This window comes from Corynebacterium sp. HMSC064E10, assembly GCF_001812505.1.
GTDB lineage: Bacteria > Actinomycetota > Actinomycetes > Mycobacteriales > Mycobacteriaceae > Corynebacterium > Corynebacterium amycolatum.
Genome location: NZ_KV809174.1, coordinates 112371 through 227405 on the forward strand (window position 1 = coordinate 112371; position 115035 = coordinate 227405).

Below are 115035 nucleotides of genomic sequence, written 5' to 3' on the forward strand. Positions count from 1 at the left end.
GTCAAACTCACCAGAGACAACGCGCATGAACGCCAGCTTGTCGCGGTGGTGCGTATCCATACCCGCCTGCACCTTGAACACGACGCCCGAAAAATCATCCGTCGGTTCGCGCTTTTCGACGATAGCTCCCTGGCCGCCAGCCGCAGCAGCGGCAACGGCAGCCGGGTCGGACTCGCGGGCGCCAGGTGCCGGAGCCAGTTCGCAGAGAGTGTCCAGGATCTGGTGGACACCCCAATTCAGCATGGCCGAGGCGAAAATCACCGGAGAGGTGTCACCAGCGAGGTACATCTCCTGGTCGTGGTCAGCGCTATCGGCGGAGAGCAGTTCGGACTCCTCGGCTGCCGTCTCCCAGGCATCGCCCTGTTCCGCGGCGGCCTCATCTGGGGTGAGGTGCCGCTCGGCGGCAATGGTGGCACCACCGGCAGTGCGCTCGAAGCCGATGAACTGCTTGGCCTCACCGTCCTCGCCACGCTCCAGTAGACCGCGGAAGTCACCCGCCTCGCCGACTGGCCAGTACAGCGGTGTCGGCTGCAGGCCAATCTCCGCAACAATCTCATCCATCAATTCCAGGGGAGCCTTACCCGGGCGGTCCCACTTGTTGATGACCGTGACGATGGGAATTCCGTTGGACTTACAAACCCGGAACAGCTTCAACGTCTGAGGCTCGAGACCCTTGGCGCCGTCGACAAGCATGACAGCGGCGTCGACAGCCGTGAGCACACGGTAGGTGTCTTCGGAGAAGTCGGCGTGACCAGGTGTATCGACGAGATTGATCATGTATGGTTCGCCGTCGTGCCCCTCTGGTTGGTACTCGAACTGCAGCGCGGAAGAGGCAATCGAGATGCCGCGATCTTTCTCCATGTCCATCCAGTCGGACACAGTCGACTTGCGGCCGGCCTTGCCGTGGACAGCACCGGCTTCGTTAATGACATGAGCATGCAGTGCCAGCGCCTCGGTGAGCGTGGACTTACCGGCATCCGGGTGTGCGATGACGGCAAATGTGCGGCGGCGTGCTGCTTCTTCGGCGAGAGTTGTCACAGGGAGACTACGCTTTCCTTAAAAAGAAAATCGGAATAAGGGAATCGGGTTCAACCTTTCTAACTTACCGCTCCAGTGGGGTAAGGGGTCAATTACGTTGGGGCGACGTTAGAGGTTGAACAGTTCGCGCAGCGTCGTGATGACGCCTTCCTCCGCGTTCGACGGTGCGATGTCGGTGGCGCGGCGTTTGATTTCCGGGTGACCGTTGGACATGGCAAACGAACGGCTTGCGTGGTCGATGAGCTCGAGGTCATTCAGGTAGTCAACAAAGCAGACAGTTTCGGCAGGAGAGACACCGAGGGCCTCCTGCAGGGCGGCGAGTGCCGTGCCCTTGTTGGTGTTGGCGTCGATGAGGTCGACCCAATGTGCACCGGAGACTACCGCGCGCAGGTGCGGGCTCTGGGAACGCAAGTAATCGGCGGATTCGTCTTCGACGGAGTAAGGATCAAAGGCGGCAATTTTGACGATGCCGTCCTCGGCGGCGGCGACGATGACATCATCGACCTTCTGCAGCTTCAAGTAGTACTTGGCGGCCTCGTTGAATTGCAGCTGCTGAACTTCCTCCGAAATATTGAAATGCGGCGGGAAAAACTCCACGTATGCGCTGGCAGCGCCGCAGATGATAACCGATAGAGGAGTGCGCCCCGCTGCCACACGGTTGTCGTTGAACTGGCGGATCGCGTGTACCAACTGGGTGACGATGTCGTGGTCGATACTGGTAACCGAGACCACCTCGCCCGCATCCGCGACATAGTTGCCGTTTTCCGCAATGATTGGGATGCGGTGTGCAATGGGGGCGAACTGGTCGGCCAGAGTGGCGTACTGGCGGCCCGATGCGGGAGCGAAGTGGACACCGCAGTCGAGCAGTTCAGTGACTACCGGCCAAAAGGAATCCGGGATTTCCTTGTCTTCATTTAATAGAGTCCCGTCCATATCCGTGACTACAAGGCGGTATGGCGGCTGGGCGGGAGATTGCTGCTGGATATCCAGGGGTTCCGTCATGGCTTTAATTCTAACGGGTAAGTAGGGTTCACTTTTCTTCCTCAGGTCGCCTCCCAATGCCTCCCCCGATTGGGTGAAAGCTGGGCCACAATACGGGGTACACAGTTGAGGGCGATAGCCGGTGAACGGCGTGTGCGGGGTATTTTGAGGGGGAACTCATATTCATTTAAGCCAGGAGGATTTATGTCGGATTCGGCCCCCATCAAGCGCAATGACTGGAATGAGCGCATCAGCCTTGCAGAGCAGATGATCCCCCTCCTGGGACAGCTGCGGCGCAACAACGATGTCGTGACTTCAATCTTCGGCCGCCGACTGGAAAACGTCACCGAGACCGGCATCATTAAGTCGCACCGCTACGCCCGTCGCATTACCTCGCAGGAGCTGCCTCTGAGCCAGACTCTGCCGATTCTGCAGGAACTGGTGAAGATGGATCTCGGCACCGCCTCCATCGACCTGGGCGCCCTGGCTACCAGCTTCGAAGAGGAAGGCGGCGACCTGCGCGCATTCCTCGAGCGGGAGCTTGCCGAGGTTATCGGTGCCGGGACTCACACCCCGAAGACCGACATTGTCCTCTACGGTTTCGGACGCATCGGTCGTCTGCTGGCCCGCATTCTGCTTGCTCGTGAGGCACTGTTCAACGGCCCGCGCCTGCGCGCGATTGTGGTTCGCCAGAATGGTGAGGACGACATCGTCAAGCGTGCTTCGCTGCTGCGCCGTGACTCCGTCCACGGTGCATTCGACGGCACCATCTCGGTTGACCGCGAAAACAACATTATTTGGGCAAACGGCACCCCGATCCAGGTCATTTACTCCAACGACCCGGCAACTGTTGACTACACCGCCTACGACATTAACGATGCGATTGTCATTGACAACACCGGTCGTTGGCGTGACCGTGAGGGACTGTCGCAGCACCTTCAGTCCAAGGGGGTTTCCAAGGTTCTGCTCACCGCGCCGGGCAAGGGCGATGTAAAGAACATCGTCTACGGAATTAACCACAGCATCATCGAGGACTCTGACAACATTTTGTCGGCAGCCTCCTGTACTACCAACGGCATCACCCCGGTGCTGAAGGTCGTCAATGACAAGTGGGGCGTCGAGTTCGGTCACGTCGAGACCGTCCACTCCTTCACCAATGACCAGAACCTGATTGACAACTTCCACAAGGGTTCCCGCCGTGGTCGCGCAGCCACCCTGAACATGGTTCTCACTGAGACTGGTGCCGCAAAGGCCGTCGCCAAGGCTCTGCCGGAGTTTGAGGGCAAGCTGACCGGTAACGCGATCCGCGTTCCCACCCCGGACGTTTCCATGGCGGTGCTGAACCTGACTCTGGACACTGAGGTCGACCGCGACGAGGTTAACAACTACCTGCGCGAAGTTTCCCTGAAGTCCGTCCTGCGCCAGCAGATTGACTACATCCACTCACCAGAAGTGGTCTCCACCGACTTCGTTGGTTCCACCCACGCTGGCATCGTCGATGGTCTGGCTACCATCGCCAACGGTAAGCACCTAGTGCTCTACGTCTGGTACGACAACGAGTTCGGTTACTCCAACCAGGTCGTTCGCATCGCTGAGGAGATTGCCGGTGCTCGCCCGCGCGTCTACCCGAAGCGCAAGCACATCGACGAGCTGTAAGTCGGCGGTCCTGGGCTTGAGCTGTTGAGCCCTCGAACGCCCTCTTCCCCCTCCTAAACCATGGGGTTTGAGGCGATGGGGAGGGCAGGGGAGGGGACGGAGCTTTCGGTGCGGGAGGCCGCTATCGCCTACCGCTGGTGGACGTGGTTCTGCGCGGCTTCGGCGCGGATGCATGGGCCGAGTCAACAGGGCATAGATGACGTTGCAGCGGCTCCGGGCAAGCCACATCACCGCGGCATTGTGCTTCTGTCCTTCAGCCCGTTTACGCAGGTAGTAGTCGCGCGATGCGGGATGGCAGTTCGACGCGATCCACGCCGATCGAAACATTGCGTTTTTTCAACTGTTTATTGCCGGCCCTGGTGGGAAACTCGCCGCGGACCGACGTACCCGACTGCCGGGTGGTCGGCGCGATGCCGGCGTAAGCGGCCAAGTGCGCGGCGTCGGCGAAGTCCTGGCAATCGCCGATGGACCACAAGATGTTAGAGGCGGTCTTGATACCTACGCCGGGCATCGACATCAAGACCTGGGCAAGAGGAAAACGATTCGCACATCTCCTCGACTTGTCCGGCGATCGTGTCGCGCTGTGCTTGAAGCGCTTTGATGTTCGCCGCCAGCTGCGGGATGACCAATTCTGCTGCTGCAGTGCCGGATACCGTGACAGTTTGCTCGGCAAGGGCGGCGAAAATTGCGTCAACCAGGGCAGCAGGGTCCTTCTTGGCGCGGTTGCGCATCCACTTCAGGACCCGGCCTCGACCTGCGGCGGTCAGTTTTGTCGGACCTTCGTAGTGGATGAGCGAGTCCAGCACCAGCGTGCGCGAGAGAATCTCGCCTGCAAAGACGCGCTCGAGTGCGGGGTGAATCTGTGTGAGCACGCTGCGAAGGCGGTTTTTCGTTCGGGTGGCGTCTTTGGCGATCTCGTCGTCGAATCCGGCGAGCATCTTCAGCGCTGCTAGTGCCTCGTCGTCGCGGTCGACTGCCCGCAGTGTGTGCGGCATGGTGCGGGCGGTGTCGGCGATGATGAATGCATCCCGGCGGACGGTTTTTGATCGTCCAGGGTAGAAATCGGCTGCTTGTCGTATGGCTAGGTCGGGGAGGTCTCCGACCGTGCAACCGCAGTCGCGGGCCACGGCGATGGGCAGGGTGCCGATCGTGTTGGGTTGATCGACAACCATGACAACGCTGCCGTGGGCCTGCATGGACGCGAAGATTTCGCGCCGTGCGGCTTCGTCTTGGGGCAGTGGTTTGTCGTAAATTCTCTCGCCGGTGTTGGTCAGCGCGCAGGCATGGTGGCCAGTTTTGCCGACGTCGAGGCCGATGATGATTTCGGGTGTTGTGGACGGTTCCATGGTGGTGTCCTTCTGTTGCGGCTGGTCACAGGTGTCTTGGACATCCGTTGCAGGCACCCACGTTACGACGAGACCTCTGTTTGGTCCGTGTCCCTATTAGCTGTCAGCGGTTGTCCCCGGTGTCCGGTGGCAACACCCCCGGATTATGGAAATGTTCACGCAGATAAGTCATGCCGGGCCTGGTGGCCGCGCCCCGTGAGGGGGGGGGTGGCACCATCACGGTAACGGGGGGGAGCGGGGGTAAGGTAAGTAAATTGAGCCTGGCGTAACGCGATAAGCATTGCCTAACCTGAGACTGTTTCAGGTGGTGTTCCCGATCGGGAACCGGCAACGGAAGCGAGGCGGCGACGATGAACGGAAAACGTGGATCGACCGGAGAGCCCCTCTCCGGAGGGGGAGCCGGGGACGCGGTGGCGTCGCAGACGGATGACGGGCGGTTGGTGCACGTCGCATCGGTCGCAGCGGGTGGCCGACCATCCACCCGCGACATGCTCGTCGCCGCCGCAATCGGCGTCGCGGGGTCTCTCATCATCGTGCCCCTGACCTACCTGCAGGTGTTCGCCGGCATCGCCCACGTTTATCTCGTCGCGGCGACGCTCGGGTTGTGGTTCCTGCAGTGCGTTGTTCCCCTCATCGTCGTCCGCAAGCTTGGCGCGAGCCTCATCGCGTGCCTTGCCATGGGCGTCGTGTCCGCGGCGACCACCCCGTTCGGCGTCGCCGCAATCGGGGCGCTGATTATGGAAGGATTGCTCATCGAGCTTCCGTTCATGGTCACCCTGTACCGGCGGTGGACGCGTCCCCAGTTCGTGGCGTCGGCGATGTTGTTCTCCGCGCTGATGGGACCGATGGCCCCGCGCGCAGTCGGCGTCGACTCGCCGACCACTCCCATGACCCTGATCAGCTTCGCCGTAGCCTTGGCATCGAGCTTGGTGTTTTTGGTCCTGGGCTTTGCCGTCGCAAAGGGGCTTCGCAGCCGCGGGGTCACCCGGTGACCGGCGGAGCACCCGCGTGCGCCGGTGCGACACGCGGGACGGCCCCGGCCCGGTTACGGGTTAGGGGCGCGGGCGTGCGGCACGCCGATGGGCGATGGGCACCCGACATGGTGGATCTCTCCTTCGATTTCGGCACGATCAACGCCATCACGGGACCCGTGGGATGCGGAAAGACGAGCCTGGCCCACCTCATCGCTGGACTGATTCCCTCGCACATCCCCATCGACCATGCCGGATTCGTGCACATCGTCGATGCCGACGGCACCGAACGCCCCGTGGACGGGGACCTGGTCACCTTCGTCGGGCAAGACCCGGCGACGCAGGTGCTCACGCTCCGAGTCGTCGATGACGTGGCCATGGCCCTCGAGTTTTCCCTCGTGGAAGCCGGTATCGTCGCCAAGCGATCAGCCGAGGCTCTATCGGAGCTCGGGCTGTCAGAGCTCGCGGAGAAGGATCCGTGGGCTTTGTCGGGCGGGCAACGCCAGCGGATGGCCATCGCCGGTGCGGTGGCCAGGGCGCCGGAGGTCATGATCTTCGACGAGCCCGCGGCCCACGTCGACGAGGACGGTCGCCGGTCGCTGTTCGCCGCCATCCGTGATTTGCGGGCCCCGGGGCGCGTCATCCTGCTCATCGAGCACGACCTCCGCCCGTTCGACGGGTGGGTCGACACGGTGACGATCCTCGATGCGGACGGGAGCGTCGCCGCCCACGGAGCGCCGGATGGCATCGCGGTGAAGGGCATTGCGACGACGGCCGCGACCGCCGGAACGCCGGACGCCAGTACGCCGGGCACGGGGGTGCGGGACCGTCCCAATCCGGAATCGGAGGCGGATGCCGTTCCACTGCTGGCCTTGACCGGAACCCACGTGACCCGAGGCGGGGAGAGGATCCTGAACGGGGCCGATCTGACACTGGAACGGGGCGAGATTCATGCCCTAGTCGGTGCCAACGGAGCCGGTAAGTCCACCTTGCTGGCGGTGCTGTCGGGCCAGATGAAGGCGGGAGTGGACCTCCGGATTGACGGCGCGTCTGCCCGGCGCGTCCCCGACGCCTTCGCGTCGTTGGCGTTCCAGAACCCCGAGCACCAGTTCACCCGCGCGACCGTCGCTGCGGAAATCGACTCCGCGCTGGCCGGCACGGACCCGCACGGGCCACTCGGCGCCGATGAGCTGCGGAAACTGCGGGAAGCCATGTGCCCCCGGGCACTTGACCCCGTCTCGCCGTTCGTCCTGTCGGGCGGACAGAAAAGACGGTTGGGCATCTTCCTGGCGGTGGCGGCCAATCGCCGTTTGCTGCTTCTCGACGAACCGTTGGCGCACCTGGATTCGCCGAGCTCGCGCATCGTACTGGATGCCCTAGCGGAATACGCCGGGGCCGGCGGAACCGTTGTGTTCACGTGCCACGACCGCCGTGTCGCGCGAACGTGGGCGGATCGGGCGAGCATCGTCGCCGAAGGGAAGGTCGCCTGGTCCGGTCCCGCAGCCGACGTGCCGGCTTCCCCGGAGTCGTCCCGGCGGGATCGCGCACTGCCCGCGGCCGGCGCACGGACGTCCTTGGACGAAAGCCCCTGGACCAGTGGATCCGCCGCTCGAAGGCGCGCGGGGTTGAACGCCATCACGATTGTCGCGGCGGTGATGCTCGTCCTCGTCGCCGGGCTGCTCTCCGGCGGAGACGCCGTTCTCGCTCTGACGGGGGTCGCGTTCCTCGCACTCGCTGCGATCGCGGAACGCGACGTTCGGGCGACGGCGGGGAAGGTCCTCCTCGTCCTGTTGATCGGGGTGTTCTTCGGCCTGCTCGGGTGGCGCTCCGAGTTCTACGGCGGTGGGGATCCGGCGGAGGCTGTCCGCCACGGCATCCATCACGGACTGCTGCTGACGGCCGTGTTTGCGGGGACGGTCCTGGTCTCCGCGTGTATGCGCGTCGAGGAGCTTTTCGACGCCATGGTGCAACGCCTCCGGGTGCCCTACACATGGTGCACCATAGCGATTTCCGGGGTGAGCATCGCGGCGTTCCTGCGCAGCGAAATCCCCCATCTGACATGGGCGATTAGATTGCGCTCGATGCGACCGGGGCAGTCTTTCCGCTCCGGCTTCATTCGCGCGACGACGCCCGCGTGCATCGCCTTTCCCTTGTTCGTCAGCGCCGTGCGCTGCGCCGAAAAGCTGTCCCTGACCCTGGCGATGCGCAACTTCGGCCGCCATCCGCGGCGCACCTTCCGCACCGATCACCCCTGGCGAGTGCGTGACGGGTTCGTGGCCGCAGCGTCCGCCGCGGCCTTCGTCGTCGCCCTGGTGTCCGCAGTGACTTGACGGGCACCCGGAACCGGCGGGTCCCGGGCCCGCGAGCGTTTCCGAGCTTGTGCGGAGACGCGCCCCACCCAGTTGCTTCACCCTTTCAACCCTTCAGACACATCCTCCGGGTCACGCCATGCGGGCCCGGTCCGCCCGGCACCGGCATGGCGCCGACAACCGAAAGAGGTACCAATGAACACGATCCGGACCATCAGCGACGTGCTTCGGGACAAGGCCGATGAGACGAAAAAGGGGATCACCTTCGTCGAGAATCGGCGGGACGTCTTCGTCCCGTATGGCCGGGTCCATGCGGAGGCGGTGGCGGCTGCGACTCGGTTGGCCGAAGCCGGCATCGGCCCCGGCGATCGCGTGATCTTCCAGGTTTCGGAGAACCGCGGGCTCATCCGGGCGTTCTGGGGCTGCGTCTACGCCGGCGCGGTTCCGGCGCTTGCGCCGCCGGTGTCGGGCCCGGTTGACGTCGACAGGGTGCGGACGCTCTCGGACATGATGCCCGGGGCCCCGATCCTGGTCGACGAACGCAGTCACACGCTGCTCACCGGCGCAAACGGTGCCGTGGTCGTGGGCGAGGACCGGCTGCTCGACGTGTCCATCGTCAATGACGCTGCCGCGGAACCGGGTGCGGCGATGCCGGGTGATGCTGAATCGGACTTCTCTCAGGCGGGGGACGTGGATTCCGGGGATGGCGCCGGGGCGGTCCCCGCGTTCCCGGTGCGAGGTGGGACGGCCGGCGAAGCCCTCATCCAGTTTTCGTCCGGCTCCACGGGATCGCCAAAAGGCGTCATCGTAACCAACGAGTCCGTGCTGAACGGTCTGCGCGCGACGATCCCACGCCACGCGCACCGGTACGAGAACAAGATGCTCACGTGGCTACCTTTGACCCACAACCTTTCGCTGATCGGCTTCCACGTCTACGCCCTTTTTCGTGGGTACGACCAGGTGTTGCTGCCGGTTTCCGAGGTGGTCGCCGATCCCCCGAGGTGGTTCGAGGCCGTGACCAGGCACCGGCCGACGGTGACAGTGTGCCCGAACTTCGCGTTCAAGCATTTCCTGCGCCATCTCGAGCGCCGGCCCCTCGGGGATGACCACGGTTACGACTTCTCCAACGTCCAGAAGCTGATGAGCGGTTCTGAACCCATCGACGCTCCATTGGCCCGGAAGTTCCTCGCGGCGATGTCCGCCATGGGCCTCCGGGAGGATGCCCTGACCTCCGCCTACGGAATGTCCGAAGCTTGCCTGCTGGTCACGACCCGGGACATCTACTCAGGTCTGTCCACGGTGCGACTTGACCGGACGGGCATCGCCACGGGGCAGCGTTTCGAGGACATCGAGAGCGAGTCCGGAGCTGAGTTCGTCGCCTTGGGCAAGGCCGTCCCGGGGATCTCGTTGACCATCCGCGATGACGGGGGCGGGGTCCTCGGCGACGGCACCGTCGGTGAAATCCACATCGCCGGCGCTCCGATGACCCGCGCCGCGATCACAGCAGAGGGGATCGTGGAGCACGAGCTCACCGATGACGGGGCGTTCGCAACGGGGGACATGGGCATTCTCCGTGACGGCGAGTTGTTCGTCCTCGGCCGGAAGAAGGACATCATCTTCGTCAACGGCCGGAATTACTATTCGGCTGATTTGGAAGCCGTGCTGGAGAATGCGCTTGACCGCGATGTTGCCGTTCTCGGCCGGAGCAACCCAGCCACGGGCGAAGAGGAGATCGCCGTGTTCTTGGCCAGGCGGACCCCGACCGATCGTAAGGCCGACGATGCGACCGGTGCCGGGCAATCGGACGGGGATGAACCTCCGATTGATGAACAGGCGGTGACCCGGTCCGCGACGACCGAGCTGATGCGCGTCGCCGGGGTGCCCGTCTCCCGGGTTCTGTGGGTCGACGAGCTGCCCGTCGCGTCGAACGGCAAGAAGCTCCGCCGCAAGCTCGAGGCTCTGCTCTGAGGCGATGACGATGACCAATGAAACGATCGCGCCGGCCGTCGCATCTACCGCCGTGGGAGAAGCCCGCACCGGGGCCCGAGTCGCCCCCGAAAGGCTGTCGGAGTCCATCGCCGACGCCATCGGCGTGCACCTGGATTCGGCGGACGTGAAACTCCGCGACCACATCCCGAACTCCCTGACTTTCCTCCAGATGCTGCTGGCGCTGGAGGACGAGTACGGGGTCACCATCGATTACGGGGCGATGGACCCCGGGGTCACGGTCGCTGATTTGGCGGCCGTCATCGACGCCGCCCGGGGTGGCGCTGATGCCGGATCTGCCGCAGGCGCCGCTGCCGGGGCCGACCCCGCTGTAGCGACGGGTGAGTCAGATGACGGCTGTGCCGGCAAAAATGGGGCCGATCCCGCGGATGCGGTCCCGCTCAATCCAATCCAGACCGCCTACCTGCTCGGCGCGGACGAGGACATCGAGCTTGGCGGCCAAGCGACGTACATTTACGCGGAATCCCGGCACGACTATTCGTTGCCGCAGGTGGAGGAGGCCGTGCGGACGGTCTTCGGGCGTCACGACGTGCTGTTCCATCGGCTCGATGTCGATGCCGGGGTCTTGAGCCCGACCGGCGCGTGCCTCGCCACCGTCGAGGTAGTCGGGTCCGGCGACGATGTCGACGCGGCGGTGGGGGAGATCCGTCGGGACATGCGAACCGCGGCGCGATCGTCGAACGAGGACGGTCCCATGGTCGCCGCGAGGCTGCTCGCAGATGCGGGCGGGTGCAGGATGTTCATCTACTTCAACATGATCGTCATGGATGCGGGTTCGGTGTACCTGTTCTTCGACGAGCTCGAATCCCTGCTGGCCGGGGAGCCGCCGGCTCCGGCTTCCAGATATGGGGATGCCCTGGCGGCAATCTCTGCGCGCCGGCGCGACGGGAAACGAGCCGAGGACCTCGCCTATTGGGAGAAGAAGGCCGCAGATCTGCCGCGGCGCCCGGAGTTCCCGGCGGCCGTGAGGGGTGACGACGATTGGTCGACCCGGCGCTTGGGCACGGTGCTCGACGCGGAGATCACCGCCAAGCTCGGCGAACGGGCCCGCCGCATTGGAGTTACCCTGTCGTCGCTGGTAATGGCCGTCAACGCCGCCGTCGTCTGCAGGTGGCTGCCCGAATCGGCGTTGACGGTCAACGTGACTGTCAGCGAACGCAGCGGCCTCGCCGCGGGCACGAGGGTGATGGGAGATTTCACTTCATCGATGCTCGTCGGCGTCGACGCCGGGAGAGCCGCGACCATCGACGGGTTGGCGGAGGCGATCGACCTGGACATTCGCGAAGGGCTGTCTCACCGCGGCGTTTCCGGTGTGGAGGTGCTACAGCGATTCCTCCGGGATGCGGCCAATCAGACCCAGGCCACTGCTCCGGTGGTGTTCACCAGCTACCTCGGCGGCGAGCGGGGCAGTGGGCGCAGCCCAGTCATCGAACGCATCTACACGCAAACCGCGCAGGTGTGCCTCGACATCCAAGTGATGCCGGCATCGGGCGGGATGACGTTGTCGTGGGACGTGGTCGACGATTACTTCCCTGCGGTAGATGCGATGTTCGGGGCCGTTGCGGAGGCCCTGGACGTGGTGGCGGAGGGGGGAGAGGCTCTGCCCATCCGTCATGCGGAGACGGAGGGGGCCGTCGCCCGCTACAACGACGCTGCGGGCCCGATCCACGATGACACCCTGGTTTCGCTTGTCGAAGCCGCATACGCGGCGACTCCGGACGCGCCGGCCGTGCGCCTCGCCGCCCGGGGCATCTCGTACACCTACGCCGAGGTCTGGGCCCGGGCCGGACGCATCGCCCGCCATCTCTCAGATTCCGGCGTCGGGGCGGGGGACGCGGTAATCGTGCGCTACACCAAGCATCCCGACGACATCGTCAACATGGTCGGCGCATTGCGTGCGGGAGCCGCATTCGTGCCCGTCGACGCGGGCATGCCGGCCCAGCGACAGGAATACGTCGTGGAAGCCTCAGGTGCGTCGGGCCCGATTCTGGACACCGGCGTGATCGATGAACTGAACCAAAGCGGAGTGGCGGGCGTCGGCAAGCCCGCAGCCGCGGAAGTCTGCGACCGCGCGGGCAGCGCGGGTGCGCACCCTTCGCTTGGCACTGCCCCTGACGACCTTGCCTACGTCATCTTCACCTCGGGGACGACGGGCCGACCAAAGGGTGTGCGGATCAGTCACCGCAACTGCATCAACACCATCCTCGACGTGAACCGGCGGTATGGGGTCACCTCCGCCGATTGCATCATCGGATTGTCGTCGCTGGGATTCGACCTGTCGGTCTACGACGTGTTCGGGGCGTTTGCGGCAGGCGCGACGGTGACGATGGTCGGAGACGAGCGCGACGCCGATGAAATCCTCGACGTCTTGCGGGAAGAGCGGGTCACGCTGTGGAACTCCGCGCCCGCCCTTTTGGAGCTCGCCCTGGTCCGGACGTCGGACGACGACGTGTTCCCGGATGTGCGCACCGTATTGCTTAGCGGCGATCGCATCGCAGCGGGGCTTCCGGCGCGCGCCATGGACATGTTCCCGAACGCGTCGATCAATAGCCTCGGCGGTGCGACCGAAGGAAGCATTTGGTCCATCTACTGCCCGCTGCAACGCGACAGCCTGGAAAACCGCATTCCCTACGGGTACCCGCTGGCGAACCAGGGCATTCACGTGCTCGCGCCCGACGGGGTGCATTGCCCCGTCGGCGTGCCGGGGGAAATCCACATCAGCGGTCTCGGCGTCGCGCAGGGGTATGCGGCCGATCCAGAGCGGACCGCTGCCGCCTTCGTGGATGTCCCAGGCATCGGGCGCTGCTACCGGACCGGAGACGTGGGCATCTTCAACGCGGAGGGTTTCGTGGAATTTCTCGGCCGCCGCGATCGTCAGGTGAAAATCGCGGGCTTCCGCGTCGAACTCGGAGAAATCGAATCGGTCCTCGAGCGGTCCGGCCTGGTGACCGCGTCGATGGCGGCGGTCGTCGAATCGGGCGGTCGGGGACTCCTGGCGTGCCTTTACGTTCCGGCGGACGACATGACCGGCTCGCGGGATGTCGTCCGGGCCGAGCTCGCCCGCTGCTTGCCAGCGTACATGGTACCGACGGTCCTGCTGCCCGTGGCGCACCTGCCCGTCACCGTCAACGGGAAACTGGATCAGGAGGAAATTCGTAGGCACGTCGGCGCCGCGGGCGGCGGGGCAACGGCCGATGGCGAGGTCGCCGGGGCGGAGGCCGGAGCCGCGGGCGCGGCTGGTTCCGTCGCCGTCCCCGGGGCGATCGAGTTGGTGTCCGGAGTCTTCGACGAGATCCTCGGGGAAGCCCCGTCGACGAGTGCGGCGGATCCGGCATGCGGCGCGGGAGAGTCCTTCTTCCGCCGCGGCGGCGATTCCCTGCAATTCCAGGTTATGATGCGCGCGATCCGGCAGAAGACGGGCGTCCGGCTCCGTTTCCGCGACGTCATCGCCGACCCGACCATCGCGCACATCGCCGGCCTTGTCTCGGAGGCCATGCGGGAGTCCGGTGCCGAGTCTGAAGCCGTCGCCGAGGCAGTGTCTTCCCTCGATTGTGCCGGCGGTGCCGGTTCAGTCGCAGGAGGCGTCCGAGAATCCTCCGCGAGTGCCCACGGGAAGGATCCGGTGGAACAATTCGGGGACGACCCCCACGCGCCGTTCCCCCTGACCGACATGCAGAAGGCCTACTACGTCGGCCGGAACTCCGGGTTCGAGCTGGGCGGCGTCACCGAGCACTACTACATCGAATCCGTCACCGAACCCGGTACCGACATCGACCGCCTGGAGGACGCCCTCGACAACCTCATCCGCAGGCATCCGATGCTGCGCGTCGTGTTCACCGCACAAGCCACGCAGCGGATCCTGCCGGAGGTTCCGCGCTACCGCATTGCCGTCGCCGACTACCGGGCCGCCGATGAGGCGACCGTGGTCGAGGCGGTGCGGCGCAAGCGCGATGAGCTGAGCCACCAGGTATTCGATCTGGGCAGCTGGCCCTTGTTCCATCTGTCGGCGTTCGCGCTCCCGGACGGGCGGCACCGCCTGTTCTTCAGCGTGGACATGATCATCGGAGACGGGGCGAGCCAACGGATTTTCATCGACGACCTGGACAAGCTGTACCGGGGAACGGAGCTTCCGCCCGTCACCGGCGACTACCGCACGTACGTCTTGGAGATGAAGCGCCGGGAGGCTTCGGCGGTCGGGCGCGGCGATGAGACGTTGACTCGGACGGTGGTCGAGGACTTCCCGCCCGGCAACACCCTTCCATCAATCGGTGCGGCCGCGGACGTGGATGTGCCGCGGATGCGTCGCCTGTCGCACACGTTCACCGCTGAGGAAACCGCACTGTTGCGGGAACGGGCCAGCGCCGCCGACGGCAGCGTGTCCGCACTGCTTCTCGCCTGCTATGCGACGAGCCTGTCGCTGTGGTCGAGGGGGGATTCGGTCGGCATCAACATCACCACGTACAACCGTGATCCCGAAATCGCCGACTTCGCCGGCGTCTTCGGTGATTTCACCGGCGTCATTCTGATGCCGGTGAAAGCGGCCGCCGACTATGACCTCCGTTGGTGGACGGCGGAACTGCGCGACCGGCTGCTCGGGCACATGGCGGCCGGGTACTCCGGGGTGTCGTTGCTCGGCGCCATCGCGCGCCACCGGGGTCTGCCCGTCGGACAGGCCATCGCGCCGTTCGTGTACACCTCGTTGCTGTTCGGCGAGGGTTCCGCGGCAGGCGATGGCTCGGGCAGGGGTGCCCACGTCCTGGGTGACGTCGATTACGCCATCTCCCAGACCCCGCAGGTGCTGTTGGACAACCAAGTGATGGAGGTTGGCGGGCGTATCAACGTCGCCTGGGATTTCGTCGAGCAGATCCTGGAACCGGAACTGGTGGAGGACATCTTCGACCACTACATCAGGTCGGTGTCGGGCTTCGCCGGGGGCTGCCCCGAAGCGGCGCCGCTGAGCGTCGGCCAGGTTCGGCGCCTGCGCCTGGCGGTCGGGGGCACTTCTTCCAGCGGTGGGGCGATCGGCGACGGCGTCGCGGGCGCGTCATCGGCGGAGCGCGACAGGTCGGGCGCGATCTCGAGGATCGCATCCGGGGAACTGATGGGCCGAGTTCGCGAATACCTGACGGTCATCACCGGGATGGTCCGGGCCGACCTAGGCGGCGCCGAAGCCGGCGCGGACGACGACCTGTTCCTCCTCGGCTACGACTCCCTGGGATTCGTGAATCTGATGCAGCGGATCCAGGACATCACCGGGGCATCGGTGCCGCTCGCGGAAGCGCTGGCCAAGCCGACGCCACGTGGCGTGGCCGAGCTCGTCGGCCAGTCGACGGCCACGCCGACCGACCGGCGGGACGCGGATGATCCCGGCGCGTCGGCCGCGGACCGTTCGCTGGTCCTATTGCGCAGCGGCGATGAGGCGCACCCGATCTTCCTCGTCCACGGCGGATTCGGCACCGTCGACATCTACCGAGACCTGGCCCTCGCGATCCCCGGTGGCGGGCAGGTGTGGGGCGTCGGCTTCGCGGAGTTCGAGAGACCATTCCCCCACGCCATCGGCATCGGCGACATCGCGGCCCACTACTCGGGCCGGGTCCGCGAGGTGCTCGTCGACGGTGCCGCCCCGGCGATCGTCGGATGGAGCCTCGGCGGCACCATCGCGGCCGAGATGGTGCTCCGTTTGGCCGATCTTGATCCCGCGCTGGTGTTTCTCGACAGCCTGGCTCCGGGGATCGCGGTCGACGTCGGGGATTTCGGCGCGGAATCCGAAAAGGGGCTGCTGTCCCGGGTGGTGCCCTCGATCGCCGATCTCCCGCACGGAACGCCGGTTGCCCGCCTCTGGGCGGAGTTCGGCGGGGTCGATGAGACCGACGAGGAACGGGGGGCCCGTCTGCGTGCCCTGGCCGCAGCAGTCGCACCGACGCTCCTGGAGGACCTTGGGCTTTCCGGCGACCGGGTGACGGCGACGGAGTTCAACTCGCTGCGCTCGCTCATCGATGCCCGCACCCGGTACCGGCCCGAGGGTCGGGTGAGGGAGGCGCTGTTCGTTCTCCCCGATGACGGCGAGGCTCACAACCACGACCAGTGGCGGGACCACCTCGTCGATGACCTCTGCGTCGCCGGCGTCGCGGGAAACCACTATTCGTTCGTCCTCGGAGAGGATGCCGCGCTGACCGGGGCCCTCATCGGGGAGTACATCGAACGCCGGCGCCGAGCGCCGGAAACGGACGACAGGGCAGCGGACCCGTCGTCCGAAGGAATCGACCGGTCGCGGGACCGGGGAAACGAGATGGAAAATGACTGACCGACGAAACGGCGGGGAAGCACGGGACCGCGACGCGGGCGAACCCGTGAAAGTGCTGGTGGCCGGAGGTACCGGCGTCACCGGACGGCTCGTCCGGGGGATGCTCGGCGTCGTCGACGGGATTGAGCTGGCCTACACTTCCCGGCAGAAGCCAGACGATGGCCCGGGGCGGCACTTCCCGCTGAGGATCGCCGCCGGCCACAACGAGATCTGCAGGGTCTTCCGCAAACACGATTGGGTGGTCAACTGCACCGGCCCGTTCGAGGTGCACGCAGACTCACTCGCCCGTGCTTGCATCGACTCAGGCACCGGGTACATCGACGTCAACGATTCGATCGACGCCCGCCGCGCGATCATGGCCCTCGACGGGGATGCCCGGCGGGAGGGGGTTCCCGTGCTCACCGGGTTCGGTCTGTGCCCGGGCTTGTCGACGGCCCTGTTGGTGCTCGGGGCCCGCGCCGCGGGCGCCGAAGAGGTCCGCGATGTGCGGGTCGATCTGCGAATCGGCGCCGACCAGGAATCCGGGGCCGCGGCGGTCGAGTCAATGTTCCGGACTATCCGCGGCGGATACCGCACGATGCTCGGCGGCACCATCGTCGAGGTGCGGCGCAACCCGGTGTCGTCGCAAAGCGGAATCAGCTACGAATGCCCGGACATCGACGTCGTACGCGAGGTGTGCCCCTCGATCCGTGGATATTCCTACCACGTCGCCTTCGATGCCCTCCCCGATGAGTCGGTGGAGAAAATCCGCACGTCGAGACTGTACTCGATGCCCGTTGTCTCCGGTCTGCTCGCCCGTCTCGGGGCGGCCGTGACATCGCGGAAGGCGCGGGCGAAGGGCACTCCGCAACCCGCCGAGCTGGTCGTCGCACTGTCGTCCGCCGGCGCGGGCGATGCGGGCCCGGCGGCCGAGACGACCGTCGTCCGGGCGACCGGCCCGGGTTCCTACAAAATGACCGCGGCGATTGCTGCCGCCACCGTTGTGGCGGTCGCGGGGAAGCCGGTCGCGCCGGGGTGCCGGGATCTCGTCGGCCACCCCCGGCTCCTCGAACCGGTCCTCGCCTTCGCCCGCGATGCGGGCATCCATATCGAGGTGCCGCATGACAACCCGACCACGGGGCCGCTGCCGACAGCGGCCCACTGCGATACCAAAGAAAAGGGGAAACGATGACGGATCAAGCTGAACGAGGTGCGGCGATCGTCGTACGCGACCTCACGAAGAGCTACCCGATTGCGGGCAAAGCGGGCACCCCGCCCGAAGGCGGGCGCAAGGGAAAGCGCGGTGCCCGGATGCGCAAGCATGTGCTCGACGGCGTGAGTTTCACCGTGCCCGCCGGGGCGATCGTGTCGTTCCTCGGTCACAACGGCGCAGGCAAGACCACCCTCATCCGAATCCTGTCGACGCTCATCACCGCCGACTCCGGCGAGGTGAGCATCTTCTCGCGCGATGTGAAAGAGAACCCGGCGGGCGTGCGCGCTGACATTGCCACCACCGGCCAATTCGCGGCGATCGACGAGAACCTCACCGGCCGGGAGAACCTGGAGTTCTTCGGGCGGCTGCGCGGACTCGACCGCGCCGCCGCGGCCGCCCGCGCGACGGAACTGCTCGCGCAATTCTCGCTCGCAGACAGTGCCTCGACGCTGGCGTCGGCCTATTCGGGTGGCATGCGGCGCCGCCTCGACATCGCCGCGTCGCTGTGCGTCGTGCCCAGGCTGCTGTTCCTCGACGAACCCACGACGGGGCTGGATCCGGTCAGCCGCGAAGAGCTGTGGGGCTTCATCCGGCAGCTGCGAGACGACGGAATGACCCTGGTGCTGACCACCCAGTACCTGGAAGAGGCGGAGGCGCTGGCCGACCACGTCCATCTGCTCAAGGATCGCCGCATCGTCGCCAGCGGAACGCCGGAGGAATTGCGCCGCGACTTCGGGTCGCACGTGCTCCGCGTGTCCTTTGCCACCACCGCCGAGGCGGAGGCGTTCGCCCGCTGCCTCGGAGGAACGTGCCTGGACGGCGCCCGCGTCGCGGGGAAGTCGGTGTCCCTCGACGTCGACCCCGGACCGCGGGTCCTCGAGGCGGTGGCGCAGGCGATGGAGGCCTCGGAAGCGTTGCCGGATTCGCTGAGCGTGTCGCCGCCCACCCTCAACGAGGTATTCATATCGATGAACGCAGGGGGTGCGGCGCGATGAGTGCGACGTCGGTCGCGGCGTTTCTCCGTCGGGATCTGCTGCTGTTGCGACGCAACACCGCGTCGCTGATTTCCATGTTCGTAGTTCCGCCCCTCTTTCTGCTGTGCCTGTACGCGGTGTTTGGGTACTCGGCGGGGCAATCCGGCTTCGGGTACCTGCGTTTCGTGCTCGGCGGCTGCCTGTTCCAGGCGGCGATGTTCACCGCCGCGGCGTCGGCGATGGCGGTGGGACAGGACGTCGAATCCGGGCTCGTTGACCGCGTGCGCGTGTTGCCCGGGGCCACAGGCGGCTATGTCGCCGGCAGGCTCGTCACCGATGTGCTGCGGATGTCCGCGTCGATCGCGGCGCTGCTGGTCGTCGCGTGGGCCTGCGGCCTCGACATGGCTGTCGGTGACGTCGCGTGGACTGTCCTGTGGTCGCTGTTCGCCGCGGCGGTCCTGTCCCTGGTCACGGACGGGGTGATCCTGATGGTGCCCGCCCCGGTGTCGACGGCCTCATCGATCCAGGCGCTGGAAATGCTGCTGCTCATGTTCTCCACTGCGTTCATTCCGGCGACCGCTTTGGACGGCTCCCTGCGCGACGTCGTACGTCACATGCCGTTTTCGCCGATCATCGAGGTGATCAGGGCGGCGTCCCCGGATGCCTTCCCGGATAGTGCCGGGGAAGAGGCAGCCCTGTGGCTCGGTGTCGCGGCGGTCGCCGGAATCGTCCTGTTCATCCGCCGGTTCACCTCGAGGAGCGAATCATGATCGGCCCCATCTTCGTGCATCTGCGGCGCATTGCCCACATTTGGCTGCGGCGCCCCGACTTCTGGTTCATGACGTTCATTGCTCCGCTCGTGTACCTGTTCATCGTCAACCGCATGTTCGGTGGCCTGGTCAGGCAGCTCACCGGAGAGTTCGAACTCCCGAACGCGGTCATCCTGGTCGTGACGACGTGGGCGTTCATCTTGGCCATCACGGGATCGTCCACTGTGTTCGTTGAACGCAGCAATGGCCTCCACGAGCGGTTGATCACCATGCCGGCGCCGTACGCGGCCGTGCCGGCCGCACGGATCATCGCCGAGTTCATCCGGATCATGGCGATGTCGGTCGTCGTCGTGGCGGTGGCCGCCTTGCTTTCCGACAGCCCCCCTGAGGCGTCCTGGTGGTGGAGGATCGCGGTGACCGGCGCGATGGTTGCCGCGGCGGCCGCATGCACCGGCACGTACATCGCGTTCTCCATCACCAGCCCCCAGGGCTCCGTGGCCCTCATCCCGTTAATCATCGTTGCGATGTTCGTCAACACGGTGCTCATGCCCGCCGACCACTTCCGTCCTCTCCTGCGCGGAATCGCCGGGCACACCCCCGTATCCGCGGCCGGCGAGGCCGTCAACGGCAACGGGGCTGCGGGTCTGGTGGTCTGCGCGGCCTGGTTCTTAGGCATCGCCGTGCTTGCGGCGTGGGGCATCGCCGTGAAAACGAGGCCGGGGGAGTCTGCATGACGGGCACGTCCACGGGGGCATCGCCGCCGACGATGGCCCGCGAACCCGAGCACCTAACCCGAAACCGCCGCGTGGACGCGGCCCACACACCCCGGAGACAGAACCAGATGAAGTCGATTGCCCAGATCGTCCAGAACAACCGCAGACTCCTCGCGGCCTACGAGGACAAGGTCCAGCCGAGGTTCCTCAGCCGCTATGCGCGTGAACCGATGGACGCCGCCGCCATGTATCGGAAGCTCCGTGCGCTGGATCCCGGGCCGGATGCACCGGCCCGGGTTCTCGACCTCGGTTGCGGAACCGGGTGGCTCGCCCGCATGCTCGCCGCCGAGCCTCGCTATCGCAGGGCGAACATCGTCGGCTACGACCTGTCGCCCAATGCGATTCGCATCGCCCGCGAACGCGCCGCCGTCGAAGGGCTCGGGGCCCGGACGGAATTCCACGTCGCCGACGTCCTTGCGCCGCTCGCGGGAGAGCCCGGCAGGACCGATGAAATCTGGGTGTGCGGCGCGCTCCACCAAATGAAGGATGCGGGTGCCGCGCTCGGCAGGGTCGCCGGGCTGCTCGCCGACGGCGGCATCGCTTACGTGCAGACGTTCGCCGAGGATCCCGACGTGAACGAGCGGGTCGACATGGCCGTCATGGCGAAGATGGGCCACCGGGTGTTCCGGGGCAGCGAGCTCGAGGACCTCGCCGAAGCCAACGGGCTGAAGCTGGGCGGAGCCTCACACGCCGGCATGGTGTACTTCTGCACTCTCACGAAGAAAAGCGCGATCGGGGAGGCGGGCAAGTGAGCGCCGTGGACGGGACCGTAGGCCCGTGGTCGCTGCTCGCCCCGATCCGGACTCGGATGCGTGCGGTGGTCGCGTTATCCGTCCTGTCGTCGGTGGCTACCGTTGCTTCGCTGGTCGGCATCATCGACATCGCGATGACGTACCCGGAGGCCCCGGAGCATCGGACGTGGTTGGCCGTGGCTGTCATCGTCGTCGCCGCAACGGTGCGCATGGCCGCGGACGGCGCCGCCGGCATGCTCTCGCACCGGGCGGATAACGACCTGCAGCTCCACCTCCGGCGCCGGCTGGTCGCCCAAATCCGGAAGTTGCCGCTGGGCTGGCTGGACGCCCGGCGCTCGTCGGGAATCATCGGGTCGGTTGAGAAGGACGTCGCGGCTGTCCACCAGCTCATGGGCCACACCGTCGGTGAGACCGTGGTGGCGGTGCTGGTTCCCCTGCTTTCCCTCATCGCGCTCGTCGCGGTGGATTGGCGGATTGCGGCGGTGGCGGTCGTCCCGGTGCTGGTCACCTTCGCCCTGATGGGCGTAATGATGTCGCGTGGCGCCGGCCTTCAGCGCGACTACGAGCGAGCCTCCGAAGGAGTGACGGCCGCGGTCATCGAGTTGGTGCGCGGCATCCCGGTGATGAAGTCCTTCGGACGCGCCAACCAGGGCTCGGGCCGCTACGATGCCGCGGCGTCGTCGTTCGTCCGCGCGTGGTCCGCCTGGTCTCGGCAGTCGAACGTCTATCTTGGGCTCATCGACGTGGTGACGTCTCCGATCACGGTCCTCGCAGTGGTGTGCGGCGCCGGCCTCGCTCTGAGGGACGCCGCGGGCGGCACACCGGAGGGCCTCGTCGCCGGGCTGGTTCTCGGCCTTGGATTCTCCGCGGCGATCGTGCGGGTGGCCATGAACTCCGAACCCATCATCGCGGGGATCGCGGCCCTGAAATCCATCGCGGAGGTGCTGGGCACGCCGCCGATCGCCGAGCCCGCCGATCCGGTGCCCGTGCGCGGGGGCGCGCTCGAGGTCCGGAACCTGGTCTTCTCCTACGGGGATGGGCCGCGGGTCCTCGATGGGATGTCCGCGACGTTCGAACCGGGGACCCTCACGGCGTTGGTGGGGTCCTCCGGTTCCGGAAAGTCCACCGTCGCCCGGTTGTTGGCGCGTTTCCACGACCCCGTCGAAGGCTCGGTGCTGCTGGGCGGCGTCGATCTCCGCGACATCGCCGTGCGCGACGTGCACCGCTCGGTGTCGGTGGTGTTCCAAGATCCGCAGTTGCTCACGCTGCCGTTGCGGGAGAACATCCGGCTGGCCAAGAGAGACGCCACCGACGGCGACATCATGGCGGCCGCGAAGCTCGCGAACCTCGATGCGGTCATCGAGGCGCTGCCGAAGCGCCTGGATTCGGTGGTCAACGTCGACGTGACCTTTTCCGGTGGCGAGGCGCAGCGCGTGGCCATCGCGAGGTCGATCGTCACGGACGCGCCGGTGCTCATCTTCGACGAGGCAACCGCTTACGCGGATCCGGCTTCCGAGGCCCTCATCCAGTCCGCAATCGAGCGTTTGGCCCGTTCGCGGACGGTGATTGTGATCGCGCACAGGTTGAGCACGATCCGCAACGCCGACCGCATCCTCGTTCTCGATGGGGGAGCGGTCGCGGAGGCGGGTACCCACGACGAGTTGCTTGCGCGCGGTGGCCGCTACCGGGATTTGTGGCGCGCGTTCGCGCTCGACGACGAACCATCCGCCCCGCGGGGCATTGAATCAGACGATGAAAAGGCGGGGAACCGATGATTCGGGACTTGTGGTCGATGACGGATCGGCGCTCGAGAATGACGCTGGCGTGGCTCATTGCGTTGGCCGCGCTTGCCGCGCTGGCCCAGGGAGCGGCGTTCGTCGCGCTGCTGCCGCTGCTGTCGGCTCTGGCCGAGGGAGATGATGCGACGGCGTGGCGTTTCACCGGCGTCATCGCCGGCCTCGCGGCCGCCCATGCGGTGCTGTCTCTCGCCGCGGGGACGGTCGGCAGGGCGAATTCCGCAGCGGTGCTGTCGTCCCTGCTGCGTTCCCTGGGCGAACGCGTGCTGACGTTGCCACTCGGGTACGTCACCAAGTCCACGGCCGGCCGCTTTTCGGAGATGGCGTCGTCGGGTATCGCGTTTGCGGCGTCCGTGCCGCACGTGATCCTGCGGCCCGTCATCGCCGCGGTGGTTGCGCCGACCGTCATCGCCTTCGGAATTCTGGCGGTGGATTGGCGCGTCGGTTTGGTTCTCGTCGCGTCGGCGCCGGTGATCTTCTTCGCCTACCGGGCCATTGGCCGGGTCGGCGGGGAGTCGGACGAAGCGCATGCTGACGCCGTCGCTGCCGTCTCCGGCAGGCTGATCGAGTTCACCCGCTGCCAGCAGGCGATTCGCGCCGCGAGCGACGGTTCGGCGGCGGACGCGATGGTGGATGAGGCGATCCGGGCCCAACACGATGCGTTCGCGAAGGCGACGTCGACGCAGGGGGCGGCCATCGGACGGTTGAGTTCGGTCGTCCATGCGGTGTTCACGGCGGCGGTAATCGTCGCCGTGGCAGTCGCCGCGACGGGCGGGATGGCGCCGGCGCATTTGGCGCCAATGCTCATCGTGGTCGTCCAGTTCACCGGACCGATCACCACGGCGGGAGCGTTGTCCGGCGGTTTCGGTGCGGGCCGCAACACGTTGGCTGCGTTGCGTGATCTGCGGGCAATCCCCGCCCTTCCCGAACCTGCCGCACCGGAGCCGCCCGACGGGCATGACGTGGAGTTCCGCGGCGTGAGCTTCGGGTACGGGGATAAGAAGGTTCTCGACGGCGTCAGCTTCCGTGCACCTCAGGGAGCGCTGGTTGCCGTAGTGGGACCGTCGGGGGCGGGCAAGACGACGGTCATGCGGCTGCTGTCGCGTTTTCATGATCCGGACTCGGGGGAGATCCTCATCGGCGGGGTGCCCTTGCCTCGAATCGGCACCGACGGCGTGAACTCGCTGGTGACCCCGGTGTTCCAGGAGACGTTCCTTTTCGACGCGTCCGTGCGGGACAACGTGGTCTTCGCCGACCCCGAATTCGGTTCCGGGCCCGGTGACGGGGACCGCTTGCGCGAGGCCGCCCGGCGTTCCGGGGTGGACCGCATCGTGGAGCTGCTGCCTTCCGGGTGGGATACCCCGGTGGGGGAGGAGGGGACGCTGCTGTCGGGAGGCGAGCGGCAGCGCCTCGCCATCGCCCGGGCGCTTCTGAAGGATTCCCCGGTGGTGCTTCTCGACGAGCCGACGTCCTCGCTGGATGCGGCCACTGAGCGGGCGATCGTCGGCACGATGGAGGCGTTGCGCGGCGATCACACCGTGATCGTCGTCGCCCATCGCCTGCACACCGTCCGCGATGCCGACCTCATCGTCGTGCTTTCAGAGGACGGGACGGTCGCAGAACGGGGTACGCACGATGAATTGCTGGCGAAGGGCGGTCGCTACGCCGAGTCGTGGGCGTGCCGGACGGGGAGCTCCCCGGGCGCCTGATCCTCATCACCTGGTCGATGCCCTCACGGGCGCCCTGCCGCAGCTTCCCGAATCCCACCGCCAGACGCTCGGTGGACAGAGCGAAACCGCCGACGAAAACGCCGAGCAGCACGAACACCGACGAGCTGTAAAGACTGAAGCTCCCGGGAACGCGAAAATAGCCCCCTTTTCTCATCCCAGTGAAAGTTGGGAGGGAAGGGGGGCTCGTTGCTGCCATTTGCCTCTATCTGCTACCGCCCGTGCACCTGGTTCTGAGCAATTTCCAGCCCGTGGCTGGCGATTAGCTCCACTGCCTCCGCCGCGGTGGGCAGGGTGAAAGCGAGTTCCTCGCGCTCCTTGGCATTGAAGTTGTGCAGCACATAATCAGCTGGATCCTGGCGGCCCGAAGGACGACCAATGCCAATGCGCACGCGCATGTAGTCCTTCGTGCCCAATGACTTCGAGGTCGAACGCAGCCCATTGTGGCCATTCTCGCCACCGCCACGTTTGAGGCGGACCACGCCCGGGTCCAGATCTAGCTCATCGTGGACCACCACGACGTCGGTAGGTGCGATGCTGAAGAACTTCGCCAGCGCCGCGACCGGCCCGCCCGACAGATTCATGTACGTCCGGGGTTTAGCCAGAATCACCTGTCGCTCGCCACCATCGGAGGTTTTAAACCGAGTCTGCACAATCTCAGCGTTGGACTTCTTGTGCACGCTAAACGACGACGGCATCGGAGAAGTGCGGCTAGCTAGTTCATCTAGCACCAGATGTCCGACGTTATGGCGGGTGAGTTCATATTTGGGCCCAGGGTTGCCGAGGCCCACGACAAGTAGAGGCGTGGTGGAGGCGTTCATGAGTTCAATCTTGGCACACGGTAAGCAATCTTTTGGTTTTGGGGAGTGCAAAAAAGGGACGGACAAGAGCGTCCGTCCCTTTTTTGTTAGCTAAGCGTGAAAGCCTGTATTGGCTCAGTCAGCTAGAGCTATTCAGCGCTTAAATTACTCAGCGGATTCCTCAGCTGGCTCATCCGGGGTCTCAGCCTCGCCCATGCCCTCGATGTCGGCATCGACGTCACCAGCCGGCTCCTCCTCCGGCTCGACGATGTTGAAGATGAGCAGGTCAGCGTCGTCGGTGAGGACCAGGCCCTCTGGCAGGGTAACGTCGCCGGCGTGAACCATGGTGCCGACCTCTGCACCCTCGACGGAGACCTCAATCTCTTCCGGAATAGCCAGAACCGGTGCGTTGACCAGAATGGTCTCGGCATCCTGCATGAGCAGGGCACCCGGAGCGAGCTCGCCAGTCGGAACGACCGGAACCTCAACCTCAACCTTCTCGTCACGGTGAATGGCGAGCAGGTCAGCGTGGTCGATGTCGAGAGTCAGCGGGTTCTGGTCAACAGCCTTAACCATGGACAGCTGGGACTCGCCCTCGATGTTGACGTCCAGAACAGCGTTGACACCGTGGTTACGGATGACAGCGTGGAAATCCAGAGTGTCAACGAGGATGTGCTTCGGAGCATCCAGGTCAGCGCCGTAGATGACAACCGGGATGTCGCCAGCAACGCGGGCACGGCGAGCGGCACCCTTGCCGAACTCGGTGCGGTTACGAGCATCAATCTTGATGATGTTGGGCTTTGCCATGAAAATGGACTCCTAAACGATTCGATACTGAGTCGTCGAGTCGAGCACGTGCCGCATCCATGCCTCTGTGGGGCGCAAAAGTTGGGCTGCGAGCGTCGCGTCGATAACGGCAACCAGCTACTGTGGTCGCCCTCGCCGAGACTTACCGGAAAAATTGTAGTGGACTAACAGGTCAAACAGCAAACCCCGCCACCACCAGCAAAACTAGGTTGCTGGTCGCAGCGGGGTGCCCGTCGGCAAGCGGAAAGAGCTTATGCCTGGCCCTCGAAGAGAGTGGTGACGGAACCGTTTTCGAAGATCTCGTGGATCGTCTTAGCCAGCAGCGGCGCAATTGGCAGGACGGTCAGGTTGTCCCAGCCCTCGGTGGACTGCGGCAGAGTATCGGTGGTGATGACCTCGCGGGCACCGCACTTCGACAGGCGCTCGCGAGCTGGGTCAGAGAAGACACCGTGCGTGGTAGCGATGATGACATCCTCAGCGCCAGCCTCACGCAACACCTTGACAGCGCCGGCGATGGTGCCGCCGGTGTCAATCATGTCGTCGATGAGTAGACAGGTCTTACCGGAGACCTCGCCGACCACACGGTTGGCGACAACCTGGTTCGCGACATCGACGGAACGGGTCTTGTGAATGAAAGCCAGCGGGGCATCGCCCAGGGTGTTGGCCCACTTCTCGGAAACCTTCACACGACCGGCGTCAGGGGAGACCACGACGAGGTTGTCCAGGGAGTAGTTCTTCTTGATGTACTCCGACAGAATCGGCATGGCGTGCATGTGATCGACCGGGCCGTCGAAGAAGCCCTGAATCTGGTCGGTGTGGAGGTCCACGGAGACGATGCGGTCAGCGCCGGCGGTCTTGAGCAGGTCAGCGACCAGGCGAGCGGAAATCGGCTCACGGCCACGGTGCTTCTTGTCCTGGCGGGCGTATGGGAAGAACGGCAGGATAGCGGTGATGCGCTTGGCCGAACCGCGCTTGAGCGCGTCAATCATAATCAGCTGCTCGATGAGCCACTTATTCAGCGGTGCCGGGTGTGCCTGTAGCACGAAGGCATCGGAACCGCGGACGGATTCCTCGTAGCGCACGAAGATTTCGCCGTTGGCAAAATCACGAGCGGTCATCGGGGTCAGCTCTGTGCCGAGCTCCTTGGCAACTGCCTCGCCCAATTCCGGGTGTGCCCTTCCGGAGAAGAGCATGAGGTTCTTTTGGTTATCGATCCACTGGCCGGTCATCTGCCGTCTAGCCTTCCTGGTCTTCCTTGTTGTTGTCAGCGTTGTCAGCTACCTGCGCCGCCTGCGCTGCCTCAGCAGCAGCGGTACCTGGACGCTTCCGCTCGACCCATCCCTCGATGTTGCGCTGACGGCCACCACTGACCGCCAATGCTCCCGGAGGAACGTCGTCCTTAATAACAGTACCTGCACCTGAGTACGCACCATCACCCACGGTCACCGGAGCGATGAACATGGTGTCGGAGCCGGTGCGAACATGCGAGCCGATAACGGTGCGGTGCTTGTTGACACCGTCGTAGTTCACGAACACGCTGGAGGCGCCAATGTTGGAGTGCTCGCCAATCTCCGCATCGCCGACGTAGGTCAGGTGCGGAACCTTCGAACCGTTTCCGATCTGCGCGTTCTTCGCCTCTACGAAGCCACCGAGCTTCGCGCCGACACCGAGTTTGGTGTTCGGGCGAATGTAGGTGAACGGTCCGACCGTCGCATCCTCGCCGATCTCCGAATCGGAACCGTGCGTACGCACGACGCTGGCGCGCTTGCCGACGACCATGTTGGTCAGTGTCGTGTCCGGTCCCACGGTGGCCCCGTCGCCAATCACAGTCTTGCCGTGCAGCTGGGTGCCCGGCAGAATCGTGACATCGCGTCCGATCTCCACCTCAACATCAATCCACGTGGTGTCCGGATCGACGAGAGTGGCACCTGCGCGCATAGCTTCCTCGCAGGTGCGGCGGTTGAGCTCGCGGCCAAGGGTAGCCAGCTGTACGCGGTCATTGACACCGGCGACGACGGTGGCGTCGGCGAGGCGGTGGCCGCGCACTGAGCGGTCGGCCTCCCGGGCGATGCCAATGACATCGGTGAGGTAGAGCTCGCCCTGGGCATTGTTGGTGTCCAATTGCTTGAGGGCGTTTGCCAGGGTCTCGGCATCGAATGCGTAGACACCGGAGTTGACCTCGGTGATCTCACGTTCCTCGTCGGAGGCGTCCTTTTCCTCCACGATGCGCAGAACTTCGCCGTCGGCGTTACGAACGATGCGGCCGTAACCGTGCGGGTTTTCAGCAGTGGAGGTCAGCACGGTCACGGCAGCGCGTGGCTTGCGGTTGTGTTCTTCGAGCAGCGCCTGGAGCGCTTCGGAATCCAGCAGCGGAACATCGGAAGTGGTTACCAAGATGGTGCCATCGAAATTCTGCAGCTCAGGGTGTTCCAGTGCGCACTGAACAGCGTGGCCGGTACCGTTTTGCTCTTCCTGCGGGGCAATGACGACGTCGTTGGAGTGCTCGGCCTTCTCTGTCCAGGTGCCGATGGCGTCGATTACCTTTTCGCGCTGGTGGCCAACGACAACAGCAATCTCATCCGGACTAATGCCCTTGGCGGCATAGAGCGCGTGCTCCAACATGGTGCGACCGCCGATAGCGTGCAGCATTTTCGGCGTATCGGATTTCATTCGGGTGCCTTGACCCGCGGCGAGAATGACCACAGCGGTGGCCGAACCGTTTGACATGAAACTTGCTACTCCTCGGTCAGGGTGCATCACGGTCACGGCGGGGCGAAAAGTCACTTCTTAATTAAGGGGCCGGCCCCCCGCTTGCTCTCCCACCAGGACTCGAACCTAGAATGCCGGTACCAAAAACCGGAGTGTTGCCATTACACCATGGGAGAATGGGGCGAACGCGAAAAAATTGCATGGCTGAGTCGACTCAGCCGGCTCGCTTGCGCCTGCGATATACGATAGCAAGACTTTAGCCACTAATCTAAAAGCATGGCCTCTAATTCTCCGAGACGACGTATGACCGGTCCACAGCGCAAAGCTCAGCTGACAGAAGTCAGCCGTGGAATCTTTGCCGCCAAGGGGCTTGATGCCGCCTCAATGGAGGAGATCGCTGTCGCAGCCGGGGTGTCAAAGCCGGTTGTCTACGAGCATTTTGGTACCAAAGAGCGGCTCTACCAGGCAGTCGTCGACCAGGAGATGAAGACCCTGGAGGCCACGATTAGGGAAGCGTTGTCCCTGGGGCGCTCGCGTTACCGCATCGAACAGGCGGTGTTGGCATTGCTGACTTATGTCGAGGAAAACCCGGAGGGATTCTCCATTATTTCTCGCGACCCCGGTGTGGCGGGTGGCTATGAGACGCTGCTGAATAATGCCACTGAGTCGGTTACGCCTATCCTCTCCGAGGCTTTCAAACGCGCTGGTTTCGACCCGGCCATGTCGGTGCTCTACGGAAACTGCATGGTCGGTATGGTTTCGCAGACTGCTCGCTGGTGGATGGAGAAGCGCAGTCCGGATAAAGAGACGGTGGCGGCGCACATCGTGAACCTGTGCTGGAACGGGCTGGCCGGCATGGAGGGGGCCCCGACTCTGCATGGCTCCGCTGATGTACCAGCGGCCGCTGAGGGCGCGAAGTTCGGAGCAGGTGCTGCGGCAGACCCGATGCAGGTGGCGGAGAACGGCTAACCAGCGCGCAGGGTGAATCCGGGGTGCATGGTTATATTGGGGCTATGCCAACTTCTGCGTCTTCCTCGGCGAAAGCCACACCCAGCATTCTGCCGAACCCGCTGTCGGGGCTGGAAAGCCTCGTTGTCACGGATCCTCAATTTGTCGGCGTGCTCGGGCGCGTCGGCGAAGACGGGCTGGCGCTCACGGGTGCGGACGCGGTGCGTTCGCACCTTATTTACGCCATGTCCACGAAGGTGCCGGTGCTGGTCGTCACGGCTACTGGCCGTGAGGCGGAGGACCTGACTGCCGAGGTCAAGTCGATGATCGGCGACCGTGTAGCTATGTTCCCCTCGTGGGAGACGCTCCCGCATGAGAAGCTTTCGCCGGCTGTGGATACTGTGGCGCAGCGTCGTAAGGCGCTTTACGACGTTCGCCGGGGCAAAGTCGACGTTCTGATTGCAGCGGTGCGCTCGTTGGTGCAGCCGATTGTGGACGACCTCGAGGCTGAAGCCAGCGCGCCCATCCACATCCAGCTGGACCAGGACTGCGAGAACCTGGTTGAGTGGCTGGTGCATCACGGCTATTCGCATGTGGACATGGTCGGCAGGCGTGGTCAGTTTGCCGTGCGTGGCGGCATCGTCGATGTCTTCCCGGCGACCGAAGAGCTGCCGGTTCGTATCGAGCTCTGGGGTGACGAGGTTACCGACCTGCGCGCCTTTTCCGTCGCTGACCAGCGCACGATCTCTGAGATAGAGGTCGACCAGCTGGATATCTTCCCGTGTCGTGCACTGCTTATCGACGACGACGTGAAGGGCGCCGCGGAGAAACTCGCCACTACGCGTTCTGGACAGGTCCAAGAAATGCTCACCCGCATCGGTGATGGCCAGTGGGTGGAGGGCATGGAGTCGCTGATTCCACTGATTAGTCAGCATCCGATGAAGATGCTCACCGAGGTCATGCCGGAGAAAACGCATGTGCTCATGTGCGGGCCGGAGCGCATTCGCTCTCGCGCGCAGGACCTGATTAGTGCGGGCGAGGAGTTTATGGCCGCAGCGTGGGAAACGGCCGCGATGGGTGGCTCGGCGCCAATCGCCACCGATGGTCTGGAGCCCAGCGCTTACCGTAGCTTGGCCTCTATCCCGATGCCCACCTCGTGGCATATTTCCCCGCCCGGCATGTTGGAGGCGGGGGTCACCGAAGATGATGTGCTGCCGCTAACCTTTGAGCCTGGGCCCGCGCCACGCGGTGACTTAAAGGAAATTGGTCACCTGATGAGGCAGCTGCGCGATGCCACGGTCGCGGGGGAACGAGTGGCGTACGTGGCGGCGACGCCCGCGGGCGCGCGTCGGCAAGCGGAAAGGTTTAGGGAAGCCGGAATTGCGACGCGCATGGCGGCGGGCCCGGAGTATCCCGAGTCCGGGAGAATTACCGTCTACCAGGGTGTTTTGCACGGCGGCCTGGTGTTCCCGCGTATTCCCGGTGGCGCGCTGACTCTGATTACTGAGCAGGACATCACGGGTAACCGCATCGCGGAAGGTGCCCTTGGTGGTCGCCGTAAACCGGCGAAGCGCCGTGGTCGCGTGGATCCGCTGGCACTGAAGGCCGGCGACTATGTCGTACACGACACTCATGGCATCGGTCGATTTGTGAAGCTCACTGAGCGCACCATCGGCACGGGCGAGGATCAGGCTCGCCGCGAGTACGTGGTGCTCGAGTACGCACCGAGCAAGCGCGGAGGCCCCTCGGACCAGCTCTACGTGCCGATGGAGAGCCTGGATCTGCTGTCGCGCTATGTCGGCGGCGAAAAGCCCGCGCTGTCGAAGATGGGCGGCTCGGACTGGAAGTCCACCAAGCGCAAGGCCCGTGGCGCTGTCCGCGAGATTGCGGAAGAGCTGGTCAAGCTCTACGCCGAGCGTCAAGCCGCGCCGGGCCACGCGTTCGCGCCGGATACGCCGTGGCAGCAGGAGATGGAGGATAACTTCCCCTTCACCGAGACTGAGGACCAGCTGCAGGCCATCGACGAAATCAAGTCCGACATGGAAAAGCCGGTACCGATGGACCGCGTGCTCATCGGCGATGTCGGCTACGGCAAGACCGAGGTGGCACTGCGTGCTGCTTTCAAAGCGGTTCAAGATGGCCGTCAGGTAGCAGTGTTGGTGCCGACCACGCTGTTGGCACAGCAGCATTTGACTACTTTCACTCAGCGTATGGAGGGCTTCCCAGTCACCATCCGCGGGCTGTCCCGCTTCACCTCACCGAAGGACTCCAAAGAGGTTCTCGAAGGGTTGAAGAATGGGACGGTCGATATTGTTATCGGCACGCATCGTCTCTTGCAGACCGGCGTGCAGTGGAAAGAACTCGGTCTGGTCATCGTTGACGAGGAGCAGCGTTTCGGCGTCGAGCACAAGGAGCACATCAAGGCGCTGCGTCACCACGTCGACGTGCTCACCATGTCCGCAACGCCAATTCCGCGCACGCTCGAAATGTCGATTGCCGGCATCCGCGAGATGAGCCAGATTCTTACCCCGCCGCAGGACCGCCACCCGGTGCTGACATACGTCGGCGCGCAGTCTGACAAGCAGGTCGCCGCTGCTATCAGGCGCGAGCTGCTTCGCGACGGTCAGGTGTTCTACCTGCATAATAAGGTGGAAACCATTGACAAGGTCGCACAGAATATCCGCAATTTGGTGCCCGAGGCCCGTGTGGTAGTGGCCCACGGTCAGATGGGGGAGGAGCAGCTGGAGCGCACGGTCGAGGGCTTCTGGCAGCGCGAGTACGACGTGCTGGTGTGTACCACCATCGTGGAGACCGGCCTGGATATTGCCAACGCGAATACGTTGATTGTGGAAAACGCTCACCATATGGGTCTTTCCCAGCTGCACCAGCTGCGTGGTCGCGTGGGCCGTTCCCGTGAGCGCGCCTATGCCTACTTCCTCTACCCGGAGAATCAGACGCTGACGGAGACTTCCTACGACCGTCTGTCCACGATCGCGCAGAACAATGACTTGGGTGCCGGTATGGCCGTGGCCATGAAGGACCTGGAAATGCGCGGAGCCGGAAATATCCTCGGTGCGGAGCAGTCCGGTCACATTGCCGGCGTCGGCTTCGACATGTACGTCCGACTGGTTGGCGAGGCCGTGGCTGCACTGAAGGCAGTGGCCGATGGTGAAACTCCGGATGCTTCCGATAACGAACCGAAGGAAGTTCGGATTGATTTGCCGGTGGATGCGAATATTCCGGCCGAATATGTGTCGTCGGAACGCCTACGTCTAGAGGCGTACCGCAAATTTGCTGCCGCCAGTGCGCTGGACGATATCGACGTAGTGCTCGAAGAGCTCGTCGACCGTTACGGAACCCCACCCATTGAGGTGGAGAGACTGGCGGTTATTTCACGGCTTCGAATTATTTGCCGGGAATTCGGCGTGCATGAAGTTCAAGCCATGGGGGCGCACATTAGAATAACCCCTATGGAGCTTGCTGACTCCAAGCAGGTGCGTCTCAAGCGCCTGTATCCACAGGCGACCTATCGTGCGGCAACGCGCACGGTTTCCGTCGGAATGCCGAAGGAAGGGCGAGGGTTGCGGGCAAAACCTGTCCGCGATATTGCATTGGTGCAGTGGGTAGCAGACTTCTTGACATCGATGGCGGGAATTCCACGTATGGATATCTCGCACATGGGAAAGGACTAGAAAACGTATGACTATCATCAAGCTCGATAGCCGCTTTCCAACTGCGATTCCGCTGGAAGCCGCTAGCCTGCTGACCGGTGAAGTCAGCTACACCGAAGAAGTCCCGATCCGTGTGCGCTGGGCAATCGCCGACGCCGGTGGGCACTCGGTGTCTCGGGCGGAGATTCTGGTCACCACCGATATGGAAAATGATGAGGTACTCGATCGCCTCGATGCGGGCGAGAAAGTCTACTCGGTCGAGCTGGATGATGCGCCGGACCCAGCAGCTCCAGCGGACCCGGCCGCTCCGGTTGCCGCGGCTCCCGTGCAGGAGTCGGCGCCGGAACCAGAATCGGAACCAGTGGCAGAACCGCTGACTCTGCAGGAACAGCTTGCCGCAGCTCGTCTGCCCCACGTCGTCGAGGCTGTGGACATCATGGCGGCCGCACGGCGCACGGGGCAGTGGGAAGCTCGCCAGACGCACAAGAGCCTGCTGCCGTATCTCATTGAAGAGACCTACGAGTTTGTCGATGCAGTCAACGAAGGCGGTGACATTCGTAGCGAGCTGTCAGATCTGCTGCTGCAAGTCCTCTTCCACGCTGAAATCGCTGAGGACTTCGACTTCGACGACGTGGCGACCGACTTTATTTTGAAGATGCGAGCTCGTCAGCCGTACCTCTTCGACGGCACTGTGGCCGAGGGAGAAATGGTCTCGGAGGAAGAGCAGGAGCGACTGTGGACTTACGGCCGCGGACGTCCGCGCTCGAACCCGGCTACGCAGTTGCCAGCTCTGACTTTGGCTGAGGAAGCCATCCGCCGCGCACGTGCGCTGGGACTGTCCGATGCCGACATTCCAGTGGAGATTCTGGTCCCGACCCCGGGACTGGAGACTGAGTCCGGTGCTGAAGAGCGGACCCGACAGGCTTCACGCGCATTCCTGGCTGAGCTGGCCCAGATGGAGAATCAGCAGGCCGGTAGTGCTGAGCAGTGGGCAGCGGGCAGCGAAGATAACGAAGGGGCTGAGGACCTCGGCCCGTCGGAAAGCGACAGCTAGTTTCCAACAAAAGTGATTTCTGTCCTCGAGTTTGAGTGATTTTTACGGTTCACCCCGTAGAGTAATTCCCCATGCCTTCTAATTCTCCCTTTGATGAATACGCGCACCCCGCACCCCGCGGGGCGAAGTCGCGTGGCCGCAGTAGGGGGAAAAAGAAGTCCTCGCGAGGCTGTGGCTGCCTCGGTCTAACCTCCCTGGCGGTGCTGATTATCATTGGCACGGTTGGGGCGTTGGCGATGTTCACTGGACCCGTTATCCCGTCGTTGACCAAGAAGCCGATTCCGGACAATGTGCCGCCTGCCGCGGCTGAGCCACCGCCGATGATTGATGTCAACGCGCCCGGGCGCACCTCTGAACAGCTCCGACAGTGGGCGCAGCAGATTTCCCCGAAGACGGGGATTTCTGAGGACGCCCTCCGCGCCTACGGCAACGCATATGTGATTGCGGCCGAACAGTTCCCGAACTGCCACCTGGAGTGGAACACGCTTGCAGGACTGGGCAAGGTGGAGACTAATCATGGCACGTACTCGGGCAATTGGCTCAAGCCGGCGCATATCGGTGCCGATGGGGTAGTGCGTCCGACGATTATCGGCCCGCCGCTGGACGGCACGAATGGCTTCGCCGAGGTTCTCGATACTGACAATGGCGAACTCGACGGTGACACAGAGTATGACCGCGCTGTGGGGCCGATGCAGTTTATTCCCGAGACATGGCATCGCTTTGCGATGGATGCTTCGGGTGATGGTGTCGCCGACCCCAACAACATCGACGACGCGACTGCGACAACCGCACGGATGCTCTGCAGTGGGGAACGCGACCTCGCCACCCCGGAAGGGTGGGCATCTGCAATTCGCTCATATAACCAATCTGAGCAGTATCTTCGCGATGTTCGGGACGCTGCGGCGAACTATGCGCTGAATCAGCCCGCATAGGGTGAAAAGGATTTAAGGCGAAGGTTGGCAAACCGTGCCACAATTGGAGTCATGTGCCGGAACGGTTCCGGCGGAAAGGTGACCTATGGCTGCAATCATCGAGTTGAACGCACGCGAAATTCTGGACTCCCGTGGTAACCCGACCGTTGAGGTTGAGGTGCTGTTGGAAGACGGCGCTGTGGGCCGCGCTGCGGTTCCGTCCGGTGCCTCTACCGGTGTACACGAGGCTCACGAGCTCCGCGATGGTGAGGATCGTTACCTGGGCAAGGGTGTCCAGAAGGCTGTCCGCGCGGTGCTCGAGGAGATTGAGGACGCAATTATTGGCCTCGAGGCTGAGGATCAGCGTCTGGTTGACAAGACCATGATTGAGCTGGACGGCACCGACAACAAGTCTCGCCTGGGTGCCAACGCCATTCTCGGTGTGTCCATGGCCGTTGCCAAGGCCGCTGCTGAGTCCGCTGGCCTGGACCTGTTCCGCTATGTCGGTGGCCCGAACGGCCACGTTCTACCGGTCCCGATGATGAATATCCTCAACGGTGGTGCACATGCGGACTCCGGCGTTGACGTCCAGGAGTTCATGATTGCTCCGATTGGCGCCCCGACCTTCAAGGAGGCACTGCGTGTCGGCGCTGAGGTCTACCACGCACTGAAGAAGGTCATCAAGGACAAGGGTCTGTCCACTGGTCTCGGCGATGAGGGCGGCTTCGCTCCGTCGGTTGACTCCACCAAGGCTGCTCTTGACCTGATTGTTGAGGCAATTGAGGCCGCTGGCTACAAGCTGGGCGACGACGTCGCTCTGGCTCTCGACGTGGCTTCTTCCGAGTTCTTCAAGGACGGCAAGTACCACTTCGAGGGCGGCGAGCACACCGCTGAGGAGATGGCCGATGTCTACGCTGACCTGGTTGAGAACTACGCCATCGTCTCCATCGAGGATCCACTGCAGGAAGATGACTGGGAGGGCTACACCAAGCTGACCGCTCAGCTTGGTGACAAGGTCCAGATTGTCGGCGATGACTTCTTCGTTACCAACCCGAAGCGTCTGGCTGAGGGCATTGAGAAGAAGGCCGCTAACGCTCTGCTGGTCAAGGTCAACCAGATCGGTTCCCTGTCTGAGACCTTCGAGGCCGTCGCAATGGCCCACAACGCCGGTTACAAGACCATGATGTCGCACCGCTCCGGTGAGACTGAGGACACCACCATCGCTGACCTGGCCGTCGGTCTCAACTGTGGCCAGATCAAGACCGGTGCTCCGGCTCGCTCCGAGCGCGTTGCTAAGTACAACCAGCTGCTGCGCATCGAAGAGTACCTCGGCGACGCTGCAGTCTACGCTGGCCGCAGCGCTTTCCCGCGTCTTAAGTAAGCAGTTGATACGCTGCGAAAGCTGCGTATAGCATTGCCCGCCCGCACCACGCACGTGGTTGTGGGCGGGTTTTGTTATTTCATCGGCTGGCGGTCGGGTAGAGTGTGGGGCATGAGTGCATCGGACCGATCTCGCCGCGGAACACAGTCGCGCCCTGCAGGGGCGGGGCAGCGTTCGGCAGCGGCAATCGCATCGGGAATGCGCTCGCTGAGCACGGCACAGAAGATCGGGATTGGTCTGCTGGTACTTTTCTTAGTATCTGTTCTCGCAATCCCGCTGCGGACTTTTGCACAACAGCAGGCGGATGTAGCCGCAACGCAGGACAATATTGTTCGCATGGAACAGCGAATTGAGCAGCTAGAGGATGAAAAGGAGCTTTACTCCAACCCTGCCTATATCAAGGAGCAGGCACGTCTGCGCCTGGGGCTGGTAGAGCCGGGGGAGACCCCATTCCGTATCCTCGATCCGGCAGTGGGCGAACAGCCCGTGACGCAACCGGAGGAAATGCCGCAGCACCAGGCCAAGAAGTGGTACGAGACTCTGTGGGATTCCATTTCCATCCCGCCCGAGCCTGAAGAGACTCGCCCTAATCCGGGGCGCGATCAGGCAACGAGGCCTGAGAGCTTGCCGACGGTACCGGAGTCCTAAATCTCCGTAGGGCTCTCGGTGGGGTTGAATGCGCGGCGGAGTGTGCCGTCGTAAAGCGAAACAACGCGCTTGTAAGGCGACTGTGAGATTATGTGTCAGTAAAACGGAAGCAAAAGGAGTGTGACCGATGTCTGTGGATACCGCAGATTTGGAAGTGATAGCGGAGCAGCTCGGACGTGAACCACGGGGTGTAGTGGACATCTCTTACCGCAGCCCCGACGGCACTCCTGGTGTGGTCAAGACGAAGCCTCGTTTGGACGATGGCACTCCGTTTCCCACGCTCTTTTACCTGACTGATCCGCGACTCACCGCGGAGGCCTCCCGGTTGGAGACGACCGGCGTGATGAAGGAAATGACCGCGCGTCTGGAAAGTGACGAAGAGCTTGCCGCCGATTACCAGCGTGCACACGAGGCGTTTCTGGCGGAGCGCAATGAGATGGAAGACCTGGGCACGGACTTCTCCGGTGGTGGCATGCCGACGCGCGTGAAGTGCCTACACGTTCTTATTGCCTACGCGTTGGCAAAGGGGCCGGATCACTTCCGACTGGGTACGGAGTCAGTGGCGCTGGCGGCGGAGAATGAGAAGCTGCGCGGCACCGCGATTCCCGCGGACTGGCCGACGATTTCCGAGCTCGGTATTGCGTATCCGGGGGTGGAGGGATAAATGACGACTCTCGCTGCCGTCGACTGCGGCACTAACTCGCTTCGACTGCTTATCAGCCGGGTCGAGGTCGTCGATGGAGTTCTCGAAATCACAGAACTGCACCGACTGATGGAAATCGTCCGCCTTGGCCAGGGCGTGGATGCCACTGGCATGCTGGCCCCGGAGGCACTGGAGCGCGTGCGGGAGGCTCTGACGAAGTATGCAGAGCTTATGCAAGTCGAAAAAGTCCAAGCAGTCCGAATGGTGGCGACATCGGCGACGCGCGACGCAAGCAACCGCGACGATTTCTTCGCCATGGCCCGCGAGATTCTCGCTCCGTGGGGTGCAGAGGCCGAGGTTATTTCCGGCGACGAGGAAGCCGCGCTGTCCTTCCGCGGGGCAGTCGATGACTTGGAGCCCGAGCTGGGGCCGTATTGCGTCATCGACGTCGGCGGCGGCTCCACCGAGGTTATTGTCGGTGACCACGATGGTACGGTAGCCGGCTCTGATTCCGTGGCTATGGGCAGTGTGCGCTTGACCGAACGGTTCCTGCAGGCCTCGCCGCCGACGGCGGAGCAGGTCCAGGAGGCGCGTTCGTATGTTGCGGAACTGGCCGACGAGATTGTTGCGAAGGTGCCTGTCGACAAGGCTCGCACCATCGTCGGCTGCGCCGGGACCTTCACCACTCTGTCGGCGCTGGCACAGGGCCTAGAAACCTACGACCCGGAGGCAATCCACCTGTCGCAGCTGCGCTTTGCGGCGTTGCGTGCGTTGACAGCATCCGTCGTCGAGACCGATGCGGAATCCCTTGCTGCGAATCCGGTCATGCACCCGAAGCGCGCGGATGTCTTCGCCGGTGGTTCCATCATTGTTGACGGTCTGATAGACATGTTTGAGGCGTTGCCGCTTTCCGAGGCAGCCAAGGAAGAGCAGCGCTTTTTCTACATCAGCGAGAAGGATATCCTCGACGGAATTGTGGCGAGTTTGGTAGACACCCATATCGCCCATTAATCTTTCTTAGGGGCCCCTATAGCCCAATTGGCAGAGGCAGAGGACTTAAAATCCTTTCAGTGTGGGTTCGAGTCCCACTGGGGGCACTAAAAGGCCAGGTAGAAGCGTTTTTCTACCTGGCCTTTTGCTATTTGTGTGCGCTACACACGTATTACGGCAGGACGTTGAACTTCTTGCCGAGAACAAGTGCCGTGTTGAACACCTTCGAGTACAGCTCACGCGGCATCTGTGGCATCGACACCGGGGAAAGACGCTGCACGGTCACCGTCTGCGCATCGGTGTACTTCAGCAAGCCGCCCGCTGCTTGACGACGGCCCACACCCGAATCCTTGAAACCACCCATCGGGGCATCGACAGACGCGAAGGCCGCAGCAAAACCATCGTTGACATTGACGGTGCCGGCCTCAAGCTGTGGAGCCAGCTCCTTTGCGCGACGCGGGGAGGTCCACAGCGAAGCGTTGAGGCCATAACGGGAATCGTTGGACTTGGCGATGGCCTCATGAACATCCGAGACGCGCTGGAGGACTACTACTGGGCCGAATACCTCTTCGGTCAGCAGGGCGACGCCCTCCGGGACGTCGGTAAGCACGGTTGGCTCGTAGAACAGCGGTCCTAGATCGGGACGAGGACGACCACCGGCCAGTACAGTGGCGCCGGCCTCGATGGCCTCGTCGACCATGGACTTGACGATGTCGAACTGCCCCTGCGACTGTAGGCAGCCCATTTCGGTTTCCCACTCGTAGCCAGCGCCGATGGACATTGCCTTCACGCGGTCGGTGAATGCCGGGACGAATTCGTCCCAGACGGAGTCCACGACATAGATTCGCTCAATGGACACGCACAGGTGACCGGAGTTGGTGAAGCAGCCGATGCGCGCGCCCTCGACCGCGCGGTTGATGTTGGCATCCTCAGCGACAATCAGCGGGTTCTTGCCGCCGAGCTCCGCGGAGAAACTAATCAGGCGCTCGCCGCACTGCTGTGCCAGTGAGCGGCCGGTCTCGGAGGAGCCGGTGAACATCAGGAAGTCGCACTGGCCGACAATGCCCTGGCCGACCACGCGACCCGGACCTGGAATGACCTGGAAGAGATCTTCCGGAAGACCAGCGCGGTAGAGCAAATCGACAGCGAAGAGAGCGGTAAACGGAGTGGTGCTGTCCGGCTTGAGCACGATGGCGTTACCGGCCATCAGCGCAGCTAGCGCGTCGGAAACCGCGAGAGTCAGCGGGTAATTCCACGGCGCAATAACACCGACGACACCCTTGGGGTGGTGATAAACGGTGGTTTTGGACAGCACCGGTACTGCGCCGTGTGCTCGCTTCGGCTCCAGCAGCTTCGGCCCCTGGTTGCCGTAGTAACGAGCTGTGATGGCGGTGTGTACGAGCTCCTCGTGGGCACTGGCTCGGTTCTTGCCGGTCTCGGCCTGCAGTAAATCCAGCACCTGGTCGCAGTGGGTAAACAGCAGGTCGTGGAAGTGGTGCAGCACTTCGCCGCGCTTTTCCGGTGCCATGCGGGCCCACTTCTTCTGCGCCGCACGGGCACGCTTGAAGGCCTCGTCGACATCGGCCTGGGTACCGACAGGAATCTGCGCCAGCTCCTGGCCGGTAAATGGCGCCGAGATAGTGGCGGTCTTCGACTTATCAGCTACCGTGACGCGCTGAAGAAGGCGGGCAACGAGCTCGTCGTTAAGCGGATTGCGGATGGTAGTTCGGTTTGTCGTGGCAGTAGATGCTGTCATGGCACAGATACTACTGTCGTACGGCACCCCGAGATAGAAAATTTGGCAAAACTACTAAAACTTAGAAAAAGTTTAGTAGGTAGTCCAGCCCATCCGTCGGTTGCGGTCCGGGTCGCGCGGACCATCGTTGCCGAATTCGAACGGTTCGTGGCCGTCGACATCGCCGTAGCGCATCTCCGGGTCATCATCCAGATCGTCGTCGACGTCGATGTCCGGCTTTTCCTCGGCCAACCGCTTGCCGAGAGTGTCGTGCGGAGAAGCGCCCCGCCAGCGGTCTGGAGGATCCATTACATAATTCTCGCCGTCACCGGTGAGGAAGTCGCCATCGAGCCCCTCTGAGCCATCGAGCGTGGTCTCGTCGAAATCACCAGTGGTATCCGGATCGTAGTCAAGGCCATCAGACATCTTGACCAACCTCCTGTTTCGTAATCACTCAAGTGGTGCCCACGCCTGGCGACTGTGAGTGTTTCCGCGATTACAAAATCACCGCCAGCAGGCGAGGAATTACCTTGATACTAACTGTTTTTCAGGGTTGGGAACAATACCTTTACGTCGCCCGTTGTAGACAGTGTAGGCAAACGTACGCGCGTGTGCCTGAGTTCAAAACTTGTAAGAAAAACTGAGAAAAAGAAAGAAGGACGACGTGCGCGAAAGCAGCAATCCTGCATTCAGTTCACTTACTAAGACCGTCGCCCGCGGACAGGCGGGCGCACATCACTACGGCCAAGGTCAGATGGGCGCTGACTACGGGGATAACCCTTACCAGTCGCAGGTTGCCGCCGACTACCGTCCGATGACGGTCGACGATGTCGTTTCCAAGACCGGCATCACACTGGCAACCATCATCGTTTTGGCTGCAGTCAACTTCTTCATTGCTGTCAGTGTCTCCACCAGCCTGGCCATGATTCTGACTATTGTCGGCGCCATCGGTGGTCTGATTACTGTTTTGGTTTCCACCTTCGGTAAGAAGTACGGCTCCGCGCCGGTTACCCTCACCTACGCGGCCTTCGAGGGCCTCTTCGTCGGCGGCATCAGCTTCATGTTCACCGCCCCTATTCAGGGCGTTGCCGCCGGTGCGCTGATTATGCAGGCCGTGCTGGCCACCCTGGGTGTCTTCATCGGTATGCTCTTCGTGTACAAGTCGGGCGCTATCCGTGTGACCCCGAAGTTCACTCGTTTTATGAGTGCGGCTCTGATTGGTGTCCTGGTCCTCATGCTGGGCAACCTGCTGCTGTCCCTGTTCGGTCTGGGCTTCCCGCTGCGTGACGGTGGCATGCTTTCGATCATCTTCTCGCTGGTCTGCATCGGCCTGGCAGCCTTTAGCTTCCTGATTGACTTCGATCAGGCTGACCGCCTGGTTCGCGCAGGCGCTCCGGCTCAGTACGCCTGGGGTGTCGCCCTCGGCCTGGCCGTGACCTTGGTCTGGCTCTACACCGAGATTCTGCGTCTGCTGTCCTACTTCAGGGACTAAACGCTAGAAAACTAACTAACGCACAAGCGCCGCTTAGCCCGTTTTACGGGTTGGCCGGCGCTTTGCTCTTATCTGATGAGCTGCTTTCTCGATTCGCATTAAACACGGACGCGCGGTGGGCCAATCGACCGGCAGTCGACATATTGACCGATCGGGCTGTGCAGTGTGACGTCGTAAAGCGCGATATTGAAGCGGGAGAGGGTACAAAAAATGGACCGATAGGCCATATGGGCTTCTATCGGTCCAAGAATCGGGCGCTGTGGCCCGAGATCGCCGCCTGGGTTGAGGCGGTCTAGCGCCGGGGGGGGGGGGAAGTAACCTCGGCGTTTAGGCGTCCATATCCGGGTCGTACGGCTCAGCCTTAACTACGGTGACAGACACTTCGTCGCCGCTCGGGGAAGCGTAAGTGCGGGTCTCGCCCTCCTTAGCGCCGACCAGAGCCTTGCCCAGCGGGGAATCGGTGGAGTAGGTCTCCAGGTTCGGGTTGGAGGAGTCAGCGCCACGGGTACCGATGAGGAAGGTCTCGGTGTCGTCTTCGTCGCCGTCGTAGTAGACGTGGACCACGGTGCCGACCAGAGCCACACCGGACTCCTGTGGAATCTCGCCGACAGTGGCGCGCTGGAGCAGGTCTTCGAGGTAGCGGATGCGTGCCTCTTCCTGTCCCTGCTGCTCGCGGGCGGCATCGTAGCCGGCGTTTTCCTTCAAGTCGCCCTCTTCGCGGCGCTCGTTAATCTCGGCGGCGATGACCGGGCGGTTTTCATATAGCGCCTCAAGCTCGGCCTTGAGCTTGTCGTAGGACTCCTGGGTGAGCCATGGGCTATTGTTCTTTGCCTCAGTCATGGTTCCTCCTGTGTTTTGGCTATTTAATACAAAAGCGGCCCCGCGTGGGGCCGTCGGCTGCGTCACAGGATAGCACTGTCACGCCACATGGCAATAACAGGCGCGTCGGAGTGTTGTTGCGCACGCTTTACGACGTGCCGTGAAAGCGCATAATCCTCAGTTGCGAAAGGCGGTTACTTAGCAGGTGCGAGGAACTCCGGAATGTCGGTGGAGCAGCCGTAGACATCGCCTGCGACGGCCAACTCGCGGGTGGCAATGGGGACGTCCATACGCACCGTAGCGGGGCCGCCGCCCGGAATGAATACGTCGCGACGGCCGACCTCTGCCACGTCATAGTTCAGCGCGTAGATAATGCAGTAGCTATCCAGCTCCGGCTTTTCGCGGGTGACGTCCAGGGTGAAGATGAACTGCTCATCTTCCTTACCTGGAGTGCGGCTCCAGCCCGCTTGCGTTGCAGAGACATCCGGGGCGGAGACGCGGTTCATCTGAACGAAGATGTATGCGCCGGCGATGACGAGCATGCCAACAATAGCGATGACAACCAATTTTGCGGGGAGAGTGCGACTGTTGTCCCCATAGCGCTCGCGCTGCCCGTTAGGCGCTGCGGTATTTCGGGTGTTTCGCTCCGAACTTTCAGCCATGCTTTTTAGCCTATCGGAGTTCTTGGTCGACGTGGTAAAATGTTGACAGTTAAACAATCTTTCTGGTGTGGCGCAGTGTCCTGCTGCTATGTTGTTCCACCGAGTAGCGATGCTGCGTGGTCATATGATGGTGCAGCGCTATAGTGGGGCGGTATTGAAACGGTGCTGTAGTAGCATCGTTGCGGTCGAAGGGCCCCGGCCTCGGCCAGAAAACATGGACTGAGATAGTAGCGGGAGTGACTTCAATTGGCACTTCGTCTGATGGCAATTCACGCTCATCCTGATGACGAATCGAGCAAGGGCGCCGCAACAATGGCCCGATATGCGGCGGAAGGGCATCGCGTCAAAGTGGTGACCTGCACCGGCGGTGAGGCCGGTAGCATTCTCAACCCGGCGATGGATCGGCCGGAGGTGCGGGAGAATATCGCCGCGGTGCGTGTTAACGAAATGGCTGCAGCCGCTGAGATTCTCGGTGTTGAACATGAGTGGCTCGGCTTTACCGACTCCGGTCTGCCTGCGGGCAACCCGGTGCCGGTGCTGTCGCACGGTGTGTTTGCTCGCCAATCGGTCGAGGATGCGACGAAGCCTCTCATCCGGGCAATCCGCGAGTTCCGTCCACACGTCGTCATTACTTACGACGAAAACGGTGGCTACCCGCACCCGGACCACATCATGACCCATATCGTGTCCATGCGCGCCTGGTTGGAGTCCGGAACGGATAAGTACCCCGAGCTCGGTGAACCATGGGAGATTTCCAAGCTCTACTACACCCACGGTTTCATCAAGGCGCGCCTCATCGCGCTGGATAACTACTACCGCGACAACGGCTTGGAAAGCCCGCTGGCCGAGTCCTTCCGTCGTTGGACTAAGACTCCCGGCGACATCATGACCCGCGTGACCACGCAGGTCGAGTGCGGCGATTACTTCCAGCAGCGGGATCAGGCGCTGCTGGCGCACGCCACGCAGATCGATCCGAACGGGCCATTCTTCGCCGTGCCGGTAGACATTCAGCAGCGCGTTTGGCCGACCGAAGAGTTTGAGCTTGCCCGCACTCGAGTGCAGACCGAGCTGCCAGAGACCGATCTCTTCGCCGGTATCGACCCCGACGCGGAATAGTCCGGAATTAACGCTAAGCTGGAACTCATGATTGAAAGCTTCGATGCCTTGGCGGCTCGCACGACAATTTTCCTGGCGCAGAACCCCACTGGTCCGCGGGGTGCTGACTTCGGAAAGGCCTCTCCTGTTGGCCTGCTCATCATTGTCGTTTTGCTCATCGTCATCCTGGCTCTCGGCTGGGATCTCTCGCGGCGCGCGAAGCGCATGGCCGCTCGCCGGAAGTTCGCCGAGGCGCACGACATGGATCCCTTCGATTCCGAGGCTGTGGATAAGGCGATGGCTGCAGCAGAGCAGCGTCGTGAAGCGGAGTAGTCAGCGTCAAGGTGTGTGCGCGTCGCTTGACGACGGGTAGTTGCGCGCACCCCTGATTGTTTCCCGTGTGGCGGGATTTGGAGTTCGAATTGCGGGATTCTAGGCAGTGCGCTACAGTCAAGCGCATGCGTATGTGGCGATTTTATTTTTCGAAGGCTCCGGAGGCAGTGACGACATAGTCACAGCCGGCGGCTAATCGTCACGTCGCCACCAACCGGAGCCAAAGGCAGCAGCCCCACCAATAGGGGCGCTGCCTTTTGTCGTATCTACAGCCAAATACATGCGTAACGCCCCAGAGAAAAGAGACCTCAGATGACCCCTCCAACTTCCCTCGAAGCCCCCGCCTCTACCGCGAACCGCCGTGTCGTAGCCTTCCACGACCTGCCCTCCCCAGAAGAGGTCATGGCCAAACAGCCACTGACCCCGAACCTAGTTAACGAAGTGGAGCAGTCGCGACTCGACATCGCCCGCGTCATCGCCCGCGAGGACGACCGCCTGCTGGTCGTTGTCGGCCCGTGCTCCATTCACGACCCCGAGGCCGCCATCGACTACGCCCGCCGCCTGAAGGCCACCGCCGATGAGCTCGACGAGGACCTGCTGGTCGTCATGCGCGTCTACTTCGAAAAGCCGCGCACCACCGTCGGCTGGAAGGGACTCATCAACGACCCCGACCTGGATAGCTCCTTCAAAATCAACAAGGGCCTGCACATGGCCCGCGAGGTGCTCATCGAGGTCCTGCGCACCGGCCTGCCCGCCGGTGCTGAATTCCTCGAGCCCAACAGCCCGCAGTACATCGCCGACGCCGTCTCCTGGGGTGCGATTGGTGCGCGCACCACGGAGTCGCAGGTCCACCGCCAGCTCGCTTCCGGACTTTCCATGCCCATCGGCTTCAAAAACGGCACCGACGGCAACGTCCAGGTCGCCGTGGACTCGCTGGTCTCTGCAGCAAACCCGCACTTCTTCTTCGGCATGAACGACCAGGGCCGCGCCGCCGTCGTCGAAACCGCCGGCAACCACAATTGCCACCTCATTCTCCGCGGCGGCACCTCCGGCCCGAACTGGGACGAGGCATCGCTTAACGACGCCGAAGCCCGCCTGAACAAGGCCGAGCAAACCATCAGCATCATGGTGGACGCCTCCCACGCCAATTCCGGAAAATCCGAGGTGCGCCAGGCCGAGGTCGTTGAGGAGCTCGGCAAGCTCATCGGTGCCGGCGACGAGCGCATCACCGGCATCATGATGGAGTCCTTCCTCGAAGCCGGTGCGCAAAAAATTACCGATGGGCGTAATGGCCTCGTATACGGCAAGTCCGTCACCGATGCCTGCATGGATTGGGAAACCACCGACCGGCTGCTGCGTACGCTTGCGACAGAAGTCCGGAAGCGTCGGCAGGCACGCGACTAAGCACAAAGTGGCCGTGCCCATTGGGTAGGGTTACATATGTGAAAGAAAACCAGCCGTCCTCACTCCGGCGGATCGCCTATCCGCTCTACGAGCGCAAACTAGCCCAAGAGCTAGAAGGAAAACCTCGCCCCAAGCACGTTGCCATCATGGCCGATGGCAACCGCCGCTGGGCGAGGGAGGCTGGATTCACCGACGTCAGCCACGGCCACCGCGTCGGCTCCCGCAAAATCGCAGAATTCGTCGGCTGGTGCGCCGAGCAGGAAATCGAGCTGGTCACCATCTACCTGCTCTCCACCGAAAACCTCGGGCGAGACCCCGAAGAGCTGGAATTACTGTTCGACATCATCGCCGACGTCGTCGACGAATTGGCGCAATCGCCTAACGACGTGCGCCTGCGCATGGTCGGCCACCTCGAGCTCCTTCCGGAAAGAATGACCGCCCGGCTACGCCACGACGAAGAAGTCACTGCGAACAACACCGGCATCCAGGTCAACATCGCCGTTGGCTACGGCGGCCGGCAGGAAATCGTCGACGCAGTACGCAGAATCATCCGGGAATCAGTCGCCGAAGGAATCGATGCTGCCGAGCTCGAGGAGAGCATCACCACCGACGCCATTTCTCGCCGCCTCTATACATCCGGACAACCGGACCCCGATCTAGTCATCCGCACTTCCGGAGAACAGCGGCTCAGCGGCTTCCTCCTCTGGCAAACCGCCTACTCCGAGATTTGGTTCACCGATACCTACTGGCCCGAATTCCGCCGCATCGACTTCCTCCGCGCACTTCGAGACTTTTCGCAGCGCTCACGCCGCTTCGGCAAATAACCTCCCTACATCCGGAAAAATTTCCGGATGTTAGAGTTTGCGCATCCGGACCCTCGAAACCTTGTGGTCCCGAGACTTCGTAAGAACTAATGACGCCCGCACTCGAGTGGGCAAAATATTTTCCGTCAGGTTCGGCAAGTTCACCTGCTGCCAAATGCGTCGGGCCACCTCGGCCGCAGCTTCGTCGTCAAGCGTGGCGTAATCCGCGAAGTGTGCGCCCGGAGCGCGAAACGCCGTCTGGCGGAGACTGAGGAAACGATTAATGTACCAGCGTTCGATGTCCGCGCGCGGGGCATCGACGTAGACACTGAAATCGAAAAGATCGGAAATCATCAGCGTCGGGCCCGTCTGCAAAACGTTGAGCCCCTCGAGAATGAGAATGTCCGGACGATCGACATCGACGAACTCATCCGGCACCCGGTCATAGAGCGTGTGCGAATACACCGGCGCCTTCACATGCCGCGCCCCCGACTTCACCGCCGTGACAAACCGCATCAACGCACGCTGATCATACGACTCCGGATACCCCTTGCGCTGCATAATGCCACGGCGATTCAATTCCTCAGAAGGGTAGAGGAAGCCATCAGTGGTGACCAAGTCCACCCGCGGATTAGTCTCCCAGCGCTCGAGCAGTACCTGCAGCAAACGCGCCGTCGTTGACTTGCCGACCGCCACCGAACCCGCGACGCCGATAATGAACGGCACCGACGCCCCCTTCGAAGGATTTTCCCCAAGGAAGTTCGACGTTACAGCGTTCAGCTCCCGATGCGCCGCCACACGCATGTGAATCAGGCGAGAAAGCGGAAGATAGACCTCGGCGACTTCGTCCAGGTCGATGTTTTCACCGATACCGGAAAGTCGTTCAGCTTCCTCTTCCGTCAGCACCAGAGGCATATTCTTGCGCATTTCGCGCCACTGCTCGCGTTTGAACTCGACGTACGGGCTGGGGGATGTTGCGCGCGTCATACTTCCAATTGTGCCAAGGGGGTGCCGAAAACCGGAAAACGAGTCAATAAAGGGGGCATGCTTGATTGGTGCTGCTTTCGTGGTTTGCCCCATAAAGGGCTAGCATGGCCTGTGGCATTGAAGTTTTATTGAAAGGTCGAAAACCTACTCATGACCGGGGCTAACAATAACGATGTCCGCTACCAATCGCTGCGTGAACTCGATCCCGACCTCGCAGAGGCAATGGCAGGGGAGCTCTCTCGTCAGCGTGACATGCTCGAAATGATTGCTAGTGAGAACTTTGTTCCACGTGCAGTGCTGCAGGCTCAGGGCTCGGTTCTGACCAACAAGTACGCCGAAGGATACCCGGGTCGTCGTTACTACGGCGGCTGCGAATACGTCGACGTCGTCGAGGACATGGCACGCAACCGCGCCAAGGAGCTCTTCGGCGCTGAGTTCGCCAACGTTCAGCCGCACGCAGGCGCGCAGGCCAACGCTGCCGTTCTGCATGCGCTGATCAACGCCGGCGACAAGATTATGGGCCTCGACCTGGCACACGGCGGTCACCTGACCCACGGCATGAAGCTGAACTTCTCCGGCAAGCTCTACCACGTCGCCGCATACGGTGTGGATAAGGACACCATGCGGATCGATATGGACAAGGTGCGTGAGCAGGCGCTCGCAGAAAAGCCGGATGTCCTCATCGCAGGTTGGTCGGCGTACCCGCGCCACCTCGACTTCGAAGCTTTCCGCTCCATCGCCGATGAGGTCGGCGCGAAGCTGTGGACGGACATGGCGCACTTCGCAGGTTTGGTTGCCGCCGGTCTGCACCCGTCGCCGGTTCCGCATTCTGACGTTGTGTCGACCACCGTTCACAAGACTCTCGGTGGCCCTCGTTCGGGCATGATTTTGGCCAAGCAGGAGTACGCCAAGAAGCTGAACTCCGCTGTTTTCCCGGGGCAGCAGGGTGGCCCGCTGATGCACGCTATCGCCGGCAAGGCCGTGGCGCTGAAGATTGCTGGTACCGAGGAGTTCAAGGAGCGCCAGCAGCGCACTCTCGCCGGTGCCCGCATCCTGGCTGAGCGTCTCACCGCTGCCGACTGCGCCGAGGCTGGCGTCGATGTTCTCACTGGCGGCACCGATGTCCACCTGGTTCTGGCGGATTTGCGGAATTCGGAGATGAACGGCCAGGAGGCCGAGGATCTACTCCATGCTGTTGGTATCACTGTCAACCGGAATGCTGTTCCGTTTGACCCGCGTCCTCCGATGGTTACATCTGGACTTCGTATCGGTACTCCGGCGCTGGCCACCCGCGGTCTCGACGAGAAGGCCTTCACCGAGGTCGCCGATGTCATCGGTACTGCTCTCGCCGCCGGCAAGAATGCGGATGTCGACTCCCTGCGTGCTCGTGTTTCGAAGATCGCTCAGGAATTCCCGCTTTACGACGGCATCGAGGACTGGAACCTCATCTAATTCTGCGTTTTTGCAGCGCAAGTACCCGTTCTAGCAGTGCGCTAGGACGGGTTTTCCCGTACATCCGGGTTTTATTCCGGAGGTGGTGGCTCCGGCCCGAGCTGTCTCGTCGTACCCGCTCGATACCCCGCGTAGGACCTCCCGGACATTGATGTCACAAATGAGTTGCTAAACAGAGGCGGTCGAGTTTTGTCCGGCGGGCGCCATCGAATATGTCCGGATGTGGGGATGCGTTCGAGGTAGCCGTTGCGTCCTTCCCGGTCGTCGTCGTTAAGCCCGTTGTGTTCTCGGCAGACCATGGTGAGGTTGTCCAGCGTGGTTGTGCCGCCGTTTTTGTGGGCGACTAGGTGGTGCGCTTGTCCGCTATAGGCGGGGCGTTCACAGCCGGGCCAGGCGCAGATGGGGTTGTCGATGAGCATCGCGATGCGCTGCTCTTCAGTCGCCAGACGTGGGTTGCCGATGGGAAATAAGTCCGTAATGGCGCTGTGTTCGTCGTAAAGCACGGCCCACCCGGTGTCGGCGAGTAGGGCGTTGAGGAAGACGTCGGGCGCGAGCGCGGAGCCGTTGGTGGTGGCGGCGAAGCGCGGGCTGTAGTCGACGATGTCTTGCGCGGTGATGATGATGGCGGGTTGGTAGCGCATTTCATCGAGCTTGTCGACGGGCATTGCGGCATCGGCATGCTCGAGGCGTTCGGCAAGCGCCTGACCGACGCATCGGTCGTGGGAAAACTCCGGATGGGACTTCCGGATTTCTGCGGCGCGGATGGTAAGCGGCGACAGGAGATTGTCGAGCATATCCGAGGGGCCGGAGATGTGGAAGTGCTTCATTCCCCGGATGTCTACCTTCCGGGAAAACCGGGCGCGCAGGTGCTGGGGTGGTTCGTCTTCGGTGTTGAGCTCGGTGAGAGTTTCCCGCATGTAGAGGTCCAGTTCTTCGAAGCCGAGACGCTCGGCCGCCGCGACGAATGTGAGCCGCAGGTTGTCGTGGAGTTCTGCGTTGTTGGCTTGGCGGCTGCGCTTGTCGATAAGCACGCAGGTGTCCAGGCTGAGCCCGAGTCGGCGGGCCAGAGCTGCTGCGTCTTCGCGGGCTTTGGTGTTTTCCTCGGTGTCAGCGGGTTGGAGATAGTGGGCGGCGACGCGTAGCAACAGCCGAAGGCGCGCCGGGTCAAGGCCGAGGGTTGCCGCCAGGTGGGAGGTGGCGGCGTGGCCGTCGGGACGCGCGGCGTGGAGTTCCGCCAGCGTTTCCATTCCGCGCGAGGCCAGTGCGGCGAGCGTCCCAAGAACTGTCATGCCTTTGAAGGTAAAAGTCCGGATGTAGGGGGACAACGCCCATGAGGGCAGGCTGTGGATAAGTCAGCCGGTTTAGCAGTTATCCACATCCGGACTTTTCTGTTGCCGCATTACCCTGCAAACGCAGCGCAGCTGAACCTTCACACCGCCGCACAGCAGCATCTCCGCTTTCTACGCCCCGAAGTCGCTTAGGGCATCGCCGGTGAGGCGGAAGGTCTCCCATTCGTCCATGGGGAAGGCACCGAGGGAGCGGTAGAAGTCGATGGAGGGCTGGTTCCATTTCAGGACGCACCATTCGACCCGCGAGTATCCGCGTTCCACGGCAATCCGCGCGAGGTTTTGCAGCAGCGCCTTGCCCTTGCCAGTGCCGCGCGACTCAGGACGGACGTAAAGGTCTTCGAGGTAGATGCCGTGGGTGCCTTCCCAGGTGGAGTAGTTCAGGAACCACAGTGCAATGCCGTCGAGGCGAGGGCCGCCACCAACACCGCCACTACTAACAACACTGCCACTACTAACACCGGCGCCGTTATCGTCGCAATCGTCCAAATTTCCGGATGTGGAGTCGACGACGTGGCAGAAAATCGCGGGGTTGTCCCCGAAGAGCTGTTCGCGCAGGCGCTCGGGGGTCAGTCGGACGGCGTCGGGTTCTTTTTCGTAGGCTGCCAGGTCTTTGATGAGGTCGACGATCTCGTGGACGTCGTCAGGCGTGGCGGGGCGTGGAAGTGTCATGTGTCCCTTGTTACTCGCGGCGGGTGATTTGGTGCAAAAGTGCGTCCGAGGCGGGGGAGATTGCGATAACCTGCGAGGTTATGAGCAACGTTACTCAAGACTTTTCCGACGGCATTCTAGCCATCACCATCGACCGCTCGGATGCATACAACTCCCTGGATAAGAATCTCCGGTTGGAGCTAAAAGCCGCTTTTGAGCGTGCGCAAGAGCCGGACGTGCGCGCTGTTATCCTGCTCGGCGGGCCGAAGGCGTTTTGCACGGGCCAGGATTTGAAGGAGCACATCTCTGACCTGCAGTCGGGCGCTGGCATGGGCAAGGTTGTCGAGGAGTACAACCCGATGGTTGCGGAGCTGACCGCGATTAACGTTCCGGTTATTGCCGCTATCGAAGGTGCTGCGGCGGGTGCCGGTTGGTCGCTGGCGCTGCACTGTGATTTCCGTATCGCTGGCCCGAAGGCGTCGTTCAAAGCGGCGTTCCCGTCGATTGGCCTGGCCACGGACTGTGGCATGTCGGCGCTGCTGCCGCGCATGGTCAGCGACGCGAAGGCGCGTGAGCTGTTGTTCTTCGATAAAAAGGTGCTTGCCGACGAGGCCCTGAGCCTCGGCCTGGTTACTGAAGTGGTAGACGATCCAGCGGCTCGGGCACGTGAGTTGGCAGCTCAGTTTGCCGCGGGCCCGACGGCCGCGCTGAAGGAGATTAAGGCTCTGCTGCGCCGGGACACTCTGGCCGCTGCGGCGGCGGAGGCGGATGCGCAGGCACGCCTGGCGGTCTCGGCCGACCATAAGGAAGCGGTGGCCGCTTTCTTGGAGAAGCGACCACCGCGTTTCGTAGGTGAGTAAGTCAGATACCTGGAGTGGCTGGGGAGAGGTAGTAGTGAAGAACTACTGCTCTTCCTGCGCTCCTAGTACTTCGCTGGTGAGTTCTGGGTGATCTCCCAGCTCACCGGAAACCTCGTCAGGGTGCTTGGATAGGCTGACCAGCGCGACCGCCAGGCCGCCCCAGATGACGATGATGAACAGTGCCATCATGACAATTGCGATACCGGACATTTGGCTTAAACCTCCTGATTTTCCGGAGTGTGCTTGCGTGGCAGGCGTGAGGTCCGCTTGAAATCTGGCGTCACGCCGAAGTCCGAGCCCGGAGGGCCGTCGAGACGGTGTTGGCCGCGCCAAGGCAGGATGGCCATAATCAGGGCGCCGATGAGAATCACGCCGATGACGCCCCAACCAAAGATGTCGATTTGGGTGTCGGAGTAGCCTTCGTAGTTTTCCTGGAAAAGTCCGATGAGCTCCTGGAACAGGATGACGGCGAGAATGACCGGCGTGATGTTTCCGACGAAGATTTGCCACATGGTGCCGACCTTGAACGAGGACACGGCGTTGAGGTGCATGGCGAATTCGTTGGTGCGGCGCAGGATCCAGTCGATTGCGATGATGGTCAGCAGCGCAACCAGGACGATACCGACGTTGTTGGTGAACTTATCGACGATGTCGAGGGTTACCAGACCTGAGGTGGTCGGGAAGGCCAGCAGCGAGATGACGGCCATGGAGCCACCGACGGTGAGAGTGGCCTGGACGCGGCCGAGGTTCAGCTTGTCCTTGACTGCGGAGACGACGACCTCGAGTAGCGACATCAGGGAGGTCACACCGGCGATTGCCAGGGAGAGGAAGAATAGCAGGCCGAAGACCGAACCGATGAAATTTGGCATCTCAGAGATGACCGTCGGGAAGGCGATAAAGGCAAGGCCGATACCGGAGGTTGCGACCTCGTCGACAGCCTGGCCCGACTGCGTTGCCATGAAGCCCAGGGTGGCGAAGACACCGATACCGGCGAGAACTTCGAAGGAAGAGTTCGCGAACGCGGTGACCAGACCGGAGCCGGTGAGGTTAGTGCGTGGCTTCAGGTAGGAGGCGTAAGTCAGCATAATGCCGAAGGCCACGGACAGGGAGAAGAAAATCTGGCCGTAGGCGGCAATCCACACGCTGGAGTCAGAGAGTGCAGACCAGTCTGGAGTGAAGAATGCGTCCAAGCCCTGTGCAGCGCCATCCAGAGTCAGGGAGTAGATGACCACTGCGACGAAGAGAACGGTCAGCAGCGGGATGAAGATGATGGAGACCTTACCGATGCCCTTGTCCACGCCAGCGGCCAGAATGCCGATGACGAGAACCCAGACAATCAGCAGGACGATGGAGATTGATGGGACGAAGTCCAGCGAGAAGACACTTTCGGTGTCGGCTTGGAGGAAGTCCTTCATGAAGTGGGTCTCGGCATTTGGACCCCAGCTCTTGCGGATGGACTTCCAGGCGTAGATGAAGGACCACGCGATAATAACGGCGTAGTAGACGGTAATGAAGAAGGCGATACCGACCTGAATCCAGCCAATTGGTTCAGCCCAGGGCTTGATGCGACGCATCGACTTCGGTGCTGACCCGCGGAAGCGGTGGCCGATGGCGAAGTCGAGGAAGAGTAGTGGGATACCTGCGGTCAAAAGCGCGACCAGGTAGGGGATAAGGAAGGCGCCACCGCCGGAGTCGTATGCGACATAGGGGAAACGCCAGATGTTTCCGAGCCCGACTGCCGAGCCGATGGCGGCGAAAATGAAGGCTGCTCGGGTGGAAAACACCTCCCTTCGCTGAGGGGTAGCGGTCGAGTTGGTTGTGCTCATACCTCTGGAACTCCAATCCTTCATCTTCGGTCACGCGCCCCGCGTGGCCGAGGGGAAAATTGGTGAAGTGCATCACCATTACCTAATGGAATCTTAGTATATGAGATAGGTATCTCATTGTATAGTTTCAGTTTTGTAGGGGGTAATGGTTTTGGTGAGGACTGTGGCACAGGGGGGGGCAGCTCCAATCAAGCCTCGTAAATAATCACCAGCCATCCACTTTGAGGTATGCAAAACCCCGCCAGGAAAACCTGACGGGGTTTGTGTCGAATCAGCTAGGCCGACGTGCGCTATTTACTCTGCGCCGCCCTTGGCGATGCGACGGAAGATGATTTCCTTCATGATCTCGTTGGTGCCACCGTAAATGGTCTGGACCTTGGAGTCGAGGTAGTGAGTGGAAATCGGGTACTCGAGCATGAAGCCGTAGCCACCGAACATCTGCAGGCAGCGGGTAACGATGTCCTGCTGCTCCTCGGTAGTCCAGTACTTGGCCATGGAAGCGCCGGTCTCGTCCAGCTTGCCTGCGTTGTGAGCCATAACAGCCTGGTCAACGAAAGCCTGCAGGGCGGTGACGCGGGTAGCGATGTCGGCCAGGTAGTGGCCGTGGACCTGGTGCTGGATGATCGGGCGGCCGAATGCCTCGCGCTCCTGGGCGTACTTGTAAGCCAGAGTCCAAGCGCGGCGGGAAGTTGCGACAGAGCCGCAAGCCAGGGTCAGGCGCTCGTGTGCGAGGTTGGTGCGCAGGTAGCCGAAGGCAGCGCCCTCTTCGCCGAGCAGGTTCTCAGCCGGAACGCGGACGTTGTCGAAGTTGAGCTCAGCGGTGTCCTGAGCCTTCAGGCCGACCTTCTGTAGCGGGCCAGCCTTGGTGAAGCCCTCGAGGTCGGCGTCGACGATGAACATGGAGACACCAGCGCGGCCCTTGGATGGGTCGGTGATAGCTGCGACGAGAGCGAAGTCGGCCATCATGCCGTTGGAGATGAAGATCTTGGTGCCGTTGAGGACGTAGTGGTCGCCGTCCTTCTTGGCGAAGGTGCGCATACCTGCCAGGTCGGAACCTGCGCCCGGTTCGGTCATGGCGAGGCAGCCGATGGTGTCGCCGGCGTTCATGGAAGCCAGGTACTTCTGCTTCTGCTCTTCGTTGCCGAACTTAGCCAGGTACGGAGCGACCAGGTCGTTGAGAACGCCGAAGGAAACGACGATGGAGCCACAGTCAGCGTTGGAAAGCTCCTCGTTCAGGACCTGGTTGTAGCGGAAGTCCATCTCTCCGCCACCGCCGTATGCCTCCGGAGTGGACATACCAATCAGACCGAGCTCGCCGGCCTTCTTGAAGACCTCGCGGTCCGGCTGACCTTCCTTGTGCCAGCGCTCTACGTTCGGGGTGATTTCCTTCTCGACGAAGCCGCGAACCATGTCGCGGAACATGTTGTGCTCTTCTTCGAAGTGAGTACGGGGCAGAAAGTCCTTCATGACATGCTCCTAGAAATATTGTCGTGGAATTTTTGTCTTAAGGCCTTTTCGTACGTCGCAGATAAACGCTGCAGATAAACGCGATGGCCTCGGTTCATCGTCATAGTGACTATGACTGTTGTACCCCATTATGCATGAGTGTGATGAGAGACACTTGTTTTTTTAAAAGTTTTTTCCCGATTGGTGATGTGGAATCGCTTGACGACGGATATTGCGCCCAGCCTTCCCGGAAAACTACCCCCGTTGCGGTTGGGGGGTGCTATTGAATTCGGGCTATCGCCGACGGTCGGCAATGTTAGGTAATGCTAACCTACAAAGCCAGGTGGATGGCTATTTTTGTCATGTCTGCTAGTCGGGCCGCTGGGACTTTGGGGCGCGGGGGTTGTGTGTGAGAGATGGTTGCCATGGGGGTGATTAACGAAACATTCTCGTTTTCTTATTCCCATTAGTGCTGGTGGTCGTTAGTATGAGCATCAGGTGGAGACCGGTTCCCTTGATTATCCGAGCTTCTTCCACTGCAGTCATAGCAACCTCCAATTGCACTCGAAAAAATGACGCGACCCGTGCGCCGTCCCTGTGGAATGGACAGCGAGCAGGTCGCGTCATTTTTTATTTTTTATTGCTGCGATTAGGCGCTAGTCGGCAATCCCATCAATGTGCGCCAGCAGAGCAGAGTTGTAGTACTCCGGGGTCTCCTGGTTAAGCAGGTGCTTGGCCGGCGAAATGACGACCATGGTCGAGCCCGCGATGCCGTCGTGAAGCGAAGTGACGACGTCGAGTGATGTAGAGGTGTCTTGCTTGCCGGCGATGACCAGCGTCGGAGCGGTGATCTCGGCGAGGCGCTCGCGGGTGTCGAAGCGGGACAGTGCTCCGCAGGCGCCGATGTAGCCGTCATCGGGGCAATCTGCGATCATGTCGCGGAAGCGGGCGGGGAGCTCAGGGGTGGTGTCGAAGCACTCGTCGGTAAACCAGTTGCGGACGACAGCGTCTGCGAGCTCGACCGTGCCCTTGTCGCGCACGAGCTCGGCCTTTTCCTGCCAGGCCTCGGGTGTGCCGAATTTCGGCGCCGTCGACGACAGCGTCAGGCTGACCACGCGATCGGCATGTTCTAGTGCGATGGTCTGGGCGATAGCGCCGCCGAGGGATAGTCCCACAAAATGTGCGCGGTCAACATCCTCCTCGTCGAGGACCTCGATGATGTCGGCGGCCAAGTGGCTCATGTCCCACTCACCCTCGGGGATAGGGGATTCGCCATGGCCACGGACATCTGGCGTGATGACCTGGTACTTTTCGCTCAAAGCGGCTACCTGTGGCTCCCACATCCCCTGTGTGGTGCCCAGCGAGCCAATCAGGACAACCGTACCGTTGCCCTTGTGGTTGATTGCATGTGCGGTGTAGTCGATGGCCACGAGGATCCTCCTTGAAGACGTCGGCTGTGTCTGCTATTTCTCGGCGTTGCGAGCAGCTTCGGCGGCAGCCCGACCAGGGCCGTCGTCCTTCTTGGACTCTGCCTCAGCGGCTTCCGCGCGCTGCTTCGCCATGGACTCACGAGCGGCCTCCAGCCACCCCGGCATCTGCTCGAGCAAATCCTTAATCTCCGCCGTTGTCAGCGGCTTGTCCATGTCATTCTTCTTCAACGCCGTGATAGTAATGCCCAGCTTGCGGGCAACTTCCGGGCGCGGGTGCGGTCCGTTGCGGCGTAGCTCAGCGAGCCACTCCGGCGGATTGGACTGCAGTTCCGCAAACTGCGCGTGCGAAATCTCACCAGTGCGAAATTCCTCGGGTGTGGCCGGGAGGAAAATGCCAAGTTTCTTGGCTGCGGTTAGGGGTTTCATGGGTTCAACGCTAGCACCCATTCGAGTAACCTTGCGGAGTATGTCGACTCCTGAACCCGCCGTCCTGCGCATCGTGTTCGCCACCGGCACCAGTCCCGAGAAGTGGTTTCGCCGCTTTAGAGATCGGATTCCGGCAACACTGCACACCCACGCCGCCGACGATCCGATGTCCGACCTGGTCGGCGGTGCCGCTGACATGGCGCTGGTTCGGTTAGAGTCCGAAGGCTCGCTGCCCGAGTCGCTCCATCGCATCCGGCTTTACGACGAAGCCTGGGGCGTGGCCTACGAAAAAGAACACGTATTCTCCCTCACAGAGTCCGTGCCGGAGGAGCTGTTGGCGGACGAAACTGTGCTGCTGACCTCCGTGGATGCGGACGAGCTGCGACAGATGCTGCCTGTCGCAGCCACTGGTGCAGGTGTCGTAGTGGGGCCTCGCACGATTTTGAAGGCGCTATCGAAGAAGGCGGTGGCCTCATCGAACTTGGTGGCTGAGGAAGGTGCCACAGATCCGCTGTCCCGAACAGCTATTTGGTTGGTGTGGCCGAAAGCAGAGGACGACGAGCTCCGGCAGGAGTTCGTCGGCATTGTCCAGGGGCGTCGGGAGGGATCGACACGCACGCAGCTGGGGCGCAGGAAGGCTGACGAAGCTCCAAAGAAGTTGTCGGCCCGAGAAAAGACGCTTGCTAAGCAAGCCCGTCGGCAGCGCGCTGGGGCCGTCGTAAAGCATGCGCGCAGTGGCCGTGGCGGACGTCGAAGCGGTGGCGGAAGCGGGCGACCACGCAGGAGAAAGTAATCTTTTTACAATATTTTTGGCGTTTCGTTCGACGTGCGCGAAAAAATTAGCCACACTTGTAGTTATGGCTGAAAAGAAGCGCGATTTCACGATCCGAATGATGCGTGAAGAGGACTATCCACAGATCCAAGAAATCTATGAGATTGGCCTTGATACAGGACATGCATCGTGGGAACATTCGGCACCCGAATGGGACGAATTTATCGCTCTAAAGCGCGTTGACCTGTGTTATGTCGCAGTCGATGCGGAGAATCCAGACAAGATTTTGGCATGGGCATCAGCCGCGCCAGTGTCCAAGCGCCCGATTTTCAATGGCGTCATTGAAGACTCCATCTACGTCCACCCTGACGGGCAGGGCATGGGGCTGGCGGCGACGCTGCTGCAGAAGCTTATCGACGATGCCACGGAGCGCGGCTGCTGGTCGATTCACTCGTGGGTCTTTCCGGAGAATGTGGGATCGCTAAAGCTGCATCGAAAGCTTGGCTTCCGAGAAGTGGGGATTTACCACCACATGGCAAAGATGACCTACGGCCCAATGGCGGGGCAGTGGCGCGATGTCATTATTTTGGAAAAGCTCCTGGAAAAGCCAGAGGAGCGTGCGCTGAAGCGCGTCCAGGAAGAAGCAGAAGCCGCCGGTGAGCCGAACCGTCCGATTCTGGACAAGCTCGATCGCGCCGACGGCCAGGTGGGGGCATAGCTGCCGGGAGCTGTGGCTCCCGCGAATTAATTACTCGACGGTTTCCTTCAAAGGATCCTCGCGAACGAAGAACGCAATGATTGCCGCCAGAATAATCACTGGCGTTAGTACCAAGAAAATCGGCGTCAAACCATCGTTGTAGCTGGAGATCAGCGCTTCATGGATTGGCGCCGGCATGCTATCCAGTACATGCGGCGTTAGTGAACCAATCGACTTAGAGGAAAAGCCCTCCGGGCCCATCTGCTTTGCGAACTCCGCTGCAGCTTCCGGTGATGCGGCCTTGATTTGTTCGACAGCCGCCGGAACGCGTTCGCCTGCCAGGTCCTTCATCCGGTGGATGAAAATCGAACCCACAATGGAGGAACCGACCGCACCGCCAATCTGGCGGAAGAAGTTATTCGCAGCGGTAGCGGTACCGACCATGGCGACCGGGAAGGAGTTCTGCACGATGAGAACCAGAACCTGCATGCCGGTTCCCAGGCCGAAGCCCATGATGAACAGGTAAACACCAACCTGCCACAGTGGGGTGGTGGTCTCCAGCGTGGACAGCAAGTAGAGGGAGACAGCCATAATCATCAGGCCGACGAAGGGGTAGAAGCGGTATTTACCAGTCCGGGAAACAATCTGGCCCACGCCAATCGAGGTCAGAAGCATGCCGACCATCATCGGTGTCATCATCAAACCTGCAGCGGTCGGTGACATTGAGTGCACCATCTGCAGGTAGGTCGGAATATAGGCCATAGTGCCGAACATCGCGATACCCAGAATGAGGCCCGACACAGTCGTGAGCACGAAGTTCCGGTTATTAAACAAGTGCGTCGGAATCAGTGGGTTGGAAACGCGAGTCTCGGTGAGGAAGAACAGCACCCAGGAAACGACAGAGGCGCCGATAAGCGAGATGATGACCCCAGAGTTCCAGTCGTACTGTGTACCGCCCCACGTGGTGGTGAGAATTAGCGTCGAGGCAGCAGCGGTCAAGAACGTCGTACCGATGTAGTCGAAGTTTCCTTCGCGCTGGCGTCGGGGCAGCTTCAGGAAGGCCGCAGCTGCCGATAGTGCAACCACGCCCATCGGGACGTTGATCCACAGACCCCAGCGCCAGCCTGGGCCGTCGGTGAACCAGCCTCCCAGTACTGGTCCCAGCACGGAACTCAGGCCGAACACAGCACCCATGATGCCCATGTACTTACCGCGCTGGCGTGCGGGAATAACCTCGGCCAGGATGGCCTGTGAGGAAACCATCAATGTACCGCCAGCAAATCCCTGAAAAGCGCGGGCGGCGATGAGCAGGCTCATGGAGCTGGTGACTGCACCCATGACGGAACCGATTATGAACAGAGCGATGCCCATCATGAACAGGCCCTTGCGCCCAATCATGTCACCGAGCTTGCCGACAATCGGCATTGCCACAGTCTGTGCCAACAGGAATGCAGAAATAACCCACGACATGTGGTCAACTCCGCCGAGCTCGCCGACGATGGTCGGCAGGGCGGTGGCGAAAATCATCTGCCCCAGCGAGCTCATCAGCATAGTGAGAATGAGCGCGAAGAAGATGATTCCCAAGTGGGACTTGTTGCCAGAAACCGTGGTGTCGGTTTGGCCTTGAGCAGTGGTGTTGCTAGCTGTCACTATTCCTCCTCCAAAAATTTTTAACGACGTCGGCGGCGTCGTGAAGCGGTGTGTCTGTTGTGAATTCGTCCCGATGAGCCGATGAGTAGAGCACGCATTCGCGGACGAAACCGACTGACAGGGCTACCTCGTGCTCGACGGGCAGCTCGGGGTGCGTGCGCGACTGTGGATTCATCTCGAAATAGCGCTCAAATGCGGACCGGACGCGGCGCATTGAGCTGCCAAAATTGGAAATGACAACCGTCGAGAGCTTTGGCTCATTGCGCAAAATCTCGCGGATACGCTCCTTGAGCATGCGGTGAAATTCCTCGGTTGCCCCCAGCTCTTTATATCGGAGTAGCTGGGATCGCTGCTTTTGCTCAATGAAATCGAGCATGTCCGCGATGGGGTCTTGATGGGTTTGGGCGAGAAATGTCTCTTCATCGTCAGCATCGAATGACATGATGCCGTTGCCGAAGATGGATTGATCCTTGGAGTCGAAGTAATTGAAGAATGTGCGTCGACTGATATTGACCCGCTGGCAGATGTCTTCGATGTTGACGTGGTCGTATCCGCGATCCAACACAAGAGTGGTTGCGGCATCGGCCAAAGCGCAGTGTGTTTGAAACCTTTTGAGCTCCCGGAGACTGCATTCGGGACGTTCGCCCGGGTCCAATCTGGGAGAAGCTTTTTCATCAATCTGCACAAGGTGCAAAGTTACACCGAGTGCAATGTGGTGGCAAGTTGACTAATCAACATAAAGTTTGCCGCAGGGCGCATCCCCGGCGGTATGGCAGGGGTCGAATGGGGGACACGAAGTCACTCTCCGATCATTGCGAATGGAGAGTACCAAAACAAAGGACCCCGGAGTCTCTCAACGAAGTGAGACTCCGGGGTCTTATACGGAAGGTGCATTCACACCTTTGAGCTCAGAAAAGAACTAGTCACGATCAGTGTTGGCCATTGCCAGCACGTCGAGGCGCTTGTCCAGCTCTTCCTCGGTCAGCTTCTCGCCGTCGACGAAGCCCATGTCGATAACAGTCTGACGGATGGTCTTACCTTCCTTCAGAGCGGTCTTAGCGACCTTAGCTGCGTTCTCGTAGCCGATGGCGGAGTTCAGCGGGGTCACAATCGACGGGGAGGACTCAGCCAGAGTCTTCATGCGCTCAACGTTCGGCTCGATGCCGTCAACCAGCTTCTCGGCGAAGACGCGTGCGGTGTTCGCCAGCAGCTTAGCGGACTCCAGCACGTTACGTGCCATGACCGGGATGAAGACGTTCAGCTCGAATGCGCCGTTAGCGCCCGCGAACTCAACAGCGGTGTCGTTGCCCAGAACCTGCGCTGCGACCTGGGTAGCGGTCTCACACAGAACCGGGTTGACCTTGCCCGGCATGATGGAGGAACCCGGCTGCAGGTCCGGCAGGTGAATCTCAGCAAGACCGGTCAGCGGGCCGGAGCCCATCCAGCGGATGTCGTTTGCGATCTTGTTCAGGGAGACTGCGACGGTGCGCATAGCGCCGGAGAACTCAACCAGGCCGTCGCGGTTAGCCTGAGCCTCGAAGTGGTTCTGAGCCTCGCGCAGCTCCTTGATGCCGGTCAGCTCGACGAGCTCAGCGGTGACCTTGGCGCCGAAGTCCGCCGGGGTGTTCAGGCCAGTGCCAACAGCTGTACCACCAATTGGCAGCTCGCCCAGACGCGGCAGGGTGGCCTCGATGCGCTCAATGCCAGCCTCAATTTGGCGAGCGTAACCGGAGAACTCTTGACCCAGGGTCACCGGGACAGCATCCATCAGGTGGGTGCGGCCGGACTTAACAACGGTCTCCCACTCCTTGGCCTTCTTAGCCAGGGACTCCTGCAGAACCTTCAGGCCCGGGATGAGGTCCTTGACAGCTGCCTCGGTTGCTGCGACGTGAGTAGCAGTTGGGAAGGTGTCGTTGGAAGACTGGCCCATATTGACGTGGTCATTCGGGTGAACCTCAACGCCGTTGGCCTTTGCGATGGATGCAATGACTTCGTTGGTGTTCATGTTGGAGGAAGTGCCCGAACCGGTCTGGAAGACATCAATCGGGAACTCAGCATCGTGCTTGCCTTCAGCAATTTCCTTGGCAGCGGCGACGATGGCATCTGCCTGCTCAGCAGACAGCAGGCCGCGGTCCTTGTTGACGATGGCGCAAGCTGCCTTCAGCAGACCCATAGCGCGAATCTGTGCAGACTCCAGCGGACGGCCGGAAATCGGGAAGTTCTCAACTGCACGCTGAGTCTGTGCGCGCCACAGTGCGTTAACCGGAACCTTGACCTCGCCCATAGTGTCGTGCTCGATGCGGAACTGCTGCTCTGTCATTCGTTGCCTCTTTCAGTTAGGGGAACTTGAGTGCGTGCACAACGGCCGATTTCGCATGTCATTTTCATGCGATGCAGAGCCGCTAGCGCATTCGCCTTCAAGTATGAATCAGATTGATAAAAAAGTGGTGCCCTGAGGGCACCACTAAAGGGGTAGTTACCTACAGATCGATGTTCGGCATCTCACCGGAGCCGTAGTCGATGGTGGCGTACTTACGCAGCTTCTCCAGAGAGTGGAAAGCCTCGATGCGGCGAATGGTGCCGGACTTGGAGCGCATAACCAGCGAGCGGGTCCATGCACCGTTACCGCGGTAAGCGACGCCGCGCAGCATGTCGCCGTTGGTGACACCGGTGGCAACGAAGTAGCAGTTGTCGGATGCAACCAGGTCATCGGTGGTCAGAACACGAGAAAGATCGTGTCCAGCGTCGAGAGCCTTCTTAATTTCAGCCTCATCGCGCGGGTGCAGTTTGCCCTGGATCTCGCCGCCCATACACTTCATGGCGCATGCGGTGATGACACCTTCTGGGGTGCCGCCGACGCCCATCATGATATCGACGGAGTTCGTGTCCTGCGCTGCGGCAACAGCGCCGGCAACGTCACCGTCGCCGATGAGGCGAACCTTGGCGCCAGCCTCGCGGATGTCACGAATCATGTCAGCGTGGCGCGGGCGATCCAGCACGACAACGGTGACATCTTCCGGACGCAGACCCTTGGCCTTAGCGACGGCCTTAATGTTGTGCTCAACCGGAGCCTCGATGTCAATCTTGCCGGCAGCCTCCGGGCCAACAGCAATCTTGTCCATGTAGAACACAGCCGATGGGTCGTACATGGAACCGCGGTCTGCAGCGGCAAGAACAGCGATGGAGTTCGGGCGGCCCTCAGCCATCAGAGTCGTGCCGTCAATCGGGTCAACCGCGATGTCGACGGCCGGGCCTTGGCCGTTGCCGACCTTTTCGCCGTTGAACAGCATCGGGGCTTCGTCCTTTTCGCCCTCGCCAATAACAACGACACCGTTCATAGCCACGGTGTTGATGAGCTGACGCATGGCATCGACGGCAGCGCCGTCGCCCTTTTCCTTCTGACCACGACCGACCCACTGACCAGCTGCCAGTGCAGCGGACTCAGTAACTCGGACGAGCTCCATCGCAAGGTTGCGATCTGGTGCTTCAGGATTCGAGGCGTTCATTGACTTCTGGCCCTTCCGTCGTTTTCTAGGAACTCTTTTGAGGTTTGAGAATGTGCTGGGAGACGCCACGCCGGGAAACCGGGGCTTAGCGCTGCAACAATTTCTATTAATCGATGTTTGGCGCGACCTTTTGAGCGCCATTGCATCTGTTACTAGTGTTCCACCTTTTTGGTGTTCGGGGGTGGACGCAGCGCCAAAGTGGGGGGAGCTTCAGGGCTAAACCCCCACATCACGCGGGTATCAAGAGTTTGTTCCGGCGTCAGTTCGCTTGACGACGTCGACAGCGCTCGTCATCAAGTATTGCTAGCCGCAGCTGTGCGGATGCGACTGATGACTAGGTTCGCTGCGGGGCCTTTGGCATACTTGAGCGCGTGGCGAATGAGAAACCTAGGATTTTGCAGGACAGTCGAGACATGATTCTCACCCTCGTGGTGATGTTTCTTGCGGTGGCTGTCACCATCGGCTTTACCGGCCTGTGCAGTTTTAACCCCGGGAAGCCGGAAAACGGTCCGGTGCGCGAGGTCGATGCCGCCCCATTCGTGAACATGGAGGCTCGGCGCGTGGACTATCCAGTTCGCCTGCCGAAGGTGCCTGAGGGCTGGACTTCAAACTCGACCCGCGCGGGTATGGCGGCGGGGAAGCAGACGACCATTATTGGCTATGTCACCGCTAGCGGAGCATTCGCCCAGGTCACGCAAACAGATGCGGAAGCAGGTCAGCTGCCGGATGACGGTAAGAATCGTCTCCGCGACGGTACCACTGACGTGGAAGGTACAACCTGGACTAAGTATGTGCCGGCTGAGGACAACGTGCGTCGCGTATGGGTTGGGAACCTCGGTGACTCCCGCGCAATTATCGAGGGCACTGCCAACGACGAGGAGTTCACACAGTTGGCGGCGGCTTTGCAGAAGGCCGAGCCAATCGATCCGGACGCGACAATGCCGGATCCGTCACAGCCGCAGCAGACTGCGTCCGAGACGCCGTCGGCACCAGCAAAGTAAGCTGAGTTGAGAGGTCGCCTGGGTCGATAATTCCAACTAGCGCGATAAAATAGCTGAACTCAACTATCGGCCACGAGATGAGAAACGACGTGCACTGACGATCGTTTCTCGTCTCTTTTTATTCCTCACCGCCCGCATTCTCGGCCGAAGCCGCGGCATCCTGATTCTTGCTGGCCAAGGCGGCTTCAACTTTTGCCCGTGCGCCAGCTAAATGTTCCTCGCAGCGGCGGGCCAGCGCCTCGCCTCGCTCCCACAGCGCCAGGGATTCATCCAGGCTCATCTGTCCGAGTTCTAGGAGCTTGACGGTCTCAACCAGCGCATCTCGCGCCTGCTCGTAGCTCAGGTTCTCCACCGGTACCTGTTCCTCCGAAGAGGGAGCCTGACCCGCGCCGAAAACATTGTCATTCATTAGCGAATACGTCCTTCACATCTAGTAATTAAAGCTTCAAGGTTGGAAAAGTCAGTGCTTATTAATTCGCCGGCTTCGTAGCGAGCGTTGCTGCAGAGATGGAGCCGTCACTGACGCGAATTCGCAGTTGGGAACCCATCGGAGCATCTGCAATAGAGGTCACAATCTGTGGTTCTGGCTGAGTAGCCGATTGTGCCTGCACGATGGCATAGCCGCGAGCGAGTGTGGCAGAGGGGCCAAGTGCTGAAACCTTGCCGCGCAATCCCGATACCACTGCTTCCTCGCGTTCCAGACTGCGGTGGATGAGAAAACGCAGCCGATCGACCTGCGCTGTGACAAACTCTTCACGCACGCGGATGGGAGTGAGCGGATCGCGCAGTACCGGCCGCGACGTCAAATCCCGCAGAGTAGCTACTTCACGGTCAACCCATCGCCGCAGGGATGCCGAGGTGCGTTCACGCAGCTGTGCAATTAGGCGGCGTTCCTCAGCAGCATCGGGCACTGTTTTCTTTGCTGCATCCGTCGGTGTGGCAGCACGTAAGTCAGCGACATAATCCAACAGTGGAGTATCCGGCTCGTGTCCGATCGCAGAAACCACCGGTGTTGTCGCCTTACTCACCGCACGAATCAGCGCCTCATCTGAAAAAGGCAGCAAATCTTCGACACTGCCACCGCCACGGGCGACGATGATGACGTCGACCTCCGGGTCGGCGTCGAGCTGTGCCAGAGCCTCAATAATCTCCGGAACAGCCTTGGCTCCCTGCACAATTGTGTTGATTACCCGGAAATCCACCTCAGGCCAGCGGGCACCCGCAACCGAAAGCACATCGCGTTCAGCTGCCGAACCGCGACCGGTAATCAACCCGATCTTGTTGGGGAGGTAGGGCAGAGGGCGTTTCAGCCGTGGATCAAAAAGGCCTTCCGCCGCTAGCGCTTGGCGCAGCTGTTCCAGCCGTGCCAATAGTTGCCCCAAACCTACGGGCCTCCACTCCGTAGCCCACAGGGAAAACTGCCCCCGCCCGGCATAAAACGCAGGCTTGCCCAAAACCACTACGCGGTCGCCGTTGCGCAACGGATTATTACGCAGTGCCGCAGTAGAACAAGTCACCGACACCGAAAACTCCGCGGAGGTGTCACGCAGAGTGATGTAGGAGAGCTTCCAACTCGGCTTGGAGTTGACCTGGGCGATTTCCCCCTCGACCCAAATCTGTCCAAGGCGCTCAATATAGTCCTTGACTAACTGGTTCAGGCGCCGAACCTGAACCGGTTTCTCGGCCGACGTTTCCAATTTCGACATACATCAACACTTACACGATGGGGCGGATCGCCCTGCTAATAAACGCAGGTTGCCCACAGGCTAAATTTGCCTGTGGGCAACTGTGACGGTAAAAGTGCAAGCCCGAGTTACTTGCGGTAACGAGACCTGCTATCGCGGCCGGTTATCCGCTCCTGGCGAGGGCGCTGCTGTCGCGGTGGCCACTCCTCGGTGCGGCGGTGGTTGCCCACTTGGCGTGCGGGGCTCTGTTGAGACTTTTCGGACGGAGACTCCGGCGAGGACTGTTCTCCCCACATCCGTGCCGTTCCTTCAGTTTGACGACGGGGAAACTCTGGCGTTGGCCGCTGCGGTGCGTTTGGCCTTTCAATCGGACGACGAGGCTGCTGTCTAGTCGAGTTCGGCGAAGTGGAATCCTGAGTGAACTGCGCCTGCCCCGGATGCGAGCGAGACTGCCAACGGGAGGTTGGCTGCTGAGCCCGCTGTGCGAAATTCGAGCGCTGCTGGGCACGCTCCCCAGAACGGTCAACTGGTCGCTTACGCAGTTGCTCGGCGTTGCGCGATGCCGAGTTGGCGTTCGCTGCAGGTCGGGCACCAGAACGAGAAGTCTCCTGCCGAGAGCGTGCAGCTTGCTGGCGCGCCTGGCGGCGAGCTTCGGCATCTCGGATAATGTCCGCAGCGGGACGTCGTGAAGCAGGACGTTCCTGGGTGCGAGAGGCGACCCGGCGATCAGATTCGGCGAGACGACGGCGAACCTGAGAGCTGGATTCGACAGCGGCTTCGTCACGGTGCTGGCGTTGTTTAGCGACCTTGCGCTGGGTGTTGAGGGATTTCTCCTGGGTGCGGGTGATTTCGAGGTAACGCCACACTGCGATGATGACACAGATAATCATCAAGACCAGCAGCCACGGGAACTGCTGGATGATGGGATATGCCGAGGTCACCAGGCGAGCGCGTTTAGAGGTTGTCGCGGTCGCGCCACCATTTTCAGGATCGGCGAGAGAACCGGTAAACCACGCTGTGAAAAAGGTGACAAGCGCGAACAAAATGGGGATTTGAGCGACGGTAACTACCAGACCGCGAGGAACCACCAACAGTGTTCCGGCCACAGCAGCCACGGCAAAAGCAATGAAGTAGGGCTTGCCAATCGAACCGTTGGGAACAGAAAAGAGCAAACCAATAACGCCAGCTAGAAGCATCAGCAACGGCGGCACAAACATTGGCACGCGTGGAAGCAGGGGTTTGTTTCCACTGCCTTTACGGGTTATTGCTGATCTGTTCGACACGAATGCGTATCCTACCGGTTATTAGTGATAATACGGGCAAGCCCGGTATGTGGGCTCGCCCGTGTCTTAAAATTTCGCCTTACTTCTTTTTCTTAGAGAAAGACCCGGAGACCACTTCAGAGACTTTATGGAAGGCCTTGGTCATCGTTCCCTCTTCCTGCTTGGTCGGACCAGCATCGGGGGAAACCTTACCGGCGGTGCGAGCATCTGCCTTCACGGCGCTCTCTGCAGAGCTGTCGGAGTCGTCACTGCCCAGGCGGAACGAAGCCAGTCGGTCGCGCATCGCACGGCCGGCAGCTTCAATCTGAATGCCGGAGATCGATCCGGCATCCGTGGCGAACTCGATATCCTTTGCGGTCTTGTCACCCGTACGCAAATCTGTGAGGTCGCCGAGGTAGCGGAACCAGACCGCGACGACTGCAGTGACTGGCACCGCCAGGAAGGCGCCGATGATGCCGAAGATACCGCCACCGAGCAGAACCACCAGCAGGACGATTGCGGCGTGCAGGTCCATAGCCTTGGACTGCAGAATCGGGGAGAGGATATTGCCCTCAATCTGCTGGACGGCAATGATGATGAGCAAGACAAAGATTGCTGTGGTCAGGCCGTTGGCAACAAGTGCGACTACCACTGCAATGAAGCCAGCGGTGAAAGCACCGACAATAGGAATGAAGCCAGCGAAGAAAGTCACCACGGCCAGAACCATTGCCAGCGGCACATTCAAAATCGCAAGACCAGCACCGATGAAGACCGCGTCGATAAGCGAAACGATAGCCTGCGTGCGGATGTAGCCCGACAGCGTGTTCCAGGAGCGGGTGAGTACCTCCGTGAGATGCCAGCCGAGGCGACGTCCGGTCAGGCGGCGGAGCCATGGCAGGAAGTCCTGGCCGTCCTTGATGAAGAAGAACGTCAGAACCAGCATTGCCATCAAGGTTACGGCGACCGAGGAGACCACCGATATGCCTTGGAAGACTGTGTTGGCGATATCGCCGGAGCGCTCCTGAAGCCATGTGGACCCCTGGTCCAGAGCATCGAGAATCTGCTCATCCTTGACGTTAAATGGTGGGGCCTGAATGATGTTCTGGACTTCTTGGATGCCGTCGGTGAACTGGCGACGCAATTCTGGGAACTGCGACTGCACAGTCGGTGCGAGGACCGCGACAACGCCGCCAAGCACCGCCAGCGCGCCTAGGATGACCGTCAGTGCGGAGAGCGCGCGGGGCCAGCGGTGCTTCATCAGGAACACTGCGGGCGGAGCCAGCACCGTGGAGACAATCAGGGCCAACAGAATCGGCAGAACGCCAGCCCAAATCTTTCCCAGAATCATAGCGCTGACGTACAGCGCCGCTGCGGTGATGAGGAAACGCAGGCACCAACCTGCGAACCACCGGGCGCCCTCGCCAATGACATCGGCGCGGTCGATGGACTCGGAGTCATTTTCGCTCATAAGCTCATCGAGATTCTCAGCATCTTCCGGCAAATCCGGTTGCGTTACCGCTGACTTATGGGCGTCGGAGGGGATAGACAGAGACTGTTCTACACGCAGAGGCTCTGATCCCATTACGTGATCGATAGCGTCTTTTTCGGACTGCGCAGTCCACTCTTCGCCTTCATTGGGTTTATTGCTCACATATTCATTATGGGGGTTCGCAGGGGATAGGGGGCAACTTCACGAAGTTAGGGCGAGTTCAAATCTGTCTCCCCAAGCCCGTAAGATGGGCAATGTGAGTCTTACACTTGGAATCGTCGGTCTGCCCAATGTCGGAAAGTCAACCCTGTTTAACGCCTTGACGCGCAACGATGTGCTGGCTGCGAATTATCCGTTCGCCACCATCGAGCCGAACGTCGGCGTTGTGGAGCTTCCCGATCCACGTTTGAATAAGCTCGCCGAAATTTACGGCTCCGAGCGTATTCTTCCGGCTACGGTGTCGTTTGTGGACATCGCCGGCATCGTCAAGGGTGCATCGGAGGGCGAAGGTCTTGGTAACAAGTTCCTCGCCAACATCCGCGAGGCTGACGCTATCTGTCAGGTCGTCCGTGTCTTCAACGATGATGATGTCGTGCATGTCGACGGCAAGGTCGACCCGGCCTCTGACATCGGTGTGATTGAAACCGAGCTGATTCTGGCTGATATCCAGACTATTGAGAAGGCGCTGCCGCGTCTGGAGAAGGAAGCCAAGAAGGATAAGGAAAAGGTCGGCGAGGTTGAAGCCGTCAAGCAGGCTCTTGCCGTGCTGGAAGAGGGGCGCACTCTCTTCGCTGCTTCTGATGATGTGAAGCTCTCCGCTCTGCGCGAGCTGCACTTGCTTACCGCAAAGCCGTTCCTCTACGTCTTCAATGCTGACGAGGAAGTGCTTGCCGACGAGGACCGCCGCGCGGATTTGGCCGCTGCTGTGGAACCGGCGGACTGTGTATTCCTCGATGCGAAGGCTGAGTCGGACCTGCTGGAGCTGGATGAGGAATCCCGCAATGAGCTGCTGGCCGAAATTGGTCAGACTGAGCCGGGCCTGCATTCGCTTGCTCGCGCTGGTTTCCGCACGCTGGGGCTGCAGACTTACCTGACTGCTGGTGAGCAGGAAGCTCGTGCGTGGACTATTCGCAAGGGCGCTACGGCTCCGCAGGCTGCCGGTGTGATTCACACTGACTTTGAGCGTGGCTTCATTAAGGCCGAAATTGTGTCCTTCAACGACTTGGTTGAGGCCGGCTCAATCGCTGAAGCGAAGGCCAAGGGCAAGGTCCGCCAGGAGGGCAAGGACTACATCATGCACGACGGTGATGTGGTCGAGTTCAAGTTCAACGTGTAGTGCTTAACCTCTGCGATGAACTCTTTGATCCCGGGACGTGATGAGGACTGGGGCTATTGTGCTCCCCCGAACGCTACGGCCCGGGGGCACGAGGCTGTGTCGCAGGTGCAAGCGAGAGGACCAGGAGCGAAACACAGACCGCTGAGTCGACGCAGTCACGGTAAAGACGGAGCCGTCTAGGCGGTGCTCGAGGTTGCGCGAGATACGGTGACGCTGGGCGTCGGTAAGCGATGCGCATTCGGCGACATCGATGGAAAGCTGGACTTTGCCGTCCGTCGTGTTGACGCCCTGGCCGCCCGGAGTCGACGATTTCGCGAAACGCTCCGCGAGATCGGCGGCGATGACCGCACCGTCGGGGATCCCCGGGCCGGGCGCTATGGTCATGTCGTTCATGCCGCCCAGCCTAGGTGCCCACAACCCTTTCTCGTCTCGGCGGAAGCGGAGACCGCGTCGCGACGGCCGGGATCCAGCCTCAGTATTATCCTCGTCACCGGTTGATTCGAACGCTTTTTGCTCCTCCTTCTCCCGTCGGGCTTCGATTTCAGCGGCCTCCGCAGGTGGCAGTGATCGCTGGATCCGCTCGAACTACCGGTTCCGATCAGCGGTCGAAGGATTTTCGCAGCAGCCGGACCTGCAGCGCCGGTGCCGCCGCCGTAGCCTGACGAGCATCCCCGCCATGACGGCCATCACGACGGCGGTCCCGGCACCGATGATCCAGGGATTACCGAGGAGCCCACCGACGCCTGCGAGTGCTCCGCCCGCCGCGATGAACGGCAGGCCGCAGCAGAGCAGCGACGGAAGCGCGCAGCATGCCAGTAGGAGCAGCCCGGTCACTGCAGCGACGACGGGACCGGCGCGCCATTCGTCGCGGTCCTGATCGGCGCTCATCGTCTGCTTCTGGATGAGATCTCCCCGATTGCCTGCGTTGCCGTTCATGCGCAGCACGACAGCAGCGACGGGTCGGTGGTGAAGGCCTTCGCGGCGATCCGGATGCCCTCGGCCATGGTCAGGTAGGGGGCCCAGGCGTTGGCGACCTCGGCGACGGTCCTGCCGAGTACGTGGACGCCTGCGGCGGCGAGCTCCCCGGCGTCCTTGGCGACGGCGGTGAGGCCGAGGATCTCGCTCGTATCGGCGTTCACGACGATCTTGATGAACCCGCGGGTGTCGCGGTTGATCACCGCCCGGGGCACATACTCCAGGGGCAGCACGCGGCAGTCGCAGCGGATCCCCGCGGCGACGACCTCCTTCTCGGTCATCCCGACCGCGCCGATCGCCGGTCCGGTGAACGTCACCCGCGGCAGATGGGAGTAGTCGACGGACCGGTCGGCGTCGGCGAACGCGTTCTCGGCGACGAGGGTGCCGTGGTGGGCCGCGACGTAGACGAACTCCGGGTGCCCGGTCACGTCGCCCGCGGCCCAGATCCGCGGGTTCGACGACTGCAGATGGTCGGAGACGACCACCTCGCCGGAGTCCCCGGTCTTCACCCCGACCGCATCGAGGTTCAAGCCGTCGGTGACGGGACGGCGTCCGAGGGCGACGAGCACCTGGTCGGCGCGGAACTCCTGCGAGCCGCCGGACACGTCCGCGGTAACCACGACCTGCCCGGTCGCCGCGTCCCGGGACACCCGGGTCGGCACCGCGCGGCGGACCACCCGGATGCCCTCGTCGGCGAACACCTCCTGCAGTGTCCGGGACACCTCCGGCTCCTCCTTCGACGCGAGCCGGGACCGCACCAGCACGGTGACCTGGGAGCCGAGGCGGACGAACAGCTGCGTCTGCTCCAGGGCGACGTAGCCGCCGCCGAGCACCAGCAGCGACTCGGGGACCTCCGTCAGCTCCATCGCCGTGGTCGAGGTCAGGTACCCGGTCTCCTCCAGGCCGTCGATCGGCGGTGCCCACGGGCGAGAACCAGTCGCGACTAGGTAGTGGTGGGCCTCGATGGTCTCGACGCTTCCGTCGGATCCGGCAACATCGAGAACCGGCGCATCAGGGGTGCCCACGAACGAGGCGTCGCCGCGGAGGACCTGCCAGCCGTAGGAGTCGGCGACGTCGGCGTACTTCTCGCCGCGCAGCGACTCCACCAACGCTTGCTTCCCAGCGATCAGCGCGGGCATGTCGACGGGATCCGCCGTCGTAGCGATTCCGGGGAACCGGGTTGCGGCGTCGACCGCGACGTGCCGCGCGCCGGCCGCGGCAATGAGCGCCTTCGACGGGACGCAGCCCGTGTTCACGCAGGTGCCGCCGAGCGTCCCGCGCTCGATCATCACCACTGACTTCCCGAGCGTGCTGGCGCGGATCGCAGCGGCGAACGCGCCGCCTCCCGATCCGATGATGGCGAGATCGTACTTCGTAGGCATCGCTGCTCCTGTCAACTCTTGGCTTTCTGCTCTGTCTCAGCCATACTGGACCTTCCAGTGCAGGGGAAGGTCAAGCGCGGCCACGGAAGGAGACAGTAATGTGGATCGGAGAACTCGCCGAGAGGGCGGGCACTACCGCGAAGACCCTTCGCTTCTACGAGGAACAGGGCCTTCTGCCCCCGACCGAGCGCACGCCGTCCGGATACCGCGACTACGCGCCCGAGACGGTCGCTCGGATCGACTTCATCCACCGCGGCCAGGCCGCGGGCCTCACCCTCGCCCAGATCCGCCAGATCCTCGACATCCGCGACGGCGGCCATGCGCCCTGCGAGCACGTGCGCGACCTGCTTGACGTGCGCCTCGCTGAGATCGAGCAGCAGATCGCGCAGCTCTCCGTGCTGCGCGACACTATCGCGGACCTTAGCCAGGACGCCGCGCACCCGGATCCTGAAACGTGCAGCACCGATCAAGTGTGTAGGTACTTGTAGACGGCGGGACTCAATGACTCAAACGCTACAACCCCGATATGCGCTAGCGCAGGTCGATGCCGCCGGTGCCCACCTCGATGATTTTGGTGGTGGCCGCGATAGCACACAGCAGCGGCATCGGGGCGGAGGCCTGCAGCGCGAAGTGGTGGACTCGGAAGGACGCGTTGTTCACGCCGATTTCGTCCGCAGCCTGGGTGATCTCCAGACGAGTCTTGGCGATCTTTTCCGCAGATGGCCCGCACTAGCTGCCGAAGGCGTAATGCCCGAAGCTTAAGAAGCCGAACGCTTTCATTGGATAACACTCCTTTTGATGGTGTTAACGAGAGGGAGTAACTTTGCAACGACATACCGTCGAGTTCAAGTTCAACGTTTAAGCGCCGCGTCTGACTTATAGCGAAGGTGTTCTATGAGCATGATCGAGCTGAACGGCACCTTGATCTGCAAAGACCACAGTGATGTTTCAATCGTTGAACGGTTCCTTCCAAAACACGTTGAGCTCTCTCGTGATGAACCCGGGTGTCTGCGCTTCGAGGTCACTCAATCCGACGACCCGCTCGTATGGAATGTATCAGAACAATTCACTGATCAAGCATCGTTCGATTCGCACCAAGCGCGGGTTAAAGCGAGCGAGTGGGGTCAGGCAACAGCGCATATTCAACGTGACTACACCATCACGGGGCCCAGGGGAGGGTGAAATCGTTGACTACCGCTAGCAAGCTTCCGCCAGTGTACCCGAGCGTAAAGGCGCTAGGCAGTCACGCGCCCAACAGCAGCGTGCTGAGCAAGGGCGCTGGTGTTCCGACGGTGTACGTCCTATTGGCTACAACTCAACAGGCGAGATCATCCCTGCTGAGGCGGAGGCTGTACTTGGTATCTATCGTGCTATCGAACGCGGTAATTCCATGCGCGATATCGCCAGCGTGCAGTGCATTGCTGCTTCAATTGGCCCTTCTTGCGTGCTCTCTTCTGTCCCAGCCACTTTATTGACACGTAGATTGCACTATGTACTAGGCAGCCATTTCATTGACACGTTAATTAAACAGTGAAGTGGCCAGCCATTCGATTGGCACGTTTACTGCGCAATAGATTGACACCAACGCCGTGTCCTTTACTCGGGAGACACCCCCGGTGACGGTGGCCAGCACAAAGACGACGGTGAAGCCGAGAATGAACAACCCGGCCGCACCCGCTACCGCCCACTGGCGTTTGGTGACCACCGCGCCCCCTCGGCGTCGTAGTCGACCTCCCCGCCGACCACACTGGCCAGATACGACATATATCCGGGTACCAGGGGTACGACGCACGGGGAGGCGAACGAGATCAGACCTGCAGCTGCTGCAGCCAGGATGCCGATCATCAGTGGCCCGGTGGCCGCGGCGTCGGCGAACTGCTGGCCGATCGCCAACTGCGCAATCACATCAACGGTCATGATGCTGGTGCCTCCTCGGCCAGCGGCAGAGCGACATCAAGGATGTCATCGGCGGTGACCTCCCTCAGGAACACCGCGGCCGGGCGGTGGCTTCGGTCCAGGACAATGGTGGTCGGGATGACCGAGGTCGGCACCTCCCAGGGCCGCAGCGATACGAAACGGCGGGTCGTAGATCGAGGGATAGGTCACCGCGTTGTCGAGTTTGAAGTCCTGGGCGATGGTCTGGTTGTAGTCACGGACGTTGATGCCCAGCACCGTGCCACCGAGGGGGTCGAGAGTCTCTTGGACAAGCTGCAGGTCATCGACTTCCGTCCGGCACGGTGCACACCACTAGCCCCAAGCGTTGAGGACGACGACCTCGCCTTCAAAATCAGACAGGCTGATCTCCTCACCTTCCTCCATCAACGACGGGCAGGAGAAGCCCGGCAGCGGCGCACATTCCTCCTCTGCGTAGATAATCTCGGTTTGGCCTCCTGGTGAGTGGAACTGGAAGGTGCCCCCCCCCCGACGGCGACGGCGTTTCGGACGCCGTCGCCTGAGGAACAGGCCACCAGGGTCACGGCGGTGAGCACCGCGGCAACCGCGATGGCGGCTCTGCGGGGTGTGCTCGGCAGGGATTAGATCTCCATATTCCGGGGCGGTGGGGAAGAAGACGGTGTTCTGGTTGTCCCGGAAGACCACAACACCGAGGAAGGTCATCGTGCTGCCCGGTGGGTGGCCTGCAGCGACTCTGCCCACCTCGGCACTCAACCCTGCTGTGGGGGTTACTCGTAGCGAAGCGAGCTGAGCATCCCGGTTTCCATGTGATAGGCGTTATGGCAGTGAAATGCCCACTCACCGGGGTTGTCAGCGATCAGGTCGGCGATCATGGTTTCACCGTGGCGGAGAAGGACGGTGTCCTTGCGTAGCCCGCCGCTGCCGGGCAGCGCCCACGTGTGGCCGTGGATGTGCATGGGATGGGGCATCATGGTCCTGTTGCGCATGACCATCCGCAGGCGCTGGCCCTCCTGCACGGTCGCGGAGGACGATTGGCCGTCGGTGAGAATGCTCCATTCATACGGCATCATCTGCCCGCCCAGGTCGATGCTGACTTCTCGGTCTGGTGTGCCCTCGGGCAGGAGTGCACGGTCTGCTGGCTTCAGGGAGGACAGAAGCAGTCCGGTGGATGACAACTCGGGGAAGTCGACATCGGGGCGGGGGGCCTGGCCGCCGGCGGTGCGGATGACGGCGAAGGCGCGGTCGTCCTTACCCACCGCCAAAGCCGTGAGCGGGAAGATGCCGTCGCCGAGGATGACCTCGACGTCGACACGCTCGCCCATCGACAGGTAGATCGATTCGGTCTCCCGGGGTTGGACAGGGAAGCCGTCGGTGTGGGTGACGGTCATGCGGTGACCACCGAGGGCCACCTTGAAGATGGTGTCACCGCCGGAGTTGATAAACCGCAGGCGGGCCTTGTCGCCCGGGCGAGCCTCGAAGGTCCGGTGAGCACGGGGGATACGTCCGTTGATGAGGTAGTGCGGATACATCACATCGCCGGCATCCCCGCCCAGTACCCGGTCCGGGGTGCCGTGCATCATATGGCCGTGACCTCCCATCCCCTTCTTCCCGTTATGGTCGTCCGAACCCATTCCGGTGAGCTTGTCGAGCTCATCGTCGGGAGTGCCCTGAATGCCATCGACCCAGTCGTCGAGCACGATGGTCCACTCGACGTCCTGGTCCTCAGCGTCTTGCGGGTCACGGACGATCAGTGGGGCGTGGAGGCCGCGATCAAGCTGCAGGCCGGAGTGGGAATGGTAGAAGTAGCTGCCACCGTGGGGGACTTCAAAAACATAGGAGAAAGACTCGCCAGGTTCAATGGGGTCCTGGGTCATGCCGGGCACACCGTCGGCTGCGTTGTGGAGTGCGATGCCATGCCAGTGGATGGAGGTGCTCTCAGGCAGTTCATTGGTGATATCGACCTGGAGGACGTCGCCGGCGGTGGCCTCAATGGCCGCATCCCCGGTGTCAGAGACGTATCCCCACGTCTTGGCTTCGATACCGCCGATATCCAGAGAGAGGGGCCGGGCGGTCAGTGTCCGGCGCACCGTCGGCTCACCGAGCGCAGTGGGGGTGGGAGTGGGGTGAAGGGAGGAACCTGGTGCCGAGGCAGCGGGTCCAGGATCGCTGGTGCAGGCGGCCACGGCCCCGGTGCCGGCGAGGACGAGCCCGCCGAGCAGAAACTGTCGTCGGGAAAACGCGTTCGTCATGATTTAACCTTCCTGGTGTAAGAATTCAGTGACACGGGAGACAGGCGCAGGTGAGGACCCTGCTGAGCCATCACGTCAGGCGCAGGTCTGTGACACAGGTGGCACCGTCGTCGGTGGTGGAAAACTCCGTGGTGCCGGTACGCCCCTGGTAGCTGACCTCAATCAGACCGGTGACATCATCGGGAAGCCAGAAGCCAATAAACCCGTTGTCGAAGGTGGTTGTCGCCTCGTCCACCAGCACCTCACCGGTCGCCTCATCGGTGATCGTGACCTGGATATCCTCATTGTTGAGTTCCCCCAGGCAGGTCGTGAGGCTGTGGTAGAAGCAGTCGTGGGTGGAGGTGAGATAGGGTGCGATCGAGACATACGTCTGATTGTCGGGAAGATCGACCACGACTTCCTGGTCACCGCTCGAGAGCAGCAGTTCATCGGCGCGCACTGAGGCGATCAAATCCGTGGGACGCTCAGTGACCTTCTGCCGGTCGAGGTGATCAATGATCTCCACCGCGCCCATGTCGGCCAGGCCATGGGTAGTCAGGAATGTATCCTGGGACACCGTCCCGTCGGCCGTGGGTTCCGGGTCGGCGGCCGAACACCCCGTGAGGGCGAGGGCAAGGGCGGCGACTGCGATCGCTGCTCGTTTCACGTCAATCTCCTTGGATCGTGGGTAGGACCGTGAGAAGACACCGCCTCAAGGTCGATGCCATACCTTTATCTAGCACGGGTGCCTGACGGACTAGAAATCAAAAACCCTGCTCACAGCTTTATAGCAGGGCGAAAAGAGGGTGAATTCGGTGAGCTGGGTCACCACCGGGACACCACCCCACAGCCGTGGGCGATGTCCTTCTACCCGCCCCGGGTATGCGGTGCTTGCAGTAAAATCCCTGGTGGCGCCTGCTGAACCGACCAGGGGAGGCGATGCCGCCGGCCCGGGGTGGGGCACAGGGGTGACGGCGGTCGAAGGGTTATATTTGAAGATTTGATGAAGATTCCCCGCCGGGCACTGAGCGAGGATGGTATTCCCCCCTGGCCGGAGCGATACTGGGGTCTATGGCTGACCACACACCGACCACCGCCACGCCCCCGGGGCGGGTGCTGGTCGTCGATGATGAACAACCCCTGGCTCAGATGGTGGCCTCCTACCTCATCCGGGCAGGCTTCGATACCCGTCAGGCGCACACCGGCACCCAGGCCGTGGACGAGACCCGTCGCTTTTCCCCCGATGTTGTGGTGCTGGATCTGGGGCTGCCCGAACTCGACGGCCTGGAGGTGTGCCGACGGATCCGCACCTTCTCGGACTGCTACATCCTCATGCTCACCGCGCGTGGCAGCGAGGACGACAAGATCAGCGGTTTGACCCTGGGGGCGGATGACTACATCACCAAACCTTTTAGCATCCGGGAACTGGTGACCCGGGTGCATGCAGTGCTGCGCCGTCCGCGCACCAGCACCACCCCACCGCAGGTGACCACCCCCTTGATCGTTGGTGACCTCATCCTTGACCCCGTCGCCCATCAGGTGCGGGTGGGGGAGACGACTGTGGAGCTCACCCGCACGGAGTTCGAGCTGCTGGTTGCCCTGGCCCTGCGCCCCGGCCAGGCGCTGACCCGCCACGACCTGGTCACCGAGGTCTGGGACACTACCTGGGTCGGTGATGAACGCATCGTCGATGTCCACATAGGCAACTTGCGTCGCAAGCTCGGCACCGACACCCGAGGCCGGGGGTTTATCGACACCGTGCGTGGCGTGGGCTACCGGGTGGGGCAGCCATGAATCACGGACCCGGCTTGACCTTCCGCTTCCTGGCCGCCCAGGTGTTGGTCGTGGTGATTAGCCTGATGGTGGCCGCGGCCGTGGCCACGACGGTGGGGCCGACCCTGTTCCATGATCATATGTTGATGGCCGGCCGGGAGGACCCCTCGCTGGAGCTGTTCCATGCCGAGCAGGCCTACCGGGACGCCAACCTGATCACCCTGGCCGTCGCCCTGCCCACTGCCTTTATCAGCGCCCTACTGGCCAGTCTGTGGTTATCGCGTCGCCTGCGCACCCCCCTGCAGGATCTCACCCGCGCCGCTACCAGCCTGGCGGCCGGTAACTCCCGTATCCGCGTGCCCGCCGGAGAAGCAGGCCCCGAGGTCACCACCCTGGCGCATGCCTTCAACACCATGGCCGACCGACTGGAACACACCGAACAGGTCCGCCGCCAGATGCTCTCTGACCTGGCCCACGAAATGGGCACCCCCTTATCGGTGCTCACGGCCTACCTCGATGGTCTCCAGGACGGGGTCGTGGACTGGAATAATGCCGCCCACACAATCATGGCTGACCAACTCACCCGCCTGACCCGGTTGATGGAGGACATTGACGATGTCTCCCGGGCCCAGGAACACCGGATCGATTTGGACCTGGCGGAGGAAGGGCTCGGGGATCTGCTCCATACCGCCGCTGCTGCCGCGGGGGAAGCTTATGCTGACAAAGGCGTCGATTTACAGGTCGAGACCATTACGGACACCGCCCGGGTGCTCGTGGACCGGCAACGCTTCGGCCAGGTGATGAGCAACCTCCTGTCGAACGCGCTACGGCACACCCCGGCCGGCGGGCAGGTCCGGATCAGCGTCCACCGCCAGGGGGCGTCCACCGCGCTCATCCACGTCGCCGATGATGGCGAGGGCATCCCACCTGGCCAGCTCGGACACATCTTCGAACGCTTCTACCGGGGGGATGCCGCCCGCAGCCGGGACAACGGCGGGTCCGGTATCGGTCTGACCATCTCCAAGGCATTGATCGAGGCCCACGGCGGCACTCTCACCGCCACCTCCCCCGGACCCGGTCGCGGAGCGGTGTTTGCCCTCCGCCTCCCGATGCCCCCTCCCGACAGTGAGGGGGCTGCTCGGTGACCACACCCTGCCCCGCGTGAGGGCCGTGCCCTCCACTCCTTGAAAATATACCCCCCGGGGGTATACGCTAGAGAGCGGAATTGCCACACCCCACCGAACCGAAGGAGCCTTCCCATGATCACCTTCCCGCCCCGCCTCTTGCCGATGGCCTCCCACGGCTGCACCTGTTGCGGACCTGCCTCACGTGCCGACACCGCCTCCGTCCCTGCCGCCAGCGACTCGTCAGCAGGAGGGTCCTCCCTTAGCTACCAGATCACCGGCCTGACCTGCGGGCATTGCGCGAAAAGCGTGACCCAGGCCCTTCAGGGCCTCCCCCAGGTCGACGACGTCCAGATTGATCTCGCTGCTGGTGGTGTTTCCACCGTCACGGTCACCGGTGTCGTACCTCCGGAGATGGTTCGCCGGGCCATCGAAGAGGCCGGCTACACCGTCTTATCCTGATCGGTTTTACCCATCATCTCGACCCCGACCGGGTTGAGCGGAAAGGAACGTCATGAGCACTCTCCACCATTCCGGCGATCACCATGGTGATCACCCCGCTCCGGAAACAGACCACACCCACCACCCGGATCATGCCAGCCACGAACACCACGCAGACGCCGACACCCACGGCCAGGCGATGCCCCACGATCACCCGCACTCCGCCATGGACGAAGACCACCACGTTCATGGTCACGGCGAACACGCCGGACACAGCACCGCAATGTTTCGGGACCGCTTCTGGTGGTCGCTGATTCTGTCCATTCCCGTCGTTATTTTCAGCCCCATGGTCGCCCAGCTGCTCGGCTACCACCTCCCGGCATTCCCCGGATCCACCTGGATCCCCCCGGTGCTGGGCACGATCATCTTCGTCTACGGCGGAACGCCTTTCCTCAAGGGCGGATGGAACGAACTGAAATCCCGCCAACCCGGGATGATGCTCCTGATCGCCATGGCCATCACCGTGGCGTTTGTCGCCTCCTGGGTCACCACTCTGGGGCTGGGCGGTTTTGACCTGGACTTCTGGTGGGAGCTGGCCCTGCTGGTGACCATCATGCTGCTGGGCCACTGGCTGGAGATGCGTGCTCTCGGGGCTGCGTCCTCCGCGCTTGACGCGCTGGCTGCCCTGCTGCCGGATGAGGCCGAGAAAGTCATCGACGGGACCACCCGCACCGTGGCCATCTCCGAGCTGGTCGTCGACGACGTCGTGCTGGTGAGGGCCGGTGCCCGGGTGCCGGCCGACGGAACCATCATCGACGGAGCCGCCGAATTCGATGAGGCGATGATCACCGGCGAATCCCGTCCCGTCTTCCGCGACACCGGTGACAAGGTGGTCGCCGGTACCGTGGCTACCGACAACACCGTCCGCATCCGGGTGGAGGCTACCGGCGGGGACACCGCCCTGGCCGGGATCCAACGCATGGTTGCCGACGCCCAAGAGTCCTCCTCCCGGGCCCAGGCCCTGGCGGATAGGGCGGCAGCGTTGTTGTTCTGGTTCGCGCTGATCTCCGCTCTGATCACCGCGGTGGTGTGGACCATCATCGGCAGCCCGGACGATGCCGTGGTGCGCACGGTCACGGTGCTGGTCATCGCCTGCTCGCACGCCCTGGGCCTGGCGATTCCGCTGGTCATTGCGATCTCCAGCGAGCGGGCCGCGAAATCCGGGGTGCTCATCAAGGACCGGATGGCGCTCGAGCGGATGCGCACCATCGACGTGGTGCTCTTCGACAAAACCGGCACCCTGACCGAGGGTGCGCACGCGGTCACCGGTGTCGCAGCAGCTGTCGGCGTCACCGAGGGCGAGCTGCTGGCCCTGGCTTCCGCCGCGGAGGCCGACAGTGAGCACCCCGTGGCCCGCGCCATCGTGGCGGCCGCGGCCGCCCATCCCGAGGCCTCCCGTCGGCAAATGCGTGCAACTGGTTTCAGCGCCGCCTCCGGCCGGGGGTCCGGGCCACTGTCGATGGCGCTGAGATCCTCGTGGGCGGGCCGAACATGCTGCGCGAGTTCAACCTCACCACCCCGGCCGAGCTCACCGACACCACCAGCGCCTGGACCGGGCGTGGGGCCGGTGTGCTCCATATTGTCCGTGACGGTCAGATTATCGGTGCGGTGGCCGTCGAGGACAAGATCCGCCCCGAATCCCGAGCTGCCGTGAAAGCCCTGCAGGACCGCGGGGTGAAGGTCGCGATGATCACCGGTGACGCGCAGCAGGTGGCTCAGGCGGTTGGCCAGGACCTGGGGATCGATGAGGTCTTCGCCGAGGTCCTGCCCCAGGACAAAGACACCAAGGTCATGCAGCTGCAGGACCGGGGTTTGAGCGTGGCCATGGTCGGTGACGGTGTCAATGACGCCCCCGCTCTGACCCGCGCGGAGGTCGGTATCGCCATCGGTGCCGGCACGGATGTGGCCATGGAATCTGCCGGGGTGGTCCTAGCCAGTGATGACCCGCGGGCAGTGCTGTCGATGATTGAGCTGTCCCAGGCCAGCTACCGCAAGATGATCCAGAACCTGGTCTGGGCCTCTGGCTACAACATCCTCGCCGTGCCGCTGGCCGCCGGAGTGCTCGCCTCGATCGGGTTCGTGCTGTCCCCGGCCGTGGGCGCGATCTTGATGTCTGCCTCGACCATAGTGGTGGCCCTGAACGCCCAGCTGTTGCGCCGGATTGATCTGGACCCGGCCCACCTGGCTCCCACCAGTCCGAAGGAGTAACACACCACGCCTACTCCGAAATCCACCGCCGTCCACTGATCCATCACTTCTCTCCACTGACCCTGAACGGGCTTCACCATAAAGCGCACCCTTGTTCTTTCCGCTCTCGCCGTAGCCTCCACCCTGGCGCTGGCCGCCTGCGGTGAGGCCACCGACTCAGGCAACACCGACGCCACCACCTCGGCCACCAGCACTGCGACGACTACCGCTGAGACGACCGAGACCACCAGGGCGGCGACTGAGGAGGACGGGGAGATTTCCGCCGATCACAACGACGCGGACATCATGTTTGCCCAGATGATGATCCCCCGTCACAAGCAGGCCGTGGAAATGGGTGAGATGCTCCTGGCCAAGGAGGGCATCCCCGCCCAGGTCGTGGAGTTTGCCCAGGGGGTTATTGACGCCCAGGGACCGGAGATTGACCGGATGAACGCCATGCTCGAGGCCTGGGGCCAGCAGCCGGTCACCGACTCTGGGGGGCATGGGGACCATGGATGAGATAGGTGGAATGGATCACGGCTAGATGGGTGGCATGAGCGGGATGATGAGCCAGGAGGACATGACAGCCCTTGAGGAAGCCCAGGGCACCGGCGCCGCCCGCCTTTACCTGGAGCAGATGACCGCCCACCACGAAGGTGCGGTCGACATGGCCCGTGACGAGGTTGCTGACGGCCAGAATTCCCATGCAATCACCCTGGCCGAACAAATTATCAACGACCAGGAGGCCGAGATCGCCCAGATGCAGCAAATGCTCACTGACCTATGACAGGTCCCCGTCTTTTTCTGATCCCGAGGACAGGAATCTGAAAAAGAGGGATAACCGTGACGATTGCCACCTGCTGCGGGCGATGGGTCGTTGTCACCGCAGCAGGTGCACCGGGGTGGATGTTTCTACTCCTTCTGGTCGCACCACTGAGGAAAGGGGGAAAGCCCCTGTGTCCAGACCCTTGGAGGACTACGCATTATTGTCCGATACTCACACGGCCGCCCTGGTCTGCCGGCAGGGCAGCATTAATGTTGGGGTGTCCCCCGAGTAGTGGACACGGCGTTGGTGTCAGTTAGGCAACGAGGCCTACGGTAGCAGCCGTCGTCGCGGTCTCGAAGGTTGTACTGCGATCCTAGCTATCGCTTTTTACTTCTTGTATCTACTCAATCTCTAGCAGCTTCTACTGTATGTCCATAGGGTAAAGGGTATTTAGCAACGACACGTCGTGGAGTTCAAGTTCAACGTTTAACGCGGGCAGCCGCCGCCGGATTCTCGGTGGCGATTCCGGCCCGAACCTCGGGGACATTCTCGCGCTTCCTCATCTACGTGAGCTCCGCGATTCCGGCCAGCTCACCGCTGCCCCCATCTTCGATAGTTTGAGCGAGCTCGACCACGACCATCTGATCTGGTGCACTGGTTTCCGTCCGGCCCTCGGCCCATTCCGCCATCTCATGCGCGGCCGCGAAACCGCGGTGAAGAATCTCCATCTAGTTGGTTACGGCAACTGGACCGGCGACGGCTCGGCAACCCTGATGGGTGTCGGGCCCTTTGCCAAATACACTGCCCAGGTAGTCGCGGGTCGTGTCGATGAAGCTCGGCATCAAAAGTTTTGAGGCGACGCTTGGTCCCTGAGCAGCTCGATCCTTCCAAGATCCGCACTGGAGAGTCAGCGCGCTGGGCGAAGGTATGTCTCAGCGTTTCGCTCGTGCAGCCCGCAGGCCGTTCAAGATCACGATGACTTCGGCGACTTCGTGTACCAACACGACGGCGGCCAGGCCCAGCACACCGCTGATCGCCAGTGGCATCAACACGATGATGATGGCCAGAGACAGCACGATGTTTTGGTTGATGATCCTGCTGCCTCGGCGGGCGTGCTGCAGCGCCTGCGGGATCAGTCGGAGGTCGTGGCCAGTGAAGGCGACATCAGCGGACTCGATCGCGGCGTCAGAGCCGGTTGCTCCCATCGCAATGCCCACCGTTGCGCCCGCCAGTGCCGGCGCGTCGTTGATGCCGTCGCCGATCATCGCCGTCGGCGTCTTGGAGGAGAGTTCGGCGACGATGCTTGCCTTGTCCTCCGGTCGCAGCTCGGCGCGCACGTCGTCGATTCCGGCGATTTCAGCCAGCGCCCGGGCGGTGCGAGTGTTATCGCCGGTGAGCATGCTCACTTCCACGGCGTTGTCGTGCAGGGACTGCACGGCATCGGGCACCTCGGGCCGCAACTCGTCGCGCACCCCGATTGCCCCGGCGATAGCGTCATCGACGGTGACTAGTACGCAGGTCTGGCCTTCGGACTCCATGCGCTCAACGTCCGCCTTCAGTGGCCCGGCGTCGATCCATCGGGGGCTGCCCACCAGCACCCGTCGGCCTTCGACGGTGCCGCCGATGCCATGACCGGCTTCCTCGCTGATATCCAAGGCGGTGGGAGCTTCGGGCTCCGCTGCCACAATCGCCGCGGCGAGGGGGTGCGTCGATTGCTGCTCAACCGCCGCCGCGAAGGAAAGCACCTGCGCCCGATCGAATCCTTCTGCCGGGACCACTCCGGTAACCTCGGGCTGGTTGCGGGTAAGGGTTCCGGTCTTGTCCACCGCTAGGTGACGGATGCTGCCGAGTCGCTCGAACGCTGCGCCGGACTTGATGACTACTCCGAACTGGCTGGCCGCGCCGATCGCGGCCACGACCGTCAGCGGCACGGAGATTGCCAGCGCGCACGGCGACGCTGCGACCAGGACCACCAGCGCACGGGTGATCCACGTCTCGGGGTCGCCCAGCAGCGAGCCGATCACGCCGACCAGCACCGCCAGGATCATCACCCCGGGCACTAGGGGTTGGGCAATTCGGTCGGCGATCCGGGCGCGGTCACCCTTCTCCGCCTGCGCCTGCTCGACGAGGTCGACGAGTGTGGTCAGCGAGTTGTCCGTTCCAGCTGCGGTCGTCTCGACCTCCAGCACACCGGCGGAGTTGATCGCTCCCGCGGGTACCTCGTCGCCGGGCGCAACCTCCTCCGGAATGGATTCTCCGGTGATCGCTGAGGTGTCAAGGCTGGAGCGTCCGGACCGAATGATGCCGTCCGTGGCGATCCGCTCCCCGGGGCGTACGACCATTAGCTCGCCAACCTCAAGGTCCTTCGCAGCGACCTCGGCCGTCGTACCGTCGCGCAGCACGGTCGCGGTTTGCGGTACCAGCTTCAACAGTGCCCGCAGTCCGCCCTGGGCCCGGTCCATCGCCTTGTCTTCCAGTGCCTCGGCGATCGAGTACAGGAACGCTAGCGCCGCGGCCTCTCCGACGTAACCGAGGATTACCGCGCCGACCGCGCTAATCGTCATCAGCAAACCAATGCCGAGCTTGCGCTTCGTGGCAAGGTTCCGGATAGCGCCGGGCGCGAACGTATACGCCCCTAGCAGCAGGCCGACCCAGAACAGTACTGTCGCGGGTGTCTCTAGCCCGGACCAGCCCAGCGCCAGACCTATGCAGAGGGCTACGCCGGAGAAGATTGGCAGTAGCAACTCGGGGTCCTTCCACCATGGCCGATCGAGATCTTCGATCTCCGTGGCTGGTTCGTGTTCACATCCACATGCTGAACTCATGCGTCCGCTCCTTTTCCGTCGCAGCCAGGCACCGAGCACTCCGGGTCGATGCACGGGGCGTTTTCGTCGACAGCCAACGTCGCGTTCACTAGCGCGTTGAGCGCTGTCGCGAGGTGCGGATCGGCGATTTCGTAGCGTGTCTTGCGGCCCTCCGGCTCGGCGACGACGATGCCGCAGTCACGCAAGCAGGTCAGGTGGTTCGAGACGTTCGAGCGGGTCAGGTCCAGGTCGCGCGAAAGCACGGCTGGGTAGCTCGGGCCGTCGAGTAGGGTCAGCAGGATTCTGGAGCGCGTCGGATCCGCCATGGCCCGGCCGAGCCGGTTCATGACGTCGAGGCGTGAAGCAATAGTCAGCATGGGGTGAACTATACAGCAATTACTGAACTATTCAACACGCGCTGAACTGAGATTGAAGCGAAGAGCTTGCGGCCTGCAGGAATTATTCGATGGGATAGCCGGTAACTGGGCCTTCGTGATTCGGCTGCCAACCCAACGCGGGAGCGACGTGGGCGGCGAGGTTCTCCAGAATCTTCACGTTGACGTCCACGCCATCCCGCAAAACCTTTACGTGTTTCCACGCGCCCATATGTTCTCTGTGTACTGACGTAATTACTGTTTTCTGATTGTTGCAGGCTAACGAGAAAGTAACTTTGCAACTACATACCGTCGAGTTTAAGTTCAACATCTAGGTCCGTGACAAGTCGGTAGCACGTTTTTCGATTCGACGCTTTGGGGCACTACCGGGGTTCCCGGTGGTCTTCTTGGGTTGTGCGGTTCAGATTTCCTAACCTAAAACTCGTTTGAGCGTGCTATCCGCTGGTGTGCCGCCGATGCTGCTGCTCATAAGGGGCGGGCGCTCCATGAATACAAGGCGTAGGTCGCGCCTGAGGTCAGGCCGAGGCGGATGCCGTGGCTGACTGGGGCGTAGTCCGAGCATCCGCACCCCGGCCTTTGGTGTATGCGCTAGCCCCGCTCGGGGTAGCGCACGAGGAGATCGTTGCCGATGACTGCGCCGTCGTTGAGCGTTGCCTCGCTCACCTTCGCCCCGGCTGCACCCAGGCCCATAATGTGGCCAACCTCGTCACCGTGGGCGATGAGGTGGTCGGCGATGATACGCCGGTGGCACCGCCACCACACTGCCTCGGAGCACATGATTACGGTGGGGGTTTCGGCGGCGTTTGCCCGTAGCTGCGAGAGCGCGTCCGAGAACTCCTCGCCCAGCGCATGGTCGGCGTAATTGTGGAAACTGCGGTTACGCCAGTTGCCGTTAACCTCAAACGGCACCGAGTGAGACACGTTGCGCCGTCCGGTTAGGCCCTCGCTTCTGCTGTAAGTGATGCCACATGAGGGAAGGTGTTCGGCAAGGTGGTCGCCGTTGAACCACGGGTACTTCCTGGACCCGGGCAGCTTGCGCACATCCACGATGGATGCCACACCGGCAGCCTTGATCATTTCAGCGAAGTCCTCGAACTCGAGGTTGGAGTGGCCCACGGTGAAAATGCGCATGTCGCCAATGCTACGCGCCCAGCGGGTACCCCCACATCGGCGTCCAGATATCGTGCATCGGTAGGTGGTCGGACCGGTAGAACGGGGGGGGTAGGCAGGACGTTTAATGCATTCGCGCCCGCCTTTGCGCGGCATCAATCCTATTCACGGCCGAGCGTTCCGCACGGACCGTTCGTTTAAGTTTCAACGGGTCGCTTGGGGCGACAGCGGAAGCCTGAATTAACCGTATATGGGGCGAATCCCATGTATGTCTTGTTAAAGGACGCTGCTGCACGAGGAACGGGGGCTGAGGTTACCTGGTGTGCACTCTAGCTTTGCCACACATAGCCGGGTGTGGTGGTTTTTAGCTGCTATTCACGAATGAGAAGGTGACTTTGCAACGACACGTCGTGGAGTTCAAGTTTAACGTTGAGCGTTATTGATGCTTCGCGTTATGGCGGTCGCGTGAGTCGTCACCTTAGAAGGCGGCCTCACGACTACAGGCTCGACAGCGCTACTCGTCATGCTGATTTCTTTGCGATGCCGCGGGTGCGCCATCAGACTCTTCATGCTGAATGCGTGCGGCATGCAGTCGGGCGTGGGCGATGGCGTCGAGAGTGTTGTCGAAGACGTGATTCTCGTGCGCAAGTTGGTCGAATACGCCGAGTTCGCGCAACGCCGGAATATGTTCGGGCTTCGTGGCTGCGAGCAAGACCCTGGTACCGTGGCGTTCGAGGCGCCCAATCGTGTCGGCGAGCATCTGGGCGCCGGTGGCGTCGATCGTCGTAACGTAGCGCATGCGGAGCACGACAACCTTGACCGACGAGACATCAGCGAGCTCGAGGAGGAAATCGTGCGCTGCACCAAAGAAGAGGGGGCCTTCCATACGGAAGGCGGCGATGTGCTCGTCGAGAAGCTCACGCTCCTTGTCGCGGTGGTCTCCCTCGTCTAGCGGGGCGGCTTCCAGCACCGCCGTGCGGGCGGTATCGCGCAGTGCGAAGAAGCCCGCCATAACAAGGCCGATGAGTACGGCGACGACAAGGTCGAACACGACGGTGGCGGCAGCCGTGATGAGCAGGGTGGCCCCGTCGCCCTTGGTGGCGCGCATCACCGAGCGGAGGTTCCGCAGGTGGATCATCTGAATCGCTGTGGCGATGAGCACGCCGGCGAGCGCGGCGAGAGGAATCTCGCCCACCCACCGGGCCGCGACGAGTACGGCGACGAGCAGGAGCAGCGAATGGAACACCGCTGCCAGGCGTGTGCCTGCGCCTGCCCGCACATTGACGGCAGTTCGGGCGATCGCGGCGGTCGCGGGAATCCCGCCGAACAGGGGCGCGACGACGTTGGCCACGCCCTGTCCGAAGAGCTCGCGGTCGGGATCGTGCCGGTCGCCAACAGTCATTGCGTCGGCAACCGTCGCAGATAGTAACGATTCCAACGCGCCGAGAGCTGCGACGGCGACTGCTGCCAACAGAAGCGAATCCAGGTGCTCCCACGGGATCTGTGGCCAGCGCGGAGCAGGCAACGTCGACGGGATGTAGCCGATTGTCTTCAGGCCGCTGTCTGCCAGCATGTTGATGGCCGTCGCGGCAGCTACCAACACCAGCGCCGCGGGGAAGCCGCTACGAACGCGCGCAGCAAGCACGATTCCAGCCGCCACTGCAATGGTCAGCACGGGCGCCTGCCATGCCGGAGCGTCCAACTAAGCTTTGATCGAGCCCCACGCCAACCCGAGGACTTTCTCGCCGTCCACGTCAACACCAAGTGCTGCGGGCAGCTGTTGGAGGCCGATGATTAACGCAATACCGGCGGTGAAACCTTCGACGACAGGTAGTGGCATGTACTTCATCGCGCGGCCAGCGCCGGTGAACGCCAACAAGAGCAGCATGAGCCCTGCCAGCACGCCGACGACGAGTACCCCATCGGCACCATGGTTGGCCACGATGGGGATTAACACGACGGTCATTGCGCCGGTCGGGCCGCTTACCTGGACATTGCTACCGCCGAAGATCGCGGCCAGGATGCCCGCGACGATGGCCGTCGTAATTCCGGCCGCCGCACCGACACCGGACGCTACGCCGAAGCCGAGCCCGAGGGGGAGTGCGACGAGGGCCACCATGAGGCCTGCCGATAGGTCGCGCCCGATTGTCGCGCGGGACCAGTCCGAGCGGCGCGGTGCGAAACGCAGGGCACGCGGCCGGATGTCCATCCTAGAGACAGCGCGTGGGTGGGGCATGCTCTTTTCTTGCTCCTTCAAGGCTCAATGACACTCAAAGGATACACACGGTGCAATCCTCCGACGGTCACATTCCCGGTTCTGGCCGAGGCCTTATGTCGACGGAATAAAACTTCCTGACCTGGCGAGTGTTCCCTGGAGCGTTGTCGCGGTGCTTGGAATGACGCGTATGAGCCGGTGTCCGAAGAGCAGATAGCCCAGGAGAATCGGTACCAGTGCCATACAGAGCGCGACACCACTGCTCATGGGACGGCCCGACGGCGGGCTGGGGGGGGGCGAGGGCCGGCTACCGGATCCGGGCTTTCGCGGCGACGAGCAGCAGGGTGGCATGGTCGACTTCGCCGTTTTTGATCTCGCGATTGAGCTTGTGTAGCACCACAGGGCAGCGCAGGCAGCGGATGCCGGATTTACAGCACTTCTTCTTCGGCGTCATCGCAGCCAGTTTAAAGGGGTCCTTGCCGGCGAGCTTTTTCGCGGCTTTGGCCTCGGCCTTCGAGTATTCGGGCAGACGTAGCGAGGTCGTTGCCGCAGCCTTTTTCTTGGCTTTGGCGGAGTCCTTCTTCTTGCCCTTGTGGCCTTTCTTGCCGTTGGCCATGCGCGTTCCCTTCGTCGCGAATTTTCCCGAATTAGGTTAGCGTCACCTCATGCAATGTGGGGAGGCGTGGGTGCCTGGCGGGTGTAATTGGGTGTTGCTTGACGACGGCTTGCTTGTCGGCCAGTGTCGCAGCGGTAATTGACGGCCAAAGGACGCAAAATCGACCAAAACGACTCAGATCTGTTCGCTGTGACCTGCGGAAATGGCGAGCGGTAGTGAGTTGTGTCGGCGACGGGCGCTCCTCGGCGTGCAGGAGTTCATTGTGCGACAGATTGGACAGCAACAAGCCCGCTAGGAGATTGCGAAGCCAGATGCTGGTCCTGGCTTTTCGACGGGCTCGCCAGCCTCGTCGACCATCCAGTCAATTTCCAGCTCCAGCTCGCGCTCAATACCAGCACGCTTTCGAGAGTCGACAACTTCCATCGTGGTATTAAACGATGTCGGCATGGTCATCGTCACCGCGGACTCGCCAGTGCCGAGAGTCATTTCCCCGGCACGGATGCGAGCTGCCAGCGTCTCCAATAAATCAGCGAGCTCATCGCGGCTGAAGCTTGCCTTGCTCTTCACCAACTTTTGATTCTTCGGAGGCGTAGTCTTTTTAGGTTTCGGTGCCATGTCTTTACTTACCTTTCCAGCCGTGTCGGGATTTGTGCAGCGTGGAGAATTGGCCGTCACTCCGCACTGTCTTTGAAGATGGTCTAGAGAGCTTTCAGGGAGCCTGCCCATCCCCATTATCCCAATGAAAAGGTGTTTTTAACAGGAGAAATAATAAGAGGCTAGAAATTCCTATAGGTAGGTTATAAATTGTGGAAAATCCTTACGCTATGCTCTGGAGTGCAAGGTCCTGAGTGCCTTAGGTGAAGAGCTCTAGTAATGGCGCTCTTCGTCAGTGCTTCAAGTGAGGCGACCGACAGCAATAGGGGAGGAGTAAACGTCACATGGTGTCACCCGACAACATCCTGATGTACCTTCTGCCTGAGCAAGAGACGCAAGTAAAAGAAATCTTTGCACAACTCGCAGAGAGTGGCTTTCCGCAGCAAAATCAAACGCCGCACATCACGGTCACTTTCGCGCCGACCATGCGCCCAGCGGCAATTCAACGAGCAGCCGAAATTCTCCCGCCGCTTATGCCAGCGGAGTTTCGCAGAGTGGGAACGGTCATCTTCGGCACCAAGAGTAAGCAGACTGTTGCCTGGTTGCTGGAAACCAGCGACGAGCTGGAAGAAGCTGCTCGCGAAATCAGTCGTCTCAATCCCGACGGTCGTGGGGACCGCTGGATTCCGCACCTTACGATGGGGCTGAGAATTCCACGGGATATTGTGCCGGACTACGTGCACGCACTTGACGAAATAACGAACCCGCACTTTAGAACTCTCAACGCGCCACGAGCTGCATTCTGGAGTCCCAAAGTGCAGGAATTAACGGAGTTCTAGGGAGACTCCAGTACTTGTGTGCTGCTGTTCCTCAGCGATTGCGTCCCGCTATGTCGCAAAAACTGTGGTTTCAGAAAACAGTAGGCTAAGAACAAAAACTAAGCAGCGTCCATAATCTTCTTTGCCTGGGCATCGAAGACCTCCAAGGCGCGCTTCTTTGCTGCTTCCTTAGACTCCGGAGCTGCCTCTGGAATCTGCATGGGATCCGTCGTGTTTTCCATGTTGCCAGTTGGTACATCCGGAGTCGGGGCGGCGGACACCATTACCATTACGCCATTGACGATCCCGACAATGTCGTAGCTGGTGGCCGTAGTATCCGTGCCACCGGCGTTGATGTTCGCACTGGTCTCGTGTGCAGTGAACTCAGCTGGCTTGACGGAAAGATTTGGCTCCCACTTTTCTCGGTGCAGTTTCATTGTGGTCGTCATGTCCATGTCATTAAACATGTCCTGCATCTCAGGAGAAATCTCCTGACCTTCCATGGAGTCTTTCAGAATGTCGGAAGCATCCATCGTAGCCGTCACGTCGGAGCACTTTTCGAGGCTGTCCTCGTACTTTTGGTACGCCTCAGGATTCTTCAATATCGAGACGCTGACAGTGACGTTCTCTTCCTTAATGTCCGTGTAAGCGCCGGCAGCATTCTCCAATTCCTCAGTTGAGTTGGTGAAAGTGGCGCATTCGGCCGGTTCAAACTTCATGGAATCTTCCGAAAACATCTCCATGGCATCTTTGAACCCGGTGATCTTGTTTCCGGAGAAGTCCGCCCCTTGAACTTCATTTGTGAGCAGGAGCTGATCCTCGGCTGCAGCAGGAGCTGACCCATCTGCTTTCGTCATCTTGCTGGTCGACTCTTTGCCTGCCTCACCACCGGCATTGCTGCTTTCTTCCCCCGAGCCACATGCGGTGAGCAGGGCGGCGCTTGTACAACCTGCGACAACGGTTGCCGCAATTTTCTTCCACATTCCAGAGCTGCGCTGCTTCATGATTCCTCATTCCATCGAGCTGAATTTCAACAACCTATGCAACCCGCCCAGGAGCCCTGGGCCGGAGCCAAGCTTTTGTGAAAGAAAGAATACAAGAGCTCGTCTCAGCACGCTTCCCAAAAACAAGAATTTCAGTCGCGTCTGCTTTACGATGCTCCGTCGGACCTCACCGCAGACTGCGCAACCTTTGCCACGGGATACATGGATACCAATGCAATAATCGCACCGAAGATGAAAACGGGCACAAACCCGAATTTCGGCGCTGCGAAAGAAATAACAAAAGGAGCGAAGAAACCAACATAGGTCAGCGAATAGTAGATAGCGGTGGCAGCGCCCAACTCGGCTGGCGGTGCGATAATTTGCACTTCGCGGAGGCCGGAGACCATCATTACGCCGTACGCGGCACCGAGGGTCAGAGCGGCGGGGAAAACGCTCCACACGTTCTGGGTGAGTGCGACGATGAGGCTGAGCAGCATTCCGACCGTCGTTAAGCCAAGACCGAAAATAGCTGGCGGGATAAAGCTGCTGGAACTGATTCGAGTGACCAGTGGTTGCACCAGAACGCCGGTGCCCATCGTGATGCAGGCGATGAGTCCGGCAAAGGCAATGGGGTAGCTGGATTCGGCGATTGTCGGAAGGACGACGAACGATGTGCACGCGGCACCGAAGACCCACGGTGCCCAAGCGGCGACTGCCCACAGGAATCTCGGGCTTAGGGTGGCAGAGGAGAAGAACCGTTGCGGGGTGTCGCTGGGCGCTGAGGTTGGCAGTCCGCCGGAGGCGTTCCATGTCAATGGTGCGATGCTAAGCAGCAGCGCGAGATGAACAAGATAGGGGATGACGTCGGGACGGGGAGCAAACTCCGCGACCAACCCGGAAGCCAGGGGACCGAGGGAGAACCCGGCGGAGAGCGCAACGGTTGCGCGCCGGGCGGAAATTTGAGGTGCGACGGGCGCAATCTCTTTGATCCACGAGGCGCCGGCGGCCATTACCATACCCATCGAAATGCCGACGACAAGGCGTCCTATCAGCAGTGATGGGAAGTGGAACCAGACGCCGGTGAGTAGGACGACGGAGCCGGCGGCAGAGGTTATGAGTGCGGGCCGGATGATGGCGCGACGGCCGAGCCGGTCGGAAAGTGGGCCGCAGACGAGTAGCGCCGGGATGAGCCCTGCGACGTAGATGGCGAAGAGAAAGGTGACCTGGGACTGGTTGAGAGCATCGGTTATTCGATACGCGGGCAGGAGTGGAGCAAAGAGGTTGGCGCCAAATGCAACAGCGAACATGCCCAGGGCTACCCGAATCCAGTCTCGTGCCACGATCTGCCTCCTGTCGACTTCTCTCCTGTGGGGGGGGATAAAACAGTGTGTCAACAAGAATAGGCCAGCTAGCAAACGCTAGCTGGCCTTTCGAGTTACTCGGGTTACCATCCCAAGCCAGTCGCTCTAGTTATTGGCGGCACCGAAAAACGCGGTAATCGGTGAGAAGAATCCCTTAGACTTCTTTGCCTTCTTAGCTGCCTTAGTCCTGCCAAGAATACGCTCAGAGATGCGGTCGGTAAGAACCCCTACCAGCTTGCCGCTGCTGACGACGGGCAACTCGCTGCGACGCCCGTCGATAAGCTGGCGAGCCCTGATGGCAGCTGGATCCTCGGGCTTGACGAAGACCTTCACAGGAGCGCCGACGGTGTTCATATAGGCATCGCGGTCGGCGTATTCGCGGAGTTCCTTCAGCGTAATGTCGCTGGTCAGGTAGCCTTCATCGTCGACGAGGAAGACACAGTTATCGTCATCGAGACGAGCAAATTCAGCTGCGTAGGTGCTCAGTGCCTCACCGACAGTGATGTCCTCCGGCAGCGCAATGTAAGAATCCGTCATGTGCATGCTTACGGTGTCAGGCAGGAGGCTGTACGGGCTGATTGAAGATTTCGGCTTGAAGAAGTTGGCGATGGTGTTCTGTGTCTGTGTCATTGTGGATCCTTTTCCAGGTATCCCAGCTCCTTTGCTAGGAGGGAATTTCTGTTGATTGAAAAATTATGGCTCCTTCGCCTAAGAGTGTTGGCAATGTAATACCGTAACTAAAGGTGGCCACTTCAGATGGACCCTTGCCTCGGGAGTCGTTCGAAACTCTCGATAAAGTGGAGGGCAGCGGCCTATGTAGATATAGGAGCCTTACCTAACGAGGTTGTTCGCTACGCAAAGGTTAACACAAGGTTACGTACGCAGTAAAGAGGAATGAACGAAAAGCTTCCTAAAGGTGGCGGAAGCTACAAGCCCATGAACTCTAGAATTGCTGGCCATTCGGCATCGGCTTGCGCCCGGCCGAGCTCGTAGTTGTGTATCAGCTTCGACCGCTTCCGCTCCGCCTTTGTGATGCTCATATTATTTGCGTAGAAAACATATGCTTGGCCTTTTCGTTCAAGCTCAGCAGCCCAATCGAGGGAGGCGTTGTAGCGCTCGTGCCTGGTGATAAGTAGCTCAGCCACCACCGGGTTACTGCGGAAAATCTGCCGCAGCAGCTGTGGGCGCTTAGGGGCGGTGCGGCGGAATCCCTTCGGACGGGTCAGAACGATGAGGAACTTCTTAAAGCCGTCGGCTTCTGCGGCATCGATTGGGATACCGCCTGATGATCCCAGTGCACCGTCGACGAAGGGAACGCCATCAATATAGGGCATACGCATGACGCCCGGAATCGTCGAACTGGCGCGAGTGTACTTCATCAGCGTGGGTAGATCTGGGATATTGTCCGGCCCCCAGTTGATGGTCTCGCCCGTATCCGCTCGGACAGCAGAAATCCGATAGGGAGTTGGATTGTTCTTAAAAGTCTCGTAATCCAGGGGCATGGCGCCGTCGGGAAGCCCCGCGTCTTCATAGATGTACTCGGCATCGAAATAGCCGCGTCCGCGCAACATTGGGCGCCAGCCGCTGCTGGCCGGCTGTGCAATGAAGTCAGTGAAGCTATTTATGGAGCGCTGGATATCCCGGGAAAGGTAATTGACTACGTGAGAGGCACCGGCGCTTACCCCGCCGACCCAACCGACATCGATGTCCTCGCGAAGTAGCCGTTCGACGAAAGGTGCCGTGTAACTATTGCGAGTCCCTCCGCCCTCGAAGACTAATGCTACATCGCTGACCTGCATTTATATCCCTCCGGTTGTTATCGCGCTGCTGTCTTTCGGGGGTTACGATTGTTCAAGACTACCCGAACCACCATATTGGATTTCGGTTAGCGTAGTTTACGGCGCATCCTGGATGATGACCGGCAGCAGCCCCTCGCCCATATCTGGGTTCGGCAGTACGCCCTCCGGGTCGTAGAACAAGATCTCCTTGCCCTCGTGGCTCAGACGTCGCATCGCTTCCAGAATCAAGGTGCGCCCCACCGGGTTGACAACGCCAACGCGGCTGACGTCGAAGACAACTTCGCTTTCCGACGGTGTGGAAGTCGCCAACCTGTTGAGAACAATCTCGGCCGCAGTGAAGTTGACTGGCCCCTGAATCTCGATGATCGAGCGGCCATTGCTGACGCGCGTACCGCGCAGCGCACGCGAACCAATCGCATCGGCATCCATGAGATGAAGGCCCAAATCTTCGGAGAGCTTCCGGAAGATGGCAATGCTGCGGACGCTGTTGCCGTGGTCGTTCAATCGCGGTGAAAAGGCTGCGAGACCCGCCTGTCCAGGCAGCGCGCCCAGCAAGCCGCCGGCGACACCGCTCTTGGCGGGAATTCCGACTTCGGTAAACCATTCACCGGCCTCGTCGTACATGCCGGCAATAGCCATCACGGACAAGACTCGGCGAACAACCGAGCGGCCGAGCACAGTCTGGTTGGTAACCGGGTTAACGCCGCCGTTGGCCAACACTGCGGTCATCATGGCGACATCGCGGGTGTTGACCAGCACGGAGCACTGTGCGGTGTAGCCGCGGACAGCATCGTGGGGCGTGGTTTCGATAAAACCGTAAGCTGCCAGCATATGCGCGATGGACATGTTTCGATGCGCGGAGTCCATTTCGCTTTCATAGGCGTCGTAGTCAACGCGGAGCTTGCGGCCAGCCAAAGTTGAGAGAAGCTCCACCATGTGCTTGGTGCGAGTCTTCCAGTTGGCACCTGGCTGGCATACGAACTGGTTGATCGCCAGTGCGCCGACGTTAATCATCGGATTCTTTGGTCGGTGCGTGCCTTGCTCCAACGACAATTCGTTGAAGGCCTCACCGGAAGGCTCGGTGCCCACAATACTGTCGATTTTGTCTTTGCCGTGCTCAGTGATGGCTGCGGCATAAGCGAAGGGCTTGGACATCGACTGAATCGTGAATTCAGTATCGGTGTCGCCCGCGGTGTAGGTGCGGCCTGACACCGTGGTCATAGCTAGTGCCAGGCGGTCGGGATCAGCTTCAGCAAGGGTGGGAATATAGTCCGCCACCTCGCCAGACTCATCGGGGCGGACGGATTCGACGATTTCGGAAAGGTAATCTTTGATCGGCGTTTTCATCAGATTTTGCTAAGCATCTTTCCTGGGAAAGGTAATCCCGGTTGAGTCAGTGGAGTCCCGTTCGAACCTACACCAGGCAAGGCCGGCCACTGATGCTCACCTCTGTGCACTCTCACCGTGCGCGCCGGAAAAATCAGCATATCCTGGGGTATGTGAAATTCCTCAACAATCAGTCCGTGCCCTATGAGCTGACCTACAGCGATGTGTTCATGGTGCCGTCGAAGTCATCCGTCGGCTCTCGCATGGGTGTCGATTTGTCCACTAATGATGGCACCGGCACAACCATTCCGATTGTGGTGTCCAATATGACGGCTATCTCCGGGCGCCGGATGGCCGAAACCACCGCCCGCCGAGGCGGAATTGCCATCCTGCCGCAGGACGTTCCAGCTGATATTGCCGCTGAGAGTATTCGCAAGGTCAAGTCCGCTGGGCTGGTTTTCGACACCCCGATCGTCGTCAAGCCTCACCACACCGCAGGGTATGCGCGCCATCTTCTGCCGAAGCGCGCGCACGGTGCGGCAGTGGTGGTGGAAGACAACAAACCGGTTGGTCTGATCACCGGCCGTGATCTGGCGGGCGTTGACAACTTTGCGCAGGTGGGGACGCTCATGTCCACTTCGCTATTTACGCTTCCGGCTGACATTGAGCCCCGTGACGCCTTCGACCAGCTCACTGCATCCGGGCGCAAGCTCGCTCCGGTGGTGGACGCCGATGGTGCGCTGGTGGGTATTCTCACGCGTAAGGGCGCGCTGCGTGCGACGCTTTACAAGCCCGCTGTTGACACTGAGGGAAAGCTGCGCGTCGGTGCGGCGCTCGGCATCAACGGTGATGTTGAAGGGCGCGCGAAGACACTGCTCGATGCAGGCGCCGACGTGCTCGTTGTCGATACCGCGCACGGTCATCAGGAATCGATGCTCCGTGCTTTACGACGAGTCCGCGCGCTCAACCCGCCTGTGCCAATTGCCGCTGGCAATGTCGTGACCGCCGATGGTGTTCGCGACCTAGCGGAGGCGGGAGCCGACATTATTAAGGTCGGCGTCGGTCCGGGTGCGATGTGCACAACCCGAATGCAGACCGGTGTTGGGCGTCCACAGTTCTCCGCCGTGCTCGAATGCGCTGCAGCTGCTCGTGAATGCGGCGTGCATATCTGGGCTGACGGTGGAGTGAAGGATCCCCGCGATGTTGCGCTTGCGTTGGCTGCGGGTGCGTCCAACGTGATGATTGGCTCGTGGTTTGCCGGCACTTTCGAGTCCCCAGGAGATGTCCAGAAGGACGTCGACGGGCGCATGTTCAAGGAGTCCTTTGGCATGGCTTCACACCGTGCGGTGGAGAGCCGAAATGCGCAGGTAGAGGCCTTTGAGAAGGCCCGGCGTGAGATGTTTGAAGAGGGCATCTCGACTGCGAAAATCTACCTGGAGCCCGGCCGCGAAGGTGTGGAAGACCAGATCGATCGCATTATCTCGGGTGTACGTTCGTCGTTTACATACGCGGGTTCGGCCACCATCGAGCAGTTCGCTGAGCGGGCAGTGGTGGGAATTCAATCCGCTGCGGGCTTTGCGGAAGGAATGCCGAGGGCGACGCGTTAGCCGTCGTCAAGCCTCTCGGGGCTAAACCGACTAGCGGCGCTGCCGGCCAATTGGTAGGTATGTAAAGACGTTGTTAGGACGTGTTTAGTACCACGTGTGAGATTGGGGAGGGGCTGGCGACTATGGGTCGGCAGTTAAGAGAAAACAGTGCTGTAACGGAGGCCGGATTGGGAACAGGAAACGGTGCTAGAGCAGGAAGCGGGAACGCATTTTTCGCTCGCGCCCGCGTTACTGATTCCGATTTGTGCCCGTGCGGTGGGGGACTCTACGGGCAGTGCTGTGGCCCGCTGCACCGCGGTGAGCGGGAGGCTTTGACCGCAGCTGAGCTGATGGCAGCGAGGTACAGCGCTTACGCTGCCCACGAGGTGGATTACATCTGGCGGACGTGGCATCCGCGGTACCGCCCGGAAGTTATCAATGTCGATGACGGTGTCGAATGGGAAGGACTCACCATCATCAACACTGTCGATGGTGGCGAGGACGACCGCGAAGGCATCGTGGAATTTGAAGCGGCCTTTCATGACCATGACGGTGTCGGCACGATGCACGAGCGTTCCCGTTTTGTTCGTCGTGCGCGACGTTGGGTCTACGTCGACGGCGAGGTCACCTACTCCTAAGCGTCAGCTTTCCTTGGCAGAGGCCTTCGCTGCATTTTCCTGGTCAGACTTGTCGTGCTTGCCGTGGTCGAATGGCAGCACGGCGACAATCGCCACAATGATTGCACCCCAGATGGTGCCGAAAATCAGTGAGCCGGTGGTGTTGGCCAACCAGCCGAGGAAGCCGCCGGTAAACAGCTGCTCAAGGTTGTGGACTAGCTGGTAGGGGAGGTGCCAGCCCAGCTCGTCGAGACCGACCACCATGATGTGGCCACCGACCCACAACATGGCAAACGTGCCGATAATGCCGATCGTGTTCAGAACGATTGGCATGGCTTTGACCAGCGCCGCACCAAACTTGCTGATACCGGCTGACTCCTTGGACTGCAGGTGCAGGCCAATGTCATCAATCTTGACCAAGAAGCCCACCACGCCGTAGACCGCAAGCGTGATGATGAGTGCCACCACGATAAGAATCAGCGCGCGGTTGAGCAGCGGCTGATCAGCGACCTCATTGAGAGAAATCACCATGATTTCCGCAGAGAGAATTAAGTCGGTGAAAATTGCAGACTTCACCAGCGAATCTTCATTCTGCGGTGTGCGGTTGGTCGCCGCCTCCATCCGTTCCTGCTCAGTCTGATCGGGAGAGATCCGGTGCTTAATCTTCTCCCAGACCTTTTCCATGCCCTCAAAGCACAGGTATGAGCCACCGAGCATCAAAATCGGCGTCAGCGCCCAAGGCAGAAACTGACTGAGCAGCAGCGCAATCGGCAGAATAATGACAATTTTATTTACCAAGGAGCCCTTGGTGATACGCCAAATAATCGGCAGCTCGCGTTTCGGCGAGACACCATCGACGAATTTAGGCGTCACCGCAGCGTCGTCAACCACAACACCGGCGGCTTTAGCGCTAGCTTTGCCGGCCGCAGCCGCAATATCGTCTGTTGTTGCCGCTGCAGCGCGTGCAATCGTGGCAACGTCGTCAAGCAGCGCGACAAGTCCGCCTGCCATAAAAACCTCCCGCATTGGAGGACGCGACCAGGAGTCGTCGTCGTATCAAAGAATTACCGGAGCAATTTTAACCGCTACACCGGATTGACTCTTTGTTGTCGGTAGCTTGTTGAAGTCTTGTCGATAGTTAGCGTGCTCCTTTAAATGTGCGCGCGTGGCAAGATATAGACCATGAACGCTTCCTTCTCCGAAATCTACCGACAGGTCAACGCGGACAACGCCGATAACGCGGACAACGAGTCAGATACCAGCAACGATGCCGGCTCCGAGGAACAACAACGCCCGGCGCGCCCCCGCATGGCACTGGTAGTCGTCGACGCTCAGAATGATTTTTCCGCCGGCGGCGCACTTGCCGTCGACGGTGCTGAGGCAGCGTACACCGCTACCTATCTGCATGTCGCGGGCACAGCGAACAAGTACTCGGTTCTCGCGGCCACCCGTGACAATCACATCGACCCAGGCACTCACTTCTCTGAAACCCCGGATTTCGTCGATACCTGGCCGAAACACTGTGTCGCAGGTACCCCGGGTGCGGAAATTCACCCCGGCATGCAGCGCGCTATTGCGTTTTTTGAGCAGCTCAACCCCGCTGCTGTGCGCATCGATGTTACGAAAGGGGAGTACGCCGCCGCCTACTCCGGTTTCGAGGGAACAACGGAGGCTGACGTTTCGCTTGCCGACGCTCTCCGCGCCTCTGACATCGAAGAAATCGATGTGGTGGGTGTTGCGACTGACCACTGTGTCCGCGCCACTGTGCTGGATGGTCTCAAGGAGGGTTTTTCCGTCCGCGTTTTGAGCAATCAGGTCGCGGCGGTGGACCCGGAGCGCGGCAAGGCTGCACTAGCGGAATTGGCCGCGGCGGGCGCGACTGTGGTGTAGTGCTGCTACGTTAACCGTCAAACTATCCGACTAGCCGCTTAGCTAGGTGCTTCGGCAGCCACCTAGTTAAAAGTCACCATATCCAGGTCGACCTCGCGGAGGTGGCGGTGGTTGGACGCTGTTTCCACATAACGCCCTGCATGGGCGATGAAGCCCTCTGCTTCCTCAGCCGAGAGTTGACGACGCACCTTGGCGGGAACGCCTGCAGCCAGTGATCTGGGGTCGATGACCTGATCTTCCAATACCACGGCACCTGCGGCAATGAGGCTGCCAGCGCCGATACGGGAACGTGAAAGCAGGGTGGACTTCATGCCGATGAGGCAACCATCTTCAACCGTGGTGCCGTGAACCAAGGCCATGTGTCCGACGGTGACATCATCGCCGAGAATTGTGGGCACGCCTCGGTCGACATGGACCGTGGAGTTGTCCTGAATATTGGTGCGCTGGCCAATGCGAATCGGTGCGACGTCACCTCGGAGAACAGAACCGTAGAACACGGAGCTATCCGCACCGATTTCGACATCACCGATAATGACCGCGCCGGGCGCAATCCAGGCGCTGGAATGAATACGTGGGGTCTTATCTTGGTAGGTGAGAATGAGCGGAGTGTTCATCATACAAACCAATATAACTGTCACCTGAGGTCAGCGTAAGAAAAATTCTTAGCGAAACTCTATTCTTCGAAGGGTGCAATTCTGCTTGGACGCGCCTACAGTGGGCGACATGATTTTTATCGTTGTGAATTACCAAGTTAAGCCGGAGTTTGCCGACGAATGGATGGACCACGTCGCCGAGTTCACCGCTGCCACCCGCGCAGAGGCTGGCAACAAGTGGTTTGAATGGTCCCGCAGCGTAGAAGACCCCAACCAGTACATTCTCGTCGAGGCATTCGATGATGACGCTGGTGAAGCCCACGTCAATTCCGAGCACTTCGCCAAGGGGCTGGAGGCGATGAAGCCGCTGCTCGCTGAGACCCCGAAGATTGTCTCGCAGGTACTGCCAGATAAGCAGGACTGGGATCGCATGGGCGAGCTGCAGGTCGACTAATGTCCTCAGACACCATTCGCGATGGCGCAGCCGCTTCCAGCAGCGACACCTATTCTCTGATTGGACGCGGCCTGCGTATTGGCTCTGCTGTGCTGGCCTCTGCTCTCGTCGTTGGTCTCAGTGCCTGTGGGGACAGCGATGAGGCAGCTTTGGAAGGCAGCCAACATCAGTCAAGCCAGGCGCCGAGTGCTGTTGCCTCCACCGCCGCTATTCGGGATAACTTGGCTCAGCTGGCGGCGGATACTGCGGCGCTGAAGAAAGCATCGCAGGCGCTAATTGCGAAGGAAACGGTCTCGGAAGAGACCCGAAAGATTGCGCAGCAGGCGGAGCCAATCTTTGCTGAAGAGGAATCGCAGCTAGTCAAGACTCTCGGCGTCGATGTCGATCCGTCTGAGACCAAGCTCGACACCGCCACCATGACTCGCCTCGAAAACGAGGAGGGGCCACACGCAGATATGGCTTATCTGACGTTGATGGAAGGCAGCCTGGATAAGATGCTCGGCCAGTGGGAAGAACTGGAAAAGCATGGCGGAAACGACCTGCAAGAATTGGCACGCTCTTCTCAGCAGCAGCTGGAAGATATTCAGCAGGCGCTGGAAAAACGTATGCAGTACTAGCCGCTGCCCAAACCTCGTGGGGGGAAATTCAAGTAAAAAAGTCCTGCAAAGCGTGCCCGGGGAACCGGGGAAGTGAGTAGCGTGTAAATAAAGCCAGTGCGCTGTGATCGTCGTCAAGCGAATGCGCACTCGGATGAAGCACAATGCTGACTAATAGCCCAGAGTAGAAGGTAGGAAAATACGCCAATGGCAAATAGCATCTCGCGAGTAGGTATCGTCGGCGCCGGTCAGATGGGCTCCGGAATTATTGAGGTCTGTGCGAAGGCCGGTAGCGATGTCAAGGTCTGGGAGGCCAAGGAAGAGTTCCTTGAGTCCGGTCGCGCCCGTATTGAAAAGTCGCTGGATAAGGCCGTTTCCCGTGGCAAGCTAGAGCAGTCTGCACGTGACGAGATTCTGGGGCGTATTAGCTTCACCACCAAGCTGGAAGACTTCGCTGACCGTGAACTGGTCATCGAGGCCATCGTGGAGAACCCGGAAGTAAAGGCCAGCGTCTTCTCGCAGCTCGATGAGATTGTTGAGTCGGACGATGCCATCCTGGCTTCCAACACCTCCTCGCTACCAATTCAGTCCATTGCTGCAGCCACCAAGCGCCCGGAGCGTGTCATGGGCCTGCACTTCTTCAACCCGGTTCCGGTTCTGCCTCTGGTAGAGCATGTCGTTACTCTGACGACCGGTGATGTTCAGTCGGAGCGTGCGTACGAGTACGCTTCCGAGGCGCTGGGCAAGACCGTCATTCGCGCTAAGGACCGCTCGGGCTTCATTGTTAACGCTCTGCTGGTTCCGTACATCCTCGGCGCTATCCGCATGCTGCAGGACGGCATCGCTACCGCAGAGGACATCGATGCCGGCATGGTCAATGGCTGTGCGCACCCGATGGGTCCGCTGACTCTGGCCGACATGGTTGGTCTGGACACCATCAAGTTCATTGCCGATGCCATGTTCGATGAGTACAAGGAGCCGACTTACGCGGCACCTCCGCTGCTCAAGCGCATGGTTGAGGCGGGTCACTTCGGCCGCAAGTCCGGACGTGGCTTCTACGACTACTCCAAGTAGTCCACGCTTTTAGCCCCGTTTGGGGCGAGTATTGAATTCTTACCGGTTGACGGGCGTTTATCCCGCCAACCGGTTTCTTTTATGCATTTATCAGTGAAAACCCGGCGTCTGAGGGGGAAAGTTCCCACGATTGGCGCTAGCATCTTGAAAACTTGTTTCTTTTCAACGAGCCGAAACCTCACAGTGCGCTTAACATAAGTGAAGATTTTGTCAGACCTTGGCTTATAGAGCACTTCACAACTGGTGCCTCCCACGCAGCAATCTGGAAAGGAATGTTTCAGTGTCTTCTTTGAAGCCGCACAAGCGCATTGCAACTCGTACTCGCGTCGGCGCTGCTACCGCAGCAGTGGCAGTTGTAATGGGGCTTACGCCGGCAACGGCCGTGGCAGCTCCGGTCAACCCGTTGGCCGAGCTGGGCAACCGCCTGGACTCTGTTTCTGATCTCCCAGCTAATGTGGCCGCTCCAGAGGGAATTAAGCTGCCCGGCGGTGGCTTGGAGGTCCCGGATTCCATTTCGCTGCCATCATCTTCCGGGGAAAACACCGACCCGAATGCGCCGAAGCCAACCTCGTACCGCCCGGACCAGATTGCGCGCGCTTACCCATCGGATGCCGCCACCGATAACTGGTTCTACTTCTACGTTGTGCATCCTTTCGTGGAGCTGGAGAAGAGCCACCCAGAGGTCATGGACCAGAACCTCGAAACGGTCGTCCGCATTAACAACGCTGCCAAGAATGACCCGCAGGCACAGGAACTCGCTCTTGATGACGACTACCTAGACCCACTGGCCAATATTTCCACTGCTTTCGGTGCAAGCCTGGGTCAGCACTTCCGTGATGCCTACGATGAGGATCGGCTGCCGAAGGTGAAGGCCCTGCTGTCCGGCAACCTTGCTCGCGGCGGCGGTCTGGTCAGCTCGACCTTCTTCGAGAAGTACGTCTACGGCTACGATCGCCCGTTTGTGGTGGCGCCGGAGCGCATCGAGCGCTACTACCGCGAAGGCCAGGATGACCCGTACTCGACCACGCCGTCCTACCCGTCGGGTCACACCAACAAGGCTGCATGGACTTCAACCCTGCTGGCCCTAATGTTGCCGGAGGTTGCGCCACAGATTCAGGCGCGTGCGTCCGAGGCCGGTCATTCTCGCCTTGTCATGGGCGTCCACTACCCTCTGGACGTCATGGGCGGCCGCATGATGGGCAACCAGGCCGCAGCTGACCGTTGGGCAGACCCAGAGTTCCGCCCACTCATCGAAGAAGCAATGGATGAGCTGCGTACGGAGCTCGAGTACCGCTGTGGCGACACCATCGCCAACTGCGTTGCCAAGGACACCCCGTACATGAGCACCGCAGCTGCCGTTCAGCAGTACACCGAGCGCATGACCTACGACTTCAAGCAGGTTGGCCCGGCTAATGAGCCAGTTGTTGTTCCGAAGCGTTACGCAGGGTTGCTGGAGACTCGCTTCCCGCAGTTGACTGAGGAACAGCGCAACTCCATCCTTGCTCAGACTGCAATCCCATCCGGTTACCCGCTCGACCGCACCGACGGTGAGGGGCAGCACGTTCGCATGAACCTGGCTCGCGCTCTGGCCGCCAACGTTGTTGTCAACGCCGATGGCAGCGTCACTGTCACCAACTAAAACGTCAACTACAAGCGCAGGGCCGCGTCGAGACGGTCCAGGGCCTCACTGAGGATTTCCGGGGAGGTCGCAAAGTTAAGCCGCACATGCCCAGCCCCGCCTTCGCCGAATGCAAAGCCGGGGTTTAGTGCTATTTTGGCGTTTTCAACCAACCACGCAGCTGGGTCATCACTGTCAACACCAGGCACGTCACCCAAGTCCAACCACGCCAAGAATGATGCCTGCGGCGGGGTAAAGCGAGCCTGCGGCGCAATAGTGGACAAACGTGTTCGCAGAGTCTCACGGTTGGTGCGCAGGACATTGATAAAGTTGTCCAACCAGGGCACACCATCGCGGTAGGCGGCGGTGGCAGCGGCGACACCAAGAATAGAGGCGCCTTCGCGCACAATGAAGGGCAGCTCAAGCCAGGTTTTGGCATCTTCGTCGTTAAAGATAATCTGCGCACACTTGAGGCCAGCGGTATTCCAGCCCTTCGAGGTAGCAGTCACTGTGATAGTCACGGCCGCCGCGGTATCCGACACCGACGCGGTTGGAGTGTGAGTGCCATTTAGAACTACTGGGCCGTGAATCTCGTCTGAGATAACTCGTGCACCAAAGCGAGCGGCTAAATCGGTAATCTCACGCAGTTTTTCGGGGGAGTAGGTAAAGCCGAGAGGGTTATTCGGGTTACACAAGATTAGGCAACCGGCACCGTCGGCGAAGGCGCGTTCGAGGGCGCTGAGATCTGGGCCGTCGGCAAGCGTGGGAATGCACACTGTCTCGCGTCCCAGCGCGGGACCTACCTGGAAGAACGGCATATAGGCAGGAGTGGGGACGACAATTGCAGAATCGGGGCGGGTGAAGCGTTCAACCGCGAGCGTGACACCGCGGACGACGTCGGCGACTGCAAAGATATTGTCGGGGTTCGGGCGCCATCCGTAGCGTGCTGCGGAAAAGTCCGCGGTTGCGGTCGTAAGCGCGGTGATGTCTTGCGAGAGGTATCCGAACTGTTCGCGCTGACACGCCTCGTCGATTGCGGCGCTGACCGCAGGGCAGGTTGTGGCATCGGATTCGGCGACCCACAGTGGCAGCACGTCCGGGGAATATGCGGTCCATTTGACTGTCCCGCGGGAGCGGAGTTTATCGAGGGAGGGGAATGTGACAGCGTTATTTACACTCATAGTTTCCGTGTATACAGAAAAAACGGGAAGTCCGAAGACTCCCCGTTTTATCCAGTAGCTACGGCCACATCAGAAGCAGCCACAGCAATGACCAGCGCTAGGTCAGCCTCAGTGCCTCCTCAGCAGCTGGCAGGGCAGCTTCGCGATCAGCCTTGACCAGCCCCAGACGTGTGCGGCGATCGAGAATATCGTCGACACTGAGAGCTCCCTCGTGCGTCACATGCCAGGCGAACTCGGCGCGGGTGACATCGAGACCCTCCGCTACCGGGGCGAGCGGTCGGTCGAGCGGACAGGATTCGATGACCTCGAAGGATTCGGCACCGTAGCGATTAAACAGCGGCATCGGGATACGGCCTGCAGCGGCAGCGGTGCGAGCGCGGTCGAGCTCCTCCGGCTCGGAGCCCAGCACAGGGATCGTGCGGGTAGAGCACGGGGCAAGCGAAACACCGAGCTTCTCTTCGACCTTATCCACGGTTTGCTCAGCCATAAGACGGTACTCGGTGAGTTTGCCACCAGTAATGGAAATCAGGCCGTTCGGGGCCTCCAACAAGGCGTGTTCGCGAGAGAGGTCAGCGGTGTGTGCCTCGCCGGCGTCGATAAGTGGACGCAGGCCGGCGAAAGCGCCGATGACATCGCCGCGAGTGAGCGGAACCTCGAGTGCCTGGTTGATGACATCGAGCAGAAAAACGATGTCATCCTCCGGTACTTCCGGAATATCCGGGATCGAGCCCGGTGCATCCTCATCTGTCAGGCCGATGTAGACGCGGTTGTGCTCTGCGGGCAGGACAAAACAGAAACGGTTGGTGTGACCGGGCACCGGTACCGTGAGAGAGCCGGTAGGGTTGCCTAGCTTCGCGGCGTCGAGAACCAGGTGTGTGCCGCGAGATGGGCGAATCTTGATGTTCGTCGCCAGTTCGGCTGCCCACACACCAGTGGCATTGACCACAGCGTGAGCAGGCAGCTCGAAGGAATCGCCAGTGAGCTCGTCGATTAGTGTGGCGCTCGTGCCAGAGGCAGTCTCGCAGCGCACCCGGGTCAGAATAGTTGCACCGTAGCTAGCGGCAGTTCGAGCGATAGCGGTGACCAAGCGTGCGTCGTCACGCAGCTGACCGTCGTAGTTGACGTAGCCGAATCTCACCTCGCGCTTACGTACGGTCGGCGAAAGCTGGCTGACTCGGCGGGAACCGACAGTGCGGGACAGCGGCAGGGTAGTGGCGGAGGTACCAGCGATAATGCGCAGGAAGTCACCGGCCAAAAAGCCTAACCGTGGCAAAATTCGGGTCAGCGGTGCAAACTTATCCATCACCGGTACGACCTGCGGCAGGTTATGCACCAGGTGCGGAGCGGTGACGTCGAGCAGCGCACCACGTTCAATAGCTGAGCGGCGAGCGATACCGACATTGCCGCTGGCAAGGTAGCGCAGGCCGCCGTGGGCGAGCTTCGACGACCAACGAGAGGTACCGAAAGCTAAATCCTTCGATTCGACGAGAACGGTATTCAAACCCCTCGATGCTGCATCTAAAGCGATGCCGACACCAGTGATACCGGCGCCGATGACCAGCAGATCAGGGATCGCGCCCTTAGCGGTATCTTCGCGCAGACGATTCAAGTCCGCTTGCCGACGAGCCTTGTTCAAAACCGCAGCTGAGCGATCGCGCTGAGGAGCGTGCGTGGCAGTCATAGTCTTTCTTCCTCGACTTTCCCGAAGACGGTAATAGTGATGAAACGATCTGGCGTACGTGATGAAGTTGTGGAGTGCGTAGTGAGCGTGAACTATTTCGGGGCGTAACCCATTGCAAGGCAATTAGAAATAGACTAAGTTGTTCATTATCAACGACCGGCACGGATATTGATTCAAGAAATCTTTCTTAGTTGCGAATCATTTCCCGGGGATTACAAGGAAGGAGACACCTCGATGGCTATGCACCCAGCGTCCAACCGCTCTGAGTCCATGAACCGAGCTTTCGCCGCTACTGCACCATCGCTGCAGATGTGTTGCTGCTGTCTCCAGTCCGTGCCGCCCCAGACAGGTCGTAACTAAAAAGACGCGCTTAGGCATGTAAAACGCCACGCTGTTTGCGGTCGCACGGACGAAATCGCACCGATTGAGCCGACCCATCCCACCATCCGAGCATTCTCGCTTGGAATTCTAGGAAGAAGCGACAGCGACAATGACCGCAGCACTCGAATCTTTTACCCTTGACGATTACGTTTCACTGTTTATTTATGACGGCCCAACGTCGCCAGAAATCTACGCCAGTGAACTGGTCAGTCTAGCTCGCTAACCGAGGCTGGCGGCTAGACAGGCCGGGTTTTGCCGTGGTCAGCAGCAAATAGCGGTTGGGCCGAAGCTGGCGGCGACAGGGTTAGATCATGTTGCCGTCGTAACGCTCTTCCAAGGAGCGCGGGCCGGTAGCCAACTTGCCCGGGTTGAGGATGCCAGCGGGGTCGAGTTCGTCCTTAATTGCGCGCATGACCTTGGCGAACAATTCGGTGTTCTCCTCGTAGTACTGCGGGCTGTGATCCTGGCCAATGCCGTGGTGGTGCGTGATGGTGCCGCCGAATTTCATTATGGCCTCTGATGCCGCGGACTTGATGTCCATCCACTGCTGGAGAATCTCGCCCTCGGTCTCGCGGAAGAAGTACGTGAAGTACAGCGAGCAGCCGGATTCGTACATGTGCGAGATGTGGCAGAAGACGTACACCGGGGTGCCGTGCTTCTCGCCAGCGGTTTCCATTGCGGAGGCGATTTCGCGGCGCAGTGTAGCGGCGTTATCCCAGGTGGTGGCGGTCTCCAGGGTGTCGACACCGACGCGGCGGGTCATCATGACATCGCGCAGGTACGGCGAGGAGAAGCGGTGGTTAACCCAAGCCATGCCCGGAATGGAGCCCATGCGGACGCACTTCTTGGTCAGCAGGCGACCGGCCAGGCGCTCACGGGTGACGCGGGCGCCGACCGGATCAGTCTGGGCGAAGCCAAAAATCACCATGCACGGGGTATCGATGCCACGCAGCTTCAGGTACTTTGTGACCTTCTCGGACATGCTGGCGGAGCCCAGCTGAGTGAGGCCAAACAGCGTTTCCTTCTCGTCGGAGATGCGCGCTAGGTGCGGGATATTTCCGCTCTGCTCCAACTTGCGCAGCTCTTCGGCGGCTTCCTCAAAGGAGTTGAAGAAGTAGGTGTCGAAGAGCATCTCCTTTTGCGGACGCTGATTTAGGGCAATCGTCACATGCGTGATGATACCCAGGGTGCCCTCCGACCCCAGGAAAAGCTCACGCGGGTTTGGGCCGGATGCCGACGACGGCATGTCGCGGAACTCCATGGTGCCGGCTGGCGTGACGACGCGCATGCCAATCACATTGCGGTCGATGCGACCGTAACCAGAGGATTCCTGGCCTGCGGAGCGGCAGGAAACCCAACCGCCGACAGTGGAGTACTCGAAGGACTGCGGGAAGTGACCAGCGGTGAAGCCGGCCTTGGACAGCTCCTTTTCCAGGTCGGGGCCGAAAACGCCGGTCTGGGCGGTGACGGTGCCAGCGACCTTGTCAATGTCGATGATCTTGTTAAAGGCGGTCATGGACACTGCGATGGCCTTACCCATGCCTCCGTCAATAGCCTCCACGCCGCCGACGACCGAGGTGCCGCCGCCGAAGGGGACGACTGCAATCTTGCGCTCAGCGCAGACCTTGAACAGGTCCTCGATATGCTTTTCAGTTTTCGGTAGTACAACAGCATCTGGGGCGACATCGAGCTTGGCTGCGCGAAGGCGAACCAGGTCGGGGTAGGAGCGGCCGACCGCGTGCTTGACACGGGTGTCATGGTCGGTGGCGACGGCATCCGCGCCGATAATAGCCCCCAGGGCCTCGACATCCTCGTTGCTGAGGCGACTATCGGAGATGGTGACATCGGCGATATTGCGCGGCGGGTTGTTTGCGTCCAATGACATGCCGATTTCGCGCTGCAGGAGCTTCTCGCTGGCCGCGGTGATTGGCTTGTCGTTGCCGTCAACACCCCAGCCCCACCAGCGCATGCGGTACGGAATCGTGAGCTTGTTAGACATCCTGAGCTTCTCCTTGGGCATCGGTGCTGAGAGCCTGAACTGCGGAATTATGTGTAACTTGTGCAGAAGCACATCTTTACATCTTTGTATTATAGCGGTATTGCGTTACGTTTTCTCGAAAAATGTCAATCATTCTTGGTAGGCTTTAGTTAGGTGCGGTAGCAAAACCGCATAAAGGCCAGTTTCGGCCGGTCAAAAGCCCACGTAAAAGTAGGTAATTCTTCGATGAACGCTAACGACAAAGATCTCAGTTACCCGCTGGGAACAACTAAGATTCGTACCCTCGCTCTGGTCACTAACCCCCACGCCGGTCATGGCGCCTCGCAGATTGCCTCAGCTCGGGCAAGTCGAGTGTTCGCGGATCGCGGTATCGACGTCATCGCTCTACAAGGTGCTAACCCCGACGATGCCCGCAAGCTCATTCGTGAGGTCATCGCCGACGGCCGAATCGATGCCTTGGCAGTTTGCGGTGGCGACGGCATGATTAACCTCGCGCTGCAGGAACAGGCACAGACCGGCATCCCCCTCGGTATTATCCCCGCTGGCACCGGAAACGACCACGGCCGTGAATACAATCTGCCGCGTGGCAATGCTCGCGATGCTGCTCATGTTATCGCCGACGGTTTCTGGACAACCACTGACCTCGGCCGCATTACGAGCGCAACAGGGGACCGGCGCTGGTTCGGCACTATCATGTGTGCCGGCTTCGACTCCATTGTCTCCGACCGCGTCAATCAGATGACCTGGCCACACGGCCGCAACCGCTACAACCTGGCCATCGTCCGCGAATTCTTGGCTTTCCACTCCCTGCCATTTCGCATCACGCTTGACGACCATCGGGTTCTCGAAGATCCCATCACGCTGGCCGCTTTCGGCAACACCCGTTCTTACGGCGGTGGTATGAAGATTTGCCCGTCTGCAGACCACTCCGATGGCCTGATGGACATCACCGTCATTGGCAAGGCCGGACGGATCAAGGCCGCCCTTGCTTTCAAGTCCGTATTTGACGGCACCGTTGAAAAAATCGGTGAGGTCAGTACCTATCGCGCTAAGAAGGCTTACGTGGAATATATTGGCCCGCCACGCCAGATGAATGCCTACGCTGACGGTGACCTCATGTTCCCGATGCCAGTTACGGTGGAAGTCGTTCCAGGCGCTGGCCGCTACATCGTTCCCCGTCCGTAAAAGAGCGCAAGGGGGTTCTCGTCGTCAAGCTTTTTCCGCATGCTTGACGACGTCGCGTTACCCCTTGATTCCGTAGCTCTTCAGGCGCAGACGATCCGCCGCAGAAGCCGAGGCCGTCAGGCGCAGCAGCTCGGCGTAGATGCCGTCAGTCTGTGCCAATTCGGCGGGTGCGCCCACCTCGTCGACGTGACCGTCACGCAGCGTAACGATGGTGTCCACATCGGAAATCGTGGACAGGCGGTGGGCGATGATAACCGTGGTGCGCCCCTCCATCAGCTTGTCCAAGCCACGCTGAACTTCGCGTTCTGCCTTGGTGTCCAGCGCTGAAGTGGCCTCGTCCAGGATGAGCAGGGGAGCATCCTTCAAAATTGCGCGCGCAATAGCGATGCGCTGCTTCTGGCCACCCGAGAGCTTCAACCCTCGCTCACCAATAGTGGTGTCGTAGCCGTCGGCGAAGCTGCGAATGAAGTCGTCGGCATTGGCCTTTTTGGCCGCAGCGATGACTTCCTCATCGGTAGCGTTGGGTTTGCCGTAGGCGATGTTCTCCCGAATCGTGCCGGAGAACAGCGAGGAGTCCTGGAACACGACGGCAGAGTCGGCGCGCAGAGTGGAACCGGAAACCTCGGAGACATCCGACCCCAGAACGCGCAAGTGGCCTGCGGTCGGGGCATAAAAGCCGAGCAGCAGGTTGACGATGGTGGACTTGCCGCCACCCGATTCGCCGACCAAGGCGATTTTTTGACCTGAGTACGCCTGGAAGCTGACGTTGGAGAGCACCGGCTTGTCCTCTTCGTAGGCGAAGTCCACTGCATCGAAGTCGACGACGGGAGCGTCTATAGCCTCCTGCTCGGCTGCGCGTTCCAGGGAGGAGCGGTAGACACTGTCGCTGGCGACGTTGGCTGAGGTGGAACCTTCAGCGGTGGGATCGACGTTGCCGTTATTCGCGGTCGCTGCACTGAGCAGCTCCGGCTGCGTGCGGGCCTCTGGGGTGAGTTCCATAACCTTGAAGTAGTCTCGGGAACCGGCGACTGCGCGCTGGGCAGCGTCGACCAAGAAACTCATCATGGTCACCGGTTGGCGCGCCATATTAATCAGCTGAATGAGCATGACCATGGTGCCGATGGAGAACTCACCCGACAAGGTGCGAAGGAAAAGCAGCAGGTAGATACCTGCGAAGATGACGTTCAAAATGCCGCCGCGCAGGGCATCCATGCGGTGCCACCACGTTGACTGCTCGTGGGTCAGGGAGATGGTGCGGCGGAAACGGGAACCAAAGAAAGCAATCTCGCGCAGCTCCGCGGTGAAGGATCGAACAACCTTGACCTGGCCGATGACCTCGGCAAAACGGCCACCGGCGATATCGATTTGTTCGTTTTTCTTGGCTTCAACCTTTTGCCAGCGTCTCGACGTCAATGCGGTGAGCAGGGTGTAGACCGGGAAAACGATAATCAGCAGCACCGCCAGCGGCCAGTAGTACCAAGCAGTGATGGCCAGCACTGCACCGACGGTCAACAACATCGGGAAGAAGTTGTTGGAAAACGCCTGGAGAAATTGCGTGATATTGGTAATCGAGCGTTCCAAGCGGGCGATAATTGTGCCCGTGACCTGGCTGTCGAAATAGCGCTGCGGCAGAGACAGCAGTTTTGCATAGTAACGGGTCGACAGAATCTCGCGCATGCGCGCGGTCATCACATCACCCAGGTAACCACCGATGTTATGCACGATGGTTTGCGTCAGATCGGCAATCAGCAGTCCGATGACCAGCCAAATCACGGTGCGAGTGGTGTTGGACATCGCCGCTTGGCTCAAGCCTTCATCGCTGGACACCGCGCCGACGATGGCATCGGTGGCATCGCGGATGAGGAAAGGGCTAATCAACGACGCGGCGGCGGTGGCCAGCGAACAGATGATGACCCCGATATAGAAAGGCCAGAGCACTCGCGTAGTGGATAGAATTCTGCTGAGCAGACGCACGAAAGACCTCTA

The 115035-nt window shown here is 61.3% G+C and carries 96 protein-coding genes, 2 tRNA genes and 7 pseudogenes (1 of these 105 cut by a window edge); 50 read left to right on the forward strand and 55 right to left on the reverse strand.

Going from position 1 to position 115035, the window contains the following annotated elements:
- Positions 1-1038, reverse strand: the 5' portion of a protein-coding gene (locus HMPREF2860_RS08835; protein WP_038626248.1) for a peptide chain release factor 3. The gene continues 609 nt to the left of window position 1, outside the view; 1038 of the gene's 1647 nt are visible here — the first part of the coding sequence; its start codon is at positions 1036-1038; its stop codon lies off the left edge, out of view.
- A 108-nt stretch (positions 1039-1146) separates the two neighbouring features.
- A complete protein-coding gene (locus HMPREF2860_RS08840; protein ID WP_038626246.1) occupies positions 1147-2040 on the reverse strand; it encodes a Cof-type HAD-IIB family hydrolase in 894 nt (297 codons plus the stop codon).
- 183 nt (positions 2041-2223) lie between these two features.
- On the opposite strand from HMPREF2860_RS08840, the gene HMPREF2860_RS08845 reads away from it, so the two are divergent.
- The gene (locus tag HMPREF2860_RS08845) at positions 2224-3675 is read left to right on the forward strand and encodes a glyceraldehyde-3-phosphate dehydrogenase (protein ID WP_038626244.1); all 1452 of its coding nucleotides are present in this window, start codon (positions 2224-2226) and stop codon (positions 3673-3675) included.
- 183 nt (positions 3676-3858) lie between these two features.
- Here the strand turns inward: HMPREF2860_RS08845 and HMPREF2860_RS10940 are convergent.
- Positions 3859-5021: pseudogene (locus tag HMPREF2860_RS10940) on the reverse strand (IS110 family transposase); the annotation flags it as partial.
- A 410-nt stretch (positions 5022-5431) separates the two neighbouring features.
- Here HMPREF2860_RS10940 and HMPREF2860_RS08855 point away from each other — a divergent pair.
- The 11 genes from HMPREF2860_RS08855 to HMPREF2860_RS08905 all read left to right on the forward strand — a co-directional run bounded on the left by HMPREF2860_RS08855 (position 5432) and on the right by HMPREF2860_RS08905 (position 24578).
- A complete protein-coding gene (locus HMPREF2860_RS08855; protein WP_239392990.1) occupies positions 5432-6013 on the forward strand; it encodes an ECF transporter S component in 582 nt (193 codons plus the stop codon).
- 74 nt (positions 6014-6087) lie between these two features.
- On the forward strand, positions 6088-8322 hold the full coding sequence (locus tag HMPREF2860_RS08860; protein ID WP_239392989.1) for an ATP-binding cassette domain-containing protein: 2235 nt from the start codon (positions 6088-6090) through the stop codon (positions 8320-8322).
- 174 nt (positions 8323-8496) lie between these two features.
- On the forward strand, positions 8497-10269 hold the full coding sequence (locus HMPREF2860_RS08865; RefSeq protein ID WP_070560118.1) for an AMP-binding protein: 1773 nt from the start codon (positions 8497-8499) through the stop codon (positions 10267-10269).
- Between the two features lie 10 nt (positions 10270-10279).
- Positions 10280-16612 carry a non-ribosomal peptide synthetase gene (locus HMPREF2860_RS08870; RefSeq protein WP_070560193.1) on the forward strand — a complete coding sequence of 2111 codons (6333 nt, stop codon included), beginning with the start codon at positions 10280-10282 and terminating at the stop codon, positions 16610-16612.
- The gene (locus HMPREF2860_RS08875) at positions 16605-17783 is read left to right on the forward strand and encodes a saccharopine dehydrogenase family protein (protein WP_038626236.1); all 1179 of its coding nucleotides are present in this window, start codon (positions 16605-16607) and stop codon (positions 17781-17783) included. Before HMPREF2860_RS08870 ends, HMPREF2860_RS08875 begins: the two co-directional genes overlap by 8 nt.
- A complete protein-coding gene (locus HMPREF2860_RS08880; protein WP_038626234.1) occupies positions 17780-18799 on the forward strand; it encodes an ABC transporter ATP-binding protein in 1020 nt (339 codons plus the stop codon). Before HMPREF2860_RS08875 ends, HMPREF2860_RS08880 begins: the two co-directional genes overlap by 4 nt.
- A complete protein-coding gene (locus HMPREF2860_RS08885; RefSeq protein WP_038626232.1) occupies positions 18796-19548 on the forward strand; it encodes an ABC transporter permease in 753 nt (250 codons plus the stop codon). The genes HMPREF2860_RS08880 and HMPREF2860_RS08885 overlap by 4 nt, the downstream gene beginning before the upstream one ends.
- The gene (locus tag HMPREF2860_RS08890) at positions 19545-20282 is read left to right on the forward strand and encodes an ABC transporter permease (protein ID WP_038626230.1); all 738 of its coding nucleotides are present in this window, start codon (positions 19545-19547) and stop codon (positions 20280-20282) included. The genes HMPREF2860_RS08885 and HMPREF2860_RS08890 overlap by 4 nt, the downstream gene beginning before the upstream one ends.
- A 107-nt stretch (positions 20283-20389) precedes the next feature.
- Positions 20390-21073 carry an SAM-dependent methyltransferase gene (locus HMPREF2860_RS08895; protein WP_070560192.1) on the forward strand — a complete coding sequence of 228 codons (684 nt, stop codon included), beginning with the start codon at positions 20390-20392 and terminating at the stop codon, positions 21071-21073.
- On the forward strand, positions 21070-22848 hold the full coding sequence (locus HMPREF2860_RS08900) for an ABC transporter ATP-binding protein (RefSeq protein WP_070560116.1): 1779 nt from the start codon (positions 21070-21072) through the stop codon (positions 22846-22848). The genes HMPREF2860_RS08895 and HMPREF2860_RS08900 overlap by 4 nt, the downstream gene beginning before the upstream one ends.
- Positions 22845-24578 carry an ABC transporter ATP-binding protein gene (locus HMPREF2860_RS08905; RefSeq protein ID WP_038626225.1) on the forward strand — a complete coding sequence of 578 codons (1734 nt, stop codon included), beginning with the start codon at positions 22845-22847 and terminating at the stop codon, positions 24576-24578. Before HMPREF2860_RS08900 ends, HMPREF2860_RS08905 begins: the two co-directional genes overlap by 4 nt.
- A gap of 230 nt (positions 24579-24808) precedes the next feature.
- On the opposite strand, the gene pth is transcribed toward HMPREF2860_RS08905, so the two are convergent.
- From pth to HMPREF2860_RS08930, 5 genes are all read right to left on the reverse strand, one after another.
- On the reverse strand, positions 24809-25417 hold the full coding sequence (pth, locus tag HMPREF2860_RS08910; RefSeq protein ID WP_049182375.1) for an aminoacyl-tRNA hydrolase: 609 nt from the start codon (positions 25415-25417) through the stop codon (positions 24809-24811).
- A 144-nt stretch (positions 25418-25561) separates the two neighbouring features.
- Positions 25562-26203: a 50S ribosomal protein L25/general stress protein Ctc gene (locus HMPREF2860_RS08915; RefSeq protein ID WP_038626221.1), complete on the reverse strand. Its 642-nt coding sequence runs from the start codon at positions 26201-26203 to the stop codon at positions 25562-25564.
- A gap of 251 nt (positions 26204-26454) precedes the next feature.
- Positions 26455-27432, reverse strand: coding sequence for a ribose-phosphate diphosphokinase (locus HMPREF2860_RS08920; protein WP_016423206.1), 978 nt, complete (start codon positions 27430-27432; stop codon positions 26455-26457).
- A gap of 7 nt (positions 27433-27439) precedes the next feature.
- Entirely contained in the window at positions 27440-28930 is a 1491-nt protein-coding gene (gene glmU, locus HMPREF2860_RS08925) for a bifunctional UDP-N-acetylglucosamine diphosphorylase/glucosamine-1-phosphate N-acetyltransferase GlmU (RefSeq protein ID WP_038626219.1), read from the reverse strand.
- An 87-nt stretch (positions 28931-29017) separates the two neighbouring features.
- Positions 29018-29088, reverse strand: a tRNA-Gln gene (locus HMPREF2860_RS08930).
- A gap of 100 nt (positions 29089-29188) precedes the next feature.
- Between HMPREF2860_RS08930 and HMPREF2860_RS08935 the strand changes: the two genes are divergently transcribed.
- The 9 genes from HMPREF2860_RS08935 (at position 29189) to HMPREF2860_RS08975 (ending at position 39265) form a co-directional block, all read left to right on the forward strand.
- Positions 29189-29881: a TetR/AcrR family transcriptional regulator gene (locus HMPREF2860_RS08935; RefSeq protein ID WP_141752987.1), complete on the forward strand. Its 693-nt coding sequence runs from the start codon at positions 29189-29191 to the stop codon at positions 29879-29881.
- 44 nt (positions 29882-29925) lie between these two features.
- On the forward strand, positions 29926-33552 hold the full coding sequence (gene mfd / locus HMPREF2860_RS08940; RefSeq protein WP_038626215.1) for a transcription-repair coupling factor: 3627 nt from the start codon (positions 29926-29928) through the stop codon (positions 33550-33552).
- A 7-nt stretch (positions 33553-33559) separates the two neighbouring features.
- Positions 33560-34585 carry a MazG nucleotide pyrophosphohydrolase domain-containing protein gene (locus HMPREF2860_RS08945; RefSeq protein WP_038626213.1) on the forward strand — a complete coding sequence of 342 codons (1026 nt, stop codon included), beginning with the start codon at positions 33560-33562 and terminating at the stop codon, positions 34583-34585.
- A 71-nt stretch (positions 34586-34656) separates the two neighbouring features.
- Positions 34657-35517, forward strand: a complete 861-nt coding sequence (locus HMPREF2860_RS08950; RefSeq protein ID WP_038626204.1) for a lytic transglycosylase domain-containing protein — start codon at positions 34657-34659, stop codon at positions 35515-35517.
- Between the two features lie 85 nt (positions 35518-35602).
- A complete protein-coding gene (gene eno, locus HMPREF2860_RS08955; protein WP_038626202.1) occupies positions 35603-36877 on the forward strand; it encodes a phosphopyruvate hydratase in 1275 nt (424 codons plus the stop codon).
- A gap of 111 nt (positions 36878-36988) precedes the next feature.
- Entirely contained in the window at positions 36989-37525 is a 537-nt protein-coding gene (locus HMPREF2860_RS08960; protein WP_038626200.1) for a septum formation initiator family protein, read from the forward strand.
- A gap of 127 nt (positions 37526-37652) precedes the next feature.
- On the forward strand, positions 37653-38189 hold the full coding sequence (locus HMPREF2860_RS08965) for a DUF501 domain-containing protein (protein ID WP_016423198.1): 537 nt from the start codon (positions 37653-37655) through the stop codon (positions 38187-38189).
- Entirely contained in the window at positions 38190-39179 is a 990-nt protein-coding gene (locus HMPREF2860_RS08970; protein WP_070628828.1) for a Ppx/GppA phosphatase family protein, read from the forward strand. It begins immediately after the preceding gene.
- Positions 39180-39191: 12 nt separating this feature from the next.
- A tRNA-Leu gene (locus tag HMPREF2860_RS08975) sits at positions 39192-39265 on the forward strand.
- 65 nt (positions 39266-39330) lie between these two features.
- Here the strand turns inward: HMPREF2860_RS08975 and HMPREF2860_RS08980 are convergent.
- Both HMPREF2860_RS08980 and HMPREF2860_RS08985 read right to left on the reverse strand, forming a co-directional pair.
- Positions 39331-40914 carry a succinic semialdehyde dehydrogenase gene (locus HMPREF2860_RS08980; protein WP_038626196.1) on the reverse strand — a complete coding sequence of 528 codons (1584 nt, stop codon included), beginning with the start codon at positions 40912-40914 and terminating at the stop codon, positions 39331-39333.
- A gap of 72 nt (positions 40915-40986) precedes the next feature.
- Complete coding sequence (locus HMPREF2860_RS08985) at positions 40987-41319, reverse strand: hypothetical protein (protein WP_048733964.1); 333 nt, start codon at positions 41317-41319, stop codon at positions 40987-40989.
- A gap of 238 nt (positions 41320-41557) precedes the next feature.
- On the opposite strand from HMPREF2860_RS08985, the gene HMPREF2860_RS08990 reads away from it, so the two are divergent.
- Positions 41558-42385 carry a Bax inhibitor-1/YccA family protein gene (locus HMPREF2860_RS08990; RefSeq protein ID WP_038626192.1) on the forward strand — a complete coding sequence of 276 codons (828 nt, stop codon included), beginning with the start codon at positions 41558-41560 and terminating at the stop codon, positions 42383-42385.
- Between the two features lie 327 nt (positions 42386-42712).
- On the opposite strand, the gene greA is transcribed toward HMPREF2860_RS08990, so the two are convergent.
- Positions 42713-43225: a transcription elongation factor GreA gene (gene greA / locus HMPREF2860_RS08995; RefSeq protein WP_038626190.1), complete on the reverse strand. Its 513-nt coding sequence runs from the start codon at positions 43223-43225 to the stop codon at positions 42713-42715.
- Between the two features lie 173 nt (positions 43226-43398).
- Positions 43399-43866, reverse strand: coding sequence for a DUF4307 domain-containing protein (locus HMPREF2860_RS09000; protein WP_048733970.1), 468 nt, complete (start codon positions 43864-43866; stop codon positions 43399-43401).
- 261 nt (positions 43867-44127) lie between these two features.
- Here HMPREF2860_RS09000 and mca point away from each other — a divergent pair, with 261 nt between their 5' ends.
- The 4 genes from mca (at position 44128) to HMPREF2860_RS09020 (ending at position 47522) form a co-directional block, all read left to right on the forward strand.
- The gene (gene mca, locus HMPREF2860_RS09005) at positions 44128-44982 is read left to right on the forward strand and encodes a mycothiol conjugate amidase Mca (protein ID WP_049192905.1); all 855 of its coding nucleotides are present in this window, start codon (positions 44128-44130) and stop codon (positions 44980-44982) included.
- Between the two features lie 27 nt (positions 44983-45009).
- A complete protein-coding gene (locus HMPREF2860_RS09010; protein WP_016423190.1) occupies positions 45010-45294 on the forward strand; it encodes a hypothetical protein in 285 nt (94 codons plus the stop codon).
- Between the two features lie 312 nt (positions 45295-45606).
- Positions 45607-46698: a 3-deoxy-7-phosphoheptulonate synthase gene (locus tag HMPREF2860_RS09015; RefSeq protein WP_070560110.1), complete on the forward strand. Its 1092-nt coding sequence runs from the start codon at positions 45607-45609 to the stop codon at positions 46696-46698.
- A 38-nt stretch (positions 46699-46736) separates the two neighbouring features.
- Positions 46737-47522, forward strand: a complete 786-nt coding sequence (locus tag HMPREF2860_RS09020; protein WP_070560108.1) for an isoprenyl transferase — start codon at positions 46737-46739, stop codon at positions 47520-47522.
- Positions 47523-47552: 30 nt separating this feature from the next.
- Here HMPREF2860_RS09020 and coaA read toward each other — a convergent pair whose 3' ends face one another.
- Positions 47553-48488 (reverse strand): type I pantothenate kinase, encoded by a 936-nt coding sequence (coaA, locus tag HMPREF2860_RS09025; RefSeq protein ID WP_038626177.1) that lies wholly within the window; start codon positions 48486-48488, stop codon positions 47553-47555.
- Positions 48489-48638: 150 nt separating this feature from the next.
- Here coaA and glyA point away from each other — a divergent pair, with 150 nt between their 5' ends.
- Positions 48639-49940, forward strand: a complete 1302-nt coding sequence (glyA, locus tag HMPREF2860_RS09030) for a serine hydroxymethyltransferase (RefSeq protein ID WP_049192849.1) — start codon at positions 48639-48641, stop codon at positions 49938-49940.
- Between the two features lie 71 nt (positions 49941-50011).
- On the opposite strand, the gene HMPREF2860_RS09035 is transcribed toward glyA, so the two are convergent.
- Complete coding sequence (locus HMPREF2860_RS09035) at positions 50012-51229, reverse strand: HNH endonuclease signature motif containing protein (RefSeq protein ID WP_246818279.1); 1218 nt, start codon at positions 51227-51229, stop codon at positions 50012-50014.
- A gap of 171 nt (positions 51230-51400) precedes the next feature.
- Complete coding sequence (locus tag HMPREF2860_RS09040; RefSeq protein ID WP_070560106.1) at positions 51401-51958, reverse strand: GNAT family N-acetyltransferase; 558 nt, start codon at positions 51956-51958, stop codon at positions 51401-51403.
- 80 nt (positions 51959-52038) lie between these two features.
- Between HMPREF2860_RS09040 and HMPREF2860_RS09045 the strand changes: the two genes are divergently transcribed.
- Positions 52039-52797 carry an enoyl-CoA hydratase-related protein gene (locus HMPREF2860_RS09045; protein ID WP_070628829.1) on the forward strand — a complete coding sequence of 253 codons (759 nt, stop codon included), beginning with the start codon at positions 52039-52041 and terminating at the stop codon, positions 52795-52797.
- 42 nt (positions 52798-52839) lie between these two features.
- On the opposite strand, the gene metS is transcribed toward HMPREF2860_RS09045, so the two are convergent.
- The 5 genes from metS to HMPREF2860_RS09070 all read right to left on the reverse strand — a co-directional run bounded on the left by metS (position 52840) and on the right by HMPREF2860_RS09070 (position 57925).
- Positions 52840-53007: a methionine/alanine import NSS transporter subunit MetS gene (gene metS, locus HMPREF2860_RS09050; RefSeq protein WP_038626160.1), complete on the reverse strand. Its 168-nt coding sequence runs from the start codon at positions 53005-53007 to the stop codon at positions 52840-52842.
- A 5-nt stretch (positions 53008-53012) separates the two neighbouring features.
- Entirely contained in the window at positions 53013-54623 is a 1611-nt protein-coding gene (locus HMPREF2860_RS09055; protein ID WP_070628830.1) for a sodium-dependent transporter, read from the reverse strand.
- Positions 54624-54917: 294 nt separating this feature from the next.
- Entirely contained in the window at positions 54918-56090 is a 1173-nt protein-coding gene (locus tag HMPREF2860_RS09060; protein WP_038626156.1) for an acyl-CoA dehydrogenase family protein, read from the reverse strand.
- 635 nt (positions 56091-56725) lie between these two features.
- The gene (locus HMPREF2860_RS09065) at positions 56726-57499 is read right to left on the reverse strand and encodes an alpha/beta fold hydrolase (protein ID WP_049181651.1); all 774 of its coding nucleotides are present in this window, start codon (positions 57497-57499) and stop codon (positions 56726-56728) included.
- A 33-nt stretch (positions 57500-57532) separates the two neighbouring features.
- Positions 57533-57925: a DUF5997 family protein gene (locus tag HMPREF2860_RS09070; protein ID WP_070628935.1), complete on the reverse strand. Its 393-nt coding sequence runs from the start codon at positions 57923-57925 to the stop codon at positions 57533-57535.
- A gap of 40 nt (positions 57926-57965) precedes the next feature.
- Here HMPREF2860_RS09070 and HMPREF2860_RS09075 point away from each other — a divergent pair, with 40 nt between their 5' ends.
- Together HMPREF2860_RS09075 and HMPREF2860_RS09080 are read left to right on the forward strand one after the other, a co-directional pair.
- The gene (locus tag HMPREF2860_RS09075) at positions 57966-58718 is read left to right on the forward strand and encodes a type 2 periplasmic-binding domain-containing protein (protein WP_049181647.1); all 753 of its coding nucleotides are present in this window, start codon (positions 57966-57968) and stop codon (positions 58716-58718) included.
- A gap of 64 nt (positions 58719-58782) precedes the next feature.
- Positions 58783-59415: a GNAT family N-acetyltransferase gene (locus tag HMPREF2860_RS09080; RefSeq protein WP_038626150.1), complete on the forward strand. Its 633-nt coding sequence runs from the start codon at positions 58783-58785 to the stop codon at positions 59413-59415.
- A 30-nt stretch (positions 59416-59445) separates the two neighbouring features.
- On the opposite strand, the gene HMPREF2860_RS09085 is transcribed toward HMPREF2860_RS09080, so the two are convergent.
- The 4 genes from HMPREF2860_RS09085 to glpX all read right to left on the reverse strand — a co-directional run bounded on the left by HMPREF2860_RS09085 (position 59446) and on the right by glpX (position 64550).
- On the reverse strand, positions 59446-61044 hold the full coding sequence (locus tag HMPREF2860_RS09085; protein WP_070628831.1) for an MDR family MFS transporter: 1599 nt from the start codon (positions 61042-61044) through the stop codon (positions 59446-59448).
- Positions 61034-61633 carry a TetR/AcrR family transcriptional regulator gene (locus HMPREF2860_RS09090; RefSeq protein WP_236658591.1) on the reverse strand — a complete coding sequence of 200 codons (600 nt, stop codon included), beginning with the start codon at positions 61631-61633 and terminating at the stop codon, positions 61034-61036. Before HMPREF2860_RS09090 ends, HMPREF2860_RS09085 begins: the two co-directional genes overlap by 11 nt.
- 330 nt (positions 61634-61963) lie before the next feature.
- A complete protein-coding gene (locus HMPREF2860_RS09095; RefSeq protein WP_048733835.1) occupies positions 61964-63364 on the reverse strand; it encodes a class II fumarate hydratase in 1401 nt (466 codons plus the stop codon).
- A gap of 160 nt (positions 63365-63524) precedes the next feature.
- Positions 63525-64550: a class II fructose-bisphosphatase gene (gene glpX / locus HMPREF2860_RS09100; protein WP_048733837.1), complete on the reverse strand. Its 1026-nt coding sequence runs from the start codon at positions 64548-64550 to the stop codon at positions 63525-63527.
- A gap of 371 nt (positions 64551-64921) precedes the next feature.
- Here glpX and HMPREF2860_RS09105 point away from each other — a divergent pair, with 371 nt between their 5' ends.
- Positions 64922-65551 (forward strand): DUF4245 domain-containing protein, encoded by a 630-nt coding sequence (locus HMPREF2860_RS09105; protein WP_083309521.1) that lies wholly within the window; start codon positions 64922-64924, stop codon positions 65549-65551.
- A gap of 118 nt (positions 65552-65669) precedes the next feature.
- On the opposite strand, the gene HMPREF2860_RS09110 is transcribed toward HMPREF2860_RS09105, so the two are convergent.
- From HMPREF2860_RS09110 to HMPREF2860_RS09125, 4 genes are all read right to left on the reverse strand, one after another.
- Entirely contained in the window at positions 65670-65960 is a 291-nt protein-coding gene (locus HMPREF2860_RS09110; protein WP_049181637.1) for an exodeoxyribonuclease VII small subunit, read from the reverse strand.
- Positions 65961-66021: 61 nt separating this feature from the next.
- A complete protein-coding gene (gene xseA / locus HMPREF2860_RS09115) occupies positions 66022-67257 on the reverse strand; it encodes an exodeoxyribonuclease VII large subunit (RefSeq protein ID WP_049181635.1) in 1236 nt (411 codons plus the stop codon).
- Positions 67258-67364: 107 nt separating this feature from the next.
- A complete protein-coding gene (locus HMPREF2860_RS09120; protein WP_049181634.1) occupies positions 67365-68519 on the reverse strand; it encodes a DUF6542 domain-containing protein in 1155 nt (384 codons plus the stop codon).
- Positions 68520-68598: 79 nt separating this feature from the next.
- Positions 68599-70149: an AI-2E family transporter gene (locus HMPREF2860_RS09125; RefSeq protein ID WP_038626131.1), complete on the reverse strand. Its 1551-nt coding sequence runs from the start codon at positions 70147-70149 to the stop codon at positions 68599-68601.
- Between the two features lie 94 nt (positions 70150-70243).
- On the opposite strand from HMPREF2860_RS09125, the gene ychF reads away from it, so the two are divergent.
- Positions 70244-71323 (forward strand): redox-regulated ATPase YchF, encoded by a 1080-nt coding sequence (ychF, locus tag HMPREF2860_RS09130; protein ID WP_070628936.1) that lies wholly within the window; start codon positions 70244-70246, stop codon positions 71321-71323.
- 3 nt (positions 71324-71326) lie between these two features.
- On the opposite strand, the gene HMPREF2860_RS09135 is transcribed toward ychF, so the two are convergent.
- The 3 genes from HMPREF2860_RS09135 to merA all read right to left on the reverse strand — a co-directional run bounded on the left by HMPREF2860_RS09135 (position 71327) and on the right by merA (position 73680).
- Positions 71327-71716 carry a peptide chain release factor I gene (locus HMPREF2860_RS09135; RefSeq protein WP_038626129.1) on the reverse strand — a complete coding sequence of 130 codons (390 nt, stop codon included), beginning with the start codon at positions 71714-71716 and terminating at the stop codon, positions 71327-71329.
- 192 nt (positions 71717-71908) lie between these two features.
- Positions 71909-72259: a hypothetical protein gene (locus tag HMPREF2860_RS09140; RefSeq protein WP_038629112.1), complete on the reverse strand. Its 351-nt coding sequence runs from the start codon at positions 72257-72259 to the stop codon at positions 71909-71911.
- Positions 72256-73680, reverse strand: a complete 1425-nt coding sequence (gene merA, locus HMPREF2860_RS09145; protein ID WP_038626127.1) for a mercury(II) reductase — start codon at positions 73678-73680, stop codon at positions 72256-72258. The genes HMPREF2860_RS09140 and merA overlap by 4 nt, the downstream gene beginning before the upstream one ends.
- A gap of 98 nt (positions 73681-73778) precedes the next feature.
- On the opposite strand from merA, the gene HMPREF2860_RS09150 reads away from it, so the two are divergent.
- On the forward strand, positions 73779-74168 hold the full coding sequence (locus HMPREF2860_RS09150; protein WP_005290994.1) for a heavy metal-responsive transcriptional regulator: 390 nt from the start codon (positions 73779-73781) through the stop codon (positions 74166-74168).
- A gap of 46 nt (positions 74169-74214) precedes the next feature.
- Here HMPREF2860_RS09150 and HMPREF2860_RS11285 read toward each other — a convergent pair.
- Positions 74215-74460: pseudogene (locus HMPREF2860_RS11285) on the reverse strand (alkane 1-monooxygenase); the annotation flags it as partial.
- Between the two features lie 114 nt (positions 74461-74574).
- Between HMPREF2860_RS11285 and HMPREF2860_RS09160 the strand changes: the two are divergent.
- Complete coding sequence (locus HMPREF2860_RS09160) at positions 74575-74862, forward strand: putative quinol monooxygenase (protein WP_038626125.1); 288 nt, start codon at positions 74575-74577, stop codon at positions 74860-74862.
- Between the two features lie 433 nt (positions 74863-75295).
- On the opposite strand, the pseudogene HMPREF2860_RS09165 reads toward HMPREF2860_RS09160, so the two are convergent.
- The 4 genes and pseudogenes from HMPREF2860_RS09165 to HMPREF2860_RS09180 all read right to left on the reverse strand — a co-directional run.
- A pseudogene (locus tag HMPREF2860_RS09165) lies at positions 75296-75597 on the reverse strand (cytochrome c biogenesis protein CcdA); the annotation flags it as partial.
- A pseudogene (locus HMPREF2860_RS10950) lies at positions 75594-76211 on the reverse strand (TlpA family protein disulfide reductase). The pseudogenes HMPREF2860_RS09165 and HMPREF2860_RS10950, both read right to left, overlap by 4 nt.
- 150 nt (positions 76212-76361) lie before the next feature.
- Positions 76362-77843: a multicopper oxidase family protein gene (locus HMPREF2860_RS09175; RefSeq protein ID WP_048731338.1), complete on the reverse strand. Its 1482-nt coding sequence runs from the start codon at positions 77841-77843 to the stop codon at positions 76362-76364.
- 70 nt (positions 77844-77913) lie between these two features.
- Positions 77914-78489: a CueP family metal-binding protein gene (locus HMPREF2860_RS09180; protein ID WP_038626118.1), complete on the reverse strand. Its 576-nt coding sequence runs from the start codon at positions 78487-78489 to the stop codon at positions 77914-77916.
- 404 nt (positions 78490-78893) lie between these two features.
- Between HMPREF2860_RS09180 and HMPREF2860_RS09185 the strand changes: the two genes are divergently transcribed.
- From HMPREF2860_RS09185 to HMPREF2860_RS11420, 7 genes and pseudogenes are all read left to right on the forward strand, one after another.
- Positions 78894-79616 (forward strand): response regulator transcription factor, encoded by a 723-nt coding sequence (locus HMPREF2860_RS09185; protein ID WP_038626116.1) that lies wholly within the window; start codon positions 78894-78896, stop codon positions 79614-79616.
- On the forward strand, positions 79613-80740 hold the full coding sequence (locus HMPREF2860_RS09190; protein WP_070560090.1) for a sensor histidine kinase: 1128 nt from the start codon (positions 79613-79615) through the stop codon (positions 80738-80740). Before HMPREF2860_RS09185 ends, HMPREF2860_RS09190 begins: the two co-directional genes overlap by 4 nt.
- Positions 80741-80854: 114 nt before the next feature.
- The gene (locus HMPREF2860_RS09195) at positions 80855-81181 is read left to right on the forward strand and encodes a heavy-metal-associated domain-containing protein (protein WP_070560088.1); all 327 of its coding nucleotides are present in this window, start codon (positions 80855-80857) and stop codon (positions 81179-81181) included.
- A 52-nt stretch (positions 81182-81233) separates the two neighbouring features.
- Positions 81234-83428: pseudogene (locus HMPREF2860_RS09200) on the forward strand (copper-translocating P-type ATPase).
- A 297-nt stretch (positions 83429-83725) separates the two neighbouring features.
- Positions 83726-83926 carry a DUF305 domain-containing protein gene (locus HMPREF2860_RS11350; RefSeq protein ID WP_255463406.1) on the forward strand — a complete coding sequence of 67 codons (201 nt, stop codon included), beginning with the start codon at positions 83726-83728 and terminating at the stop codon, positions 83924-83926.
- A gap of 25 nt (positions 83927-83951) precedes the next feature.
- Positions 83952-84194: a DUF305 domain-containing protein gene (locus tag HMPREF2860_RS11355; protein ID WP_115598834.1), complete on the forward strand. Its 243-nt coding sequence runs from the start codon at positions 83952-83954 to the stop codon at positions 84192-84194.
- A gap of 494 nt (positions 84195-84688) precedes the next feature.
- Positions 84689-85027: pseudogene (locus HMPREF2860_RS11420) on the forward strand (pyridine nucleotide-disulfide oxidoreductase); the annotation flags it as partial.
- 78 nt (positions 85028-85105) lie between these two features.
- Here the strand turns inward: HMPREF2860_RS11420 and HMPREF2860_RS09210 are convergent.
- The 8 genes and pseudogenes from HMPREF2860_RS09210 to HMPREF2860_RS09240 form a co-directional block, all read right to left on the reverse strand.
- Entirely contained in the window at positions 85106-86998 is a 1893-nt protein-coding gene (locus HMPREF2860_RS09210; RefSeq protein ID WP_070560084.1) for a heavy metal translocating P-type ATPase, read from the reverse strand.
- Positions 86995-87354: a Cd(II)/Pb(II)-sensing metalloregulatory transcriptional regulator CmtR gene (locus HMPREF2860_RS09215; protein ID WP_005510636.1), complete on the reverse strand. Its 360-nt coding sequence runs from the start codon at positions 87352-87354 to the stop codon at positions 86995-86997. Before HMPREF2860_RS09215 ends, HMPREF2860_RS09210 begins: the two co-directional genes overlap by 4 nt.
- A gap of 82 nt (positions 87355-87436) precedes the next feature.
- Positions 87437-87583 (reverse strand): hypothetical protein, encoded by a 147-nt coding sequence (locus HMPREF2860_RS09220; protein WP_038626104.1) that lies wholly within the window; start codon positions 87581-87583, stop codon positions 87437-87439.
- A gap of 377 nt (positions 87584-87960) precedes the next feature.
- Complete coding sequence (locus tag HMPREF2860_RS09225) at positions 87961-88503, reverse strand: DUF488 domain-containing protein (RefSeq protein ID WP_070560082.1); 543 nt, start codon at positions 88501-88503, stop codon at positions 87961-87963.
- A 493-nt stretch (positions 88504-88996) separates the two neighbouring features.
- A complete protein-coding gene (locus tag HMPREF2860_RS11425; RefSeq protein WP_338079002.1) occupies positions 88997-89494 on the reverse strand; it encodes a sodium-independent anion transporter in 498 nt (165 codons plus the stop codon).
- A 66-nt stretch (positions 89495-89560) separates the two neighbouring features.
- Positions 89561-90718, reverse strand: a pseudogene (locus HMPREF2860_RS11430) (SulP family inorganic anion transporter); the annotation flags it as partial.
- Between the two features lie 286 nt (positions 90719-91004).
- Positions 91005-91313, reverse strand: a complete 309-nt coding sequence (locus HMPREF2860_RS09235) for a hypothetical protein (RefSeq protein ID WP_038626100.1) — start codon at positions 91311-91313, stop codon at positions 91005-91007.
- 291 nt (positions 91314-91604) lie between these two features.
- Positions 91605-91928: an amphi-Trp domain-containing protein gene (locus tag HMPREF2860_RS09240; RefSeq protein WP_070560080.1), complete on the reverse strand. Its 324-nt coding sequence runs from the start codon at positions 91926-91928 to the stop codon at positions 91605-91607.
- A gap of 323 nt (positions 91929-92251) precedes the next feature.
- On the opposite strand from HMPREF2860_RS09240, the gene HMPREF2860_RS09245 reads away from it, so the two are divergent.
- A complete protein-coding gene (locus HMPREF2860_RS09245) occupies positions 92252-92746 on the forward strand; it encodes a 2'-5' RNA ligase family protein (protein WP_070559755.1) in 495 nt (164 codons plus the stop codon).
- A 98-nt stretch (positions 92747-92844) separates the two neighbouring features.
- Here the strand turns inward: HMPREF2860_RS09245 and HMPREF2860_RS09250 are convergent, their stop codons facing one another.
- The 5 genes from HMPREF2860_RS09250 to HMPREF2860_RS09270 form a co-directional block, all read right to left on the reverse strand.
- A complete protein-coding gene (locus HMPREF2860_RS09250) occupies positions 92845-93729 on the reverse strand; it encodes a hypothetical protein (protein ID WP_038626094.1) in 885 nt (294 codons plus the stop codon).
- A 146-nt stretch (positions 93730-93875) separates the two neighbouring features.
- On the reverse strand, positions 93876-95123 hold the full coding sequence (locus HMPREF2860_RS09255; protein ID WP_371440920.1) for an MFS transporter: 1248 nt from the start codon (positions 95121-95123) through the stop codon (positions 93876-93878).
- A gap of 51 nt (positions 95124-95174) precedes the next feature.
- The gene (locus HMPREF2860_RS09260; RefSeq protein WP_070628833.1) at positions 95175-95699 is read right to left on the reverse strand and encodes a CBS domain-containing protein; all 525 of its coding nucleotides are present in this window, start codon (positions 95697-95699) and stop codon (positions 95175-95177) included.
- Between the two features lie 296 nt (positions 95700-95995).
- A complete protein-coding gene (locus tag HMPREF2860_RS09265) occupies positions 95996-96868 on the reverse strand; it encodes a patatin-like phospholipase family protein (protein WP_038626088.1) in 873 nt (290 codons plus the stop codon).
- A 96-nt stretch (positions 96869-96964) separates the two neighbouring features.
- Positions 96965-98215 (reverse strand): glutaminase, encoded by a 1251-nt coding sequence (locus tag HMPREF2860_RS09270; protein WP_069359252.1) that lies wholly within the window; start codon positions 98213-98215, stop codon positions 96965-96967.
- Positions 98216-98367: 152 nt separating this feature from the next.
- Here HMPREF2860_RS09270 and HMPREF2860_RS09275 point away from each other — a divergent pair, with 152 nt between their 5' ends.
- Together HMPREF2860_RS09275 and HMPREF2860_RS09280 are read left to right on the forward strand one after the other, a co-directional pair.
- Entirely contained in the window at positions 98368-99801 is a 1434-nt protein-coding gene (locus HMPREF2860_RS09275; protein WP_049181340.1) for a GuaB1 family IMP dehydrogenase-related protein, read from the forward strand.
- An 80-nt stretch (positions 99802-99881) separates the two neighbouring features.
- The gene (locus HMPREF2860_RS09280) at positions 99882-100418 is read left to right on the forward strand and encodes a YchJ family protein (RefSeq protein WP_311199638.1); all 537 of its coding nucleotides are present in this window, start codon (positions 99882-99884) and stop codon (positions 100416-100418) included.
- Positions 100419-100421: 3 nt separating this feature from the next.
- Here the strand turns inward: HMPREF2860_RS09280 and HMPREF2860_RS09285 are convergent, their stop codons facing one another.
- A complete protein-coding gene (locus HMPREF2860_RS09285) occupies positions 100422-101408 on the reverse strand; it encodes a DUF808 domain-containing protein (RefSeq protein ID WP_038626080.1) in 987 nt (328 codons plus the stop codon).
- Positions 101409-101579: 171 nt separating this feature from the next.
- On the opposite strand from HMPREF2860_RS09285, the gene HMPREF2860_RS09290 reads away from it, so the two are divergent.
- Positions 101580-102287 carry an isochorismatase family protein gene (locus HMPREF2860_RS09290; RefSeq protein WP_070431908.1) on the forward strand — a complete coding sequence of 236 codons (708 nt, stop codon included), beginning with the start codon at positions 101580-101582 and terminating at the stop codon, positions 102285-102287.
- Between the two features lie 62 nt (positions 102288-102349).
- Here the strand turns inward: HMPREF2860_RS09290 and HMPREF2860_RS09295 are convergent, their stop codons facing one another.
- Positions 102350-102901: a gamma carbonic anhydrase family protein gene (locus tag HMPREF2860_RS09295; RefSeq protein ID WP_370547258.1), complete on the reverse strand. Its 552-nt coding sequence runs from the start codon at positions 102899-102901 to the stop codon at positions 102350-102352.
- A 109-nt stretch (positions 102902-103010) separates the two neighbouring features.
- Here HMPREF2860_RS09295 and HMPREF2860_RS09300 point away from each other — a divergent pair, with 109 nt between their 5' ends.
- The 4 genes from HMPREF2860_RS09300 (at position 103011) to HMPREF2860_RS09315 (ending at position 106643) form a co-directional block, all read left to right on the forward strand.
- A complete protein-coding gene (locus tag HMPREF2860_RS09300; RefSeq protein ID WP_038629105.1) occupies positions 103011-103334 on the forward strand; it encodes a putative quinol monooxygenase in 324 nt (107 codons plus the stop codon).
- Entirely contained in the window at positions 103334-103951 is a 618-nt protein-coding gene (locus tag HMPREF2860_RS09305; protein ID WP_038626076.1) for a hypothetical protein, read from the forward strand. The genes HMPREF2860_RS09300 and HMPREF2860_RS09305 overlap by 1 nt, the downstream gene beginning before the upstream one ends.
- A gap of 186 nt (positions 103952-104137) precedes the next feature.
- The gene (locus HMPREF2860_RS09310; RefSeq protein WP_005510660.1) at positions 104138-105004 is read left to right on the forward strand and encodes a 3-hydroxybutyryl-CoA dehydrogenase; all 867 of its coding nucleotides are present in this window, start codon (positions 104138-104140) and stop codon (positions 105002-105004) included.
- A 280-nt stretch (positions 105005-105284) separates the two neighbouring features.
- The gene (locus tag HMPREF2860_RS09315; protein WP_038626072.1) at positions 105285-106643 is read left to right on the forward strand and encodes an acid phosphatase; all 1359 of its coding nucleotides are present in this window, start codon (positions 105285-105287) and stop codon (positions 106641-106643) included.
- 8 nt (positions 106644-106651) lie between these two features.
- On the opposite strand, the gene HMPREF2860_RS09320 is transcribed toward HMPREF2860_RS09315, so the two are convergent.
- The 3 genes from HMPREF2860_RS09320 to HMPREF2860_RS09330 form a co-directional block, all read right to left on the reverse strand.
- The gene (locus HMPREF2860_RS09320; protein WP_038626070.1) at positions 106652-107803 is read right to left on the reverse strand and encodes a MalY/PatB family protein; all 1152 of its coding nucleotides are present in this window, start codon (positions 107801-107803) and stop codon (positions 106652-106654) included.
- A 97-nt stretch (positions 107804-107900) separates the two neighbouring features.
- Positions 107901-109484 (reverse strand): glycerol-3-phosphate dehydrogenase/oxidase, encoded by a 1584-nt coding sequence (locus HMPREF2860_RS09325; protein ID WP_038626068.1) that lies wholly within the window; start codon positions 109482-109484, stop codon positions 107901-107903.
- Between the two features lie 685 nt (positions 109485-110169).
- The gene (locus tag HMPREF2860_RS09330) at positions 110170-111864 is read right to left on the reverse strand and encodes an FAD-binding oxidoreductase (RefSeq protein WP_049181307.1); all 1695 of its coding nucleotides are present in this window, start codon (positions 111862-111864) and stop codon (positions 110170-110172) included.
- A 225-nt stretch (positions 111865-112089) separates the two neighbouring features.
- On the opposite strand from HMPREF2860_RS09330, the gene HMPREF2860_RS09335 reads away from it, so the two are divergent.
- Positions 112090-113049 carry a diacylglycerol kinase gene (locus HMPREF2860_RS09335; protein WP_038626066.1) on the forward strand — a complete coding sequence of 320 codons (960 nt, stop codon included), beginning with the start codon at positions 112090-112092 and terminating at the stop codon, positions 113047-113049.
- Between the two features lie 57 nt (positions 113050-113106).
- Here the strand turns inward: HMPREF2860_RS09335 and HMPREF2860_RS09340 are convergent, their stop codons facing one another.
- On the reverse strand, positions 113107-115023 hold the full coding sequence (locus HMPREF2860_RS09340; RefSeq protein ID WP_038626064.1) for an ABC transporter ATP-binding protein: 1917 nt from the start codon (positions 115021-115023) through the stop codon (positions 113107-113109).
- Positions 115024-115035: the final 12 nt, after the last annotated feature.

What these genes read in the sequence shown, in the direction of transcription:
- HMPREF2860_RS08840 (WP_038626246.1), bottom strand. Translation starts at nt 2,040, where the DNA reads ATGACGGAACCCCTGGATATCCAGCAGCAATCTCCCGCCCAGCCGCCA.
- HMPREF2860_RS08845 (WP_038626244.1), top strand. Translation starts at nt 2,224, where the DNA reads ATGTCGGATTCGGCCCCCATCAAGCGCAATGACTGGAATGAGCGCATC.
- HMPREF2860_RS08865 (WP_070560118.1), top strand. Translation starts at nt 8,497, where the DNA reads ATGAACACGATCCGGACCATCAGCGACGTGCTTCGGGACAAGGCCGAT.
- HMPREF2860_RS08870 (WP_070560193.1), top strand. Translation starts at nt 10,280, where the DNA reads ATGACCAATGAAACGATCGCGCCGGCCGTCGCATCTACCGCCGTGGGA.
- HMPREF2860_RS08875 (WP_038626236.1), top strand. Translation starts at nt 16,605, where the DNA reads ATGACTGACCGACGAAACGGCGGGGAAGCACGGGACCGCGACGCGGGC.
- HMPREF2860_RS08880 (WP_038626234.1), top strand. Translation starts at nt 17,780, where the DNA reads ATGACGGATCAAGCTGAACGAGGTGCGGCGATCGTCGTACGCGACCTC.
- HMPREF2860_RS08885 (WP_038626232.1), top strand. Translation starts at nt 18,796, where the DNA reads ATGAGTGCGACGTCGGTCGCGGCGTTTCTCCGTCGGGATCTGCTGCTG.
- HMPREF2860_RS08890 (WP_038626230.1), top strand. Translation starts at nt 19,545, where the DNA reads ATGATCGGCCCCATCTTCGTGCATCTGCGGCGCATTGCCCACATTTGG.
- HMPREF2860_RS08895 (WP_070560192.1), top strand. Translation starts at nt 20,390, where the DNA reads ATGAAGTCGATTGCCCAGATCGTCCAGAACAACCGCAGACTCCTCGCG.
- HMPREF2860_RS08905 (WP_038626225.1), top strand. Translation starts at nt 22,845, where the DNA reads ATGATTCGGGACTTGTGGTCGATGACGGATCGGCGCTCGAGAATGACG.
- pth (WP_049182375.1), bottom strand. Translation starts at nt 25,417, where the DNA reads ATGAACGCCTCCACCACGCCTCTACTTGTCGTGGGCCTCGGCAACCCT.
- HMPREF2860_RS08915 (WP_038626221.1), bottom strand. Translation starts at nt 26,203, where the DNA reads ATGGCAAAGCCCAACATCATCAAGATTGATGCTCGTAACCGCACCGAG.
- HMPREF2860_RS08920 (WP_016423206.1), bottom strand. Translation starts at nt 27,432, where the DNA reads ATGACCGGCCAGTGGATCGATAACCAAAAGAACCTCATGCTCTTCTCC.
- glmU (WP_038626219.1), bottom strand. Translation starts at nt 28,930, where the DNA reads ATGTCAAACGGTTCGGCCACCGCTGTGGTCATTCTCGCCGCGGGTCAA.
- HMPREF2860_RS08935 (WP_141752987.1), top strand. Translation starts at nt 29,189, where the DNA reads ATGGCCTCTAATTCTCCGAGACGACGTATGACCGGTCCACAGCGCAAA.
- mfd (WP_038626215.1), top strand. Translation starts at nt 29,926, where the DNA reads ATGCCAACTTCTGCGTCTTCCTCGGCGAAAGCCACACCCAGCATTCTG.
- HMPREF2860_RS08945 (WP_038626213.1), top strand. Translation starts at nt 33,560, where the DNA reads ATGACTATCATCAAGCTCGATAGCCGCTTTCCAACTGCGATTCCGCTG.
- HMPREF2860_RS08950 (WP_038626204.1), top strand. Translation starts at nt 34,657, where the DNA reads ATGCCTTCTAATTCTCCCTTTGATGAATACGCGCACCCCGCACCCCGC.
- eno (WP_038626202.1), top strand. Translation starts at nt 35,603, where the DNA reads ATGGCTGCAATCATCGAGTTGAACGCACGCGAAATTCTGGACTCCCGT.
- HMPREF2860_RS08960 (WP_038626200.1), top strand. Translation starts at nt 36,989, where the DNA reads ATGAGTGCATCGGACCGATCTCGCCGCGGAACACAGTCGCGCCCTGCA.
- HMPREF2860_RS08965 (WP_016423198.1), top strand. Translation starts at nt 37,653, where the DNA reads ATGTCTGTGGATACCGCAGATTTGGAAGTGATAGCGGAGCAGCTCGGA.
- HMPREF2860_RS08970 (WP_070628828.1), top strand. Translation starts at nt 38,190, where the DNA reads ATGACGACTCTCGCTGCCGTCGACTGCGGCACTAACTCGCTTCGACTG.
- HMPREF2860_RS08980 (WP_038626196.1), bottom strand. Translation starts at nt 40,914, where the DNA reads ATGACAGCATCTACTGCCACGACAAACCGAACTACCATCCGCAATCCG.
- HMPREF2860_RS08985 (WP_048733964.1), bottom strand. Translation starts at nt 41,319, where the DNA reads ATGTCTGATGGCCTTGACTACGATCCGGATACCACTGGTGATTTCGAC.
- greA (WP_038626190.1), bottom strand. Translation starts at nt 43,225, where the DNA reads ATGACTGAGGCAAAGAACAATAGCCCATGGCTCACCCAGGAGTCCTAC.
- HMPREF2860_RS09000 (WP_048733970.1), bottom strand. Translation starts at nt 43,866, where the DNA reads ATGGCTGAAAGTTCGGAGCGAAACACCCGAAATACCGCAGCGCCTAAC.
- mca (WP_049192905.1), top strand. Translation starts at nt 44,128, where the DNA reads ATGGCAATTCACGCTCATCCTGATGACGAATCGAGCAAGGGCGCCGCA.
- HMPREF2860_RS09010 (WP_016423190.1), top strand. Translation starts at nt 45,010, where the DNA reads ATGATTGAAAGCTTCGATGCCTTGGCGGCTCGCACGACAATTTTCCTG.
- HMPREF2860_RS09015 (WP_070560110.1), top strand. Translation starts at nt 45,607, where the DNA reads ATGACCCCTCCAACTTCCCTCGAAGCCCCCGCCTCTACCGCGAACCGC.
- coaA (WP_038626177.1), bottom strand. Translation starts at nt 48,488, where the DNA reads ATGACGCGCGCAACATCCCCCAGCCCGTACGTCGAGTTCAAACGCGAG.
- glyA (WP_049192849.1), top strand. Translation starts at nt 48,639, where the DNA reads ATGACCGGGGCTAACAATAACGATGTCCGCTACCAATCGCTGCGTGAA.
- HMPREF2860_RS09035 (WP_246818279.1), bottom strand. Translation starts at nt 51,229, where the DNA reads ATGACAGTTCTTGGGACGCTCGCCGCACTGGCCTCGCGCGGAATGGAA.
- HMPREF2860_RS09040 (WP_070560106.1), bottom strand. Translation starts at nt 51,958, where the DNA reads ATGACACTTCCACGCCCCGCCACGCCTGACGACGTCCACGAGATCGTC.
- HMPREF2860_RS09045 (WP_070628829.1), top strand. Translation starts at nt 52,039, where the DNA reads ATGAGCAACGTTACTCAAGACTTTTCCGACGGCATTCTAGCCATCACC.
- metS (WP_038626160.1), bottom strand. Translation starts at nt 53,007, where the DNA reads ATGTCCGGTATCGCAATTGTCATGATGGCACTGTTCATCATCGTCATC.
- HMPREF2860_RS09055 (WP_070628830.1), bottom strand. Translation starts at nt 54,623, where the DNA reads ATGAGCACAACCAACTCGACCGCTACCCCTCAGCGAAGGGAGGTGTTT.
- HMPREF2860_RS09060 (WP_038626156.1), bottom strand. Translation starts at nt 56,090, where the DNA reads ATGAAGGACTTTCTGCCCCGTACTCACTTCGAAGAAGAGCACAACATG.
- HMPREF2860_RS09070 (WP_070628935.1), bottom strand. Translation starts at nt 57,925, where the DNA reads ATGAAACCCCTAACCGCAGCCAAGAAACTTGGCATTTTCCTCCCGGCC.
- HMPREF2860_RS09075 (WP_049181647.1), top strand. Translation starts at nt 57,966, where the DNA reads ATGTCGACTCCTGAACCCGCCGTCCTGCGCATCGTGTTCGCCACCGGC.
- HMPREF2860_RS09080 (WP_038626150.1), top strand. Translation starts at nt 58,783, where the DNA reads ATGGCTGAAAAGAAGCGCGATTTCACGATCCGAATGATGCGTGAAGAG.
- HMPREF2860_RS09095 (WP_048733835.1), bottom strand. Translation starts at nt 63,364, where the DNA reads ATGACAGAGCAGCAGTTCCGCATCGAGCACGACACTATGGGCGAGGTC.
- glpX (WP_048733837.1), bottom strand. Translation starts at nt 64,550, where the DNA reads ATGAACGCCTCGAATCCTGAAGCACCAGATCGCAACCTTGCGATGGAG.
- HMPREF2860_RS09110 (WP_049181637.1), bottom strand. Translation starts at nt 65,960, where the DNA reads ATGAATGACAATGTTTTCGGCGCGGGTCAGGCTCCCTCTTCGGAGGAA.
- xseA (WP_049181635.1), bottom strand. Translation starts at nt 67,257, where the DNA reads ATGTCGAAATTGGAAACGTCGGCCGAGAAACCGGTTCAGGTTCGGCGC.
- HMPREF2860_RS09135 (WP_038626129.1), bottom strand. Translation starts at nt 71,716, where the DNA reads ATGAACGACATGACCATAGCGCCCGGCCCGGGGATCCCCGACGGTGCG.
- HMPREF2860_RS09140 (WP_038629112.1), bottom strand. Translation starts at nt 72,259, where the DNA reads ATGAACGGCAACGCAGGCAATCGGGGAGATCTCATCCAGAAGCAGACG.
- merA (WP_038626127.1), bottom strand. Translation starts at nt 73,680, where the DNA reads ATGCCTACGAAGTACGATCTCGCCATCATCGGATCGGGAGGCGGCGCG.
- HMPREF2860_RS09150 (WP_005290994.1), top strand. Translation starts at nt 73,779, where the DNA reads ATGTGGATCGGAGAACTCGCCGAGAGGGCGGGCACTACCGCGAAGACC.
- HMPREF2860_RS09160 (WP_038626125.1), top strand. Translation starts at nt 74,575, where the DNA reads ATGAGCATGATCGAGCTGAACGGCACCTTGATCTGCAAAGACCACAGT.
- HMPREF2860_RS09175 (WP_048731338.1), bottom strand. Translation starts at nt 77,843, where the DNA reads ATGACGAACGCGTTTTCCCGACGACAGTTTCTGCTCGGCGGGCTCGTC.
- HMPREF2860_RS09185 (WP_038626116.1), top strand. Translation starts at nt 78,894, where the DNA reads ATGGCTGACCACACACCGACCACCGCCACGCCCCCGGGGCGGGTGCTG.
- HMPREF2860_RS09190 (WP_070560090.1), top strand. Translation starts at nt 79,613, where the DNA reads ATGAATCACGGACCCGGCTTGACCTTCCGCTTCCTGGCCGCCCAGGTG.
- HMPREF2860_RS09195 (WP_070560088.1), top strand. Translation starts at nt 80,855, where the DNA reads ATGATCACCTTCCCGCCCCGCCTCTTGCCGATGGCCTCCCACGGCTGC.
- HMPREF2860_RS11350 (WP_255463406.1), top strand. Translation starts at nt 83,726, where the DNA reads ATGATGATCCCCCGTCACAAGCAGGCCGTGGAAATGGGTGAGATGCTC.
- HMPREF2860_RS11355 (WP_115598834.1), top strand. Translation starts at nt 83,952, where the DNA reads ATGGGTGGCATGAGCGGGATGATGAGCCAGGAGGACATGACAGCCCTT.
- HMPREF2860_RS09210 (WP_070560084.1), bottom strand. Translation starts at nt 86,998, where the DNA reads ATGAGTTCAGCATGTGGATGTGAACACGAACCAGCCACGGAGATCGAA.
- HMPREF2860_RS09215 (WP_005510636.1), bottom strand. Translation starts at nt 87,354, where the DNA reads ATGCTGACTATTGCTTCACGCCTCGACGTCATGAACCGGCTCGGCCGG.
- HMPREF2860_RS09220 (WP_038626104.1), bottom strand. Translation starts at nt 87,583, where the DNA reads ATGGGCGCGTGGAAACACGTAAAGGTTTTGCGGGATGGCGTGGACGTC.
- HMPREF2860_RS09225 (WP_070560082.1), bottom strand. Translation starts at nt 88,503, where the DNA reads ATGCGCATTTTCACCGTGGGCCACTCCAACCTCGAGTTCGAGGACTTC.
- HMPREF2860_RS11425 (WP_338079002.1), bottom strand. Translation starts at nt 89,494, where the DNA reads ATGGCGGGCTTCTTCGCACTGCGCGATACCGCCCGCACGGCGGTGCTG.
- HMPREF2860_RS09235 (WP_038626100.1), bottom strand. Translation starts at nt 91,313, where the DNA reads ATGGCCAACGGCAAGAAAGGCCACAAGGGCAAGAAGAAGGACTCCGCC.
- HMPREF2860_RS09240 (WP_070560080.1), bottom strand. Translation starts at nt 91,928, where the DNA reads ATGGCACCGAAACCTAAAAAGACTACGCCTCCGAAGAATCAAAAGTTG.
- HMPREF2860_RS09245 (WP_070559755.1), top strand. Translation starts at nt 92,252, where the DNA reads ATGGTGTCACCCGACAACATCCTGATGTACCTTCTGCCTGAGCAAGAG.
- HMPREF2860_RS09250 (WP_038626094.1), bottom strand. Translation starts at nt 93,729, where the DNA reads ATGAAGCAGCGCAGCTCTGGAATGTGGAAGAAAATTGCGGCAACCGTT.
- HMPREF2860_RS09260 (WP_070628833.1), bottom strand. Translation starts at nt 95,699, where the DNA reads ATGACACAGACACAGAACACCATCGCCAACTTCTTCAAGCCGAAATCT.
- HMPREF2860_RS09265 (WP_038626088.1), bottom strand. Translation starts at nt 96,868, where the DNA reads ATGCAGGTCAGCGATGTAGCATTAGTCTTCGAGGGCGGAGGGACTCGC.
- HMPREF2860_RS09270 (WP_069359252.1), bottom strand. Translation starts at nt 98,215, where the DNA reads ATGAAAACGCCGATCAAAGATTACCTTTCCGAAATCGTCGAATCCGTC.
- HMPREF2860_RS09285 (WP_038626080.1), bottom strand. Translation starts at nt 101,408, where the DNA reads ATGGCAGGCGGACTTGTCGCGCTGCTTGACGACGTTGCCACGATTGCA.
- HMPREF2860_RS09290 (WP_070431908.1), top strand. Translation starts at nt 101,580, where the DNA reads ATGAACGCTTCCTTCTCCGAAATCTACCGACAGGTCAACGCGGACAAC.
- HMPREF2860_RS09295 (WP_370547258.1), bottom strand. Translation starts at nt 102,901, where the DNA reads ATGAACACTCCGCTCATTCTCACCTACCAAGATAAGACCCCACGTATT.
- HMPREF2860_RS09300 (WP_038629105.1), top strand. Translation starts at nt 103,011, where the DNA reads ATGATTTTTATCGTTGTGAATTACCAAGTTAAGCCGGAGTTTGCCGAC.
- HMPREF2860_RS09305 (WP_038626076.1), top strand. Translation starts at nt 103,334, where the DNA reads ATGTCCTCAGACACCATTCGCGATGGCGCAGCCGCTTCCAGCAGCGAC.
- HMPREF2860_RS09310 (WP_005510660.1), top strand. Translation starts at nt 104,138, where the DNA reads ATGGCAAATAGCATCTCGCGAGTAGGTATCGTCGGCGCCGGTCAGATG.
- HMPREF2860_RS09320 (WP_038626070.1), bottom strand. Translation starts at nt 107,803, where the DNA reads ATGAGTGTAAATAACGCTGTCACATTCCCCTCCCTCGATAAACTCCGC.
- HMPREF2860_RS09325 (WP_038626068.1), bottom strand. Translation starts at nt 109,484, where the DNA reads ATGACTGCCACGCACGCTCCTCAGCGCGATCGCTCAGCTGCGGTTTTG.
- HMPREF2860_RS09330 (WP_049181307.1), bottom strand. Translation starts at nt 111,864, where the DNA reads ATGTCTAACAAGCTCACGATTCCGTACCGCATGCGCTGGTGGGGCTGG.
- HMPREF2860_RS09335 (WP_038626066.1), top strand. Translation starts at nt 112,090, where the DNA reads ATGAACGCTAACGACAAAGATCTCAGTTACCCGCTGGGAACAACTAAG.